This window comes from Hominiventricola aquisgranensis, assembly GCF_040096225.1.
GTDB classification, from domain to species: domain Bacteria; phylum Bacillota; class Clostridia; order Lachnospirales; family Lachnospiraceae; genus Hominiventricola; species Hominiventricola aquisgranensis.
Genome location: NZ_JBBMFC010000011.1, coordinates 1 through 103,760, shown reverse-complemented (window position 1 = coordinate 103,760; position 103,760 = coordinate 1). Strand labels below are relative to the sequence as shown.

Annotated in this window: 112 protein-coding genes and 2 pseudogenes; 101 read left to right on the top strand and 13 right to left on the bottom strand. The window is 45.0% G+C overall.

What is annotated here, in order from left to right:
- Positions 1 to 102 precede the first annotated feature (102 nt).
- The 4 genes from WMO62_RS07960 to WMO62_RS07945 all read right to left on the bottom strand — a co-directional run bounded on the left by WMO62_RS07960 (position 103) and on the right by WMO62_RS07945 (position 3,003).
- Positions 103 to 1,251 carry a hypothetical protein gene (locus WMO62_RS07960; protein WP_349144337.1) on the bottom strand — a complete coding sequence of 383 codons (1,149 nt, stop codon included), beginning with the start codon at positions 1,249 to 1,251 and terminating at the stop codon, positions 103 to 105.
- Entirely contained in the window at positions 1,241 to 1,780 is a 540-nt protein-coding gene (locus WMO62_RS07955) for an RNA polymerase sigma factor (protein WP_349144336.1), read from the bottom strand. Before WMO62_RS07955 ends, WMO62_RS07960 begins: the two co-directional genes overlap by 11 nt.
- Positions 1,781 to 1,946: 166 nt before the next feature.
- A complete protein-coding gene (locus tag WMO62_RS07950; RefSeq protein WP_349144335.1) occupies positions 1,947 to 2,567 on the bottom strand; it encodes a pseudouridine synthase in 621 nt (206 codons plus the stop codon).
- Positions 2,551 to 3,003 (bottom strand): hypothetical protein, encoded by a 453-nt coding sequence (locus WMO62_RS07945; protein WP_349144334.1) that lies wholly within the window; start codon positions 3,001 to 3,003, stop codon positions 2,551 to 2,553. Before WMO62_RS07945 ends, WMO62_RS07950 begins: the two co-directional genes overlap by 17 nt.
- A gap of 146 nt (positions 3,004 to 3,149) precedes the next feature.
- On the opposite strand from WMO62_RS07945, the gene rlmH reads away from it, so the two are divergent.
- Both rlmH and WMO62_RS07935 read left to right on the top strand, forming a co-directional pair.
- Positions 3,150 to 3,629, top strand: coding sequence for a 23S rRNA (pseudouridine(1915)-N(3))-methyltransferase RlmH (rlmH, locus tag WMO62_RS07940; protein ID WP_349144333.1), 480 nt, complete (start codon positions 3,150 to 3,152; stop codon positions 3,627 to 3,629).
- A 42-nt stretch (positions 3,630 to 3,671) separates the two neighbouring features.
- Positions 3,672 to 3,932: a hypothetical protein gene (locus WMO62_RS07935; protein WP_118438336.1), complete on the top strand. Its 261-nt coding sequence runs from the start codon at positions 3,672 to 3,674 to the stop codon at positions 3,930 to 3,932.
- Here WMO62_RS07935 and WMO62_RS07930 read toward each other — a convergent pair.
- A complete protein-coding gene (locus tag WMO62_RS07930) occupies positions 3,887 to 5,233 on the bottom strand; it encodes an MATE family efflux transporter (RefSeq protein ID WP_349144332.1) in 1,347 nt (448 codons plus the stop codon). The genes WMO62_RS07935 and WMO62_RS07930 overlap by 46 nt on opposite strands.
- Before the next feature lie 155 nt (positions 5,234 to 5,388).
- On the opposite strand from WMO62_RS07930, the gene WMO62_RS07925 reads away from it, so the two are divergent.
- The 15 genes and pseudogenes from WMO62_RS07925 (at position 5,389) to WMO62_RS07855 (ending at position 16,240) form a co-directional block, all read left to right on the top strand.
- Entirely contained in the window at positions 5,389 to 5,847 is a 459-nt protein-coding gene (locus WMO62_RS07925) for an Lrp/AsnC family transcriptional regulator (RefSeq protein WP_349144331.1), read from the top strand.
- 19 nt (positions 5,848 to 5,866) lie between these two features.
- Complete coding sequence (locus WMO62_RS07920) at positions 5,867 to 6,400, top strand: DUF2284 domain-containing protein (RefSeq protein WP_147600704.1); 534 nt, start codon at positions 5,867 to 5,869, stop codon at positions 6,398 to 6,400.
- Positions 6,401 to 6,457: 57 nt separating this feature from the next.
- Positions 6,458 to 6,718 carry a YabP/YqfC family sporulation protein gene (locus WMO62_RS07915; protein WP_117496154.1) on the top strand — a complete coding sequence of 87 codons (261 nt, stop codon included), beginning with the start codon at positions 6,458 to 6,460 and terminating at the stop codon, positions 6,716 to 6,718.
- Entirely contained in the window at positions 6,712 to 7,959 is a 1,248-nt protein-coding gene (gene yqfD / locus WMO62_RS07910; RefSeq protein ID WP_349144330.1) for a sporulation protein YqfD, read from the top strand. Before WMO62_RS07915 ends, yqfD begins: the two co-directional genes overlap by 7 nt.
- Complete coding sequence (locus WMO62_RS07905; protein WP_147600702.1) at positions 7,960 to 8,970, top strand: PhoH family protein; 1,011 nt, start codon at positions 7,960 to 7,962, stop codon at positions 8,968 to 8,970.
- Positions 8,936 to 9,436 carry an rRNA maturation RNase YbeY gene (gene ybeY / locus WMO62_RS07900; protein ID WP_349144329.1) on the top strand — a complete coding sequence of 167 codons (501 nt, stop codon included), beginning with the start codon at positions 8,936 to 8,938 and terminating at the stop codon, positions 9,434 to 9,436. Before WMO62_RS07905 ends, ybeY begins: the two co-directional genes overlap by 35 nt.
- A 21-nt stretch (positions 9,437 to 9,457) precedes the next feature.
- Positions 9,458 to 11,110, top strand: a complete 1,653-nt coding sequence (locus tag WMO62_RS07895) for a putative polysaccharide biosynthesis protein (protein ID WP_349144328.1) — start codon at positions 9,458 to 9,460, stop codon at positions 11,108 to 11,110.
- Between the two features lie 48 nt (positions 11,111 to 11,158).
- Positions 11,159 to 11,569: a hypothetical protein gene (locus WMO62_RS07890; protein WP_349144327.1), complete on the top strand. Its 411-nt coding sequence runs from the start codon at positions 11,159 to 11,161 to the stop codon at positions 11,567 to 11,569.
- An 83-nt stretch (positions 11,570 to 11,652) separates the two neighbouring features.
- The gene (gene proB, locus WMO62_RS07885; RefSeq protein WP_349144326.1) at positions 11,653 to 12,507 is read left to right on the top strand and encodes a glutamate 5-kinase; all 855 of its coding nucleotides are present in this window, start codon (positions 11,653 to 11,655) and stop codon (positions 12,505 to 12,507) included.
- Positions 12,508 to 12,536: 29 nt separating this feature from the next.
- The gene (locus tag WMO62_RS07880; protein ID WP_117496398.1) at positions 12,537 to 12,764 is read left to right on the top strand and encodes a DUF896 domain-containing protein; all 228 of its coding nucleotides are present in this window, start codon (positions 12,537 to 12,539) and stop codon (positions 12,762 to 12,764) included.
- Positions 12,736 to 13,218 (top strand): annotated as a pseudogene (locus WMO62_RS07875) (5-formyltetrahydrofolate cyclo-ligase); the annotation flags it as partial. The gene WMO62_RS07880 and the pseudogene WMO62_RS07875, both read left to right, overlap by 29 nt.
- 45 nt (positions 13,219 to 13,263) lie before the next feature.
- On the top strand, positions 13,264 to 14,553 hold the full coding sequence (locus WMO62_RS07870; protein WP_349144339.1) for a glutamate-5-semialdehyde dehydrogenase: 1,290 nt from the start codon (positions 13,264 to 13,266) through the stop codon (positions 14,551 to 14,553).
- On the top strand, positions 14,550 to 15,107 hold the full coding sequence (gene rsmD / locus WMO62_RS07865; protein ID WP_117496147.1) for a 16S rRNA (guanine(966)-N(2))-methyltransferase RsmD: 558 nt from the start codon (positions 14,550 to 14,552) through the stop codon (positions 15,105 to 15,107). The genes WMO62_RS07870 and rsmD overlap by 4 nt, the downstream gene beginning before the upstream one ends.
- Before the next feature lie 23 nt (positions 15,108 to 15,130).
- Positions 15,131 to 15,634, top strand: a complete 504-nt coding sequence (coaD, locus tag WMO62_RS07860) for a pantetheine-phosphate adenylyltransferase (protein ID WP_117496146.1) — start codon at positions 15,131 to 15,133, stop codon at positions 15,632 to 15,634.
- A gap of 6 nt (positions 15,635 to 15,640) precedes the next feature.
- On the top strand, positions 15,641 to 16,240 hold the full coding sequence (locus WMO62_RS07855) for an ATP synthase subunit B family protein (RefSeq protein WP_147600698.1): 600 nt from the start codon (positions 15,641 to 15,643) through the stop codon (positions 16,238 to 16,240).
- Here WMO62_RS07855 and WMO62_RS07850 read toward each other — a convergent pair.
- Complete coding sequence (locus WMO62_RS07850) at positions 16,152 to 17,099, bottom strand: nucleoside recognition domain-containing protein (protein ID WP_349144325.1); 948 nt, start codon at positions 17,097 to 17,099, stop codon at positions 16,152 to 16,154. The two genes, WMO62_RS07855 and WMO62_RS07850, sit on opposite strands and share 89 nt — an antisense overlap.
- A gap of 48 nt (positions 17,100 to 17,147) precedes the next feature.
- On the opposite strand from WMO62_RS07850, the gene WMO62_RS07845 reads away from it, so the two are divergent.
- From WMO62_RS07845 to WMO62_RS07720, 26 genes and pseudogenes are all read left to right on the top strand, one after another.
- Positions 17,148 to 17,825 (top strand): M23 family metallopeptidase, encoded by a 678-nt coding sequence (locus tag WMO62_RS07845; protein WP_349144324.1) that lies wholly within the window; start codon positions 17,148 to 17,150, stop codon positions 17,823 to 17,825.
- A gap of 106 nt (positions 17,826 to 17,931) precedes the next feature.
- The gene (locus WMO62_RS07840; protein WP_349144323.1) at positions 17,932 to 19,341 is read left to right on the top strand and encodes a LuxR C-terminal-related transcriptional regulator; all 1,410 of its coding nucleotides are present in this window, start codon (positions 17,932 to 17,934) and stop codon (positions 19,339 to 19,341) included.
- Complete coding sequence (locus WMO62_RS07835) at positions 19,338 to 20,060, top strand: hypothetical protein (RefSeq protein WP_349144322.1); 723 nt, start codon at positions 19,338 to 19,340, stop codon at positions 20,058 to 20,060. Before WMO62_RS07840 ends, WMO62_RS07835 begins: the two co-directional genes overlap by 4 nt.
- Entirely contained in the window at positions 20,057 to 21,475 is a 1,419-nt protein-coding gene (locus WMO62_RS07830; protein ID WP_349144321.1) for a hypothetical protein, read from the top strand. Before WMO62_RS07835 ends, WMO62_RS07830 begins: the two co-directional genes overlap by 4 nt.
- 153 nt (positions 21,476 to 21,628) lie before the next feature.
- The gene (locus WMO62_RS07825) at positions 21,629 to 23,071 is read left to right on the top strand and encodes a hypothetical protein (RefSeq protein WP_349144320.1); all 1,443 of its coding nucleotides are present in this window, start codon (positions 21,629 to 21,631) and stop codon (positions 23,069 to 23,071) included.
- A 74-nt stretch (positions 23,072 to 23,145) separates the two neighbouring features.
- Entirely contained in the window at positions 23,146 to 23,337 is a 192-nt protein-coding gene (locus tag WMO62_RS07820) for an aspartate/glutamate racemase family protein (protein WP_349144338.1), read from the top strand.
- Positions 23,338 to 23,428: 91 nt separating this feature from the next.
- A complete protein-coding gene (locus tag WMO62_RS07815) occupies positions 23,429 to 24,115 on the top strand; it encodes a TMEM165/GDT1 family protein (protein ID WP_349144319.1) in 687 nt (228 codons plus the stop codon).
- Positions 24,116 to 24,371: 256 nt separating this feature from the next.
- Positions 24,372 to 25,613: a CapA family protein gene (locus WMO62_RS07810; protein ID WP_349144318.1), complete on the top strand. Its 1,242-nt coding sequence runs from the start codon at positions 24,372 to 24,374 to the stop codon at positions 25,611 to 25,613.
- 82 nt (positions 25,614 to 25,695) lie between these two features.
- Entirely contained in the window at positions 25,696 to 26,088 is a 393-nt protein-coding gene (locus tag WMO62_RS07805) for a pyridoxamine 5'-phosphate oxidase family protein (RefSeq protein WP_117496133.1), read from the top strand.
- 13 nt (positions 26,089 to 26,101) lie between these two features.
- A complete protein-coding gene (locus WMO62_RS07800) occupies positions 26,102 to 26,506 on the top strand; it encodes a PAS domain-containing protein (RefSeq protein WP_117496132.1) in 405 nt (134 codons plus the stop codon).
- Between the two features lie 79 nt (positions 26,507 to 26,585).
- Entirely contained in the window at positions 26,586 to 26,831 is a 246-nt protein-coding gene (locus WMO62_RS07795) for a hypothetical protein (RefSeq protein WP_349144317.1), read from the top strand.
- Positions 26,828 to 27,742, top strand: coding sequence for a lysozyme inhibitor LprI family protein (locus WMO62_RS07790; RefSeq protein WP_349144316.1), 915 nt, complete (start codon positions 26,828 to 26,830; stop codon positions 27,740 to 27,742). Before WMO62_RS07795 ends, WMO62_RS07790 begins: the two co-directional genes overlap by 4 nt.
- A 281-nt stretch (positions 27,743 to 28,023) precedes the next feature.
- Complete coding sequence (locus WMO62_RS07785; protein ID WP_349144315.1) at positions 28,024 to 28,881, top strand: Rpn family recombination-promoting nuclease/putative transposase; 858 nt, start codon at positions 28,024 to 28,026, stop codon at positions 28,879 to 28,881.
- Between the two features lie 293 nt (positions 28,882 to 29,174).
- On the top strand, positions 29,175 to 29,936 hold the full coding sequence (locus WMO62_RS07780; RefSeq protein ID WP_147600685.1) for a nucleotide-binding protein: 762 nt from the start codon (positions 29,175 to 29,177) through the stop codon (positions 29,934 to 29,936).
- A complete protein-coding gene (locus WMO62_RS07775; RefSeq protein WP_349144314.1) occupies positions 29,933 to 31,231 on the top strand; it encodes a nitrogenase component 1 in 1,299 nt (432 codons plus the stop codon). The genes WMO62_RS07780 and WMO62_RS07775 overlap by 4 nt, the downstream gene beginning before the upstream one ends.
- Positions 31,218 to 32,279, top strand: a complete 1,062-nt coding sequence (locus WMO62_RS07770) for a nitrogenase component 1 (RefSeq protein WP_349144313.1) — start codon at positions 31,218 to 31,220, stop codon at positions 32,277 to 32,279. Before WMO62_RS07775 ends, WMO62_RS07770 begins: the two co-directional genes overlap by 14 nt.
- Positions 32,280 to 32,299: 20 nt before the next feature.
- A complete protein-coding gene (gene hypF / locus WMO62_RS07765; protein ID WP_349144312.1) occupies positions 32,300 to 34,642 on the top strand; it encodes a carbamoyltransferase HypF in 2,343 nt (780 codons plus the stop codon).
- Between the two features lie 28 nt (positions 34,643 to 34,670).
- Positions 34,671 to 34,883, top strand: a complete 213-nt coding sequence (locus WMO62_RS07760; RefSeq protein ID WP_117496125.1) for a HypC/HybG/HupF family hydrogenase formation chaperone — start codon at positions 34,671 to 34,673, stop codon at positions 34,881 to 34,883.
- Positions 34,880 to 35,908 (top strand): hydrogenase formation protein HypD, encoded by a 1,029-nt coding sequence (hypD, locus tag WMO62_RS07755; protein ID WP_349144311.1) that lies wholly within the window; start codon positions 34,880 to 34,882, stop codon positions 35,906 to 35,908. The genes WMO62_RS07760 and hypD overlap by 4 nt, the downstream gene beginning before the upstream one ends.
- 178 nt (positions 35,909 to 36,086) lie before the next feature.
- Entirely contained in the window at positions 36,087 to 37,094 is a 1,008-nt protein-coding gene (hypE, locus tag WMO62_RS07750) for a hydrogenase expression/formation protein HypE (RefSeq protein ID WP_349144310.1), read from the top strand.
- Positions 37,095 to 37,145: 51 nt separating this feature from the next.
- Positions 37,146 to 37,421 (top strand): TM1266 family iron-only hydrogenase system putative regulator, encoded by a 276-nt coding sequence (locus WMO62_RS07745; protein WP_118438300.1) that lies wholly within the window; start codon positions 37,146 to 37,148, stop codon positions 37,419 to 37,421.
- Positions 37,418 to 38,719, top strand: a complete 1,302-nt coding sequence (locus tag WMO62_RS07740) for a nitrogenase component 1 (RefSeq protein ID WP_349144309.1) — start codon at positions 37,418 to 37,420, stop codon at positions 38,717 to 38,719. Before WMO62_RS07745 ends, WMO62_RS07740 begins: the two co-directional genes overlap by 4 nt.
- Complete coding sequence (locus tag WMO62_RS07735; protein ID WP_349144308.1) at positions 38,716 to 39,828, top strand: nitrogenase component 1; 1,113 nt, start codon at positions 38,716 to 38,718, stop codon at positions 39,826 to 39,828. The genes WMO62_RS07740 and WMO62_RS07735 overlap by 4 nt, the downstream gene beginning before the upstream one ends.
- A gap of 262 nt (positions 39,829 to 40,090) precedes the next feature.
- Positions 40,091 to 40,267: pseudogene (locus WMO62_RS15905) on the top strand (fumarylacetoacetate hydrolase family protein); the annotation flags it as partial.
- Between the two features lie 21 nt (positions 40,268 to 40,288).
- Positions 40,289 to 41,407: a hypothetical protein gene (locus WMO62_RS07725; RefSeq protein ID WP_349144306.1), complete on the top strand. Its 1,119-nt coding sequence runs from the start codon at positions 40,289 to 40,291 to the stop codon at positions 41,405 to 41,407.
- A 73-nt stretch (positions 41,408 to 41,480) separates the two neighbouring features.
- The gene (locus tag WMO62_RS07720; RefSeq protein WP_349144305.1) at positions 41,481 to 42,227 is read left to right on the top strand and encodes a copper homeostasis protein CutC; all 747 of its coding nucleotides are present in this window, start codon (positions 41,481 to 41,483) and stop codon (positions 42,225 to 42,227) included.
- A 169-nt stretch (positions 42,228 to 42,396) separates the two neighbouring features.
- Here WMO62_RS07720 and WMO62_RS07715 read toward each other — a convergent pair whose 3' ends face one another.
- Positions 42,397 to 42,618: a hypothetical protein gene (locus tag WMO62_RS07715; RefSeq protein ID WP_117496120.1), complete on the bottom strand. Its 222-nt coding sequence runs from the start codon at positions 42,616 to 42,618 to the stop codon at positions 42,397 to 42,399.
- Between the two features lie 414 nt (positions 42,619 to 43,032).
- Here WMO62_RS07715 and WMO62_RS07710 point away from each other — a divergent pair, with 414 nt between their 5' ends.
- Both WMO62_RS07710 and WMO62_RS07705 read left to right on the top strand, forming a co-directional pair.
- Entirely contained in the window at positions 43,033 to 44,391 is a 1,359-nt protein-coding gene (locus WMO62_RS07710; RefSeq protein WP_349144304.1) for an MATE family efflux transporter, read from the top strand.
- Positions 44,392 to 44,455: 64 nt separating this feature from the next.
- Entirely contained in the window at positions 44,456 to 46,417 is a 1,962-nt protein-coding gene (locus tag WMO62_RS07705; protein ID WP_349144303.1) for an oleate hydratase, read from the top strand.
- Positions 46,418 to 46,559: 142 nt separating this feature from the next.
- On the opposite strand, the gene WMO62_RS07700 is transcribed toward WMO62_RS07705, so the two are convergent.
- Positions 46,560 to 46,862 (bottom strand): hypothetical protein, encoded by a 303-nt coding sequence (locus tag WMO62_RS07700; RefSeq protein WP_349144302.1) that lies wholly within the window; start codon positions 46,860 to 46,862, stop codon positions 46,560 to 46,562.
- A gap of 278 nt (positions 46,863 to 47,140) precedes the next feature.
- Between WMO62_RS07700 and WMO62_RS07695 the strand changes: the two genes are divergently transcribed.
- From WMO62_RS07695 to WMO62_RS07505, 40 genes are all read left to right on the top strand, one after another.
- A complete protein-coding gene (locus WMO62_RS07695) occupies positions 47,141 to 47,581 on the top strand; it encodes a helix-turn-helix domain-containing protein (protein ID WP_349144301.1) in 441 nt (146 codons plus the stop codon).
- A 305-nt stretch (positions 47,582 to 47,886) separates the two neighbouring features.
- Positions 47,887 to 48,558 carry a response regulator transcription factor gene (locus tag WMO62_RS07690; RefSeq protein ID WP_349144300.1) on the top strand — a complete coding sequence of 224 codons (672 nt, stop codon included), beginning with the start codon at positions 47,887 to 47,889 and terminating at the stop codon, positions 48,556 to 48,558.
- Entirely contained in the window at positions 48,542 to 49,954 is a 1,413-nt protein-coding gene (locus tag WMO62_RS07685) for a sensor histidine kinase (RefSeq protein ID WP_349144299.1), read from the top strand. Before WMO62_RS07690 ends, WMO62_RS07685 begins: the two co-directional genes overlap by 17 nt.
- Before the next feature lie 131 nt (positions 49,955 to 50,085).
- Positions 50,086 to 50,958, top strand: a complete 873-nt coding sequence (locus WMO62_RS07680; protein ID WP_349144298.1) for a hypothetical protein — start codon at positions 50,086 to 50,088, stop codon at positions 50,956 to 50,958.
- A gap of 431 nt (positions 50,959 to 51,389) precedes the next feature.
- Complete coding sequence (locus WMO62_RS07675; protein ID WP_349144297.1) at positions 51,390 to 51,800, top strand: RNA polymerase sigma factor; 411 nt, start codon at positions 51,390 to 51,392, stop codon at positions 51,798 to 51,800.
- Between the two features lie 434 nt (positions 51,801 to 52,234).
- Positions 52,235 to 52,429, top strand: a complete 195-nt coding sequence (locus WMO62_RS07670) for a hypothetical protein (protein ID WP_435390471.1) — start codon at positions 52,235 to 52,237, stop codon at positions 52,427 to 52,429.
- Positions 52,371 to 52,502 (top strand): DUF6870 family protein, encoded by a 132-nt coding sequence (locus tag WMO62_RS15900; protein WP_435390470.1) that lies wholly within the window; start codon positions 52,371 to 52,373, stop codon positions 52,500 to 52,502. Before WMO62_RS07670 ends, WMO62_RS15900 begins: the two co-directional genes overlap by 59 nt.
- 116 nt (positions 52,503 to 52,618) lie before the next feature.
- Positions 52,619 to 54,298, top strand: coding sequence for a recombinase family protein (locus tag WMO62_RS07665; RefSeq protein WP_349144296.1), 1,680 nt, complete (start codon positions 52,619 to 52,621; stop codon positions 54,296 to 54,298).
- A 268-nt stretch (positions 54,299 to 54,566) separates the two neighbouring features.
- Positions 54,567 to 55,835, top strand: a complete 1,269-nt coding sequence (locus WMO62_RS07660) for an L-cysteine desulfidase family protein (RefSeq protein ID WP_117496394.1) — start codon at positions 54,567 to 54,569, stop codon at positions 55,833 to 55,835.
- Positions 55,836 to 55,860: 25 nt separating this feature from the next.
- Positions 55,861 to 58,746, top strand: a complete 2,886-nt coding sequence (gene recD2, locus WMO62_RS07655) for an SF1B family DNA helicase RecD2 (RefSeq protein WP_349144295.1) — start codon at positions 55,861 to 55,863, stop codon at positions 58,744 to 58,746.
- A complete protein-coding gene (locus WMO62_RS07650; RefSeq protein ID WP_117496116.1) occupies positions 58,743 to 60,119 on the top strand; it encodes an RsmF rRNA methyltransferase first C-terminal domain-containing protein in 1,377 nt (458 codons plus the stop codon). Before recD2 ends, WMO62_RS07650 begins: the two co-directional genes overlap by 4 nt.
- Positions 60,116 to 60,850, top strand: a complete 735-nt coding sequence (locus WMO62_RS07645; protein WP_118438294.1) for a pseudouridine synthase — start codon at positions 60,116 to 60,118, stop codon at positions 60,848 to 60,850. Before WMO62_RS07650 ends, WMO62_RS07645 begins: the two co-directional genes overlap by 4 nt.
- Positions 60,843 to 62,849, top strand: coding sequence for a YgiQ family radical SAM protein (locus WMO62_RS07640; RefSeq protein WP_349144294.1), 2,007 nt, complete (start codon positions 60,843 to 60,845; stop codon positions 62,847 to 62,849). Before WMO62_RS07645 ends, WMO62_RS07640 begins: the two co-directional genes overlap by 8 nt.
- A gap of 6 nt (positions 62,850 to 62,855) precedes the next feature.
- Positions 62,856 to 63,455 carry a hypothetical protein gene (locus WMO62_RS07635; protein WP_117496113.1) on the top strand — a complete coding sequence of 200 codons (600 nt, stop codon included), beginning with the start codon at positions 62,856 to 62,858 and terminating at the stop codon, positions 63,453 to 63,455.
- Between the two features lie 35 nt (positions 63,456 to 63,490).
- Positions 63,491 to 64,459, top strand: a complete 969-nt coding sequence (locus tag WMO62_RS07630) for an RluA family pseudouridine synthase (protein WP_349144293.1) — start codon at positions 63,491 to 63,493, stop codon at positions 64,457 to 64,459.
- A 5-nt stretch (positions 64,460 to 64,464) separates the two neighbouring features.
- Complete coding sequence (locus WMO62_RS07625) at positions 64,465 to 65,004, top strand: Holliday junction resolvase RecU (protein ID WP_118510568.1); 540 nt, start codon at positions 64,465 to 64,467, stop codon at positions 65,002 to 65,004.
- A gap of 116 nt (positions 65,005 to 65,120) precedes the next feature.
- Positions 65,121 to 66,365 carry an ATP phosphoribosyltransferase regulatory subunit gene (gene hisZ, locus WMO62_RS07620; protein ID WP_349144292.1) on the top strand — a complete coding sequence of 415 codons (1,245 nt, stop codon included), beginning with the start codon at positions 65,121 to 65,123 and terminating at the stop codon, positions 66,363 to 66,365.
- A complete protein-coding gene (hisG, locus tag WMO62_RS07615; protein ID WP_117496110.1) occupies positions 66,362 to 66,997 on the top strand; it encodes an ATP phosphoribosyltransferase in 636 nt (211 codons plus the stop codon). The genes hisZ and hisG overlap by 4 nt, the downstream gene beginning before the upstream one ends.
- A gap of 12 nt (positions 66,998 to 67,009) precedes the next feature.
- Complete coding sequence (gene hisD, locus WMO62_RS07610; RefSeq protein ID WP_349144291.1) at positions 67,010 to 68,308, top strand: histidinol dehydrogenase; 1,299 nt, start codon at positions 67,010 to 67,012, stop codon at positions 68,306 to 68,308.
- 12 nt (positions 68,309 to 68,320) lie between these two features.
- Positions 68,321 to 68,908: an imidazoleglycerol-phosphate dehydratase HisB gene (gene hisB, locus WMO62_RS07605; RefSeq protein WP_117496108.1), complete on the top strand. Its 588-nt coding sequence runs from the start codon at positions 68,321 to 68,323 to the stop codon at positions 68,906 to 68,908.
- Position 68,909: 1 nt separating this feature from the next.
- Complete coding sequence (gene hisIE / locus WMO62_RS07600) at positions 68,910 to 70,151, top strand: bifunctional phosphoribosyl-AMP cyclohydrolase/phosphoribosyl-ATP diphosphatase HisIE (protein ID WP_349144290.1); 1,242 nt, start codon at positions 68,910 to 68,912, stop codon at positions 70,149 to 70,151.
- 89 nt (positions 70,152 to 70,240) lie between these two features.
- Entirely contained in the window at positions 70,241 to 70,522 is a 282-nt protein-coding gene (locus tag WMO62_RS07595) for a hypothetical protein (RefSeq protein WP_349144289.1), read from the top strand.
- 108 nt (positions 70,523 to 70,630) lie between these two features.
- Positions 70,631 to 71,209, top strand: coding sequence for a xanthine phosphoribosyltransferase (locus WMO62_RS07590; protein ID WP_118438478.1), 579 nt, complete (start codon positions 70,631 to 70,633; stop codon positions 71,207 to 71,209).
- A gap of 72 nt (positions 71,210 to 71,281) precedes the next feature.
- On the top strand, positions 71,282 to 73,141 hold the full coding sequence (locus WMO62_RS07585) for a TIGR03960 family B12-binding radical SAM protein (protein WP_118510434.1): 1,860 nt from the start codon (positions 71,282 to 71,284) through the stop codon (positions 73,139 to 73,141).
- Entirely contained in the window at positions 73,131 to 73,835 is a 705-nt protein-coding gene (locus WMO62_RS07580; RefSeq protein WP_349144288.1) for a TIGR03936 family radical SAM-associated protein, read from the top strand. Before WMO62_RS07585 ends, WMO62_RS07580 begins: the two co-directional genes overlap by 11 nt.
- Positions 73,828 to 75,030: an Rne/Rng family ribonuclease gene (locus WMO62_RS07575; RefSeq protein WP_349144287.1), complete on the top strand. Its 1,203-nt coding sequence runs from the start codon at positions 73,828 to 73,830 to the stop codon at positions 75,028 to 75,030. Before WMO62_RS07580 ends, WMO62_RS07575 begins: the two co-directional genes overlap by 8 nt.
- Entirely contained in the window at positions 75,027 to 75,350 is a 324-nt protein-coding gene (locus tag WMO62_RS07570; protein ID WP_118438284.1) for a ribosomal-processing cysteine protease Prp, read from the top strand. The genes WMO62_RS07575 and WMO62_RS07570 overlap by 4 nt, the downstream gene beginning before the upstream one ends.
- Positions 75,351 to 75,353: 3 nt before the next feature.
- Entirely contained in the window at positions 75,354 to 76,130 is a 777-nt protein-coding gene (locus tag WMO62_RS07565; RefSeq protein WP_349144286.1) for a TraX family protein, read from the top strand.
- 238 nt (positions 76,131 to 76,368) lie between these two features.
- Positions 76,369 to 76,806 carry a hypothetical protein gene (locus WMO62_RS07560; RefSeq protein WP_349144285.1) on the top strand — a complete coding sequence of 146 codons (438 nt, stop codon included), beginning with the start codon at positions 76,369 to 76,371 and terminating at the stop codon, positions 76,804 to 76,806.
- Positions 76,807 to 76,862: 56 nt separating this feature from the next.
- Positions 76,863 to 77,462 (top strand): hypothetical protein, encoded by a 600-nt coding sequence (locus tag WMO62_RS07555; RefSeq protein ID WP_349144284.1) that lies wholly within the window; start codon positions 76,863 to 76,865, stop codon positions 77,460 to 77,462.
- Positions 77,463 to 77,585: 123 nt separating this feature from the next.
- A complete protein-coding gene (locus tag WMO62_RS07550) occupies positions 77,586 to 78,602 on the top strand; it encodes an AAA family ATPase (protein WP_349144283.1) in 1,017 nt (338 codons plus the stop codon).
- Complete coding sequence (locus WMO62_RS07545; protein ID WP_349144282.1) at positions 78,599 to 79,117, top strand: hypothetical protein; 519 nt, start codon at positions 78,599 to 78,601, stop codon at positions 79,115 to 79,117. The genes WMO62_RS07550 and WMO62_RS07545 overlap by 4 nt, the downstream gene beginning before the upstream one ends.
- Before the next feature lie 145 nt (positions 79,118 to 79,262).
- Positions 79,263 to 79,571, top strand: a complete 309-nt coding sequence (rplU, locus tag WMO62_RS07540; protein ID WP_117496099.1) for a 50S ribosomal protein L21 — start codon at positions 79,263 to 79,265, stop codon at positions 79,569 to 79,571.
- A 50-nt stretch (positions 79,572 to 79,621) separates the two neighbouring features.
- Positions 79,622 to 79,909, top strand: coding sequence for a 50S ribosomal protein L27 (rpmA, locus tag WMO62_RS07535; protein ID WP_117496098.1), 288 nt, complete (start codon positions 79,622 to 79,624; stop codon positions 79,907 to 79,909).
- Between the two features lie 98 nt (positions 79,910 to 80,007).
- Positions 80,008 to 81,297 carry a GTPase ObgE gene (obgE, locus tag WMO62_RS07530; protein WP_117496097.1) on the top strand — a complete coding sequence of 430 codons (1,290 nt, stop codon included), beginning with the start codon at positions 80,008 to 80,010 and terminating at the stop codon, positions 81,295 to 81,297.
- 10 nt (positions 81,298 to 81,307) lie between these two features.
- Positions 81,308 to 81,601, top strand: coding sequence for a ribosome assembly RNA-binding protein YhbY (gene yhbY, locus WMO62_RS07525; protein WP_117496096.1), 294 nt, complete (start codon positions 81,308 to 81,310; stop codon positions 81,599 to 81,601).
- Between the two features lie 34 nt (positions 81,602 to 81,635).
- Positions 81,636 to 82,250 (top strand): nicotinate-nucleotide adenylyltransferase, encoded by a 615-nt coding sequence (gene nadD, locus WMO62_RS07520; RefSeq protein WP_349144281.1) that lies wholly within the window; start codon positions 81,636 to 81,638, stop codon positions 82,248 to 82,250.
- Positions 82,251 to 82,272: 22 nt separating this feature from the next.
- Entirely contained in the window at positions 82,273 to 82,854 is a 582-nt protein-coding gene (yqeK, locus tag WMO62_RS07515) for a bis(5'-nucleosyl)-tetraphosphatase (symmetrical) YqeK (RefSeq protein WP_117496094.1), read from the top strand.
- Between the two features lie 12 nt (positions 82,855 to 82,866).
- Positions 82,867 to 83,229 carry a ribosome silencing factor gene (rsfS, locus tag WMO62_RS07510; protein ID WP_118438279.1) on the top strand — a complete coding sequence of 121 codons (363 nt, stop codon included), beginning with the start codon at positions 82,867 to 82,869 and terminating at the stop codon, positions 83,227 to 83,229.
- A 3-nt stretch (positions 83,230 to 83,232) separates the two neighbouring features.
- On the top strand, positions 83,233 to 83,859 hold the full coding sequence (locus WMO62_RS07505) for an NUDIX hydrolase (RefSeq protein WP_117496092.1): 627 nt from the start codon (positions 83,233 to 83,235) through the stop codon (positions 83,857 to 83,859).
- Positions 83,860 to 83,938: 79 nt separating this feature from the next.
- Here the strand turns inward: WMO62_RS07505 and WMO62_RS07500 are convergent, their stop codons facing one another.
- Positions 83,939 to 84,826, bottom strand: a complete 888-nt coding sequence (locus tag WMO62_RS07500; RefSeq protein WP_349144280.1) for a LysR family transcriptional regulator — start codon at positions 84,824 to 84,826, stop codon at positions 83,939 to 83,941.
- A gap of 153 nt (positions 84,827 to 84,979) precedes the next feature.
- On the opposite strand from WMO62_RS07500, the gene WMO62_RS07495 reads away from it, so the two are divergent.
- The 12 genes from WMO62_RS07495 (at position 84,980) to WMO62_RS07440 (ending at position 97,869) form a co-directional block, all read left to right on the top strand.
- Positions 84,980 to 86,188: a dicarboxylate/amino acid:cation symporter gene (locus WMO62_RS07495; protein WP_117496090.1), complete on the top strand. Its 1,209-nt coding sequence runs from the start codon at positions 84,980 to 84,982 to the stop codon at positions 86,186 to 86,188.
- A gap of 1 nt (position 86,189) precedes the next feature.
- A complete protein-coding gene (gene sdaAB, locus WMO62_RS07490; RefSeq protein WP_349144279.1) occupies positions 86,190 to 86,858 on the top strand; it encodes an L-serine ammonia-lyase, iron-sulfur-dependent subunit beta in 669 nt (222 codons plus the stop codon).
- Positions 86,859 to 86,871: 13 nt separating this feature from the next.
- Positions 86,872 to 87,741: an L-serine ammonia-lyase, iron-sulfur-dependent, subunit alpha gene (sdaAA, locus tag WMO62_RS07485; RefSeq protein ID WP_349144278.1), complete on the top strand. Its 870-nt coding sequence runs from the start codon at positions 86,872 to 86,874 to the stop codon at positions 87,739 to 87,741.
- 153 nt (positions 87,742 to 87,894) lie between these two features.
- Entirely contained in the window at positions 87,895 to 89,064 is a 1,170-nt protein-coding gene (locus WMO62_RS07480) for an alanine dehydrogenase (protein ID WP_349144277.1), read from the top strand.
- Between the two features lie 54 nt (positions 89,065 to 89,118).
- The gene (locus WMO62_RS07475) at positions 89,119 to 90,531 is read left to right on the top strand and encodes a Na+/H+ antiporter NhaC family protein (RefSeq protein WP_349144276.1); all 1,413 of its coding nucleotides are present in this window, start codon (positions 89,119 to 89,121) and stop codon (positions 90,529 to 90,531) included.
- Positions 90,532 to 90,681: 150 nt separating this feature from the next.
- The gene (locus WMO62_RS07470; protein ID WP_349144275.1) at positions 90,682 to 92,127 is read left to right on the top strand and encodes a carbon starvation CstA family protein; all 1,446 of its coding nucleotides are present in this window, start codon (positions 90,682 to 90,684) and stop codon (positions 92,125 to 92,127) included.
- A gap of 87 nt (positions 92,128 to 92,214) precedes the next feature.
- Entirely contained in the window at positions 92,215 to 93,222 is a 1,008-nt protein-coding gene (locus WMO62_RS07465) for an ATPase P (protein WP_349144274.1), read from the top strand.
- 148 nt (positions 93,223 to 93,370) lie between these two features.
- On the top strand, positions 93,371 to 95,713 hold the full coding sequence (gene feoB / locus WMO62_RS07460; protein WP_349144273.1) for a ferrous iron transport protein B: 2,343 nt from the start codon (positions 93,371 to 93,373) through the stop codon (positions 95,711 to 95,713).
- 117 nt (positions 95,714 to 95,830) lie between these two features.
- Entirely contained in the window at positions 95,831 to 96,223 is a 393-nt protein-coding gene (locus tag WMO62_RS07455) for a hypothetical protein (RefSeq protein WP_147600645.1), read from the top strand.
- A 342-nt stretch (positions 96,224 to 96,565) separates the two neighbouring features.
- Positions 96,566 to 97,258: an AzlC family ABC transporter permease gene (locus WMO62_RS07450; protein ID WP_349144272.1), complete on the top strand. Its 693-nt coding sequence runs from the start codon at positions 96,566 to 96,568 to the stop codon at positions 97,256 to 97,258.
- Positions 97,258 to 97,581 carry a branched-chain amino acid transporter permease gene (locus WMO62_RS07445; RefSeq protein ID WP_117496081.1) on the top strand — a complete coding sequence of 108 codons (324 nt, stop codon included), beginning with the start codon at positions 97,258 to 97,260 and terminating at the stop codon, positions 97,579 to 97,581. The genes WMO62_RS07450 and WMO62_RS07445 overlap by 1 nt, the downstream gene beginning before the upstream one ends.
- 15 nt (positions 97,582 to 97,596) lie before the next feature.
- A complete protein-coding gene (locus tag WMO62_RS07440; protein ID WP_117496080.1) occupies positions 97,597 to 97,869 on the top strand; it encodes a DUF1292 domain-containing protein in 273 nt (90 codons plus the stop codon).
- Positions 97,870 to 97,874: 5 nt separating this feature from the next.
- Here WMO62_RS07440 and WMO62_RS07435 read toward each other — a convergent pair whose 3' ends face one another.
- The 4 genes from WMO62_RS07435 to WMO62_RS07420 all read right to left on the bottom strand — a co-directional run bounded on the left by WMO62_RS07435 (position 97,875) and on the right by WMO62_RS07420 (position 100,541).
- Positions 97,875 to 98,498 (bottom strand): PBECR4 domain-containing protein, encoded by a 624-nt coding sequence (locus WMO62_RS07435; RefSeq protein WP_349144271.1) that lies wholly within the window; start codon positions 98,496 to 98,498, stop codon positions 97,875 to 97,877.
- A 296-nt stretch (positions 98,499 to 98,794) separates the two neighbouring features.
- On the bottom strand, positions 98,795 to 99,085 hold the full coding sequence (locus WMO62_RS07430; RefSeq protein ID WP_349144270.1) for a putative quinol monooxygenase: 291 nt from the start codon (positions 99,083 to 99,085) through the stop codon (positions 98,795 to 98,797).
- A gap of 21 nt (positions 99,086 to 99,106) precedes the next feature.
- On the bottom strand, positions 99,107 to 100,039 hold the full coding sequence (locus WMO62_RS07425) for a DMT family transporter (protein WP_349144269.1): 933 nt from the start codon (positions 100,037 to 100,039) through the stop codon (positions 99,107 to 99,109).
- A gap of 16 nt (positions 100,040 to 100,055) precedes the next feature.
- Complete coding sequence (locus tag WMO62_RS07420) at positions 100,056 to 100,541, bottom strand: GNAT family N-acetyltransferase (RefSeq protein ID WP_349144268.1); 486 nt, start codon at positions 100,539 to 100,541, stop codon at positions 100,056 to 100,058.
- Between the two features lie 189 nt (positions 100,542 to 100,730).
- Between WMO62_RS07420 and WMO62_RS07415 the strand changes: the two genes are divergently transcribed.
- From WMO62_RS07415 to WMO62_RS07400, 4 genes are read left to right on the top strand one after another with little or no spacing between them, the layout of a single operon-like run.
- On the top strand, positions 100,731 to 101,171 hold the full coding sequence (locus tag WMO62_RS07415) for an SseB family protein (RefSeq protein ID WP_349144267.1): 441 nt from the start codon (positions 100,731 to 100,733) through the stop codon (positions 101,169 to 101,171).
- Positions 101,171 to 101,752: a cysteine hydrolase family protein gene (locus WMO62_RS07410; RefSeq protein ID WP_349144266.1), complete on the top strand. Its 582-nt coding sequence runs from the start codon at positions 101,171 to 101,173 to the stop codon at positions 101,750 to 101,752. The genes WMO62_RS07415 and WMO62_RS07410 overlap by 1 nt, the downstream gene beginning before the upstream one ends.
- Complete coding sequence (locus tag WMO62_RS07405; protein ID WP_349144265.1) at positions 101,745 to 102,263, top strand: flavodoxin; 519 nt, start codon at positions 101,745 to 101,747, stop codon at positions 102,261 to 102,263. The genes WMO62_RS07410 and WMO62_RS07405 overlap by 8 nt, the downstream gene beginning before the upstream one ends.
- Positions 102,264 to 102,272: 9 nt before the next feature.
- A complete protein-coding gene (locus tag WMO62_RS07400) occupies positions 102,273 to 103,628 on the top strand; it encodes an MATE family efflux transporter (protein WP_349144264.1) in 1,356 nt (451 codons plus the stop codon).
- Positions 103,629 to 103,760: the final 132 nt, after the last annotated feature.

The window sequence follows — 103,760 nt, the reverse complement described above, 5'->3', positions numbered from 1 at the left end:
AATTAATTATACCAAAAAATCGCTCAGACCTCACGGCCTGGGCGATTTTTCTGTCAGGGGAGTTTTTTTACAGCCCCATTTTTGTATCAAAATAAAATGGACTTATTTATTCAAATTGGGTACATATTTCAAGATGGTGATGGTTCCGTCTTTGTTCAGGGTGTAGGTCTCCACAAAAGCATCCTCCATAGAGGTGCCGGATCTGGTCATCCATTCACTCATGCCGGTTCCATCTGGAAAGTATTCCTTCAGAATGAGAGAACCGGTATCGGAATCATTGGATACATCGTTCCCTGTATATTGGAAAAATTCGTCTGTGCTGACGGTTTTTCGACTGCTTTCCAGCGGTACGGCATTTTCGCTAATGGTTTCAGGGGTAATGCTGTTCAGCCAGAGGTCTGCTTCTGATAAGATTATGGTGGATTCTCCGCCGGACTCATAGTGATCCATCGCGTCTATAAGATTGGTTGCCTTTTCAGAATCTCCCATAGTCGGATCAACCGGGAGCGTAAAGAGTGCATTTACACCGTTAAAGGATTCATTTCTGGTCAGAGTTCCGCTGGCAGAATCATACAGGTAAGCATTAGGATTGTAATTGCTGCCTTCGGACACTCCAAGGTAGATGCCCTGACCGGCAAAAGCTGCAATCGTATCCATTCCAAGTAATTGATACTGGATTCCATCTGAAAGGAAAACGGTGTTGTTGACGCCCAAAACGGATATATTATATTTGGCAGGATCCAGTCCCTTTATATAAGGTGATACATAAAACTGCACAGAATCAGACCCTATATTCAGAGGATCTGGCATGGGACTACAATCTGAATGGGAGATTGCCACTGCCACATAAGTTTTATCGCCATCGATATTTCCTGAATCATCTTTGGACAGATGGGAAGAAATTTCGTTTCCAGAGACGACTCCTAAGAGCGTAACATCATAATCTCCATAAGTCTGTGTTTCACATCCATCGATCCAGTTATTCTGTTCAAATTCCTGTGCAAGATGTGGATCAGCTGCTTTACCGGCTACATCTTTTGCTGAAAGATAGTGCCACGCAGCACAGACCATCATGGAAGATAGTGTGAGAACAGCAACAGAAGCGGCAGCAGCAGGGAAATGTTTCCAATATTTCCAAGAGGTTGTGTTTCTATCTGATTTTATTTTTGCAGCATCAATTTGAATATCATGGTCAGCAATCTCCAGATTGAGAGCCTGTCTTAAGAGCAGATCCAGTTTTTCATCTGTCATATCCTATTTCCTCCAGTTCTTTTTTTAATAACTGTCTTGCCTTGTTCAAGCGGCTTTTCACGGTTCCTTCCGGTATTTTTAAGATTTCTGCAATCTCTTGTATAGACAGATCAGCAGAATAGTATAAGTGGATCGGAATTCTGAATTTTTCAGGCAGATCAGCGACAATCTTTTGGATCATTTTCTTTTCGTCTGCCTGCAAAATACATGTTTCCGGAGATGGAGCGGATTCTTCTTTTAATTCAGAAATCTTGTCATGCTCCATGGCATCCATGCTTTCCATTGGTATAAGCCGGTTCCGGTTTGCATATTTTTTCTTTTTGTTTTTCCATAGTAAGATGGATATGGACAGCGCGTAGCTTTGTACATTTTGCTGGTTGTCCAATTGCTGTCGTTTGTCCAGCAGCTTGAGCATAGTGTCCTGGTATAACTCGTCTCCTGATTCGGTATCCTGACAGGTCAATCTGCAGAATCGAAGGATATTTTTTCCGTTTTCCAGGACAAACTGCTCGAATTCATGTTGGTCCATAACAAATTCTCCTTTGTCTGTTTCCTTTTTCGCCGGCCATAAGGTTTTGCCCTTACACTTATATATTGTAGTATGCTAGGAAAAGGTTCAAGGAATAATGAGATTAGGCAGCCAACGGACAAAAAAGGTTTGGCTGCCAAAATAGAAATTCGTTTGACATGAAGATTTATTTTTCAATCGTCGGCTCCGGCACAAATTCCCGATAATCACCGGGGTTTAATGTATCATCCAACACAATATCCCCCATAGACACCCGTTTCAATCGGATTACACAGCATCCAACAACTTTGAGCATGCGACGGATTTGACGCTTGCGTCCTTCAGAGATAGTGACAGTCCCCATGACAACAGGATGAGAAGGCAGGTTATGAGCCAGTTTCTTCTGCATATCCGGGTGAAGTGTTGGAAGAACATCTGCCAGAATGGATGTTCCGGTGACTGTGACATGAGCTCCTTTTGTGGGAAGCGAAGAGCCGGTCAGCAGAACACCTTCTGCCAGTTTCTGAAGCTTCCTGGCATCAAGCGTTCCAAGAGCAGCAAATTCATAGGTCTTTGGCACATGGAATTCCGGGTTAGTCATATACTGGTTCCATTTGCCATCATCAGTCACGATCAGAAGCCCTTCTGTCTCGCGGTCAAGACGCCCCACAGGGGAGAGCCTGTCGTTATGGAGTTTGGAAAAGTAGTCCATTACAACAGGAAACAGGTCATCCCTGTGGGCAGTGACACAGCCGAAGGGCTTGTGGAACATATAATAATGTTTGTCTGGATCAGGAAAACAGTTCATTATAGAAATTCTCCGTCAGTTCGTCAGCATAAGATTCTTGTATTTCAGGGAATGCATGCATGATGCGTTCGCGGATCAGCTCTGTGATCATAAAGTATTTCATCTCTTCCGTGGTGGATGTGTCCACATCAACAGTGAGACTGTCAACAGTCAGATTTTCTTTTGCCCAGTCTCTGATGCGGGTCTCCAGATCATTTTCCCTTGAGATATCATCCAGCATATTCATGGCATGCTTGAAGGAAAGTCCTGCAATGACAAGGAAGATGACAAACATCACTTCCATGATCAGTAGAGGGAAGGTGCCAAAGGGTAATCGAATTACACCTAATAGTGCCAGCAGAATGATCACAAATCCAATGCATCCCACCAGCAAAAAGGCCCATGCAGATGATCTGGTCTCAGATTGGCGGTTTTTTGCAGAATTGTAAGTGGACATATGAGGAGTCCTCCTTTTCGATGTAAGTATAAAGATATCATGAAGCGTGCGTTGTGTGATAGACATTTACGACGGATATCTTAAAAATTATATCACAAAAAAGCAGATAAGTGTGCTATAATCATCCGGTTGGAGGAATAAGTTTTATGAAAATTACCGTGATCGGAGTAGGAAAGATCAAAGAGAAGTATTTTACAGATGCGATAAAGGAGTATGCCAAGCGTCTGAGCAGGTATTGTAAGCTAGAGATCGTGGAAGTGGCAGATGAGAAGACACCAGATGGGGCCAGCGAGACGCTGAACGCACAGATCAAGGAAAAGGAAGGAGTGCGGATCCTTCAGAAAATTCCAGAAAGTGCTTATGTGGTAGCTCTTGCCATTGATGGGAAGATGCTGGATTCAGAAGAACTGGCAACCCAGATGGAGCGCTGGAATGTAGGCGGTATCAGTCAGATCGTATTTGTGATCGGTGGGTCTCTGGGACTGGCACCTGCAGTTCTTCAGAGAGCTGATTATAAGCTCAGTTTTTCAAAAATGACATTTCCTCATCAGTTGATGCGGGTGATTCTGCTGGAGCAGATCTACCGGAGTTTCCGTATCCGTAACAATGAGCCCTATCATAAATGATCCTGTAAAGGAAAGATATTACCAAAGGAGAATAATAGTAACATGTTCAAAGAAAATAAAGAAACCCCAATGGTCGTGTTAATTGTATTATTTATTGTATTTTCTGTACTTTCATGGTTTCGCATTCTGCCGGGAAATCTGGCAGAAAGTGGAATGTATGCCACAATGGCAACATTATCAATCATGTTCAGCTTCAGAGATCGAAAGGTTGGCAAAACTGTGATGAGCTATCTTGAAATTATTATTGCTGCAGCACTTTATGTGGTGGCAGTGAAGTCTTTGTTATTGACTTTTAATATGTAGTAGATCACACCAAGAGCATCTGCCAGGAACCAGCCAATGGGAACAGACCACCAGATGCCGACCACCCCTATGGATGGAATGGCAGACAGAGCATAGGCCAGAGCTACACGGGTTCCCAGGGATATGATAGTCAACACCACCGACATGCCTGGTTTTGCCAGTGCGCGGTAGAGTCCGTAGAGCAGGAACAGGCCACCAATGGCGAAATAGAAGGCACCTTCAATATGAAGATAGCGAACACCTTCTGCGATGACAGCTGTTTCAGATGCATCAATAAACAGACTCATCAGAGGGGCTGCAAATAAGCATACCAGAATGGACAGAAGGAGTCCGAAGGACAGGGAAGTAATGACCGCTGTTCGGATTCCTTTTTTGATGCGCTCCGGCTGTCTTGACCCATAGTTCTGGGCAATAAAGATGGAAAATGCATTTCCGAAATCCTGTACGGGAAGATAGGCAAATGCATCGATCTTCACCGCTGCGGCAAATGCTGCCATGATGGTAGTGCCAAAGCTGTTGACCAGACCCTGTACGGCCAGAATACCAAAATTCATAATGGACTGTTGCAGACAGGTAAGAGCAGAGAAGCTGGTGATCTCGCGGAAACGTTCTTTTTTCAGATGTACATCGGGTGTCTTTTTCAGCAGATCCGGGTATTTGATGAAGGTAAACAGAGCAATACCAATGCCGGATACATATTGGGCGATAACCGTCGCTTGTGCGGCTCCGGAGACACCCCATTTAAGGCCGATCACAAACCACAGGTCCAGGACAATGTTAAGTCCGGCGGAGATGGCGAGAAATACCAGTGGTACTATGGAATTTCCCAGAGACCGAAGCAGAGATGCGAAAAAATTGTAGAGAAAGATAGCGGTGAGTCCTGCAAAGATCACGATCAGATACTCATGCATCAGTCCTTTTAATTCTTCCGGAGTACGCAAAAACCAGATGATGCCATCGATTCCGATGAAGACCAGAAGGTTCAGGATCAGATTGATCATTGCCAGCAGCACAAAAGAAGCAAGGATACATTCTTTTAAGCCGGTCATATCTTTTCTTCCGTAGCGGATGGAGAAGACGGTGCCGCTTCCCATGGCAAGTCCCAGCAGGATTGATGTGAGAAATGTCATAAGTGCGAAGGCGGATCCGACGGCTGCCAGTGCATCTGCACCTAGAAAACGGCCTACGATCAGTGTGTCAGCGATATTGTAGCATTGCTGAAGCAGATCTCCCAGGATCATCGGTACTGCGAAAAGCAGCATGGTCTTCATCACAGGTCCTTTAGTCAGTTCGTGTTCCATAATTATTATCCCTTTACTATCGAAACGTAATATATAAATTAACAAATGTAATTATAGTATAGAATGAAATGAAAGAGACGTCAATCCTTTCATCTGGTTGACGGAAGAGAAATGACAGGGCTATAATGAATAGATAAAAGCAGGAGGTCTGAAGGATGTTTTTAGATGGACTGGATGATCTTGATCAGAAGATCATAAGGTGTTTAATTCAGAATGCAAGGATGCCGTATTCGGAGATCGGACAGCAGGTTGGAATCTCGAGAGTTGCGGTGAAGATGCGGGTACAGGCACTGGAAAAGAAAGGAATCATTGAGGAATACACAACGATCATTAATCCACAGAAAATCAGTGGTGCGATTTCCTGTTATTTTGAAATTGAGACCGTGCCGGATACACTGGAAGAAGTGATCTCCATATTGGAAAAAAATGACACCGTTACACAGATTTATCGTGTGACAGGGAAAAGCCGGCTTCACGTACATGCAGTCAGTCCCTCTCAGGAAGAACTGGAACAGCTTCTTCATGGAACGATGGATCATCTTCCCGGCGTGCTGGAGTGCAGCACAAATATCATTTTATCCAGAGTAAAGGACATCAAAAGTCTTCGCTTATAAGCGTGAAAGAGGAATTACCATGAATCAGGAGAAAATAGAAGAGGGACTGACACAGTTCCCTGTATGTGAATATGCATTTATCAATATAGCAGATATTACATTTCTGGATCAGGTTCGTTACATCTGTAAGACAGAATGTCCCCAGTATGGCAAATCCTGGTCCTGTCCGCCAGCGGTAGGAACGGTGGAAGAATGCAAGAAACGGTGCAGCCAGTATACGGGTGGTTTTATTTTTACGACCATTGCCGAGGTCAATGATATTGCAAATATGGAGGAGACACTGGCTACTCGTATGGAGCATGAGAAGATCACCCGTCAGGTACGGGATCTGTTTGCAGAACAGACAGAAGCGATGCAGGTGTTGTCTACGGAGTCCTGTGCCATCTGTAAAAAATGTGCCTATCCGGATGCACCCTGCCGTCACCCGGAGAAGATGTTTCCATGTATTGAAAGCTACGGAATCCTTGTGACAGATCTGGCAGAAAAATACGGCATTTCCTTTATGAATGGTGCAAATGTGGTGACCTGGTTCAGTCTCCTGTTATACCGATGACATGATTGCTGAAATGCCTGCATATAATATCTAAAAACCGCCGGACGGGAGTGCCTCATGAAATTTCGCGAACGGATGGCTGAAAAATTGAAGCTTCCTAAGGATCTGGTCATGGGAGCCGCAGTGCTGACGGTTACAGGACATAGTGAAGCTTACATAGAGAATTATAGAGGAATCATCGAATATACAGAGCAACGGATCCGGCTGCAGACCAAGACCTGCCAGATGACGTTGTGCGGAGAACAGTTACATATTGACTATTATACAGAAGATGAGATGAAAATATCGGGGCAGATAGGAGAGATCCGTTATTGCTGACATCTGTATTAAAATTTCTCAAAGGGTATGTAGTCGTTCACTTGTCTGGTTATTCACCGGAACGGTTTCTGAATCTGTGCTGTCATCATAAAATCGTGTTGTGGGGACTTAGAAGTACCGGAACAGAATATGAAATGTGTATGAGTATTGCTGCATTTCGGAAGGTGCGGCCGCTGGTCAGAAAGACACAGACCAAAGTTGTCATTCTGGAGAGGCATGGACTTCCGTTTTTACTGTGGAAGTACCGGAGGCGAAAATTGTTTGCAGCCGGTGCTTTTTTCTGTATGGTCCTTCTGTATGTAATGTCTTTGTTCATCTGGAATATCCATATAGAAGGAAATGAATCCCTGAGCACACAGGTAGTCTTAAGCTATCTGCAGGAGGAAGGCATCACCCATGGCATGCTCAAACGGCAGATTCATGGGGAAGAGCTGGAGAAGAAGCTGAGAGAACATTTTACAGAGGTTACATGGATATCGGCAGAGGTGAAAGGAACCAGGCTGATCGTACACATGAAGGAAAATGAGGATGCCAGCTTTTCACTGGTGGACGAGAAGGAACCTGCGGATCTGGTGGCTGCAAAGAGTGGACAGATCATATCCATGATCGTCCGTGCCGGAACACCGGTGGTTCATGAAGGAGACCAGGTGCAGGCAGGAGATCTGCTGGTGAAAAGTCAGGTGGAGGTCATGAACGATGAGGGAATGGTGGCGCAGACCCATCTGGTGCATGCGGATGCGGATGTTAAGATCCAGTACCGTCAGTCTTATGAGGCATCATTCCCGATGGATTATGTGAAAAAGGAGTATACAGGCAGGCGGAAGCGGGCATTGTATCTGATCCTGGGAAATCGACGGATCACCGTTGGTGTTACAAAAGTAGATTATGAATATCAGGATCTGCTGACCAGCGAGGTTCCGCTGAGAATCACGGAAAACTTCTATCTGCCGGTCACGGTTGGGATTCGTACTATAAAAGAGTATATTCCCAGGGAGGCCATCTACACAGAACAAGAAGCAAAACAGAGAGCAGAACAGGAGCTGCAGCTCTTTTTTGAAAAAATAAAGATAAAAGGACTTCAAATTATTGAAAATGGTGTTAAAATAGAAGTTAATGGGCAAGTGTGTACAGCAAGAGGAAGCCTTCTGGTGGAAGAAGAGGCAGTCCGTACACAGAAGCCTGTGATCGAAATCCAAGAGGAGAACGATCAGCATTTGGAAGAAGAAAGGGAACAGACATAAGTGACACTGGAAAATGAACTTTTTGACATTCCGTCTGAGCATGTACAGAACGTGTACGGACAGTTTGATGCGTATTTGAAAAAAATAGAGAGAACCATCGGCGTAACCGTTGTCTCCAGAGACGGCGGAGTGAAGCTGATCGGTAACGAAGCACAGGTAGAGAGTGCAAAGCAGGTGCTGTTGGAGCTTCTGGAGCTGTCCAGAAGAGGCAGTGAGATCACAGAGCAGAATGTGAATTATGCATTGTCTCTGGCTATGGAGAAGAAGGAAGGGGCACTGCTGGAGATCGACAGTGACCTGATCTGCCACACCATCAGCGGCAAAGCCATCAAGCCTAAGACCCTGGGACAGAAAGCTTATGTGGATGCAATCCGCAAAGATATGATCACCTTTGGTATCGGACCTGCAGGAACCGGTAAGACTTATCTTGCCATGGCTATGGCGATCACCGCATTTAAGGCGAATGAGGTAGAGAGGATCATTCTTACCCGTCCGGCAATTGAAGCAGGAGAGAAGCTTGGATTCCTTCCGGGAGATCTGCAGAGCAAGGTAGACCCGTATCTGCGTCCACTGTACGATGCCCTGTATCAGATCATGGGAGCAGACAGTTTTCAGAAAAATATGGAAAAGGGTCTGATCGAAGTAGCACCGCTGGCATATATGAGAGGACGTACTCTCGACAATGCATTTATTATTCTGGATGAGGCACAGAATACCACTCAGGCGCAGATGAAGATGTTTCTGACCCGTGTGGGATTCGGATCCAAAGTAGTCATCACTGGTGATGAGACCCAGAAGGATCTGGCACCGGATGTGAAATCAGGACTTGATGTGGCACAGAAGGTGCTTGGAAAAGTAGAAGGAATCAGCTTCTGTCGTCTGACCAGCAGAGACGTTGTCCGTCATCCTCTGGTACAGAAGATTGTAACCGCTTATGAAGAATATGAGAAGAAAACAGTGCGGAGAAAGGAGAACCATGACACTAGATCTGGAAGACGAGTACGGTCTTGACCTTGGTTTTGACTATGAAAAGACAGCAACCGAAGTGATCAATCAGGTACTGGAGGAGGAAGGCTGCCCTTATGAGGCACAGGTGAATCTTCTTCTGACCTCTGACCCGGAGATCCACCGGATGAATATGGAATACCGGGAAGTGGACAGGCCTACGGATGTCTTATCATTTCCACAGGTGGAATATGAGTCTCCGGCTGATTTTTCCTGGGCAGAAGAACATGAGATGGATTGCTTTGACCCGGATACGGGAGAACTGTTCCTTGGAGATATTGTGATCTCACTTGACAAAGTAAAGGAACAGGCAGAAAAATACAATCACAGTGTGCGTCGGGAGTTTGCATTTCTGGTGGCACACAGCATGCTTCATCTTCTTGGCTATGACCATATGACACCGGAGGAAGCAAAGGATATGGAATCCAGACAGTCGGCTGTTCTGGAGCACCTTGGAATTACAAGGGATTAATACGAAGATAAGAGGAAAAATATGGGTAACAGCAATAAAAAATCCAATTATATCGTGCAGGGAGGTATTCTGGCCGCTGCATCTATTCTGGTGCGTATTATCGGAATGGTCTATCGGATCCCTGTTACAAGAATCCTGGGTCCCATAGGAAACAGTTACTATTCAGCCGCATATGAAGTCTATTCTATGATGCTGCTGATCTCATCCTTCAGTCTTCCACTGGCAGTCTCCAAGCTGGTATCAGCAAGACTGGCAGCAGGACAGGCAAAGAGTGCATATAAGATTTTCAGATGTACGCTGGTGTTTGCGCTGGTATCCGGCGGTATTGCATCTCTTCTGGTATATTTCGGAGCCGGATTTTTCAGTGATGTACTGGTAAATACACCTGAGAGTAAGCTGGCCCTGCAGGTGCTGGCACCGACGATCCTTGTGGTTGCCCTGATGGGGTGCTTAAGAGGATATTTTCAGGGTCTGGGAAGTATGGTTCCTACTGCAGTCTCCCAGATCGTGGAGCAGGTGGTCAATGCAGCTGTCAGCATTGGAGCTGCATGGATGTTGTTCCACTATGGACTGAAGATCGATCATCTTCTGGGAACTGAGACAGCTGCTTACGCTTACGGTGCGGCAGGAAGTACGTTGGGAACCGGAGCAGGTGCATTTGTAGGTCTCATATTCCTGATCTTCATTCTGTTGGTCTATCAGCGGGTCATGAGCCGCAGAGTAGCTTTAGACAGGCATGGAGAGACGGAGTCCGTATGGGAGATTTACGGGCTTCTGATCGTAACGATCCTTCCGGTTATTTTAAGTACCGCTGTTTACAATATCAGCGGCATCATTGATCAAGGTATTTTCAAACACTTGATGGCCTATAAGAATTATGAGTCGATGGCTATCGATGAACTGTGGGGTATTTACAGCGGTGAGTATAAGCTGCTGACGAATGTGCCAATTGCAGTGGCATCAGCCATGGCATCTTCCACGATCCCTGCGCTGACCAGAGCCAGAGTGGCAAAGGACAGAAGAGAAATGCGTAAAAAGACAGAGAATGCCATCCGTTTTGTGATGGTGATCTGTATTCCCTGTGCAGTGGGTCTGTCTGTACTGGCATCTCCGATTCTTCAGCTTCTCTTTGGAACAAAAGATCATTTAAGTATCTCTGCATTGCTGCTGCAGACAGGAAGCATTTCCGTTGTCTTATACGGAATGTCCACACTGACCAATGGTATTTTACAGGGAATGGACAAGATGCGTCTGCCGGTGATCCATGCAGCCATCTCCCTGGCCATCCATGTGGTGCTGCTGGTAGTGCTGGTAATGACCGGTATGAACATTCATGCAGTGGTCTGGGCAAATATTTTCTTTGCATTCCTGATGTGCGTACTGAACTCCAGATCTATCGCAAAATATATGCGCTATCGGCAGGAAGTACGAAGAACCTTTTTCGTGCCTCTCCTGGCATCTGCCCTGATGGGAGCGGCCGCATTCGGAGTTTATCATGGCTTGTATGTACTGTGTAAGAGCAATGCAATCTCTGTTCTGGCAGCATGTATTGCAGCCGTGATCGTCTATGGAGTTGCTTTGCTGGTATTGAAAGGTCTGACGGAAGAGGAACTGCTTGGCTTTCCGAAAGGCCGTACACTGGTCAGAATTGTGAAAAAGCTTCATCTGATGTAGAATAAACCTCTTTTTTCCAGTTCATACTATATGGAAAAAGGAGGTTTTATGATGTCGAGAAAAATGATGTGGACGACGGTGATCACAGCAGTCGTTGTGGCTGCGTTGATCGCCATGGTATTTGTATCAGGCAGAAAGAGTGCCACACCGCCAGAGGAACAGAAAGGCACTGAACTGGTGGAGATGGTTCCGGCAAAGGGAGAGACAGGCGAATCTGTGGCCGAGAAAGTACCGACAGCGGAAGAGACAGGAGTGGATTCTTCAGATCAGTATGAATTTCTGCTGGTAGATCACAATGATTATGTGGCTGTCTACCAGCTCCCTGAACGGGAAATCTACGAATATACGGATGTGATCATGGAAGTTCTGCCAGAAGACGTGCAAAAGGAAGTCCAACATGGAAAATACATTAAAAATGAAGAAGAACTATACAATTTTCTTGAAAATTATACAAGTTAGCATTGTCAACAAGCCCGAGATGTTGTAAATTAAACCGTAGGAATGTGTATACACATTCTATATATGGGAAGAGAGACAACAATATGGACAATCAGACATTAAGAGAACGATTGAAAGATAAAAAAAGGATCGTAGTCAAAGTAGGATCTTCGTCCCTGACACATGCAGAGACAGGTTCCATTGACCTGATCAAAATGGAGAAGCTGGTACGGGAACTGACAGATCTTCACAATCGAGGCAAGGAAGTGATTCTGGTAAGCTCAGGAGCGATCGCAGTGGGACGCAAGACCATCGGTATGAAGGACCGCCCCTCACAGTTGTCAGTAAAGCAGGCATGTGCATCCATAGGACAAGCAAGACTGATGATGATGTATCAGAAATTTTTCATGGAGTACAACCAGATCGCATCACAGGTTCTGATGACCAAGAATACGCTGGTGAATGGGGAGAACAGGATCAATGCCCGGAATACCTTTGATACATTGCTCCATATGGGAGCCATTCCTATTGTAAATGAGAATGATACGATCTCTACGTACGAGATCCAGTTTGGTGACAATGATACCCTGTCTGCGGTAGTTGCAGCGCTGGTACAGGCGGATCTTTTAATTCTTCTGTCAGATATTGACGGACTGTTTACGGATGACCCGAATAAGAACCCGGATGCAAAGTTTATTGATTATGTGGATCATGTGGATCAGCATTTTGAGAAGATGGGTAAGGGTTCTGTCAGTGATGTGGGAACCGGAGGAATGTCAACCAAACTGAAGGCGGCGAAGCTGGCCACCTCTGCCGGAGCGGATATGGTCATCGCCAACGGAGCAGATATGGGTGTGATCCATCGGATCATGGATGGAGAACCGGTTGGAACGCTGTTCAAAGAGAATCGTACGGAAGATTTTTATCTGATCGACTATCTGGATGAGCCATCCGTATAGGGACAAATAAAGGAGAGACAATCAGGATGATGGATGATAAGAAGATAGCCAGAATCAATGAACTGGCACACAAATCTAAGGCAGAAGGCCTGACAGCAGAAGAAAAGAAGGAGCAGCAGCTTCTCAGACAGGAATTTCTCGCAGCTATCCGTGAGAATGTGAGAAGTCAGCTTGACAATATTGATATTCTGGAACATGACGGCAAGATCGTAAATCTGGGTGAAAAATATGACAAAAATGGGAAAAAAGGAAATTAGGGCAGAAGTCAAAAAGCGCAGAGCAGAGGCAGAACTCGGGACACTCCATGAGAATAGCAAAAAGATCGTGGAGACCTTTGTAAGTCTGCCACAGTATCAGAACACAGACCTGTTGCTGGCCTATGTGGATGCCAAGCGGGAGGTTGAGACCCGTCTTCTGATGGAGCGTGCATGGAAGGATCATAAAAAAGTGGCTGCTCCCCGTGTGGATGGAGACGGTATCATGGATTATTATTATATCAATAGTCTGGATGATCTGGATCCAGGAAGCTTTGGCATCATGGAGCCGAAGATGGACTGCCCCATCTGTGAGGATGAGAATGGACTGATGTTGATGCCAGGTGTGGCATTTGATGAACACTGTCACCGGGTAGGGTATGGCGGTGGCTACTATGACAGATATCTGGAAAAGCATCCGGACATCGTACATATTGCACTGGCATTCGAGTTTCAGGTATTTCCGGAGGTGCCATTTGAGGCACATGATATTTTGCCGCAGATGCTGGTGACTGAAAAGCGGATCATCCGGCCGGAAGAGACCAGTGAAAGAACTCTGGAAGAGATTGGAAGGCGGGCGAAAGCTGCAGAGCCGGTTCTTCGGATCATGGGAACGACGAAGAAGAATGAAGTGCTGCTTCATGTAGCAGATGCGCTTATCAAGGAACAGAATTACATTCTTGGAAAAAATGCAAAAGATGTGGAAATTGCTAAAGAGAATGGCATGGAGCCGGGCATGGTGGACCGTCTGATGCTGACCAAAGACCGGATCGCCGGCATGGCAGAAGGTATTCGTCAGGTGGCTGCATTGCCGGATCCGGTGGGAGAGGTAACTTCCATGAAACAGCGGCCCAATGGTCTGATGATCGGATGGAAGAAAGTGCCGCTTGGCGTGATCGGTATGATCTATGAGTCCCGGCCAAATGTGACTGCAGATGCATTTTCTCTGTGCTTTAAGGCTGGAAATGTGGTAATCTTAAGGGGAGGCAGTGATGCGTTCCTGTCCAACTGTGCAATCACGAAGGTCATCCGGACAGCACTGGCAGAGAAGGATATTCCGGAAGATGCAGTGCAGCTGATCGAAGATACCAGCCGCGAAACAGTCAAGGCATTTATGCAGCTGAACCAGTATGTGGATGTACTGATTCCCAGAGGCGGAGCCGGATTGATCCGCAGTGTGGTAGAGAACAGCCGGATACCGGTGATCGAGACTGGCACAGGCAACTGCCATATTTTTGTGGATGAGAGTGCCGATTTTGATATGGCAATTGACATTATTTTCAATGCAAAGACACAGCGGATCGGTGTGTGCAACGCATGTGAATCTCTTGTGATCCATGAAAAAATCGTGGATGCATTCCTGCCACGCCTGAAAGCGCGCCTGGATGAGAAACACGTGGAGATGCGTGGTGATGAGAAAGCATGTGCAGCTGCGGAAGGACTTGTGAAAGCAACAGAAGAGGACTGGGGCAGAGAGTATCTGGATTATATCCTGTCTGTGAAGACAGTGAAAAATATTGATGAGGCAATCGCACATATCAATCGCTACAATACTGGACATTCGGAGGCTATCGTGACAAAAGACTATGCCAATGCGCAGAAGTTTTTAAATGAGATCGATGCGGCAGCCGTCTATGTAAATGCGTCCACCCGTTTTACGGACGGATACGAATTCGGGTTTGGGGCAGAGATAGGAATCAGTACCCAGAAGCTTCATGCAAGAGGCCCTATGGGACTTGATGCCCTGACTTCTGGAAAATATATTATTTATGGAAATGGACAGATAAGATGAGAGTAATTGCAGGAACGGCACGGAGTATGCCGCTGAAAACTGTGAAAGGGATGGATGTACGTCCTACCACAGATAAGACAAAAGAGACCTTGTTTAATGTATTGCAGACAGATGTACCGGACAGCCGGTTTCTGGATCTGTTCAGCGGAAGCGGAGCCATCGGTATTGAGGCACTGAGCCGTGGAGCATCCCATGCAGTGCTGGTGGAGCAGGACAGCAAGGCTGCTGACTGTATTCTGGAAAATCTTCAGTTTACAAAGCTGATCGACCGGGCAGAGCTTCAGAAATGTGATGTGCTGACAGCCCTTCACCGGATGGAAGGACAGAAACCATTTGATGTGATCTTTATGGATCCGCCTTATGATCAGGGACTGGAACGGCAGGTCGTGGAGTATCTGACCAGAAGTTCTCTGGCAGATGAATATACAGTCATTGTTATTGAGGCTTCTCTGGAGACGGATTTCTCCTGGCTGGAGGCAGCTGGCTTCCATGCTTATAAATACAAAAAATACAAAACAAATCAGCATGTATTCATTCAGAGAAATGATGCATAGCGTGAGAGGATAAGGATTAACAAATGACTCGAGCAATTTATCCGGGAAGCTTTGACCCGGTAACACTGGGACATCTGGACATTATCAGACGTGCGTCTAAAACCGTAAGTGAGCTGATCGTAGGTGTTCTCAATAATGGAGGAAAGACTCCGCTTTTTACTATTGAAGAACGAGTGGAGATGCTAAAGGAAGTGACGAAGGATCTGCCAAATGTGAAAGTAATGTCTTTCTCTGGACTTCTGGTAGATTTTGCAAAACACACGGATTCCAATCTGGTAGTCCGCGGACTTCGTGCGATCTCTGATTTTGACTATGAGCTGCAGATGGCTCAGACCAACCGGAAGATGAATGCAGATGTGGATACCATGTTTCTGGCAACCAGTCTGGAGTATGCATATTTAAGCTCCACAACAGTAAAAGAGGTTGCTTTCTGTGATGGAAATATCAGTGAGTTTGTACCGGAACCTGTAGTGGAGAAGGTTCAGGAAAAAGTACGTCTGGCGCGACAGAAGGCAGGAAAGGAGTAGCTGGGGATGAGTAACAGCAGAATTGAACAGATCATTGAAGAAATTGAGGACTATATTGACAGTTGTAAAGGTCCTCTGTTCGGTGGAGGAGACAAGATCGTTGTTGACAGAGAGCGTATGGAGGAACTGTTAAGAGAGCTTCGCATGAAGACTCCGGAGGAGATCAAACGCTATCAGAAGATTCTGGCAAATAAGGATGCAATCCTGGCAGATGCACAGCAGAAAGCAGAGGCTATTATTGCACAGGCAAATATTCAGAATCAGGAGCTGGTCAATGAGCATGAGATCATGCAGCAGGCATATGAGCAGGCTAATCAGGTGATCGAGATGGCTACCAGTCAGGCCCAGGAGATCTTGAACAATGCTACCAGAGATGCCAATGAGATTCGTCTGGGAGCCATCCAGTATACAGATGATATGCTGGCAAATATGCAGACCATGCTGCAGGATGTGGTAGAGAAGTCCAACAGCCACTATTCTGCAATGATGGATAATTTCCAGCAGTTCTATAATACCATTACCAGCAACCGGGCAGAACTGGCCCCGGAGACAGAAGAACCAGCACCGCAGGAAACATCAGAAGCGGAAGAAGAAGCCGGCCAGTAATCCATGGTTTCAAGTCAAGATCCGTGTCTGACAGGACACTTATGATCTGAGCACAGGTACATAAGCCGCCGAAGGAAGCTCCGGCACAGACAAGGGCTGTGCGTATGGGAGTGGAAGTAAGAGGCAGGGCACTGAGGGCATGCGTACCGGAGCTGATCTCCAGAAGAGCAGCAATAGCTGCGGTCAGGGGAACAGGAAGATGAAAAAGTGTCAGCATCTGAGCAATAATTGAGAACAGAATGATGTATCCACCCAGGCGGGTGATCGTCGTAAAACTATCCATGATACAGGTATCCAGCATCGGAAAATCAATCCGGTGAATGGATACCTGTTTTTGTGTTACAAGAGAAGCACCGGTATGTACAGACCGGACAGCACCGGAAATATTGTGGCTGGAAACCGGTGCTTTGTAGAAAAAGCGGCCATAAATATATCCATACAAAAGCGGAACACCATAAAACACGCAGAACAGTATTGGCGGCACCTTTGTGAATCCAAGCTTGGCAATACAGATATAATTGACAAAAAAGGCAGGGCTTACATTATTGCAGAATACCATCAGATAGGAGCCTTCCTCTCTGGAAATGTGCTGATGTGCCACCAGTTCGGCAATCACTTTGGCACCCATGGGAAAGCCGCACAGATATCCCATAAGAATTGCATAGGAGCCATCTGAGGAGACCGGAAAGATTCGTGTCAGAACCGGTGCGAAGATCCGGTTCAGAAAACGAAATGCACCGGTTCTGATCAGAAGCCCGGATAAGATAAAAAAAGGAAGCAAAGAAGGCAGGACAGAAGTGTACCAGAGGGTCAGACCCAGCGTACAGCCCTGTGCCGGAATGGTAAGTATGTTTTGCAAGATACCTCCATATGATGTAGTAATTCATTATAATGTATGGGGCAGGCCGTGAAATATGAGTCTTTTTGCAGGCAGAAGCTTGCATTATGGATAGGGATGATGTTATTGCTCAACTGTCTGATCCAGGAAGAACTGTACTGGATCGAAGACCGGCTGAAGGCGCAGATGCCGTCTTCCTCGGATTCCGATGAGGAATATGAGGCCTATCAGCAGGCATTGGAGCAGGTGTGGGAAGAACTGGAATATTTTCCTGTACCGGATTCTACTTTGAAAGATACAGAGGCAGTTTCTTTTGAAAATACCTGGCAGGCAGAGCGGACATATGGGGGAAAACGAAAACATGAAGGCTGTGATCTGATACCGGAAAAAGAAGAGAGCGGATATTATCCGGTGATCAGTATGACGGATGGAGTAGTAGAGCGGGCAGGCTGGCTGGAAAAAGGAGGCTGGCGGATCGGAATCCGTTCGGACAATGGCAATTATTATTACTATGCACATCTGGAATCTTATGTGGGTGACTGGAAAGAAGGAGACCAGGTGCAGGCAGGAGACTTGCTTGGGTATATGGGAGACAGTGGTTATGGACCGGAAGGCACGACCGGGCAGTTTCCAGTTCATCTTCATGTGGGCATCTATATGCCCCTTGGTGTAGAAGATGAACTGGCGATAAATCCCTATTGGATGTTAAAGTATCTGGAAGAAAAGAAGGTTAAGTGGGATTATTGACAGTAATTGTTTGATTGAGACGAATGTCACCTTGTTCGATTGAGACTTTTGTTTATAATAGAATTATCAAAAGAAGGTAATTCAGGGATAAACGGAGTGGAGATAGATGAAGTGGTATAGATTAAATGGAAGAGTGTTGACATTGATGTTGGCTCTTGCTTTTTTCAATTTTATTTTTCTGGGAATTGAATATCAGTTTGACAATATGATGGCATTGGTTACTGGACCGGAACAGGTGGTGACAGCTCAGGGATATATATTGGGAGCCAGTGTGCTGGGATTTCTGCTTTATCCGGCGGCTGCTTCCTGCATAAAAGAAAAATTCTGGCAGATCGTCGTATTCGCAGGAGCACTGGCAGGGGTAATCTGTGTTTTTGTGATCTGGCAGCATACCTCTTATGGTACGATTCTGGCGGCGGGCTGCATCTGCTTTATTCTGATTGGCATGGCAGGAAGCGCAGTACATTATTATCTGTCCAGGGCGGCAGCTCCTGAACATCTGGCAAAGACCATCGGTATATCATATGCAGTTGGCATCTTTCTCCAGTTTCTTAATAATAATCTTATAAAAAATGATATGGCAGAGTCTGTTGTTCTGGCCGTGTCTGCAGCAGTGTTTTCCGTATTGCTGTTAAACGCAGAGAATGGAATAGTACAAGCAGAAAGTGACTCGGAAAGTGCATCAGAAAGCATATTGGAAAACTCCGAGCATGCGGGTCTCTGGCTGATTCTTCTGGTAATACTGATCACCTGTATCTTTTCTACATTGGATGCAGCAGTGACGCTGAGACATGCAGCGGGAAGTGCGGATGTAGGGCAGTGGCCGAGGCTGTTGCTTGCAGGAAGTGGTCTTCTGGCAGGTGTGTTCTATGACAGTCTGGAACATCGATATGAGAATATACTGATGTATTGCATGACAGTTTTGTCTGCTTTCTGCATCGTGGTACTGGAAAATGGCGGACCATTTTTTGCGGGGCTGGTTGCGTTTTATCTGTCAGCGGGATTTTTTGTAGTATTTTTTACTGTAAGTTTTATGCGTCTTTCAATCCGGATGAAGTGTCCGAGGTTCTGGTCGGGTCTTGGAAGAGCTGTGAACAATATCTGTGCTTTTGTCACAGGATCACTGTCCATCCGACTTATTCAGTCAGAAAATCAGATGCTGCGGGATGGTCTGCTGCTGGTATTATTTGTTTTGATCAGTATTGTATTTTTTATCTACAGTAATGCCTTGTACAGGAGAAAAAAGACAGAGCCACAGAGCAGGGAGATAAAGCTTGGAGAAAAAGAAAGTCTGGAAATGTTTGCCGCTTCCTTTTCTCTTACAGAGCGGGAGAAAGAAGTGTTGGAGGTGATTCTGGTATCCGATGAGAATGTTCAGGATATTGCGGAGACACTGATGATTTCCAGAGCGGCACTGTACCGGCATATTGCCAGCCTCAATGAAAAGACCGGGACAAAGTCCAGAATCGGACTGGTTCAGTTTTACTATCGATATCACAGGAGGAATGAAGGATGAAAAAGAGACGTCATTACAGAATACTTTTCATTCTGATGGTAGCAGGCCTGCTTTGCAGCTGCGGAACTGTCGGGGAAAAGGAAGAACCGCAGACAGCAGGTACGCAGACGGAAAAAGCAGAAAAAGAGGATGCCCGGATGGCACCCTATCAGAGCATGGAACTGGCTGCTATGGCCCGTGCTTATTATTTGAAGGAAAATAATTATCTGGTACCGGAGGTGGAATGCCTGAAGAATGATGACGGTACGACAACCCTTCATCTTTATGAGATTGTGAAGGACGATGATGAGAGTAGTCACACCGCCACTTCTGCCTGGTATACGGTGAATGAATATGGAAAGGGAGAGGACGACATCCTGGGAAATGCGGTGAAGTTTCCAGACATGTCCCTGGGGGAAATTGCAGAATATGTGAAAACTCCTATAGCACTTACCTACAATGAGGAAGGGGAAGCCCATAATGAGTGGAAGATTACTGATGCAGCGACGATTAATGCCTGTATACAGGCTATAAGTCAGATTAACGTCGGGGAGGAGACAGAGCTTCGCACCATGGATGCCGGGGAGACACTTGTCTTCCAGATGGCGGATGGAAATACATGGACGTTGGATTTTGAGGCCGGAAATCTGTTGAGAAATAACACTTGTTATGAGACGGACGGATGGAAAAAAGTCCAGAATATCATACGGGATTATCTTACGGAGGAGGGATTGCAATGAGACTACGAGACGGGAAGAAGGCAGGGACATTACTGCTTGCGGCACTTTTGCTGACCGGCTGTGGAGGAGCAGAGAATACATCGGATGCTGTAATGAGTGTCAGCGAAGATACTGCGGCAGGAACATGGGAGCTTGTGAGCATGACCTATAATGGAATGACGGTCGGAAAAGAGGATCTGGAAGAGATGGGCACATCTATGACGTTGAATCTTCTGGAGGATGGTACCGGAACTATGGATTATGACGGCACAGTCTATGATCTGACCTGGGATGACAGTGCCATTACTACGGATGGCGTGGCGGATGCTTACACGTTAGAAGATGGCGTATTGGTTCTGGCAAATGAAGAGACGGAGATGGTCTTTGAAAGACCAGGAAGCATGGCAGCAGTGACTGCGCCGGATGAAGAAGAGGATGAGCAAACAGCAGACTCGCGTACAGAGACGGGTTCCCACACAGAGACATCAATAGAAGACAACTGGACAGTCGTTCCGCTGGCGTCTGCTCAGGAGTTGGTGCCTTATAGCTGTACGGAGTTCAGTATGAATATTCCACAGGGATGGACAGTGAGATCTTCTGCCATGTACACCGGTATGTTTCATGCGATTCATGTTTTTGATCCGGAGAAGCCGGTGAATCAGATTTTCTTTATGCTGAAAATGGAGCCAATGTTTCCGGATGAGAATTCCCGGGCGATGATGGCACTTTCCAGTGATTTATTTGGAAAATATCCCATTCTTACGAATGTATCGACACAGGGAGTCTTTGAAATATTCCCACAGTTTGCAGAGGCAATGAATGCAACTGCTGATTATGCGGATATTCAGACACCGTACATTGCAGATTTTTCTGTAACAGAGAGTTTTGAATGCACCCAGGGAATGAGCAGCGTTGCTATTTCTCCATCCATCCTTCGGGCAGATTTTACTCAGGATGGAACGGCTGGAGAAGGAATGTTCACAGCGGATGTGGTTCCCTTTGCCATGGGTACGGGGATGGGATATTATTCCGTCTATAATCTGACGGTCCTCAGTGCAGAAAAGGGAACCTTTCAGGATTGGCAGCCTACTTTGAATAAGGTTTTAAGCAGTCTTAATTATACGCCGGAATTTCAGAGTTTTGCCATGTCCCAGAGTAATCAGGGGGCAGCTACATCCCAGTCCCTCAGCCAGTCGGCCAGTGAGATGTCCGACAGCATTATGTCTTCCTGGGAGAACCGGAACCGGAGTCAGGATATCATGAGCCAGAAACAGAGTGATGCGACCTTGGGCTATGAGCGTATTGTGGACACTGAGACAGGAAATATCTACAAAATTGACAACGGCTTCACCGACTGGTACGATGGATCCCGTTATAAATCCATCACCGATGATCAATATACGGATTCGGTGGAAGCCGTGATTCACTGGAAATAGACTTGTATCAATAAAAAATTGATTAAGGCTTGATTAAGTGAGAGATTTTTAAGCAAAATCTCTCACTTTTTGTTATAATGGGGCAGGAAGCACTGTCTGATGTTTTCTATTAACACAGAATATAACCTGGATGTAAGAGGAGAGTAGATATATATGGGAAAAAACCGGATAGCCATTGTAATCTGTTATCTGTTGATTGTAACAGGTTATTTTGCAGGAGACTGGTATCTTCAACAAAATGGAATGGAGTATCTTTTGAAAATAAAACTGGTGACAGGCATCTTTCTCTGGTGTTTACCAGTGTTTCTGATTGGATCGTTTCTCTGGAGAGCGTATCAGAAGAAACAGGCAGGGCTTTGGTTCGGACTGTTTCTTACTTATGTGATTGTCATGGCACTGGTGAGTGTCTGCGCTGCATTTATTCAGGTGGCACAGATGGAAGACGAATATCGGATGAAAGATGGTTATCTGCGGATCACAGAATCTGCCGCTTATGGTACTCCCAACGAGGTATATTATGCGGAGCCCGTATATGGGATTGCAAGACGGAGATTTACCTGGGATACAGAGCATTATGCACAGAGCCTTTCCATAATCTATGATACGGAGTTTGTGCCGATGATGGATGAGAGGAAAGGGCAGGTCTACATATCTGAAGATTATCCAGATGTGAAGGTGCAGGTGTGGGGAGTGGATCGCACAGCTGACCCGGAATTAAAAGAGAATCTGTCCTATCTGCTCACCTCATCGGAGATTGAGAAAAAAGGACAGGCCTATTTTGGTGATGCTGTACAGCTGACCAAAAAGCAGCAGACGACTGCGGAGCAGATGAATCTGGAGGACAATCTAAGTTATGAAGTGACAGCATTGACGATTCCTGCAGATCAGATGGATGCCGCAGGAGCGAAGATTGCTGCATTTATACAGGAAGAACTGAAAACCAGTCTGTTTGATCATGTACAGGGAAGCATTTTTATCGTATTGAAAAGTTCCTTGAGCGATCCAGAAGGCTGGTCATTTAATCTTCCATTCAGTGTACATCCATCTGACAGCTGGGTTTATGGTGCAGATGTTACAGCAGAAGTGATCCAGAGCCGTCTCCACACAGAACTGATTCAGTATCAGCAGTCAGGATCCTGGGTGGAAGAGCCAGACAGCAGCAACCATGCTTATGATGATACGGTCTATTCAGGTGGAGATGATGTAGAAGAAGCACCAGAAGGGCAGGATCAGACAGAGTTCTATAATCAGATCAATGATGGATATGTGGCGATCTATTCTGAATATATGGCGGATGCAGACGGAGCCCGTTTTCAGACTACCCAGGATGCCAAAGGAAATTCGCGGATGTTGGTCTATGAAGATGATGATAAGGTAAGGTTTCTGGTTTATGATAGAGTGTCTAAGAATGAAAAATGTCTGCTCTATGTTTATCATGAAGCGGATAAAGCATCCGATGGCAGCTATAGTCTGCAGGAAGCAAGAATTCTGGATATGTATGCCTATGTGATCGACACAGGAGAAGTGATCGATTCCGGCAGACAGGCATGGGGAGATGTGGGAACATCGGAGTATCGGGAGGCCACCGGTGAATAGGAAAGAAATAGACAACGTTCTTTTACGTGATGAGGATAGTATAAAATGAAAACTATCGGTCCAGCAATCATAAGATTAATGAGAAATCCAGAAAGATATTTCAGAAGATTATTGAAAAAATGCAGGAAAAGGGTGCAGAAGGTGTTATTCTGGGATGCACAGAGATCGGTTTACTGATTCATCAGTCAGCTGTCTCTGTCCCGGTATTTGATACAACAGTTATTCATGCAAAAAAGGCAGTTCAAATTGCATTGACTGACAGGTGATATATATGAGGTTTTTTAATGGTCAATGGTACTTGGGATAACGATAGTTTCGGTTGACGATACTGATGTGGAGGACAAAAGGAGTAGACAGATGTTATTATTTTTGAAAGTGTTTTTAACGGAATTCATCGCGGAGATGGGAGACAAAACGCAGCTCATGCTCATTGCTCTTACTTCCAAGTATAAGTTAAGAGATATTATATTGGGAACTGCTGCAGCAATCCTTGTGTTGAATGGACTGGCCGTTCTTGCTGGAGGATTTGTCAGTGAATTTATTCCTGACTGGCTCATCAAAGTTATTGCAGCATTTGCATTTCTCTATTTTGCTGCATCGACGATTGCCGGTGATGATGACGATGAAGAGGAAGAGGGCGGTAGATCAAAGATCAAGTTCGCCCCGCTTGCAGTGTTCTGCACGTTTTTCGTAGCAGAACTGGGAGATAAGACACAATTGACTGCGATTACATTTGGTGCAAATGAAGGAATGAATGTTGCAGTGATTGTATGGATCGCCTGTTCTCTGGGACTTTTTGCAGCAGACATCTTAGGAATGCTGGCCGGTTATCTGCTGAAGAGCAAGACACCGGAGGGACTGCTTAACACACTGGCATTTGGAATCTTCTCTGTGTTCGGTGTATATACACTGTTCCAGGGCTTGAAGCTCATCAGCACAGATGTCTGTCCGATTCCGATGTTGCCAGTACTTGTGGCAGCATCGGCGGTTTTTGTTGCGATCTGTGTCCGTCCTTTTATAAGAAGAGAGAAAAAGGCAAAATAGGGTCATGATTAGATCATAGGAAAATTGAAGGAAGAAATACTGAAATTAGATGTTTACATCCTGAAAAATGTATGTGGAACATAAATTTACGTCCTGAAAAGTGTGTATATACAGCTAAAACTCCGCCTGAAAAATGTTGACTCGAGCATTTTGAAATAATAAAATAAGAAACATGCATATGTAAATTTTGACAGAATAAAAGAATATCTGGATAAATGATGCGAAGAAAGGCATGAGAACAGAAAAAAGGTGACTTATGAAGAAAAGTACATTACTTTTTGCTTGTATACTGGCAATCATTTGTTTATCTGGCTGTGCGAGATCAGATAATGCCGTATCAGACCAGCCATCCGCAGTCAGCATTCCTGTGGTCGAAGAAGATATGGAAGCGGAAGTGCAGGATGCTGTTCCGGAGACAGAAGAACCAGTATTGGAAGTATCAGATGAATACAGGATCATCATGGTAGGAGATGTGCTGTTACATACTCCCATAGAGGAAAATTGCAGACAGGCAGATGGAAGTTATGATTATAGTTCGTTGTTTGCACATACGAAGGACGAGATTGCATCAGCAGATCTGGCACTGGTGAATCAGGAGGTGATCATCGGTGGCGAGGAGCTTGGCATTAGCGGTTATCCGTGTTTCAATGCGGACTTCAGCCTTAGTGATGCCCTGGTGGATGCTGGATTTGATGTGATCTGTCATGCAACCAATCATGCCATGGACAAAGGGCGTGCAGGACTTGTAAACTGTGCGGAACATTGGAAAGAGCAATATCCGCAGATCACGGTTCTTGGAATTCATGATACGGAAGAAACCTCCACATCCCGTGGCGCAGATCCATCAATTATAGAGCTGCCGGATATGAAGGTTGCTGTTCTGAACTATACATATGGAACCAATGGAATCGCACTTCCATCGGATATGCCTTATGCGGTGGATCTGTTGGATGAGGAACAGGTGGCTGCAGACATTCAAAGAGCAGAAGAACTGGCAGATTTTACAATCGTGTGTCCACACTGGGGAACAGAATATCGGTTGACACCAGATGATATGCAGGAAAAGTGGACACAAATTTTTCTGAAAAATGGCGCAAATCTGGTTCTGGGAACCCATCCTCATGTGATCGAGCCAGTTGAATGGGTAACAGATGAAGAGACGGGGCATGAAATGCTGGTCTACTATTCACTGGGTAATTTTGTGAACTGGACTTCTGGAATCGGAGAAGGAATTGCTAACCGTATGGTAGGCGGTATGGCAGAAGTAACCATTTCCAAGGATGATACCGGTGAAGTGAAGGTCATTGATTATGGAGTTCGTCCGCTGGTCAGTCATGTGACATCAGAGCCAGGCAGCGTGTCGGCTTATTTTCTGGATGATTACACCGAACAGTTGGAAGCAGAAAATGAGATTACTACGCAGGATCCGGAGTTTTCCATAGAATATTGTATAGATTTATGTAATTCTGTGTGGGGCGAACTCTGGATTTGTCAGTAGAAACTGGCAAGGGCTTTTTCCATATTCTTATTAAGAAATCTTTAATTCCAGGGTACAAAAAAAGGTGCAGGAGGATTACATCATGGAACGAGTAGTACAATTTTTAAAAGAAGCAGAGACATATTATTTGGCAACAGTAGAAGGTGACCAGCCAAGAGTAAGACCTTTTGGAACAGCACACATTTTTGAAGGGAAGCTGTATATTCAGACTGGAAAGGTAAAGGATGTTTCAAAGCAGATTCATGCAAACCCGAAGGTAGAAATCTGCGCATTTAAAAATGGCGAGTGGCTTCGTGTAGCCGGAGAACTTGTAGAAGATGACAGAAGAGAAGCAAGACAGTCTATGCTCGATGCTTATCCATCTTTACAGAATATGTATTCAGCAGATGATGGAAATACAGAGGTGTTCTATTTAAAAAATGCGACAGCTACATTCTCATCATTTACACACGAACCGGAAATAGTGAAGTTTTAAAGGATAGCTGAAGATGGAAAAAAGTAAGAACCCCAAAATACATAAAAAGATAGATGTCAGCTTTTATAAGAGTATTGTTGATCAGGACAGGGCATCCGTTGTTATATGCAATCTTAAACATGAGATTATTTACATGAATCCGGCAGCTGTTATCAGTTATGCGAAGCGAGGTGGCGATAAACTTATTGGAAGAAGTCTGTTAGATTGTCATAATCCAGAATCCAGGGATAAAATAAGGCAGGTAGTGGATTGGTTTGCAGTAGATGAAAGTCATAATATCGTCTATACTTTTCACAATGAGAAACAGAATAAAGATGTTTACATGGTGGCACTCAGAGATGAGGGTAAGCTGATAGGATATTATGAGAAACATGAATATCGAAATTCAGAAACCATGAAACCATACGATTTGTGGTGATGATATGACGAAGGATGAATGGTATAGGATGTAGTATAATGAGAACAGGAGAGTCAGAGGATAAAGGAGGAATTAAAACATGAACAATAAAGGAATTGGTGCAATTTTCTGTCTGATAGCTGCGATTTTAATTTCAGTATATTATCTGACAGCAGCAATCTTTATGAGCCATGTAACATCCTGGAATGCGGGACTGTTTGCAGCAGGTCTGGAGTATGAGGGGCCACTTCTGCTGATGGCTGCGACCGTAGCATTAGTAGTTGGAATTTTATTTCTGGGATATGGAGTATTTCAGGATATCAGGGAGAGAATGAATCACAAATGAAAAGAGTAGTATTATTTGGAATTATGATCATGCTTTTATGCAGTGGATGCAGTGCAAAAGAGGAACCAAAACAAGAGAAGGAACAGCAGGAGCAGATACAGCCCCAGTCTACAGAGAATACAGAGATTGAAGATGGAGAAGATGCAAAGACTGACACTGAAACAGAAGAGACTGATGAGGTTGGTGATATTCAGAAGGAGCTTGCAAAGATAGAGGAGCAGTCCATCGGATATGAAAATGCTGACTGGAGCAGCATGGGGCAAGCGGACATGAATCAGACCACAGCACAATGGTATCAACTCTGGGATGATGAACTGAATTCCTTATGGAGCAGATTGAGCGATGAACTGGATGCGGAAACGAAAGCAAAGGTGCTGGAAGAACAGCGGGCATGGATCAAGCAAAAAGAAGCACGTGTAAAAGGTGTCGGTATGGAGGTTAATGGTGGAAGCCTTCAGCCGCAGTTGGAAAATACCGTCGCAGAGGAAATAACTCGTGCGAGAGCATACATCCTTGCCGGATATCTGGCTGATGCAAGAAAGGAATCTTTCTCGATTCCGCTTGAGATTCAGAAGAGTATAGATGCAAGTAATCTTAATTTGGATGATGTTTTTGCAAAGTTTGAAGGGCAATGGATCTTTGACGAACGCCGTGGTGCATGTGTTGGTGTTGCTAAATCTGAAGACTGTGATTATGGAGTGAAAGGAAGCAGTTGGACGGTCTGGGTCACAGGTGGAGGTATCTTATCAGATCTTGATGTATATGGTTATACAGAAGATACGATTATTTTCAAGATCGAAAGAGATGGATATGACGATTGCTATGAACTCTCATTTGACCAGTCAGGAGCACTGAACCTTGCATATGGAACATCGTTAGATGTTATGGACGATGTGATTGTTTGCCATTAGAGTAAAAAATGTATGACGGCAGAATTTTTCTGCCGTCGTTTGAAATATATGTTGCTTTTTATATATCTGTATGTTATTCTTTGAACATACAATAAATCTAACTAATTCATATTTCATTCTCGGAGCTTTGATCAAGCAATATTCCCGATAATGATACAATTTTATACAGAACAGATACGGGAAGAAGATGCTTTCCGAGAAAGAGAACCTGTGGTAAGATAAAAGTAAGTGAAGTTTTCTCTTTGAATATTTGTTTTGTACAAATACGAAAGGAGAAAGATATGAAAAAGAATGCTAACTTTCTGATGTCCCCGACTGTAGACTATTGTTTTAAGGAATTATTGGCCTATCCGGAGATCAGAAAAGGATTTGTGGCAGCAGTTCTAAATAAAGCTCCAGAAGAAATCAAAGAAACTATATTAATGCCTACAATTCTTAGTAAAGACAGCGAAGATGGAAAATATGGTATCTTGGATGTTCGTGTAAAGCTTTGGAATGGCTCACAGATGGATCTGGAAATGCAGGTGGCACCATTTGCATTTTGGGATAAAAGAATCATTTTTTATCTGAGTAAAATGTATACTGAACAGATTAAAGAAGGAGAAAGTTACGAAAATTTAAAACAATGTGCACATGTCAGTATTTTGAATTTTAATCTATTTCCGAAAGATCAGGAGTGCTTTCGTGAGATAGCATTTTGCGACTTAAAAACAAAACAGAAGTATACGGATCTTCTGGATATTTATGTGCTGGAGTTGAAGAAACTTCCGCCAGAGAAGAAGGATGAGCCGTTGATTATCAAATGGATGCGGTTTCTTTCCGCGGAAAAGAAGGAGGACTTTGAAAAGATGGCAGGAGAGGATACTTATATTAACGAAGCCTATGAAGTTCTGCAGAAGCTTAGTGCCGATGAAAGAAAAAAACTGGAATATGAGGCGAGACAAAAAGCTATTCGGGATTATAATTCACAGATGAGTAGTTCTTTTAAGAATGGAGAAGCAAGAGGAGAAAAACGTGGGGAAAAACGAGTGAACAGTTTATATGAAAAATTGATGAATACCGGACGGATGGAGGAATTGAAAAAAGCGATATCAGATGACTCATACAGAGAAAAGTTATATGAGGAGTATGACTTATAAAATGTATATACACGTTTGATGCCACGACAACATTTATACAAGCAATATACTGCAATTTTCTTGATAATCCGTATCTAAGATGATAAAATAATCAATGAAATTACTATATCTGATTCACACATCTACAGAGTATTTGGTGAAAAAGACAAGATGGCAAAAATGAATAAGAGAACTCTGACGGCAAGGATGATCCGAGCAGGAATAGTTGCGAAATAAGATTTTACAGAACCATTTTTCTGACGAACTGCCGGGAAAGTGGTTCTTTTTGTGTAGAAAAATAACAGGAGGGGAACATGTTAAAGGTAGCAGTATATGGAAAGGGTGGAATCGGAAAATCTACGGTAACTTCGAATCTGGCGGCGGCATTTGCCACTATGGGGAAACGTGTTATTCAGATCGGGTGTGATCCGAAAGCAGATTCTACCATCAATTTACTTGGGGGTGAGCCGCTTCGCCCGGTGATGAATTACATGAGAGAAGAAGATGAGGAGCCAGATGATCTTTCGCAGATTTCTAAAGAGGGTTATGGGGGGATCCTCTGTATTGAGACCGGAGGTCCGACACCGGGACTTGGCTGTGCTGGGCGAGGCATTATTGCAACATTTCAGTTGTTGGAAGATATGGAATTATTTGAACATTATAAACCAGATGTGGTTTTGTACGATGTCTTGGGTGATGTGGTATGCGGCGGATTTGCAGCACCTATTCGAGAAGGATATGCGGATAAAGTCCTGATCGTTACATCCGGGGAGAAAATGGCATTGTATGCCGCCAATAATATTTCCAGTGCAGTTCGAAACTTTGAGGATCGCAGTTATGCCCGGGTATTTGGAATCGTGTTAAATCACAGAAATGTAGAAAATGAGACAGAGAAAGTACAGGCATTTTCAGAGAAGATCGGAGTACCCATCGTGGGAGAGGTGCCACGAAGTGATGAGATCATCCACTGGGAAGAGCAGGGAAAGACGGTGATCGAAGGAGATCCAACTTCCAGGATCAGTAAATGTTTCTTTGACCTTGCGGCACTGCTGTGGAAAGAAGAGGAAGGTGCATGAGACAGGAAGCTTATTTTTGTACGGTAAAAGAGCTGGATGAGCTGGGAAAAAATAACATTCCGCAGCAGTTGATATCTCATACGCATCTGATCTACAGTTCTCCAGCCACGCTGGCATTCAACTCGCCGGGAGCCGAAGGATTTGGTGTCAAACGAGCAGGACTGGCAGTGCCAGATTCCATTATGCTGATCGTATCTCCGGGATGCTGTGGACGCAATACGTCAGTTCTCAGTTCCATGCGGGCATATCATGACCGGTTTTATTATCTGCTGATGGACGAGACGGATATTGTGACAGGAAGACATTTGAAAAAGATTCCGAAGGCTGTGGCGGAGATCTGTGAAGGTCTTGAGAAAAAGCCATCGGTTGTAATGATCTGTATCACCTGCGTGGATGCACTGCTTGGCACGGATATGGAGCGCGTCTGTCATAAGGCAGAGGAGTCTGTGGGAATTCCAGTGAGACCCTGTTATATGTATGCATTGACCAGAGAGGGCAGGAAGCCACCCATGGTGCATGTACGGCAGTCCATCTATTCTCTGCTGGAACCGAAGAAGAAAAAAGGAAATGTGGTAAATCTGCTGGGATATTTTTCGCCGCTGATTGACGATTGTGAGCTGTATGGGTTACTTCGCGGAGCGGGTGTGAAAACCATTCATGAGATCTCCAGGTGCAGGGATTACGCAGAATATCAGACTATGGCAGAAGCAAATTTTAATCTGGTATTGCACCCGGAAGCGCGATTCGCAGCAGAAGATTTTCATGACCGGTTGAAAATTCCCTATATCGAGCTTAGAAGACTTTATCAGACTGACAAAATTGCCAGCCAGTATCAAGCTTTTGGGGCGGCACTGGGAGTACAGTTCGATGATGAAGCACCGCGTAAGGCAGCGGAGGATGCTATCATAAAATTCCGGGAACTGAATCCTGAAGCATCCTTTGCCGTTGGAGAGTGGATGAACGCAGATCCATTTGAACTGGCACTTGCGCTGGTTCGCTACGGATTCCGTGTGCCGGAGATTTATGGAACTTTATCAGGAGAAAATTTCGTCTATGTAAAACAGCTGGCGAAGATAAGTCAAGAGACAAAAGTATTTTCCAATCTGGAACCAACTATGCTGTATTATGACGGAATTCAGTCAGGGGTCAATCTGACCATTGGAAAAGATGCGGGATATTATCATAAAGAATGTCCGAATGTGCGATGGAATGAGGAACAGCAGCCTTTTGGTTACGCGGGGGTGCGCAGACTGTTTGAGGCATTGGCGGAGGTATCATACAATGAGAGGGCTTAGAAAATTCCTGACACCTTTTGCACCGGATCAGTCCGGTGCAGTATCTGTATTTTATGAATTTGGCGGGATTATCGTGATCTGTGATGCCGGTGGCTGTACCGGAAATATCTGTGGATTTGATGAGCCGCGGTGGTTTGAGAGCAAAAGTGCCCTGTTCAGTGCGGGACTTCGTGATATGGATGCGATTCTTGGCCGGGATGACAGACTGGTGGCAAAGCTTGCAGATGCAGCCACAAAGCTGGATGCAAAATTTGCGGCGATCATCGGAACACCGGTTCCTGCCGTGATCGGAACCGATTATCATGCATTAAAGCGTATGACAGAGAAAAAGGTGGATCTGCCGATCATGACTGTGGATACGGATGGCATGGAACTGTATGATAAAGGCGAAGAAAAAGCATGGCTGGAACTGTTTTATGTTTTTGCAGGTGAAAAGGAAGATGTGATTCCGGGCAGGGTCGGGATCCTTGGTATGACACCGCAGGATATCAGTGATCTGTATGCTGCAGATCGTATCAGAAAACGTTTTGCAGAGGAAGGAAAGACAGCTGTCTGTTATGGAATGGGAGACGGACTGGGGGCTGTGAAGAAGGTTTCCAATGTGGAGAGACATATTGTGGTATCTCCGGCAGCCCTGGAGGCGGCAAAATATCTGGAACGAACCTATGGAACACCTTATGAGGTTGGATATCCGCTGGTGGATGAACTGATTTTTGACATGGATTATCATAGGAAAAAGGTGCTGATTGTACACCAGCAGGTAATTGGTTCTGCCATTCGGGAAGAAATTTTAAAAAAGGCGCCGGATGCACAGATAACGGTGGCGAGCTGGTTCATGGTAAAGCCGGAACTTCGCAAGGATGGAGATCTTCACTTGAGAGATGAAGAGGATTATATCCAGTTGGTGGAAAGCGGAGATTTCGACGTGATCTATGCGGATCGCTGCATGGAGCGGATGACACCAGAATTTTCCGGAACTTTTGTGGACACGGTGCATTTTGCTGTATCGGGACGTCTTACGGAAGTGAGAAAACCGGGTTGCCAATGATCCTGTGATGAGGGAAGAGTATGAACAAGAAGGAACTGACCTGGCGTATCCGAGTATATGGCATCGTTCAGGGGGTTGGTTTTCGGCCAACGGTGAGTCGTCATGCGACATCCAACGGAATCTGCGGAACGGTCTGCAATAAGGGACCTTATGTGGAAATATATGCTCAGGGGCAAAAGAAACAGATGGAAGGATTCCTGAAGGCACTGGAAGTCCAACCACCCAAACGTGCAGCTATTTTAAAAATCAATACAGAGGATGTCACAGCAGAGACAGACATGCATTTTGAGACGTTTGATATTATTGAAAGTGAAAAGACCAAGGGAGAGATCTTTGTTTCGCCGGATATTGCGATCTGCGAAGAATGTAAGGAAGAAATGTATGATCCGAAGGACAGACGTTATCTGCATCCATTTATCAATTGTACCTGCTGCGGGCCAAGACTTACCATTCTGGATGCGCTGCCCTATGACCGGGAACGGACGAGCATGAAAGAATTTCCCATGTGCCCGGACTGTGCAGAGGAATATGAGGATGAAACGACAAGGCGCTATGATGCGCAGCCGGTGTGCTGTAACAAATGTGGACCGGAAGTTTATCTGATCGGCAGATCAGAGCGGGGACGGGATGCCATCACTTATACGCGCCAGATGATCAGCGAAGGCAAGATTGTGGCGATCAAAGGAATCGGCGGCTTCCATCTGTGCTGTGATGCTACCAATGAAGAAGCAGTCCAGCGTCTGCGGATGTTAAAGAGACGTCCGGCCAAGCCTTTTGCAGTTATGGCAAAGGATGAATCGGTGGTAAAGCGGGAATGTGTGATGACACCGGAGCAGGAGATGATCCTGACCGGCCATCAAAAACCAATCCTTCTGCTGGATAAAGAAAATGACGGAAGACTGGCGCCTTCTATTGCACCGGGCAATCCAAAAGTTGGAGTGATGCTTCCATATGCACCTGTGCAGTTATTAATTTTTCAGTATGATGACGGAATCAAGATGCCGGATATTCTGGTCATGACAAGTGGAAATACTTCCGGCGCACCGATCTGCCGCGAGGATACGGAGGCAGTTGCGGAGCTGTCACATCTGTGTGATGCCATGCTGTCCCATAATCGAAAGATCAGGATCCGGGCAGATGATACGGTCATGGACTTTTACAAAAATGAACCGTACATGATCCGACGTTCCAGAGGTTATGCACCGCTTCCATTTATGATGTCGACAGACTGGAAAGGGAAGGTGCTCGCAGTCGGTGGAGAGCTGAAGAATACCTTTTGTATTGGTGTGGACAGTCGGTTTTATCCGTCTCCATATGTGGGAGACCTGGAAGACTTAAGGACAGTAAAAGCACTGCAGGAGACGATCCAACGGTTTCAGACACTATTGGAAGTACATCCGCAGGTGGTAGTCTGTGATCTGCATCCGAAATATAATTCCACAGTGGTGGCAGAAGAGCTGGGTTATCCGATAGTAAAGGTGCAGCACCATTATGCACATATTTTATCCTGCATGGTAGAAAATGACTGTCAGGAGCCGGTCATTGGAGTTGCCTTTGACGGAACCGGATATGGAACAGATGGTACGATCTGGGGTGGAGAGATTCTGCTGGCAGATTATGAGGACTTTACCAGATTTGGAAATATAACTCCATTTTTACAAATTGGCGGAGATATTTCTGCAAAAGAAGGCTGGCGGATCGCAGTATCTATGATCTACGGCTATACCAAAGACCGTGAGCTTGCAGGGGAGATTATGAAAAAGCTTGATCTGTGTAGTGAGAAAGAGAGCAAGGTACAGTTTGCCATGGCAGACAGGAAGTTGAATACAGTGCTCTCTACCAGTGTGGGACGGTTATTTGATGCAGTCAGTGCAATTCTTGGTATCAGACATAAGTCCAGCTTTGAAGGAGAGGCATCCATGGCACTGGAATTTGCAGCAGAAGCATATGAGCAAAAAGATCATGAACAGAAACAAAATAAGAAAATAGATCCGTTGGTATATGAAGAAGACGGACATGTTATTCTGAATACCCAATTGTTGGTGCAGCGGATTGTGGAAGCAAAGCTGCAGGGGGCAGATAGTGGCAGACTGGCGTATTGGTTCCATGAGATACTGGCAGAGCAGATCACAGCTGTCTGTGTGGAAGCTCGAAATGTAAGCGGCAGGCAGAAAGCTGTCTTAAGCGGTGGCGTGTTTCAGAATCGCCTGTTGTTGCGTCTGACAGAAGAACGGTTGACAGAAGAAGGATTTGAAGTGCTGCGGCACCGTATGGTTCCGCCAAATGACGGAGGAATCGCTGTCGGACAGGCGGCATATGGTATGGCACAACTATTCAGAGCTATGCACATGGGCTCTGAATAGTTACAGTATAGAATGGGAGGCTATAAAAATGTGTGTAGGTTTATCTGCGAAAGTAGTAAAGATCAGCAATGGTACTGCAGTTATTGATGCAGGCGGTGCAAAAAGAGAGGTTTCTGCCCAGCTTCTGGAAGATCTGGAGCCGGGAGATTACGTGATGGTTCATGCAGGTGTGGCCATCGCAAAGATCACAGAAGAGGATGACAGCGAGACAGAGCATCTCATGGAGGAATTTTTACAATGAAGACAGCCAGAGAGATAATTGAAACCTATGATGGTCCTCATGTGCGGATCATGGAAGTGTGTGGGACACATACTCATGAGATCTTCCGGCTGGGAATCCGTAAATTACTGCCGGAACAGGTAGAGCTGATCTCAGGACCGGGATGTCCGGTATGTGTAACACCGGTCAGTTTTATTGACGAAGCAATTTACCTGGCACTGGAAAAGAGGGTTACTATCTGTACTTTTGGAGATCTGGTCCGTGTGCCAGGAACGAAGATGAGTCTTGCGGGTGCGCGGGAACAGGGGGCAAAGGTCCGCATTGTGTATTCTCCGGCGGATGCTGAAAAATATGCCAGAGAACACAGGGATGAGCAGGTGGTATTTTTGTCGGTTGGATTCGAGACAACAACACCGGCGGGATGTCTTTCCGTCAAAGCGGCAAAGGAAGACGGCCTTCACAATTACTCCATACTGACTGCCAACAAAACCATGCCTCAGGCTTATGAAGCGTTAAAGGGAAGCGCCGATGTATTTTTATATCCGGGACATGTCAATGCCATCACAGGAACACATCTGTGTGAGACATTAGCAGAAGAAGGCATCAGTGGTGTTGTGGCAGGATTTACGGCAAAAGAGCTGATGACAGCACTTGCAGTTGCACTGGCAAAATTTCAGGAAGGAAAGCCGTTTTTTGTAAACTGTTATCCACGTGTGGTGACACAGGATGGAAGCAGGGAGGCACAGCAGCTGGTAGATGAGATGATGGAAGCCTGTGACAGTGAATGGCGAGGGCTGGGGGTGATCCCTGCATCTGGAATGAGGCTAAGACAGGAGTGGCAGGAGTTTGATGCGCGGATTAAATATCAGATGCCAAAGATAGAAGGAAAACCGAATCCTGCCTGTCGTTGCGGCGATGTGCTGCAGGGAAAATGCAGACCCTCCGATTGTAAAGTGTTCGGAAAAGTCTGTACGCCGCAGCATCCGGTGGGGGCTTGTATGGTATCCGGTGAGGGAGCATGTTCTGCGTACTATCAATATGCATAACTATTCAGAGCCATGCACAGGCTCGTAAATATGTGACGTATGCTTGCATACAGGAACATATTTCGGTGCCTGTATATGGCGAGAAGCCATACATGAGCAAAAGGAAAGCTTCGAAGAAGCGGTTTTGCGAATGTGGCTCTGAATAGTTGCCAATACCTAAAGAAAGAAGGAAAATGTGATGGAAAATAAAACAGTAACAATGGCGCATGGTGCTGGTGGTAAGCAGACATCTGAATTGATCGATCAGATATTCAAGGCACATTTTGCAAATAAGGATCTGACGGCTGATGATGCAGCGGTACTACTTCCGCCTGTGGGGAAAATGGCAGTTTCTACGGATGGTTTCATTGTTTCTCCGGCATTTTTCCCGGGAGGAAATATTGGCAAACTGTCTATCTGTGGAACGGTCAATGACCTTGCCTGTATGGGAGCAAGACCACTGTATCTTACCTGTGCATTTGTCATTGAAGAAGGATTCTCTATGGAAAAACTGGAGGAGATCGCTTCTGCCATGGAGAAAACGGCAAAAGAAGCAGGTGTACATATTGTGTCAGGAGATACCAAGGTAGCCGGAAAAGGTCAGGTGGATGGTGTATTTATCACTACAACGGGAATAGGCGCGATTGAAGAAGGAGTCACTGTTGGTGGAGCACTGGCACAACCGGGCGATGCGATCATTGTGACTGGCGATATCGGGCGACATGGATGTACGATCCTGCTGGAACGGGAAGATTTCGGAATTGATGCGGATGTGACCAGTGACTGTGCACCTCTGTGGAATACGGTAAAGGCAGTTATGGATACCACACACGATCTGCATGTGATCCGTGATGCCACCAGAGGTGGAGTGGGAACAGTTCTGTATGAGATTGCAGGGCAGAGTAATGTGGGTATTCGTCTGGATGCAAAAGCTGTCCCGGTACAGCCAGAAGTAAAAGGTGTCTGTGGAATGCTGGGTCTGGAGCCTTTATATCTGGCATGTGAAGGAAGACTTGTGATCATAGCACCGAAAAAAGAGGCAGATGCCGTTGTAGAGACATTACGGAAATGTCCTTATTCCGCAGATGCAGCGATCATTGGCGAGGTGATCTCAGAAGAACCAGGAAGAGTGATCATGGAGACTGAGATCGGAACACAGGCACTGCTCCCCCAGCCAGGAGGAGAGCTTTTACCGCGGATCTGTTAAACAGCTGTGAATCGTTGCGAATTGTTGTAAATAAACAGGAGGAATCAAAGCATGGACACCAGAGTGGCAGTTATTTCCATTATTGTAGAACAGGATGATGCGATTGAAGAATTAAACACATTGCTTCATGAAGCGCGCCAGTACATTATTGGCAGAATGGGGATTCCATACCGTGCAAAAGGAATCAGCATCATCAGCATTGCCATTGATGCGCCGCAGGATAAGATCAGCGCACTTTCTGGAAAGATCGGACACTTAAAAGGCATATCAGCGAAGACGGCCTATTCTAATGTGATCACTCCGGCAGAAGGAGGAGCAGACGATTGAGCAGGATAGCAATAAAAGATGCTTCGTTTCCTGCACCGTTTGCATCGAAGCTGGAATATAATTCGCCAGTGCACGGCAACTGGAATATTGTGCACACAGGGATGCAGGTTCCCGAGTCTATACAGATCTATGTCTGTGCAGAGAACTGTATGCGTGGAGTTGTGCTGACTGCTGCGGAGATGAATGCGTCAGATCGTTTTTCCTATGTCATTGTGGAGCAGAAAGATGTCTTATACAGTAATCTGGATGATCTTACCATTGAGGGAGTGACTGATGTGCTGAACAAACGGGGAGACCATCCAAAAGCTGTTTTGCTGTTTACTGTCTGTCTGCATCATTTTCTGGGAAGTGATCTGAAATATATTTATCGGAAATTAGAGGAACGTTTCCCGGATATCTGTTTTATTCGATGTTATATGGATCCAATCATGCAAAAGCATAGCCTGACTCCGGATCAGAAGCTTCGGAAAGCTATGTATGACATGCTTCCAGTCTGTGAAGCAGAGGAAAAGAGCGTCTCTGTATTTGGCAGTGATTTTGCCCTGAATGAGAGCAGTGACATCAAGCGGCTATTGAAGCGATATGGGTATACAGTGCGGGAACTGCCTGCCTGTAATACCTGGCAGGAACTGCTGGAGATGAGCAAGGGGCGTCTGTTTATCAACTGTTATCCTGCAGGAAAATATGGAATGGAAGCGCAGGCAAGACGTCTGGGTCGCGAGCATCTTTATATGCCGGGTAGTTTTTCTTATGAAGAGATCGAACGGCAGTTAAAGCAGTTAACAGACATGCTTGGATTGCCGGAGCTGACGAAAGACGAGCTGGCGCACGAATGTGCGATCTGTGAGGAAAAGCTTACAGAAGCAAGAAACCTGATCCAGGAGACACCGATTGTCTTAGATTATCTATACCATCCAAGACCACTGGGACTGGCAAAACTGCTTCTGACACATGGTTTCCGTGTGAAAGCAGTCTATCTGGACAGTATCAGCCCGGAAGAGAAAGAGGAGTTCTTCTGGCTTAAAGAACACGCACCGGAACTGGAACTGATCGCGACGATCCTGCCAAAGATGCGGATCCTGCCAAGAGGCAGCGGCGAAGAAGTGCTTGCAATCGGGCAGAAAGCAGCTTATTTCAGTCGCAGCCGACATTTTGTCAATCTGGTACAGGGAGAAGGTCTGTATGGATTCGATGGTATCCGAAGAACTGCAGAGCTGATGATGGATGCATATCAAAATGAAAAAAATACAGAAAAACTGGTCGGTCAAAAGGGATGGGGGTGCGAATGCTGTCTATGAGACAATCATATCGAATCATACCGGTATATACGGCAGATGTGTCAGGTGTCTGTTCTGCCTTGTATGAACTGGGCGGAATGACAGTCATGCATGACCCTTCCGGATGCAATTCTACTTATAATACCCATGATGAGATCCGCTGGTACGATCAGGACAGTCTGATCTATATCTCCGGACTTACAGAAACAGATGCGATCATGGGAAATGACCGGAAATTTATTGATGATATTGCAGATGCAGCCAGTGAACTGCAGCCTGCATTCATTGCCCTGGCGGGTTCGCCGATTCCTTATATGAATGGTACGGACTTTCCGGCAATCGCGCGAGTGATTGAAAATAAAACAGGTATCCCTACATTTTCTGTGCCGACAAATGGCATGCATGATTATGTATATGGAGCTGGAATGGCATTGGAAGAGATTGCAAGGCGCTTCGTCAAAGCACCTGGCTGTCAGGCGAAAAGTGGTTCTTCTTGCAGTGTCAACCTTCTGGGCATAACACCACTGGATTTTGGCCCACAGGAACATGTAGATACATTAAAAGAAAATCTGAACAGATATGGATGGAATGTTTTGTCTACATGGGCTATGGGAGATGACTTCGAGACTTTACAGACATCAGGAAATGCAGATGTCAATCTGGTGGCATCTGCAGTGGGACTGCGGGCAGCAAAGGTTCTCTGGGAAACCTGCCACATTCCTTATGTGATCGGAACACCGAATCAGTGGCTGGCAGAAGATATTTCCCATGCACTGGAGATGGCGGTTACGCAGCAGACAGCCACTGCAAATGTATATTTGCAGAACCGTATGCAACAGGAGACAGAGATTACTCTGATCGGAGAGCCGGTCACTATGGGATCGTTGGCAGCAGGTATCGAGAAAAAATATGGACGCATGACCCGTGTACTGTGTCCGTTAAAGGAATGCGAATCTTTGCTTGGCAGGAACGACAAAGTAGTGCTCGGGGAAGAGGCGATGGAAGAGGAACTGAAGAATGCAAAGATCATTGTAGCAGATCCTCTGTATCGTCCGATCTGTCCCAAGGACAGTACCTTTTATGAAATCCCGCATGTGGCATTTTCGGGAAGAATGTTTATTGATAAATAAGGATTTGAGGAGGAAGTGTTGAATGAAATACGTAACATATTTGTATGATAACAAAGAATCGGTCGGTTTCTTAAATGAATCGGACAACGCGGTTTATCCATTGTCGTTTGCAGATATGAATGCACTGATTGAAGCACCTAAGGAGAAGCTTGAGGTTGCCATAAAGGAAGCAAAGAATAAGATTTTGCTATCAGATGTTACATTGCTTGCACCGATTCCAAGACCAAAGCAGGATGTGATCTGCCTTGGAATCAACTACAAGGCGCATGCTATTGAAGAACTTTCCTCGGGCATGACACTTATGCCGGGCACCATCATTGCAACAGGAACACCTTCAGGCGTAGGCATGGGATTTGATCCACCTAAGTTTCTGAAGTCAGGTGATATGGTCGAGTGTTCTATTGAAGGAATTGGAACACTTTGCAATGTGGTGCGATAGGCACGTATAATATTGAAAAGTATGAAAAAAAGAAACATAGTTTATTATCTGCTCCTTATTCTTATCATGGCTGTTCTGACGGGCTGCGGTTATACGCAGGAAGAAAAGGCAGAGATGAAGCGTTATGAGAAGCAAGGTCGTGAAAACGCGGAGAATTATATTAAAGCGAAATATGGAATTGATGCAAAAGTCAGGGAATTGAACTGTGAGAAATATAATTCAGGTCCGGTTCCTGATTTTTTCCCTTCTCCCACTGGAAATGTGTTCATAAGGATGAACTATCAGGGAAAAGATTTTTCTGTTTTTATTTCAGGAGAAAGGGAAAATACCGAAGGAATCGATAATTATCAATTTCAGGAGATTGTCACAGCGTTTTCACAGGAACTGGATGAAATCACAGGATTTCATGCAGAAAGCGTATTTGTGAGCTATGGTGAGTACGAAACGGTAAATGACGAGAAGAATGGAATGATACGCACTTTCTATGACGGAGGAAATCTGTCAGAAATATTGCAGGATGAATCTGCGAGAACTGTTGTGTCTTATGTGAATCAGGCAGTAGATCAGATTCCTGTATCAGTGATAAGCCGGGCAACTGGTGTTGATACGATTTTATTTGCAGACTATGAGAGTCGGGAAGCGTATCAGACGGTTCAGCAGCCCTATTATAATCTGGCTGGCTGGCCTATTGAAAACGGCATTGAAGACCAGTTATACCAGATAAATGGCTACCGTATTGTAAGTGCAGGTGAAGATACTTATATAAAATGTGAAAAGAAAATTCAGGATGATATTATCCTGATTACAGAGCAGCCACAGGAGCAAGTGGCACTTGAGAAGACGGTTCTGGACTCGCAGGAGAACTGGAATGGAAATGGTTTTATTGACGCAAAACAGGTGACAGACGCATATACACTTGAGACGGATGCAGAAAAAGTATATGTGTATTTTCCAGTAGAAAAACTGGATACAGACGATGTGGAACATGCACAGTTAGTCAAACAGTATCAGTATCAGGATGAGACATGCTATCGCAATATCCTAGGTGGTGTGACGGATGATGGCAGATATATTCGAGGTATCATCTACACAAGAGATGAGTCAGAGATAAAGATATCTGTGTTTGTAGATGAAAAGTGAAATATCTGAATTGGTGCATGAAATAAGTATTGTTATTGTGTGGACAGAGCTAAAGTTTAGGGAGGGTTAAAAGATGCAGAAGATTACATTTGAAGTGTGCGCCGGAAGTTATCAGGACTGTTTGGCTGCAGAAAAGGGAGGAGCAGACCGGGTAGAACTGAACAGTGCTTTAAGCGTGGGCGGACTGACGCCATCACTTATCAGTCTTATGCGGGCAAAGAAGGAGACATCCCTCAAGATTGTGTGTATGGTACGACCGCGGGCAGGCGGGTTCTGCTATGATGAAACAGAAGCACAGCTTATGCTGGAGGAGGCGGAACTGCTTCTGGAGCATGGAGCTGATGGAATTGCTTTCGGATTTCTGAAAGCAGACAGAACTGTGGACGCGGAGAAGACGAAAAAAATGGTGGAACTGATTCATGTGAAAGGCGGGGAGGCTGTATTCCACAGAGCCTTTGATGTGACACCGGAACCGGAAAAAGCTATCGAGACAATGATAGACTGCGGTGTGGATCGGTTGCTTACCAGTGGGCAGCAGGCAAAAGCGTCGGAGGGCGTAACATTGCTCGCAGAGCTTCAGAATAAGTACGGAGATAAGATCGAATTGTTGGCTGGAAGCGGTGTCAACGCTGGAAATGTACGGGAACTCATGGAAAAGACAGGCATTCGTCAGATACATTCTTCCTGCAAATCCTACCGCATGGATTCTACTACAGAAACTGGTAGTGTAAGTTATGCATATCTGTCAGATCCACATCGGATGGATTATGAATTCGTGGACGTTGAACTGGTGAAAGCACTGGCAGCGCAGATCCGTTAAAATAGGTGAAATCTCAATCGGGATTAACAAAGTAATCGATCTTCTTTGGCGCAGAATATAGTGAAGATTTTGACGGGTTTCATGTATTTGATACGGAGTTCTGTAATTTATAACAGATAATCACAGGGATAGCTTGAGCTATCCCTGCGTGTTTATTAGCTGAAAAGTGTTATTCGGTGAATGTATACCGTACAAATGTTCCTTGATTATCTCCGGTTACAATCACAACATCTCCTTTATCGGTGGTTGTAGTTTCGAGAATCGGATATCTTCCATTTTCTTTTACATAAGCTTCCGGGCTGGCAGCCTCCGCTTCTATCAGTGTCTTCTGGCTGTGTTTTTCTCCACCGCAGGGGTTGATTTCTTCAATAAAGATTTCGTAGTCATGCATAAAAATATCCTCCTGTAATTAGCTGTCATACATATAGTATAGGAAAAATTCTGTCTGCTTTCAAAAGCAGTTTTGCATAAAAATATGAATAGTTTTTTGTGCGTTATTACTATTCCCAATGGAAGAGCAATTTAAGAAAATCATTTGAAATTTTTTAATGAATCGGTTATAATCTGATTTACAGCGTGTGGCGTTTCTGCGTAAATCCAGTTGCAGAAATGCCACACGTTTTTTGAAAGTGAGGGGTGAGTGATAATAAAATGACGGTAAATTTAATAGAAAAATCGTGTAGCTGAAATGCGTAAGTCCGGGTTTTGATGGGCTTACGTATTTTTTCATTTCAGAAAAAGAAAGGTGACAAATTATATGAATACTGGAAATCAATTTTTGGAAACAGAACGTATAGGAAAGCTTATGAAACAATATGCGATTCCTTGCATTATCTCATTGCTGGTGGGCGCACTTTATAATATTGTCGATCAGATTTTTATTGCAAATGCAAGCTATCTGGGGTCTTATGGCAATGCGGCCAACACCGTTGTCTTTCCGTTGACTGTTGTTGCACTGGCCATTGCTGTCATGGTTGGTGATGGCTGCTGCGCATTTGTCAGCATGGCGCTTGGCAGAAGTGAGATGGACAAGGCAAAACGCAGTGTTGGAAATGCGGTTATAATGATCCTTGTGGGAAGTCTCGTGTTGACGGTTGTTTATCTGATCTTTGCTGATGGTATTATTGCTATGTTTGGTGGTACAGTAAATAAAGAAACCTTCCATTATTCACAGGAATATTTCTTTTATATCACACTCGGTATTCCATTCTATATGTTCGGACAGGCTATGAATCCAATCATTCGTGCGGATGGAAATCCGAAGTTTGCCATGTTCTCCACATTGGCAGGAGCTGCGATCAATATCGTTCTTGACCCGATTTTCATCTTTGTTTGCAAATGGGGCATGATGGGAGCAGCAGTGGCAACAGTGGTCGGACAGATCGCAACAGCAGGTTTGGCTGTGTGGTATTTACTTCATATGAAAATCATCAAACCGGCATCAGCGGACTATGTTCTGAAGAAAAATATATGTGAACGAACGCTGATACTTGGTATTACCAGCTTCCTGTCTCAGATCAGTCTTGTGGCAGCAATGGCAGCAATCAACAATATGCTTCGTAAATATGGAGCGCTTGATATGATATTTGGGCAGGAGCAATATGCGCAGATCCCGATGGCTGTGGTCGGTATTGTGATGAAATTTTTCCAGATTGTCATTTCGGTCGTAGTGGGTATGGCAGCAGGATGTATCCCAATCATTGGTTACAATATGGGAGCTGAGAAAAAAATGCGTGTTCGGGAGTTGTTTACAAAATTATTGCTTGCAGAAGCATTGGTCGGACTGGCAGCGCTTGTGCTGGCAGAGGGATTTCCAAGGCAACTTATCGCAATCTTTGGTGCAGCGAACGAGAGCAGTTACTACACGGATTTTGCAATCAAAGCATTCCGTATCTATTTATGCTTGATGGTCCTGGCCTGCGTCAATAAAGCGTGCTTCATTTTCCTGCAGGCAGTAGGCAAAGCTTTAACATCCACACTTTTGTCCATGTTCCGTGAAGTGGTATTTGGTGTGGGATTTGCGTTGCTGCTTCCAATCTTCTTCGGGCTCGACGGTGTGTTATATTCCATGCCGGTCTCGGATGCTCTGACCTTTATAATCTCGGCGATCATCATTGCAAGGACATACCGGGAATTAAATGTAGAAAGTGATACCTGTAAATAATCAAGTCCTGAATAAATCCTTTCTTTCTGCGGAAAATAACTGCAAAAAGAAAGGATTTGTTTGTATGGGAAAGAATGCATGGAAAGTGGGGATGGCATCTGCATTGGCGGTAGGAACAGGAACCGTTCTTCTTGCGAAGACAAGAAAGCGAAAGATGCAGTCTGTGGATCAGATGAGACAGACGAAGATTCCGGAATCCGACTATCGGAATACCGAGCGGGGCAGTCAGAAAAAGAACAGCAAGGGTATTTATTATGCGAAGGGAAACTATGAGGCATTTGCCAGACCAGAGAAACCAGTTGGAATAGAAGGAAAAACTGCGTATTTGATCGGAAGCGGCCTTGGTTCCCTGGCGGCGGCCTGTTTCCTGATAAGGGATGCACAGATGCCAGGCGAAAATATTCATATATTGGAAGCCATGGACATTACTGGAGGTTCCTGCGATGGAATCCATGATCCGACCAGAGGGTATGTGATGAGGGGTGGACGGGAGATGGAAGATCATTTTGAGTGTCTGTGGGATCTGTTCCACAGTATTCCATCACTGGAGATTCCGGGGGCATCAGTTCTGGATGAATTTTACTGGCTCAATAAGCATGACCCTAATTATTCGTTGTGTCGCGCCACGAAAAACCGTGGGGAAGATGCTCACACGAATGGAAAATTTCGTTTAAGCCAGAAGGGGAGCATGGAGATCATTAAATTGTTTTTCACAAAAAATGAAGATCTGTATGACAAAACCATAGAGGACGTGTTTGATGATGAAGTATTCAAGTCTGATTTCTGGTTGTACTGGAGAACCATGTTTGCCTTTGAAAACTGGCATAGTGCACTGGAAATGAAGCTGTATTTTCAACGTTTTATTCATCATATTGGAGGACTGCCGGATTTCTCAGCCTTGAAATTCACCAGATATAATCAGTATGAATCATTGATTCTGCCGATGCTAAAATATCTGGAACATGCAGGGGTGGAGATCCGACTGGGAACAGAAGTGACCAATGTGAGATTCGAGATCAAGGGCGAGAAAAAAACGGCAAGAGCCATTGAGTGTCTGGTAAAAGGTGAACGGCAGGAGATTCCTTTGACGGAGGATGATCTGGTATTTATCACAAATGGAAGCTGTACGGAAGGGACGATTTATGGTGATCAGGATCATGCACCTGTGGGAAATGCAGAAGTGAGGAAAAGTGGCTGCTGGAATCTCTGGAAGAATATTGCAGCACAGGATCCTGCCTTTGGCCATCCGGAGAAATTCTGTTCTGATATTGAAAAAACCAACTGGGAATCAGCAACAGTGACTACTTCTGATGAAACGATCCTGTCTTATATTCGGAAAATCTGCAGACGTGATCCACGAAGCGGGAAAGTGGTGACAGGAGGAATCGTAAGCTGTAAAGACTCAAGCTGGCTGCTGAGTTGGACCATCAACCGGCAGGGGCAGTTTAAGAACCAGAAGAAGGAAGAAATCTGCGTCTGGCTTTACGGACTGTTCACCGATGTGCCGGGAGATTATATAAAGAAGCCGATGAAAATATGTACGGGAAAAGAAATCACTGCGGAGTGGCTGTATCATCTGGGTGTGCCGGTGTCAGAGATCGAGGAACTGGCAGAGTATCATGCCGTTTGTGTGCCAACGATGATGCCTTATATTACTGCATTTTTTATGCCACGGGCGGCAGGTGACCGGCCGGATGTGATCCCGGATGGCTGTGTGAATGCCGCATTTTTAGGACAGTTTGCAGAGACACCGCGAGATACGATCTTTACTACAGAATATTCGGTCCGTACTGCCATGGAAGCGGTCTATGGATTGTGCGGCGTGGATCGGGGTATACCGGAAGTATGGGGAAGCGTCTATGACGTGCGGGAACTGCTGGCAAGCTCAGTCAAACTGATGGATGGAAAATCTCCGCTGGAACTGGAACTTCCGCTGCCTCTTGAAAAAGTAAAGAAGAAACTATTGAAGCGGGTGAATCGGACAGCAGTTGGAAAGCTACTTCAGGAATGCGGAATGGTAAACTGATATTCTGCCATAGATCGTTCCGGAAAAAGTGATTGTAATGTGTGGATGCAAATAGCGTAACAGATGTAAAAATATAAAAAGAAGTCAACATTGCCCAAAGGGCTTTGCTGGCTTCTTATTTGTTGATACGATTGTTTTCTTGTCAGGCAAATTCCTTAGAGGACTTACAATCAAGGGCTTTTTCAGCCTTTTCAAGCACTACGGATTCTCCGCAGTGTGAACAATATTCGGTGTCCCAGCCCTTCAGATTCAGCAGCTTTCCACAGTGAGGGCAACGGACAGTCAGAAATCCGAAAACGATTCCGATAACCGCTACAAATCCACCCATGATGAATCCGGGTGACATGGTACCTGTTCCGAATAAGACAGCGGAACCATTGGCAATGATCAGACCACTAAATATAAGAGCATACATAATTTTTCTACATACATTTGGATTTTTCATATTCTTTACACCTCTCTTTTATGCCTGTATTATAGGCAGGCGTATGTAAAAAACACTAGCGCAGCAACGTAAAATATATGTAAAAATCTGGTGAACCGGATCATCAGATCTGATATGTACCCTCTTTACTGGACAACCAGTAAGGAGGGTATTTTTATGCATTATAGTTATGAGTTTAAACTGATGTGTGTTGAATTGTATCTTTCAGGTTCCTATCCCGATATCCCAGAAGGGTGAATCCAGATACTTTCAAAAGTAATATACGACAATGGGCCAGATTGGTTGATTTACATGGCCCAGAAGTTTTAAAACATAAGGTGTTTAATAAGGTTTGGACACCAGAAGAAAAGTTTGAACTGGTTTCAAAGGTCATTGCAGGCATACCAAAGAAGAAAGTTGCCATAGAAGCAGGTATTAACCCAGGAATGCTTTATCAATGGCTACACAAATATAAATTACAAGGATATAATGGATTGGTAGAAAGTAAAAAAGGACGACCAACAAAGGAACCGAGAATGAAGAAATCAACCAATCCATTACCTTTAACGGAATCGGAACGAGAAGAACTGATACGCTTAAGAGCTGAAAACGAATATATCAAAGCCGAGAATGAAGTAATAAAAAAACGGATCGCCTTGAGACAAGAAAAATGGGCTGCGCAACTCAAGGCGAAAAAGCAGCAATCATCAAAGAACTCAGAGAAAAGGGATACCAATTAAAGTATCTCCTTAAAGCAATACATATGGCTAGATCTACTTACATGGCTATGAGAAAGATTATTCTTCCTTCGAAGAATTTTCACAAGCGGTTGAAGACTATATAGAGTATCACCCCTATATTATTTTACATTTCGGGTTTGACTATGAGAACGAAACACGATTTTATGTTTTAGTAGTATTTTATTGCCCGTCGGCAAGGTTGCCGATGTTACACGGACAAGGTATAATATAATAACAGAAAGAAAATTTGAAAACTACACTTTAATCACAAAAATCTATGATACGCTATCTTTGGAGATGTTATTATGCAGAGGATTTTAGTCGTTGAGGACGATTTTGATATTCAAGAACTTTTACAGAATTTTTTACAAGAAGCAGGATATGAAGTAGCTGTTGCAAATGATGGTGTCGAGGCACTATCTTTATTTGCGGGAGAACGATATGACTTGATTGTGTTGGACATTATGCTCCCCAAAATTGACGGTTACAGTGTCTGTGAATTGATACGCAAGCAATCTGATGTTCCTATCATCATGCTAACCGCATTAAGCGGAGAAGAAGATCAGATTAAAGGATTGGATTTGCAGGTGGATGACTACATCACAAAACCGTTTTCTATGCCTGTCCTGCTCCGCAAAATTGCGGCTGTACTTCGGCGCAGTAACCGGGAAACAGATGAAAAGTATCAAATCATTACTTATGGCAATTTGCTTTTGAACTGTGACAGTTACACCGCCACCGTGGACGGAGCTAATTTTGAACTGACACAAAAGGAATTTGAAATACTGCGGGAACTGCTGACCCATCAGGGCCGGATATTGACCCGGCAGAACTTGTTGGATAAGCTGTGGCGATATGATTTTTATGGGGACGAGCGTGTTGTTGATACCCATATCAAAAATCTACGAAAAAAATTGGGAATAGATTTCATTCAAACAATCAGAGGGGTGGGATATAAAGTTGATAAAGAGAATTAAAGGCAGTCTGTTTGCTAAAGTCTTTATTCTGACTGTGGCAGTTTTACTCTGTGTGAGCTTTCTTGTCTATGGCGTTTTGGCTTGGTATATGCCTCAAACCTATTCTAACAATCTCAATGCGGCATTAGATGAACAGACAAGCGACTTTGTTTATGAATTAGAACATATCCGTATGCAGGATAGCGGCGGACTTTTTGATCAGTTTCTTCAAAACACGACAATTAGCATGGTGGAGCTTTATACTGCTGATGGTGTTCTGGTGGAAACACCGTCTAACCAAAATAGCTTTAACGATGGGATCACCGGGGAGGCTCTTGGCGGAGCATCTTATGAAAGTGCGCCGATTATATCCAACAGCTATTACTTCTCATTTGCAGATGATAATAGCCAATATATTTTAACAGTTTATGGAGAAGCCTCTCAAATCGCAGAACTGCGGCAATCATTTGTAAGCGTATTACCGATTTTGTTTTGCGTTATTCTCCTTGTATCGTTGGCAACTGCTTGGGTGTATTCTCGTATCATTACAAACCCGGTATTAAAAATCAGTCGGATTTCTAAAGAAATGTCTGATATGCGGCTGGAATGGCAACTTGAGGAACGCCGTTCTGACGAGCTGGGTGTACTGGAGAATAGCTTGAATACGCTGTCCCGGAAACTATCTACTACCTTGGAGGAGTTGCAAAGTGCAAATCTCCAGCTCCAAAAGGATATTGAACATCAAAAGGCGCTGGAACGGGCACAACAAGATTTCTTTTCTTCCGCTTCCCATGAACTGAAAACCCCTATCACCATTATCAAGGGTCAATTAGAGGGGATGCTATTGGGTATAGGGGCATATAAAGACCACGAAAAGTATCTTGCCCGATCCTTGGAAGTTGTAGCTACGCTTGAAACGATGGTGCAGGAAATATTAACGATTTCAAGGCTGGAAACCAATGTCGATTTCAAAATGGAGCATTTTGATTGCGCTCCCATGATACATGGCTATTTGAGGGAGATTGATGATTTAGTGGCAACAAAAGAGCTACAAATACATCTTGCTATACAGTCTCCCGCTTTTATCAATGGGAACAAATTACTGATTGAAAAGGTGTTCTCCAATTTGATTTCAAATGCTGTAAAGTATTCGCCGCATGGAGCAAGCGTTGATATTATTTTACAAAATACCAACGGACGCTTTTTGTTCTCCGTAGAGAACACAGGTACACATATACCAGAAGATGATATTCCCAAATTGTTTGACGCTTTTTATCGTATGGAGCAATCCCGCAGTAGAAGAACAGGCGGTAGCGGCTTAGGGCTTTATATGGTTCAAAGAATTTTACAACAACATAACAGCTATTGTGAGGCTTGCAACACAGAAAACGGTGTTAAATTCTTCTTCACGATTTAGCGGACAATCAGCGGCAGGTGAACAACCTGCCGCTTTTTTTAACTACATATAAATCACAAACTAATCCCAAAGGTATCCCAAAATGCTTTGCTATACTTGGGGTACATTCAAAGAAAGGATTGGTAAACACTATGAGAAGAAAGGCATTATGCGCTGCGTCCATGCTCTTGTTAGGCTGTTTGGCTGGATGCAGTACGACACCACAGAACAGCCAGGAACAAGGTAATCCCGTTATCAAGGAAGAAATCAGTCAACCTCTTGGCGGTTCTGAGGCGCTGGGAAACAGCGAGGACAGCTCGGCACTCTCCGCCGCAGACAAAGAAAAAATGTTTGCACCTTATGAACAATACGGGATGACCTATGACGCGGTCAAAGATGAACTTACCTATAACGGGAATTTGGTTCGCTGGTTTGAGGACTATTATCCCATCAGTAACAACGAAACCGCCGGTATTGATTTTCTAAATGAGAACGGCACAGTAGATGTGTATGCTGTACGGGATTTAGAGAGCTTTTCAAAAGCGGCTGACGGCTCCGTTGATCCGGCGGGTAAACTGATTGGCTTAAAAGAGTTTATCCAGCAGGAATTTGAAGCACGGGATATTGAGGCGTTGAAAAACAGCACATCCGTTGCTATGGCAGGAACGCCGCTTGAAGATAGCGAAACTGCAAAGCTCGTTGCAGAGTATGAGGCATTTGGAGTAACCTATGATGCCGAAAAGGATCAGTGGTATTTCAATGGTGAGGAAGTCCGCTATTTCCGGGATGTTCTCACTTCTAATGGTGAAAGCCTCGCCAGCGGAAAATTCCGAGGCGAAATGAGAACGCTTGGAAGTGGTGTTGGCACAATAGACATTTATACCGTTCGTGATTACGGCCACTTGAACAGCGAACATCACGGAACATTAACTGGCATCGAGAAATACAGTCAAGAGGAATTTGACGAGCATACACAGGCCGGAATGTCTGGAAATCAGCCCATAGGTAATGCAAGCCATAACTAAACAAACCATCTATCTGCCGCACGACGGCAAAAGAAAAAAAGCTGTCGTACAGCAGCCTATCAATACGCCTATTTGAAACGGCGGCTTTGATTTTCAGAGCCGCCGTTTCTCTTTGGATATTCAGTAACCCCACGGCGGCCCATAGGAGGGTGTCGCCGTGTCCATCTTACTTTCTCACAATTCCCATGACCTTCACCAGCTAAAAAAAGCGTAGCTCCCCCTCCGGGGCAGTCTGGCTATAAAGGTACAATATATCAGTACAATTATGATAATGTAATTTCATGCGTCTGCATAGTGTCTTGCTGTACGGGCGCTTTTTTGTACTTCGAGACAAAGTGTCCCGAGGTGCAGGGCGGCTCCCTGAGGTGCCGCTCTCCGCCAAGCCCCGTTTCGGTCACTCATCCACCCAACACCGAAACGGAGGTTTATTTATGACTACAATCAATCTGAAGGATTTTTATTATTGGTACACACAGGATCAGTTTATCAAGGTTTCTGACGAGGTAGCCGAAGTGTTTATGTCCGATGCCCGGCACGAAATGGCCTACCAGCGGCGGCTCTCCCGGCATAAGGCGCAATATTCTCTGGACTGCGATGACGGGATCGAATATTCCGCCTGCCTGCATGAGCCAACGCCCCAGGAGCTACTGGAGCGTATGGAGCTGTTCATTCGTCTATGGAATGCACTCAACTCTTTGCCGGAGATCCAGGGCCGCAGGATTGATGCCCACATCATTCTCGGAAAGAGCATCAAGGAAATTGCCGAGGTCGAGGGCGTACATGAGGAGTCTGTCCACCAGTCGATCAAGCGTGGCCTTGAGCGTATGAAAAAAACTTTTTGATTTTTTCATTTTCCCCACTTGGAAATGATGAAAAAATGTCTCGGTTTATGAAAGGAGATATTCTTCTTTCCGCAGATAAACAGCGGCGGCCCCAGGCATAGTCCGGGGAGCCGGACGGCGGGTGCGCTGTGACTTTTTCTTCGGAATAACGAGCGAACAACACCAACGCCGCAACTGGGCCGGGCCACCCCACGGCCACGATCCGGCATAGGACAGGCTGGCCGCTTGTCCCTCAGGGCCGCCCCATTATCTGCGAGGGAACGCCGCTCTGAGCATGGTTGTCTTTGGACAGGGCAAGAAAATGGGAGCGGCGTTCTCTATATTTATACTTACATGGAGTGAGGCAAGAGGGCAGCATCGTTTAGGTGCTGCCCTCTTGCGTTTCCCCACGATATGCGGGAGGCGTATCCTATTTTTGATAAGGAGGTTTTACCGTGAGATTAACGGCAAAGGAACTGGAACAAATGAAAAGCGTTGACATCGGCGCAGTGGCTCCCGAGTCCCTGCCGGATGTGAGCGGTATGACCTTTGACACCTCTCTCCCCCCGGGAGGAGCGGATCGCTCTGTTTTTGCAGGCGGTAGAAAATCCATACTGCTTTTGCATCGGCGGGATCGGTGTAAAAATTGAATTTGCGGAAAGCGGGCCGTCCTTGCAGGACACGCTGACGGACTTCCTGCTCCGGCAAAAAAGCGGGCTGTAACTTCGGTTATGGCCCGTTACTACTTCGAGACAAAGTGTCCCGAGGCGGAGGCATCCTTGTTGTCTCGCCCGGGCAGAGGTATAATATAGATGTAATGTGATAGGGAAGAAGGAACAATGGCACGAACAAAAAACAGAGGATTGCAACAGAGTTTCTCTCCCTCTTATACCGTCCGCCGCTGGCGGCTGGGCGAATACATCCGGCTTTCCAAGGAGGACTTGAAAAAGGGAAAGGACGACAGCAACAGCGTCATCAACCAGCGTGATCTGCTCAATGACTTTTATCAGAAGCATATCGGAGAATTTGAAAGTGTTTCCGAATATGTAGACGATGGACACACAGGAACGGACGCCAACCGGGAAAATTTCCAGCGGCTCCTTTCCGATGTAATGAGCGGGAAAATCAACTGCGTGGTAGTAAAAGACCTTTCCCGTTTTGCAAGAAATTACAGTGATGCGGGAAGTCTGATTGATAACCTGTTTGTGCAAATGGGTGTCCGTTTTATCAGTCTTGCTGAAAATGTGGACAGCTATCTCAACCCGGACAGCGTTTCCAGTATTATCGTCCCGATTACGAATGTAATGAACGATCAATACTGCTACCAGACCTCAAAGAAAATTCGCCAGGTATTTGACTATAAGAGGCGCAACGGGCAGTACATCGGCGCATTTGCTCCTTATGGATATGTAAAGTACCCAAAGGACAAGCACCAGTTGATCATCGATCCCGATGCCGCTGAAATCGTCAAACTGATTTTCTCTTTGTTTCTAAAAGGAACATCGAAACGGGCCATCGCTTTGTATCTGAATGAACACGGCGTACCCAGCCCCTCGGCTTATAAACTGCAAAAGGGCATACCTGTTTCAACAAGAGGATATGACGATCCCATGTGGAGAGCCCGCATGATCCACTCCATTCTTACGAACCCCACCTATACCGGGGATTTGGCGCAGGGCCGCAATCGGGTAAAAAGCTATAAGGTACACGAGGTTGAAAGCGTCCCCCGTGAAGAATGGGTGGAAGTAGCTGGTACGCATGAGTCAATCATTGATTATGAAACCTTTGATAAGGTACAGGCTCTTTTACAGCGTGATACCCGTACTTCTCCAAAAGGCCGGGAAGTCCACCTGTTCAGCGGTTTTCTGAAATGTGCTGACTGTGGGCGGGCAATTACCCGGAGCGTAGGCAACAACAATAATGTGTACTATGCCTGCTCCACCTACAAGAACCGCTCCCGGACAGCCTGCACAATGCACTCAATCAAGCATAACCGTCTGGAGGCCGCTGTCCTCTTTGCAGTACAACAGCAAATCCATCTGGCTGTTTCATACTCGGAAATGATTGCCCGCATTAACACCGCCCCGGTCAAAAAGAGCCAGTCTATCCGTTTGGAAGAACTGATTGCTGCGAAAGAGCGGGAACTGGCAAAAATCAGCCGCTACAAGCAGTCCCTTTATCAAGACTGGAAAGACGGGGAAATAACCCAGCAGGACTACCGGGATATGAAAGCCGATTATGAACGACAGACCATCGCTCTTACGGATGTACTGGCCCGGCTGAACGCTGAACGGGCGGAACTGGCAAACGGTGTAAAGAGTGAGCATCCCGCATTGGTGGCCTTTACAAAACATCAAAATATCGACCAGCTTTTCCGGGAACTTCTCGTTGAGCTGATCGACCATATCAAGGTTTATGAGAATGGAAACATTAGTGTGAAATTTAAGTTTGCGGATGAATTTAGACGCATAGCAGAATACATTGAAATCAACACCACAAAACCCGCAGTAGCGGGCTAACCCCCGCTACATACCCCTTTGACAGTGTGTTTTCCTAATAGGAGCTAATCATATTATAATAACAAAAGAATTCAGGCAAAAACAAAATGGATGCCACCTGTGCAATACAGGCTAGCATCCATGTGTTCAGCTTAGTTCGTAAATATGTGTCCAGGATTCTGGGTACATATCAATCAGGGAGGGGTATTTTTTTATTGGAAAAGTTCATGAAATATTGTATAGTGTAAAGGGTATAAGAGAAATACATGTGGAAAGGGTTGAACAGAAGATGGATCAGCACGTTTACGAAGAATATATAGCTATTTTGAAGGAGGAACTGGTTCCGGCACTTGGGTGTACCGAACCGATCGCCATTGCTTATGCGGCAGCAAAAGCCCGTGAGATTCTTGGAAAGCTGCCAGAGGAGATCGTGGTGAGCTGCAGTGGAAATATTATCAAAAATGTGAAGGCTGTCATTGTTCCTACGACGGGAGACTTAAAAGGGATTGAAACCAGTGCCATTCTTGGAGCTGTAGGCGGTAATGCAGAGAAGAAACTGGAAGTGCTGGTGGATGTGACAGATGAGGATCTTAAGATTACAAGAGAGCTCCTGAAAAAGAAGATCTGTCATGTGGAACTGCTGGAAGGGGTATCCAATCTGCAGATTATCGTAGAACTGAAGGCTGGTGAGGATACCGCACTGGCGGAGATCGCATTTTCCCATACGAATATTGTACGACTGGAGAAAAACGGACAGGTGATCTTTTCCAAGGAGATGGAGGCAGACAGTGCAGCTTCCACAGACAGGACACTTCTGAATCTGAAAGATATTTATGAATTTGCCCAGACAGTGAAGATCGATGAGATCAAGGATCTGATTGACCGGCAGCTGGCTTATAACATGAGCATTGCCAAAGAAGGTCTGACAAAATCCTACGGAGCAAATGTAGGGGCAACGATTCTGAAATATTATGGTGATGATGTACGAAATCGTGCCAAAGCCCTTCCGGCAGCGGGAAGTGATGCAAGAATGAACGGCTGCGTACTTCCGGTTATGATCAATTCTGGAAGCGGCAATCAGGGAATGACGGTCAGCCTTCCGGTGGCGGTATTTGCGGATTATCTGTTTGCCGATAAGGAAAAGGAATATCGGGCACTGGTATTATCCAATCTGGTGGCGATTTACCAGAAAAATGAGCTTGGAAAGCTGAGTGCATATTGTGGAGCAGTGTCAGCTGCCACAGGAGCAGGTGCCGGTATTGCCTATTTGCACGGAGCAGATTTTGATACAATTGCTGAGACGATCACGAACACACTGGCCAATGTATCCGGTATTGTCTGTGACGGAGCGAAAGCTTCCTGTGCAGCCAAGATAGCATCATCTGTAGATGCAGCGATCATGGCGTATTATATGGCAGCAGAGCACAGAGGCTTCCAGAGCGGTGAAGGTCTGGTGAAAAAAGATGTAGAAGCAACTATCAAGAGCTTTGGACGGATGGGAAGAGAAGGCATGCGTTCTACAGATGTGGAGATTCTGAAGATCATGCTGGAGCCGTAATGATAAATGACAGGGGAACAGACGAATGCCACAGAAGCAGGGAATCCAACTGAATAAATATACTCCGGATTATGTGGTATTCGATCTGGAAACTACTGGAATCTCCCGCACCTTTGATGAGGTGGTGGAGATTTCTGCGGTGAAGGTGCGTTCCGGTCAGGTGGTGGATGAGTTCAGCACACTGGTCAATCCTGGACGGCACATTCCGGCAGGAGCCAGCCAGGTCAATGGCATTACAGATCAGATGGTGGCTGACTGTCCGCTGTTTTCACAGGTACTGCAAGAATTTTTGAATTTCACAGAAGGATTGACTCTGGTGGGACACAATATTGCCAGCTTCGATATGAAATTCATCTGGCGTGATGCAGAGAAATATTACGGAGAGTTGGTTCCTAATGATTATGTAGATACGTTGAAGGTGGCAAGACGGCATCTGTCAGAACTTCCCAGACATCGGCTGGTGGATCTGGCAGAGTATTATGGCATATCGCCGGAGGGAGCACACCGGGCACTCAATGACTGCCGCATGAACCAGCAGGTCTACGAGCGGATGGTAGCTGAGATGCGTAAGAAGCGGGCGATACAGCATGAATATACAGGGCGGAAGGCAGAGACGGACAATACTGGCGTCTCAAAGACCGAAGGAAATGCTGCAGACAGGAATGGGATCGCGAAGCAGTCAGCGAAGCCCGCACACCCCACGGTGACACTTCGTGGTGTGGTTGAGCGGATCACTTACCAGAATCCGGAGAATGGTTACACAGTTCTGAAATGTGCGGTCAAGAATCATAAGGATCTGGTGACGGTCATCGGAAGTCTTCTGGATGTAAATGTAGGATCTGTCTTGCTGATCTATGGCAACTGGAAGGTGGACAGTAAGTATGGCAGGCAGTTTGTGGCTGAGACTTGGGAGGAGACACTCCCTGCAACTATATATGGAATTGAAAAATATCTGGGATCTGGTCTGATCAAGGGTGTTGGACCGAAATTTGCCAAACGGATCGTAGGACTGTTTGGCACGGAGACACTGGATGTGATTGAATGCGAGATCTCCCGTCTGAAGGAAGTAGAAGGAATCGGCGAGAAGCGGATCCGGCAGATTAAAGAGAGCTGGCAGAAGCAAAAAGAGATTAAAAATGTCATGCTGTTTTTGCAGGATCATGGAGTCAGTACTGCATATGCAGCAAAGATCTATCGACAGTATGGCAATGAAAGTATTGAAAAGGTGAAAGAAAATCCATTCCGGCTGGCGGATGATATCTGGGGCATCGGATTTCGGACAGCAGATGGGATCGCACAGAAGCTGGGATTTGAAAAAGAAGCCTTTGTACGATTACGGAGTGGAATCTTATATACACTGAGCAGTCTGGCGGATGAAGGACATGTCTATGCCAGAAAGAAGCAGCTGATCGACCGGGCGACGGAACTTCTGGAGGCGGAAGAGTCTTCGGTGATCATGACGCTGGATCAGATGATGGCAGATCAGGATCTGTTCGGACAGAAGATCGCGGAAGAAGAACAGGCGATCTATCTGCCGGCATTTTATTATGCGGAGACGGGAACGGCTGGAAAGCTGAAGCGGTTATTGGAGGCTCCGGCGGAGGATCTTTTGTGGAAATCCTTAATGGCTGCCAGGGAGAAGACCGGTAATCAGGAGCTTTCCATAGATGTCAGAAAGATTGAACAGAAACTGCAGATGGAGTATGATGAGGTACAGGCGGAGGCCATCAGGCAGGCGGCGACCTGCAAAGTGATGGTGCTCACGGGTGGTCCAGGAACAGGTAAGACCACCACTGTCAGAGGCATCATTTCCGCATATCAGACATTTGGATTGAACATATTGCTGGCGGCACCGACAGGGCGGGCAGCCAAGCGGATGACGGAAGCGACAGGGCTGGAAGCAAAGACGCTCCACCGGCTGCTGGAAGCAAAACCGCCGGAAGGTTATCAGAAAAATGAAGAGAATCCGCTAGAAGGGGATGTGTTGATCGTAGATGAGTGTTCTATGATCGATATTGTGCTGATGAATGCTCTGCTACGCGCCATTCCTCCACATATGCGTCTGGTGCTGGTGGGTGATATTGATCAGCTTCCATCGGTGGGGGCAGGAAATGTACTGCGGGATCTGATGGATTCGGGTGTGTGTAAGGTAGTGCGTCTGACGAAGATTTTCCGACAGGCGCAGTCCAGCAGGATCATCATGAATGCTCATCGGATCAATGAAGGACTGCTGCCGGATCTGTCTAACGGGAAGACGACCGATTTCTTCTTTACAGAAAAGGAGGATCCGGAAGAAGCAGTGGCTGAGATCGTGAATCTGGTGCAGACGAAGCTATCCAGATATTACCAGACACCATCCTCTCAGATCCAGGTGCTCACACCGATGCAGAAAGGCGTGGTAGGTGCGACCAATCTGAATCTGGCATTACAGGCGGCTTTGAATCCGACGGGCGATGGCTTACGGCGCAGTGGTTATATATTCCGGGTCAATGACAAGGTCATGCAGATCCGTAATAATTATGATAAAGAGATATTTAACGGAGATATCGGAATCGTTGCCTCCGTGGATATTCAGGGGCGGACACTTCAGGTGGATTTTGACGGACATCTGATCGAATATGATGCATCGGAGCTGGATGAACTGGTTCATGCTTATGCAACTACGATCCATAAGGCACAGGGAAGTGAATATCCGATTGTCGTGATGCCGGTGCTCATGAATCATTATGTCATGCTTCAGCGGAATCTGATCTATACAGGCATTACGAGAGCAAAGAAAATACTGGTACTGGTAGGAACGAAGAAAGCCATTTCCTATGCAGTACATCATGTAACAGTCAACCGGCGGAATACGCTGCTGAAAGAAAGGTTGCAGGGAGAAATACAGAAAGGAACAGATAACGATAGATGAATCTTCCACAGATATTTGTAGAACAAATGAAAGAAATATTAGGTCCGGAGCTTCCAGAATATCTGGAAAGCTACGAGAAACCGAAGTTTACAGGCTTAAGAGTCAATACTTCCAAGATCTCTGTCGAGGAATTTGAGAGGATCAGCCCATTCAAGACTCTTCGGAGGGTACCATGGACTCCCAATGGATATTATTATACAGAAGAGGATGCGCCGACAAAGCATCCTTATTACTATGCAGGTCTTTATTATATTCAGGAGCCAAGTGCCATGACGCCGGCAAGTGTCCTTCCGGTGGAGCCGGGAGAACGGGTACTGGATCTGTGTGCGGCTCCGGGTGGAAAAGCAACGGAGCTTGGTGCAAAGCTTCGCCATGAGGGTCTGCTGGTTGCCAACGATGCCAGCGCATCTCGGACAAAAGCTCTGCTGAAGAATCTGGAAGTATTTGGTCTCCCAAATATTCTGGTGACCAGTGAGATGGGAGACAAGTTAGACCGGTATTTTCATGAATATTTTGATAAGATCCTGATCGATGCTCCATGCTCCGGTGAGGGAATGTTCCGGAAACAGGCTCATATGATCCCGGCGTGGGAACGTCAGGGACCGGAGGTGTTTTCCAAAATGCAGCGGGAGATCCTGGATCAGGCAGCAAACCTGCTGAAGCCGGGTGGAACCATGCTTTATTCTACCTGTACCTTCTCTAAACTGGAAAATGAAGGAAGCATGGATTATTTTCTGAGCAATCATCCGGAGTTCCATCTGCTGGATATTCCGCAGAGTGAAGGCTTTGCGCCAGGACAGCCAGAACTGGTGGACAGTACATTTCCACTGGAAAAATGTGTTCGTCTGTTTCCTCATAAGATCGATGGGGAGGGACATTTTCTGGCATTGCTTCAGAAAGATGGAGAGCGTACGCCAAATGCGCTGGAGTCAGCTGGAAAACCGTCGAAGCTTCCGCAGGAGCTGACAGATTTTCTGAAAGATGTGTCCATGCCTGTTGATACAACCAGAATTCAGATCAAAGATACCAAAGTATTTTTGATGCCGGAGGGCTTAAGCGGCTGCAAAGGGCTTCGATTCTTACGCTCCGGTCTTTATATGGGTGAACTCCTGAAAAAACGATTTGAGCCGAGCCAGGCATTTGCCATGGTTCTGAAAAAGGAGGAATATGCATCAGTCATCGATCTTCCAGCTACAGACGAGCGGATCATCCGCTATCTGAAGGGAGAGACTATCGAGATTGAGGATGGAGAGAGTACCAAAGATGCAGGCTGGCAGCTGGTATGTGTGGATGGGTATCCGCTGGGCTGGGGAAAGCTGATCCGTGGAACTCTTCGGAATAAATATTTCTCCGGCTGGAGGATGAACGCATGATGCGCCTGGATAAATATTTATGTGAGACCGGATTTGGCACCAGAAGCCAGGTGAAAGATCTGTTGAAAAAAGGACAGGTCATGGTTAATGGCGAAGTGGTAAAAAAGCCTGAATTAAAGATCAATGAGACAACAGATCAGATTCTCTGCCAGGGGAAAAAAGCATCTTATCAGAAGAACATCTATCTGATGCTCCATAAACCTGCAGGGGTGGTATCTGCAACCGAAGACAACCGGGAGAAGACGGTGCTGGATCTTGTGAGACCGGAAGATCGGAAAAATGGTCTGTTTCCGGTGGGAAGACTGGACAAAGATACGGAAGGCTTATTGCTTTTGACCGATGACGGTGAGCTGGCACACCGGCTGCTGTCCCCGAAAAAGCATGTGGATAAGACTTACTATGCAAAGATCGACGGACAGGTCACTGAGGAACATGTTAAGCAGTTCCGTGAGGGTCTGGATATTGGAGACGAGAAGAAGACACTGCCGGCAGTTCTGACGATCCTGTTATCCGGTCCGGTCAGTGAGATCGAGGTTACGATCCACGAAGGACGGTTTCATCAGATCAAGCGAATGTTTGAAGCGGTGGGATGCAAAGTGACCTACTTAAAGCGTCTGTCCATGGGAAGTCTGGTGCTGGACGAGACATTGCCGCCGGAAGAGTACCGGCCGTTGACAGAAGCAGAACTGGAAGGTCTGACGAAGCAGAGAGGAACTGATAAGAATGAGTGACAGAATGAGATTTCTGCCGGTGAGCAGAGCGGATATGGAGGAGCGTGGTATCGATCAGCTGGATTTTGTCTATGTGATCGGTGATGCCTATGTGGATCATCCGTCTTTTGGACCGGCGATCATCAGCAGACTGCTGGAGAGTCATGGCTATCAGGTGGGGATTATTGCCCAGCCGGATTTCCGTCATGCGGAAAGTATCATGGCACTGGGAGAGCCACGGCTTGGTTTTCTTGTCAGCGCCGGTAATATGGACTCTATGGTGAATCATTATTCGGTGGCAAAGAAGCATAGAAAAGTGGATTCCTACACACCGGGCGGAGAGATGGGAAAAAGACCGGATCGGGCAGTGATCGTCTACTGTAACCTGATCCGTCAGAAATATAAGCATGTGCCGATCATTGCGGGAGGAATCGAAGCATCTCTTAGGCGTATGGCACATTATGATTACTGGTCAGACAGCCTGCGCAGATCGATTTTGCTGGAAAGCGGTGCTGATCTGGTATCTTATGGTATGGGAGAAAGGTCGATCGTTGCTATTGCAGATGCTCTGGATGCCGGTATGCCGGTAAAAGACATTACTTATATTCCGGGAACTGTCTGCAAGGTGCGCTCTCTGGATGAGATCAGTGACTATACGGTGCTTCCTGACTATGAAAGCATCTGTAAAGATAAGAAAAAATATGCGGAGAGCTTCTATATTCAGTACAGCAATACAGATCCGTTTTCTGGAAAACGGCTGGTGGAGCCTTATTCTCAGAACTGTTTTATCGTGCAGAACCCGGCTTCAGAACCGCTGACCATGGAAGAGATGGATCAGGTCTATGATCTGCCGTTTCAGAGAACATGGCATCCTATGTATGACGCAGCAGGCGGCATTCCGGCACTTTCCGAAGTAAAATTCAGTCTGGTCAGCTGCCGCGGCTGCTTTGGAGGCTGTTCTTTCTGTGCGCTGACCTTCCATCAGGGACGGATCATTCAGGCGAGAAGCCATGAGTCTCTGATCAAAGAAGCGAAGCTGATGATTGAAGAACCAGATTTTAAGGGCTATATCCATGATGTGGGAGGACCTACCGCAGACTTCCGGGCACCGGCCTGTGAGAAGCAGATGACAAAGGGCGTATGTCCACATAAGCAATGCCTGTTCCCGGAACCATGCAAGAATCTGAGAGCAGATCACAGCGATTATATTGCACTGCTTCGAAAACTGCGTGCATTGCCAAAAGTAAAGAAAGTGTTTATCCGGTCAGGCATCCGATTTGATTATGTGCTGGCAGACAAAAAGAGCACATTTCTGGAAGAATTGTGCCGTTATCATGTGAGTGGGCAGTTAAAGGTGGCGCCGGAGCATGTGTCTGATCCGGTACTTGCCTGCCTTGGAAAGCCAAAGGCAGCAGTTTATCAGGAGTTCTGCAGACAATATAAGAAGATGAACGAGCGTCTGGGACTGAAGCAGTATCTGGTACCCTATCTTATGTCCTCCCATCCGGGAAGTACCATGAAGGAAGCTGTGGAACTGGCAGAATACTGCAGAGATCTGGGCTATATGCCGGAACAGGTACAGGATTTTTATCCTACACCGTCCACCATCTCTACCTGTATGTATTATACGGGACTGGATCCAAGAACCATGACAGCTGTATATGTTCCGAAGGATCCTCATGAAAAGGAGATGCAGCGTGCACTGATCCAGTATCGAAATCCGGCAAATCGTGTACTGGTGCGGGAAGCACTGCTGAAAGCAGGAAGAGAAGATCTGATCGGATATGGACCAAAATGTCTGCTAAGACCTGATCAGGCGCGAGGTGACGGACGTGCGGCACATAGAGACGATAATAGACGTGTGGAGAAAAGGTCTGCAGGTCGAGGACGTGGAGCATTGTCTGGAAGAACTGCTGACCGTAACAATACGCAGAGCCGCAGTCAGAACCAGGGACAGACTCAGGAACGCCGCCCGACACAGAAGAAAAAGATCATCCGAAATGTACACAGAAAGAAGTAGAGACAGATGAAGAACAAGTTAAACAAAGGAACCTACGGATATTTAGACAGACTGAAAGCTCATGAATGGAAAAAGGCAGCATTATTTCTGTCCATTCCGATCATTATATTTTTAGTGGCATGGGCGATCAACGGAACCCGCAATACAGTGGTTACTGTCATGGTCATCGTTGGCTGTCTGCCCGGCTGCAATCAGGTGGTACATGCCCTTCTGGCAAGTAAATATCATTCTATGGACAAGAGCCTGTGTGAGGAGACGGAAAAGCTGAAGGGAGACTGCATTTCCATCTATGAAAATGTATTTACCACATATGAGAAAAATTATTATGTGGACTGTATCGTGTTGTCTGGACGGGATGTGATCGGATATGCCAGTGATAAGAACACTGACAGCTCCAGGCTGGAGGCGCATATCAAGGACATTCTGAAAAAAAATTCTTATAAGCAGAATGTGAAGATATTTACGGAAAAACGAGCATTTATGGATCGGGTGGAATCCTTGGGAACCAGAGAACCGGAGGAGGTTCCGTTCCGTGAGGATGACCGTTATCCAGGCTTAAGCCGCGATGAGATTGTCAAATATCTGTTGATGGCAATTACATTATAATATTATGTATAGTATGATAAAGTGAGATTTTAGCAATGAAATTAATCACCGTACATGAGCAGGAGGAAGGACAGAAGCTCTTAAAGCTGTTGGGAAGTTATCTGAAAGAGGCTTCTGGCGGCTTCCTCCATAAAATGCTTCGGAAGAAAAATATTACATTAAATGGGAAAAAGGCAGATGGCAGTGAAAAATTGAAAGCCGGGGATGAGATCCGCCTCTTTTTATCGGATGAGACTTATGAAAAGTTTGCAGGAAAACAGCAGACCGCAAAAGAACAGTTTCCAACTGCAAAGCTGGACATCTTATATGAAGATTCCCATGTGTTGCTGGTGAACAAACCGGCGGGCATGCTGACCCAGAAGGCAGCCTATAAGGATGTATCTCTCAATGAGTATGTCTTAGGGTATCTTAGTAAAAGCGGTCAGTGGAGCCTGGAAGAAAAAGCATTTCGTCCGTCAGTATGCAACCGTCTGGACCGGAATACCAGTGGAATCGTCATCTGCGGAAAATCCATGATCGGGCTGCAGAGAATGGCAGAGCTTTTGCAGGATCGCTCCCTTCACAAGTATTATCTGTGTCTGATCCATGGTGCCATGAAGGAAGGACAGCGGCTGGAAGGATGGCTTCGGAAGGATGAAAAGTCTAACCAGGTGGAGATCCTGAAAGCTCCAGTGGAAGATGCTGCTCAGATCATCACAGAATATGAGCCAATGAAGGTTTCCTCTGAGGCTACTCTTTTAAAAGTGAAGCTGGTGACAGGAAAACCTCATCAGATCCGCGCACATCTGGCATCTGTGGGACATCCGATCATCGGAGATCCTAAATATGGGGATATGAAGATCAATGAGTACTATCGTAAAGAATTCAAACTGAACCGTCAGCTGCTCCATGCGTGGCGTCTGGAGTTTCCAGAACTGGCAGCACCGCTGACGGACTTGTCCCAAAAAGTGGTGGAAGCTCCTGTGCCGGAGCTGATGAATAAAATTATGCAGAAAGTGATGTGACCTTTATGGCAACCTGGAATTCCAGAGGATTGAGAGGTTCGACTCTGGAGGATATGATCAATCGGACCAATGAGCGATACCGGGAAAAAGGACTGGCATTGATCCAGAAGGTTCCTACCCCGATCACCCCCATCAAGATTGACAAGGAACACCGGCATATTACGCTTGCGTATTTTGATCAGAAAAGTACTGTGGACTATATTGGAGCAGTGCAGGGCATTCCGGTCTGCTTTGATGCCAAGGAGTGTGATGTGACCACATTTCCTATGCAGAATGTGCATGAGCATCAGGTGCGTTTTATGGATGACTTTGAACGGCAGGGTGGAAAAGCATTTTTGATCATTCATTTTACATCAGAACAGAAGTTTTACTATTTACATATCCGTCAGCTGCTGAGATTCTGGAATCGGGCGCAGGAGGGCGGACGCAAAAGCTTTCGGATGGATGAGCTGGATCCGGCATATTTCTTTGAGAGCAGCAAAGGATATCTGGTGCCGTTCCTGGAACCGCTGAGTCTGGATCTTGAGCAGGAACAGGAAAGATGAGCATGCGCTGAAGCTTGGATTTTGAATCCGTGGTTGACAATTCCTACGTGCATGGTATAATAACGATTGTTTAATGAATTAGCAATTTACCATAGTAAAGCAAAAGGAGAACCCCGATGTACAAACAGATATTACACACTCCGGAAGGGGTACGGGATATTTACAATGGCGAGTGCCGCCGCAAGCAGTTTATTCAGGATCAGCTTCATCAGGTCCTGGTGAGTTATGGATATGAGGATATTCAGACACCGACATTTGAATTTTTCGATGTATTCAGCCGTGAGATCGGTACGGTACCGTCCAGAGAATTATACAAATTCTTTGACCGGGAAGGAAATACACTGGTGCTTCGGCCTGATGTGACACCGTCTATTGCAAGAGCAGTCGCAAAATATTTCACAGAAGAGGACATGCCGGTCCGGCTGTGCTACATGGCAAATACCTTTATCAACAGTTCGGAACTGCAGGGAAGATTAAAGGAAACTACGCAGCTGGGCGCTGAACTGATCGGTGACGGCAGTGCGGAGACTGATGCAGAGCTGCTGGCACTGGTAGTGGAATCTCTGTTAAAAGCCGGTCTTAAAGAGTTTCAGGTGAGTGTGGGACATGTGGATTTCTTTCAGAGCCTTCTCAAAGAAGCAGGTCTTCCGGAAGAGATGGAACTGGAACTTCGGGAATTTATTTCCAATAAAAATATTTTTGGCGTGAAAGAGCTCCTGGATCCGCTGGAATTGCCGGATCCGCTGAAAGAGGCACTGGCAAGTATTCCGAACCTGTTTGGATCTGTGGATGTTCTGGATCGGGCAGAAAGCTGTGCGGTATCTGCGGATGCCAAGGCTGCGCTTGCCCGGCTCAGGAAGATCTACCGTCTGATGGAGTACTATGGATATGAGAAATATATTACATTCGATCTGGGTGTAGTAAGCAAATATAAATATTATACAGGAATCATCTTTCAGGCATATACCTACGGAACCGGTGAGGCGGTGGCAAAGGGCGGTCGTTATGATACATTGATGGATCATTTTGGAAAACCGGCACCAGCCATTGGATTTGTCTGTGTGACAGACAGGCTCTTAAGTGCATTGAACCGTCAGAATATCCGCGTGGGCATGAATCGTCCACTGACTCTTCTCTTATATTATCCGGAAGAAGCGCAGACCGCGATCGCATGTGCAGGAAAGCTCCGTCAGACGCAGGAAGACACGGAGCTGCTCTGCATGGATGCGGATAAGAATGTTGACGATTACCGGGCTTATGCAAAGAAACGGGATGTGTCCAAGCTTTGTTACTATAAGGATGGATATTTTGTGGCAGAGACCCTGAAAGAGATTGAGAGACCGGGAGTGGAGAGAAGATGAGATACCTGACTTTTGCCCTTGGAAAAGGGCGTCTGGCAAAGAAGACGATGGAGCTTTTTGAACAGATCGGCATCACCTGCGAGGAGATGAAAGACCCGGATACCAGAAAGCTGATCTTTGTAAATGAAGAACTGAAACTGAAATTTTTCCTGGCAAAAGGACCGGATGTGCCTACGTATGTAGAGTATGGTGCGGCAGATATTGGTATTGTCGGCAAGGATACCATTCTGGAGGAAGGCCGCCGCATGTATGAGGTGCTGGATCTGGGATATGGAAAATGCCGTATGTGCGTGTGCGGACCGGAATCTGCAAAGGAGCTTCTGGAACATCAGGAACTGATCCGTGTGGCAACCAAATACCCGCATATAGCAAAGGATTATTTTTACAATCGAAAGCATCAGACAGTGGAGATCATCAAACTGAACGGTTCCATTGAACTGGCACCGATCGTAGGGTTGTCAGAGGTCATTGTGGATATTGTGGAGACCGGATCAACTCTCAGGGAGAACGGACTGCAGGTTTTGGAAGAGGTTTGCCCGCTGTCTGCCCGTATGGTGGTTAATCAGGTCAGTATGAAGATGGAAAATGAGCGGATCGGCAAGCTGATCGCAGATCTGAAAGCAGTCTTATAGGAGGCAGAGAAGATGAGAATCGTAACGCTGAGCAAGGAATCCAGACAGAATCTGCTGGACAGCCTGTTAAAAAGAAGTCCGGGAAACTATGGACAGTACCAGGATACGGTACAGGAAATCGTGGACCGGGTAAAGACAAAAGGAGATCAGACACTGTTTGAACTGACCAGAAAGTTTGACTGGGAAGGTGTAGATGCTTCTAATGTGAAAGTGACAGAGGCAGAAGTGCAGGAAGCCTATGACACCATTGATCCGCAGCTGGTAGAGACAATCCGCAAGTCTCTGAAAAACATCCGTGAGTATCATGAGAAGCAGAAGCAGCACAGCTGGTTTGATACTACCCCGGAGGGAACAATGCTTGGCCAGAAGGTAACTCCGCTTGCCAGTGCAGGTGTCTATGTGCCAGGCGGAAAAGCAGTGTATCCGTCTTCAGTTCTGATGAATATTGTTCCGGCGAAGATCGCTGGTGTGGCACATGTGGTGATGTGTACGCCATGTAATAAAGAAGGAAAAGTGAATCCGGCTGTGCTGGTGGCAGCAAAAGAAGCAGGTGCAGATGAAGTCTATAAAGTAGGTGGGGCTCAGGCTATTGCAGCTATGGCATTTGGAACAGAGAGCATACCAAAAGTTGATAAGATCACGGGTCCTGGAAATATTTTTGTGGCACTGGCTAAGAAAGCTGTATCAGGATTTGTCAGTATCGATTCTATTGCAGGTCCCAGCGAGATCCTGGTACTGGCAGATGAGACCGCCAACCCAAGATATGTGGCGGCTGATCTTCTGTCTCAGGCAGAGCATGATGAGATGGCAAGTGCGATCCTTGTGACTACCAGCAAAGAACTGGCAGAAAAGGTGTCAGAGGAAGTGGATGCATTTGTAAAAATCCTTTCCAGAAAAGAGATCATCAGCAAATCACTGGATAATTATGGATACATTCTGGTGGCAGAGACACTGGAGGATGCCATTGAGACCGTTGATCTGATAGCATCCGAGCATCTGGAGATTGTGACAAAGAATCCTTTTGAAGTGATGATGAAAGTAAAGAATGCCGGAGCGATCTTCCTTGGAGAGTACAGCAGTGAGCCGTTGGGGGATTATTTTGCAGGACCGAACCATATCCTGCCTACGAACGGAACTGCCAGATTCTTTTCTCCGGTATCAGTGGATGATTTCATCAAAAAATCCAGTATCATTTACTATTCCAGAGAGGCACTGCAGCGTGTTCACAAGGATATCGAGTATTTTGCAAAGGCTGAACAGCTGACTGCACATGCTAATTCCATTGCAGTGCGTTTTGAAGATGAAAACTAAAGGAGAAGGTGTATGAGCAGATCAGCAAGTATCGAGAGAAATACAAAAGAAACAGATATCCGTGTAACGTTGGAACTGGATGGAACCGGTCAGGCAGAACTGGATACAGGGATCGGATTCTTTGACCATATGCTGGATGGATTTGCAAGACATGGTCTGTTTGACCTGAATGTTTATGTGGACGGTGATCTGGATGTGGACTGTCATCATACGGTGGAGGATACGGGTATCGTTCTTGGAAATGCGATCAAGGAAGCTGTGGGGGACAAAAAGGGTATCCGCAGATATGGAAGCTGTATCCTTCCCATGGATGAGGCGCTGGTGCTGTGTGCAGTGGATCTGTCCGGCAGACCTTATTATGTATCAGATGCGGTGTTTTCTGCACCGATGATCGGAGAACTGGATACAGAGACCATCAGTGAGTTTTTCTACGCAGTCTCCTACAGTGCAGCTATGAATCTGCATTTTAAGGTGTTGTCAGGAACGAACAGCCATCATATCTGTGAAGCTATGTTCAAGGCATTTGCCAAAGCACTGGATATGGCAGTGTCCGTAGATCCGAGAATCACCGATGTATTATCAACGAAAGGCAGTTTATAAGATGAAGATCAAACATTTAGTACCGGTTATGCCGGTGAGAAACGGGAAAGTAAACGGACAGGACGGCGTGAAGCTCGCTGGCTTCTATAGTGACAATGGTGCAGATGCAATCCTTGTCTTTGATCTGTCTGATTCGGATGAAGAGCATGAGAAAAATATTCTGCTGCTCAAGGAGATGGCACGCCGGGTGGAAATCCCCATCTATGCAGGTGGTCATATTCGTCGTGTGGAGGATGTAAAAAAGATTCTGTATGCAGGCTGCCAGAAGGCGGTGCTCAATTATGGAAGATCCAGTAATGTGGAGATGACCGAAGAGGTATCCAAGCGTTTCGGACAGGGAAAGATTGCATTCAGCATCTCGGATGCTGCTCAGTACACGGACAAGCTGCCGGAATATGGAAGCATGATCTTCTGGTCCGGCTCAGACAGTAGCTGTCCGTTCGGCGAGAAGATGCCGGTGATCAGCGTCAGCTCGGCTGCGACAGATGAGGATATTATCAATGTACTGTCCAATAAATGGGCAGATGGTATTGCAACTGCGTATTTTTCAACGGAAGTGGCTGATTTTATGTCCCTGAAGCAGAAATGTGCAGACCGGGGACTTCAGATGGATGTGCTGGTCAGCAGCCTTTCCTGGGAGCAGTTCCGTCCAAACAGCGATGGACTGGTGCCGGTTGTTGTACAGGATTACAGAACAGATGAAGTGCTGATGCTCGCCTATATGAATGAAGAGGCCTTTTATACAACTCTGAAGCTCGGAAGAATGACATACTGGAGCAGAAGTCGTCAGGAGCTGTGGACCAAGGGTATGACCAGTGGGCATTTCCAGTATGTAAAGCAGTTGTCCATCGACTGTGACAATGATACGATTCTTGCAAAGGTAAGCCAGGTGGGTGCTGCCTGCCACACAGGCAACCGTACCTGTTTTTACAGAGATCTGGTAAAGAAGGAATTTAACAATGTGAATCCGTTGGAAGTCTTTGAAAATGTATATCAGATCATCAAAGACAGAAAAGAGCATCCGAAGGAAGGTTCTTACACCAATTACCTGTTTGATAAAGGAATTGATAAAATTCTGAAAAAAGTAGGTGAAGAGTGTACGGAGCTGGTGATCGCAGCCAAGAATCCAGATCCAGAGGAGATCAAGTATGAGATGTCTGATTTCCTGTATCATGCCATGGTGCTGATGGTAGAGCGTGGCGTGACCTGGGAGGATATTACGGAAGAACTGGCAAACCGCTAGAGAAGAGTACGTATAAAAGCCGGCCACACGAGTGGCAGATCCGGAATGAGAGCCGGGACATATGCATACATTGTACGGAGGTGATGCATATGGGCGCATACAGAGAACAGCTATTAAGAGAAACCGGAGGGAGATCTACGAAGGAACTGCATATGCAGAACCGGGGTGAAGAGATACCCTCCGGTTTTCTGACTACATTTAAGATCCGGTTCACTATCAGCCTGTGTCTGTTTGGATTTTTTGCATGGATGAGTCTGACAGGAAAGGAAATCTATCATATATCAGCTGATCAGATTGAAGCAGCTGTTGAATCAGATATTCTGCAAGGTCAGATTTCTGACTGTCTGATAAAATTAGGACTTTACGAATAGGGTGACAGATGCTAGAATGTCTATAATGTTCGGAGTCTGAATCTGACTCCGGTAAGTGACATGAATAACATTTTTTGAAAAATAACAATGGACAAAGGATGCAAAGAAATGGAACTTCTGGAAGAGAGAATTAGAAAAGACGGTATTGTAAAAGAAGGAAATGTACTGAAAGTGGACAATTTTCTGAATCATCAGATGGATATTGAACTGTTTGATGAAATGGGAAAAGAATTTAAGCGTTTGTTTGCTGACAAACCGATCAACAAGATTCTTACGATTGAAGCATCGGGAATCGGAATTGCCTGTGTCGTGGCAAGACATTTTCATGTGCCGGTAGTATTTGCAAAAAAAACACAGAGTATCAACATTGATGGAGAGGTATACAGCTCTAAAGTAGAGTCCTTTACTCATAAGAGAGTCTATGACGTGATCGTATCAAAGAAATATTTAAGTCCGGATGATCATGTTCTGATTATTGATGATTTTCTTGCCAATGGCTGCGCAGTCAATGGACTGATCGAGATTATTGAAAAATCTGGTGCAACAGTAGAAGGAATCGGAATCGCTGTTGAAAAAGGCTGGCAGATCGGCGGAAAGACCCTTCGTGATCAGGGCTATCAGCTGGAGTCTCTGGCAATTGTGGAAAGCATGGATCCGGCAACCGGAGAGATTGTTTTCCGTCACTAATGAACAGAAGAAAAACCATACGGAAGACACCGGCCGTAAGTACCGGTGTCTTCTCTTGCTTAAAGGAGAGTTATGCGTAAATTAGCTTTATCAGACGAGATCCTGATGACTGTCGAGAAGCCGGCACGCTATATTGGTGGAGAAGTCAATGCAGTCATGAAGGACAAAGATCAGGTGGACATTCGTTTTGCTATGTGTTTCCCTGATGTGTATGAGATCGGAATGTCCCATCTGGGTATTCAGATTCTGTACGATATGTTTAACCGAAGAGAAGATACCTGGTGTGAACGTGTATATTCACCGTGGCCGGATCTTCATAAAGTATTGAAAGAGAAACAGATTCCATTGTTTGCACTGGAATCCCAGGATCCGGTGAAGAAATTTGATTTTCTTGGAATTACAATCCAGTATGAGATGTGTTATACCAATATTCTGCAGATCCTGGATCTGTCAGGCATTCCGCTGTCTGCAGAAGACCGTACCATGGATGATCCGTTTGTGATCGGCGGCGGTCCCTGTACCTATAACCCGGAGCCGCTGGCAGAGTTTTTTGACCTGTTCTATATCGGAGAGGGAGAGACTCAGTATTTTGCCCTGCTGGATCTTTACAAGGAATGGAAAAACAGCGGAAAGAGCCGTCAGGATTTTCTGAAGGCAGCAGCCCAGATTCCGGGGATCTATGTGCCTTCTTTATATGAAGTGACTTATGCGGAGGATGGAACGATCGCCAAGATGAAACCGATCTGCCCGGAGGCGCCGGAAAAGGTGAAGAAGCAGATCGTCATGGATGTGACCAATACCTTTTATCCGGAGAAACCGGTGGTTCCTTATATGAAAGCAACACAGGACCGTGTGGTACTGGAGATCCAGAGAGGCTGTATCCGCGGCTGTCGTTTCTGTCAGGCAGGTATGCTGTACCGTCCCACCAGAGAGCGTGATCTGGAGATGCTGAAAAAATCAGCTTATGCAATGTTGAAAAATACAGGATATGAGGAGATTTCCTTAAGCTCCTTAAGCTCCAGCGATTATTCCCAGCTTGGTGAACTGGTGAATTTCCTGATTGATGAATTCGGCTCCAAGGGAATCAATATTTCCCTTCCTTCTTTAAGAATCGATGCATTTTCTCTGGATGTTATGAGTAAAGTGCAGGACATTCGTAAGAGTAGTCTGACCTTTGCACCGGAGGCTGGAAGTCAGAGACTTCGTGATGTGATCAACAAGGGTCTGACAGAAGAAGTGATTCTGGATGGAGCCGGACAGGCCTTTGAGGGCGGCTGGAACCGTGTAAAACTTTATTTTATGCTGGGACAGCCTACAGAAACGGAAGAAGATATGAAAGGGATTGCATGGCTGGCTGAGAAGATCTCTGAGCGGTATTATGAGGTGCCCAAGGAGCAGAGAAATGGAAAATGCCAGATCGTGGTAAGTACATCGTTCTTTGTGCCAAAGCCGTTCACTCCGTTCCAGTGGGCACAGATGTGTACCAAGGAAGAGTTCCTCCATCGTGCCTATGTGGTGAACCATGAGATCAAGGAGCAGAAGAATAAGAAGAGTATCAAATATAACTGGCATGAAGCGGATGTGACGGTGCTGGAGGGAATTCTTGCCCGTGGTGACCGGAAGGTGGCAAAAGCTATCCGCAGTGCCTATGAGAAAGGATGTCTCTTTGATTCCTGGGGTGAATATTTTCATAATGATCTGTGGATGGAAGCATTTGCCCAGACTGGAGTGGATCCTGATTTCTATACAGTCAGAGAGCGTTCCGAAGAAGAAGTATTCCCCTGGGATTTCATTGATATCGGCGTGACGAAGAAATTCCTGCTCCGGGAATGGAAAAAAGCGCATGAAGAGAAGATTACGACCAACTGCAGACAGGGATGTTCCGGATGCGGTGCGGCTACATTTGGAGGAGGTGTCTGCTATGAACATTAGAGTCCGTTTCAGCAAACATGGATGTCTGAAATTCATCGGACATCTGGATGTAATGAGATATTTTCAGAAGGCTATGCGCCGTGCGGAAATAGATATGTGTTATTCAGAAGGCTTCAGCCCGCACATGATCATGTCTTTTGCTTCTCCTCTGGGGCTTGGACTTGAGAGTGATGGGGAATATATGGATATCAGCGTGAAACAGTCTCCGTCTTCAAAAGAAGCAGTGGAGAGACTGAATGCGGTGATGGCAGAAGGCATCGAAGTGTTAAGCTGGAGAGAACTTCCGGAGAATAGCAAAAATGCTATGGCAAGTGTGGCCGGGGCTGATTATGAAGTCCGTTTCCGGGAAGGCTATGAACTGGAAGAAGGCTGGGAAAAGAAGCTGGAAGAGTTTCTTGCTCTGCCAGAGATCCGTATCATGAAAGAGACTAAAAAAGGTGAGCAGGAAGTGGATATCCGTCCATGGGTCTATGATTATCATATCAAAGACCGGACGATTTTCCTGAAAGTATCCGCAGGAAGCGTTCATAACTTGAAACCGGAGCTTCTGCTGAAAGCCTTCGGAGATTGGGCCGGTGTGGAGATTCCCGCATTTGCTCTGCTGATCTGCAGAAAAGAAATGTATGCAGATGAAGGAAGCGAGACAGAACGCAAACTGGTTGCACTGGAAGAACTGGGGGAAGAGATTGGATAGTACAAGACTGTTCACCTGCATCCAGGAGGGTGTGCTCGCGGATGCATTGTATGAAGATGGAAAGTTGATGGAATTGTCGCTGCATCCACTGGAGCATGCGTCCATCCTTGGAAATATATATATCGGAAAAGTCAGAAATATTGTCAAAAATATTCAGGCAGCATTTGTGGAGATCGAGAATGGTATGCTTTGTTATCTTCCTTTGGAGGATGCACAAGCACCGGTCTATACAAAGCCGAAAAAAGAAGGACAGCCTCTGGTGCAGGGGGATGAACTGTTGGTTCAGGTCAGCCGGGAAGCGGTCAAGACCAAGCAGCCGTCGGTGACTACCAAGATCAGTATGAATGGAAAATATCTGGTCTTCACAATCGGAAATGGAAAGCTTGGCTGTTCCGGAAAGCTGTCAGGGGCGGAGAAGACAAGACTTCGTCAGTGGGGACAGGAACAGAAACTTCCAGAAGATCTGGGCATGATCATCCGAACCAATGCATCAGGTGTTGCAGAAGAAGATCTGAATACAGAATTTGTGCGCCTGATGGAACAGTATACCTATCTGAAAGGTCCGGCAACTCACAGGACAGCCTGCTCCTGTGTGCTGCGTGCCAGACCGGCGTATCTAAGTTCTGTGTTGGGAAGCAGAAGCAATTTTCTGAAAGAAATCCTGACAGATGATAAGAAAATCTATGAAGAGCTGTCCGCATTTTTGCAGGAAGAAATGCCGGAAGATTGTAATAAGCTTCGATTTTATGAAGACAGAAGTTACCCGCTGAAGGCAGCATGGAGACTGGAAAAAGGCATGGATGAGGCGTTGTCCACAAAAGTGTGGATGAAATCCGGTGCCTATCTCATTATTGAGCCAACAGAGGCATTGACGGTGATCGATGTGAATACCGGCAAATGTGTGACTGGGAAGAATAAGCAGGAAACGATCCGGAAGATCAATCTGGAAGCGGCAAAGGAAACAGCAAGGCAGCTCAGACTTCGTAATCTGTCCGGTATCATTATTGTGGATTTTGTTGATATGGAAGATCCGGAGGATGAACAGAGACTTCTGGAGACCATGCGGGAACAGTTAAAGTATGATCCAATGAAAGCAGCAGCGGTTGACATTACTTCTCTGGGTCTTATGGAAGTGACCCGGAAAAAACAGAGGAAAACATTAAAAGAACAGGCAAAGGAGTGCGGAATCTTATGATCAATGTACAGGCAAAAAAAGAAAACGGACATTATAAAAGCTTTCACATCAATGGACATGCCATGTATGCGGAGGCAGGTTCGGATATCGTGTGTGCAGCAGTGTCTGCACTGGTGATCAATACGATCAATTCGATTGAGGAGTTTACCGATGATCCATTTACCTGTGACTGTCGGGACGGCATGATTGAGAGCTGGGAGTTTACCAATGATCTGTCAGCAGCCACCGAGCTTCTGATGGATTCCCTGATGCTTGGCCTTACCAATATTGTGGAAGCCTATGGAGAAGAGTATCTCAAAGTTGAGATGGTGGAAAAATAAGATATGAATAAGATAGTTATCGGATCCACAGATCGATCTGCAAAAAGAATAGAGATCAGTGCTGCGGCACTCCACATCATTGCTATGACTTTTATGCTGATGGATCACCTTTGGGCAACCTTGCTTCCGGCACAGGACTGGCTGACCTGCATTGGAAGAATTGCATTTCCTGTCTTTGCATTTATGACAGTGGAAGGGTATTTTCATACTCATAACTTAAAAAAATATATGCTTCGATTGCTGCTGTTTGCATTGATATCTGAGATTCCATTTGATCTGATGTATGGGGGAACATGGTTTTATCCCATTCATCAGAATGTGATCTGGACTCTGCTGATGGGGCTTCTTGGGATTCATCTGATGGAGACAGTACATAAGAACCAGAAAAGATGGTTATACGTTCTGACAGCATTCGTTACAGTTGTATTTGGAATGATTTTCGGGACTCTGTGTATGGTAGATTACTATGGTGTTGGTGTATTGACAGTCTTTGTCTTTTACTTTTTCCGAGGCCGGAGATGGTGGTGTCTGTTAGGGCAGTTCCTTGCACTTTACTGGTTGAATGTGGAGCTTCTGGGTGGTTTGATGTATCCTGTTCAGATATTCGGAGCAGAAATTGAAGTTTGCCAGCAGGGACTCGCATTATTGGCACTGATCCCCATCTGGCTGTATCGTGGCCGTCAGGGATATCATAGCAAACCATTCCAGTATATCTGCTATGCGTTTTATCCCGTTCATATGCTGGTGCTTGTGCTAGTATTAAATTTTGTGAATCGATAAGATCCTCAAAATCGAAATATGAAGAAAATGTATCCTTGACAACCAATAGAAGACGAGCTGAATAGTAAAAAATGTAATACATAATAATGCACATCCTTATAGCGATTTGTATGGCCTGAAATATGGAGAGGGCATCTCGCTAAGAGGGTGTGCTTTTTTGTAATAGAATATATTGGACGCCATTGGGGAAAATAGTTATAATATGAATTAGGTATACATATCAGAAGGACACTTGTTTATGAAAAAATTAATTGATTTTGATTCTTATCCGGTTAGAACAACTTTACAGATTCTTTTGAAGGATAAAACAACTAAAAATAACATCATCTGGGCTACAGATGCTTATGCTGAAAGAGGACATGGTTTTCAGGATAAAAATCATATTGATGTCATGGCTATCAAAGGATTGGATTCGATAGATTTACAGTCACGTACGGAAAAGGCTATGGAAGAACAACAGGAACGAACCCGAAAAAAAGCAGAGGTTTTTACGCCAGTGTGGCTGTGCAATAAGATGAATAATTACGCTGATGAACAATGGTTTGGAAAATCAAATGTATTTAGTATTGAAAATGAGGAAGAGCATACTTGGACGGTGAATAGAAACACTATGTTTATAACAAAAAGCGTATTCCATCAGTGGTTTACGCTTTTTGGTGTTTATGTTTACTTTTGATGTGCTGTACGTTATAATTTTTAATAGAAATTCTGAAATGAAAGGACTCAATAGATATGTCTTTTTACAAATTTTTAGATGAAAATGCAATAGAATCATTTCTCTCAGGAAATATGCTTTTTAAATGTATAGAATATTATAGAGGACTGGAAGAGGATGAAATCGGACGCAGTGATAAACATGATGGAGAACTTGCATCAAAAGCTTGGGAAACACCATATGGAAATCCGATTGAAGTGATTTTGACGCCAAATAGAAAAGAAGACCATGTGATGTGCGTTTCAAGAAATCTTGCCAAACAAAATTTGGATAGAATGAGTAAGTTTGGAAATAAAGTGATTGTCATTGAAGATGAAGAGGCTTTTACTGAAAGAATAAGAAAAAGAGCAGATATAGATAAATATGAGTTTGCTTGTCAAAATGCATTTTATTATTCTGGAGAAGATGCAACAGATATAAACATAATGAAACGATTGTCAAAAGGTCTGGAACAATTTTCTTTTTTAAAAAGAAAATTGTTTGACTATCAACAAGAGTTTAGGTTTTTAGTTTTTAGAGAAAATGCATCACAAGATGATATTTGGTTGAAAATCGGAAATATAGAAGATATTGCTGAAGTTATGTCGCCTGAAGAATTAAAAAAACGATTAGTATAAATTAAATGGAGCAATATGATATAAGATCACTCTTTAAAGCAACATTGCTTCATACGAAAAGTTGTGTTAAAGTACAGATATGCCTAAGATAAGAAAAATGGATATTTAAGTGGGGTGATTGGAATGCCATTAACCAAAATAGAAGCAGAGAATTTTACTGTATTTAAAGATATAACCATTCCTTTTGGAAAAGGTTTGAATGTGTTGGTGGGAGAAAATGGTGTGGGTAAGACTCATATTATGAAATTAGCCTATGCTGCATGTAAGGCTTCTAAACATGATGTGTCATTTTCTCAGAAGACAACCATGCTTTTTCGACCGGATCAATCCAGTATTGGTCGATTAGTGAACAGAAATAAAAACGGAAACAACACAGCCAAGGTATCAGTGGAATCGGATGCAGCTGAAATTGGAATGACATTTTCAACTAAGACTCGAAAATGGGATGCAGAGATTCAGGCAGAAGAGAACTGGGAAAAGCAGATGTCAGATCTGACCAGTATATTTATTCCGGCAAAAGAGATTCTTTCCAATGCTTGGAATTTGGATGCAGCTGTGAAGATGGGAAATGTGGAGTTCGACGATACGTATCTTGATATTATTGCTGCGGCAAAGATTGATATTTCCAGAGACGTTGATTCAGCTTCCAGAAAGAAATATTTGGACATTCTGCAAAAGATCAGTAATGGAAAGGTAGCACTTCAAGATGACAGATTTTATCTGAAGCCAGGTACACAGGCAAAACTGGAATTCAACTTGGTTGCTGAAGGGTTACGTAAAATAGCTCTTTTATGGCAGTTGATTAAGAATGGGACATTAGAAAAAGGATCAGTACTATTCTGGGATGAACCGGAGGCTAACATCAATCCGAAATATATTCCGGTACTGGCTGAATTGCTGATCATGCTGGAGAGCGAAGGAGTACAGATTTTTGTGTCTACACATGATTATTTCCTGTCAAAGTATATTGAAGTAAAGAGAACCGAAGACAGTAACATTCAGTACATCTCTTTATATAAAGACGAAACAGGAAAAATACAGTGCGAGACAGCTTCGGAGTTTGAATTATTGGAACATAATACGATTATGGATACTTTCCGTAAACTTTACAGAGAAGAAATAGGGGTAGCACTAAAGTGAAAGTTATAACGGAATCAGAGATGGATTTCGGACCATTCGATGAAAAGAATCTGTTTCATATCGAGGAATCAAGAATATACAAAGATCTTGGTACCGGAATAAAAACAGTCGAATTCATTTTGAAATACAGCGAAAACAGTATTGTATTTTTGGAAGCAAAGACACGATGTCCCAATGCGGCCAATCGAGATGAGTCAGAAGAAAAGGAAGATAAATTTGAAGAATATTATTCTTCTGTAACTGAAAAATTTGTTGCTTCTTTGCAGATTTATCTGGCCTCTGTTTTGCATAGATATCAGGATACATCTGAAGTGGGTGAAGCTTTACTGATGGAAGATGGTATGAAAGAGATTCGACTGAAATTTGTATTGGTTGTGAAAAATGCAGAGATATCATGGCTGGCAGGTCCGTTGGCGGAGTTGAAAGCTCGGTTGCTTCCGCTTCGGAAGATCTGGAATATAGAGGTAGCAGTACTGAATGAGGAACTTGCCCAGGAATACAAATTGATTGGTTGAACCGAATTTCTGAAAAAATAATTTCAAAAACCAGTTGACACCTGTCGGTTTCTATGATAATATTCAATAGATGCCGCGCAGTGAGGTTATAAGTTTGCCGTAAGGCAGCACCGTAGCTGGCGAGTAAATATTCAGGAGGTGCCATATGTACGCGATTATTGCAACAGGTGGTAAACAGTATAAAGTATCTGAGGGCGATGTGATCAAAGTTGAGAAGCTGGGCGCTGAGGCTGGTTCCAACTACGTATTTGACCAGGTTCTTGCAGTATGTGATGACGCTCTTACCGTAGGTACTCCGGTAGTCGAGGGTGCTACCGTAGAAGCATCTGTGATCGGTGATGGAAAAGCTAGAAAAGTCATCGTTTACAAGTACAAGAGAAAAACTGGGTATCATAAGAAAAATGGTCACAGACAGCAGTATACCGCTGTGAAGATCGAAAAGATCAACAAATAATTTTACTTATCGTATCTATTGACTATGAGATTTACAGGAGGTGTAGACCTATGTTGAATATGAACCTTCAGATGTTCGCACATAAGAAGGGAGTCGGTTCTACTAAGAACGGCAGAGATTCCGAGTCCAAGAGACTGGGTGCCAAGAGAGCTGACGGCCAGTTTGTGAAAGCCGGAAATATCCTTTACAGACAGCGCGGAACCAAGATCCATCCGGGCGTGAATGTAGGACGCGGCGGCGATGATACTCTGTTCGCTTTGGTGGATGGTGTTGTTCGCTTCGAGAGAAAAGGAAGAGACAAAAAACAGGTTTCTATCGTTCCGGTAGTAGCTGAATAATCCGCATTCTCAACAGGGCTTCAAGTCGGCAAGATTTGGAGCCCTTTTTTATCACATGTGCAACCTGAATTGAATGAACGAATAAGAGGAGACAATACATGTTTGCAGACAGAGCAAAGATATATATCCGCTCAGGTAAGGGCGGCGATGGTCATGTAAGCTTCCGAAGAGAGCTGTTTGTGCCGGATGGTGGACCCGACGGCGGAGACGGTGGTAATGGCGGCGATGTGATCTTTGAAGTGGATGAAGGACTGAATACCCTGACCGATTACCGTCATAAGCGTAAATATGCGGCACAGGATGGACAGGAAGGCGGTAAGCGGAACTGTCATGGCAAAAGTGGTGCGGATATCGTGCTGAAAGTTCCGGAAGGAACCGTGATCAAAGATGCGGAGAGCGGAAAAGTGATCGCAGACATGTCCGGAGAGAACCGTCGTCAGATCATTCTGAAAGGCGGACGTGGCGGAATCGGCAATCAGCATTTTGCGACAGCTACCATGCAGGCACCGAAATATGCCAAGCCTGGACAACCATGTCAGGAACTGGAAGTCATGCTGGAGCTGAAAGTGATCGCAGATGTGGGACTGGTAGGATTCCCGAATGTTGGAAAATCCACTCTGTTATCCCGTGTGACCAACGCACAGCCGAAGATTGCCAACTACCATTTTACAACTTTAAGTCCGAACCTGGGTGTGGTAGATCTGGATGGAGATGGATTCGTGATCGCAGATATTCCGGGACTGATCGAGGGTGCTTCCGAGGGAGTCGGCCTGGGCCTTGATTTCCTGCGTCATATTGAACGTACAAAAGTCATTATCCATATGGTGGATGCGGCATCTGTAGAGGGACGTGATCCAATCGCAGATATTCATGCCATCAATAAGGAGTTAAATGCATACAATCCAGAGATTGCTGCAAGACCGCAGGTGATTGCGGCAAATAAGATCGATGCGATCTGGGATAAGGAAAATGATCCGGTGGAAAAGATCCGTCAGGAGTTTGAGCCGGAAGGCATCAAAGTATTTCCAATCTCTGCGGTTACCGGTCAGGGATTGAAGGAACTGATGTATCATGTGAAAAGTCTTCTGGATACGATGGATGATAAGCCGGTTGTATTTGAACAGGAATTTTTCCCGGAAGATATGTTTGTGCGCGAAGATCTTCCATATACTGTGGCAAGATCCGAAGAAGAAGCCAATACTTTTATTGTGGAAGGACCGCGGATCGAGAAGATGCTTGGATATACCAATCTGGAATCTGAGAAAGGATTTGCTTTCTTCCAGAGATTCCTGAAAGATACTGGCATCCTGGAGGAACTGGAACAGGCAGGCATTGAGGAAGGTGATACCGTAAGGATGTACGGACTTCACTTTACGTATTATAAATAGAGGAAATACAATGACAAGTAAGCAGAGAGCATATTTAAAAGGACTGGCGCAGACTATGGAGCCGATCTTCCAGATTGGTAAAAACAGTCTGACACCGGAAAATACAAAAGCAATTGCAGAGGCACTGGAAGCCAGAGAGCTGATCAAGATCAGTGTTCTGCAGAACTGTATGGACGATCCGAAGGAACTGGCAGCGCTGGTAGGTGAGCGTACCCGTTCTCAGGTTGTACAGGTAATCGGCAAAAAAATCGTACTGTATAAAGAGGGCAAGGACGAAAAGAAGAAGATCGAATTGCCTCGTTAATTGAAATATACAGGAATCATGGAGTAACAGATCTATGGCAAAACGGAAGATCGGACTGATGGGTGGAACTTTTGACCCGGTGCATAATGCACATCTTGCATTGGCACAGCAGGCATACCGGCAGTTTTCGCTGGATGAAGTGTGGATGCTCCCGAACGGGAATCCACCTCATAAGAGAGATCACTCAAAAGCAGATGTGAATATGCGGCTGGATATGCTCAGGCTGGCAGTGAAGGGATTGTCTTATGTGAAGGTATGTGATCTGGAACAATCGAAAGATGCGTACCATTACACCTTTCAGACACTGTTAACGCTTAACAGAATGTATCCGGAGGTACAGTTTTATTTTATCATGGGGGCAGATTCCCTGTTTGATTTTGAAGACTGGAGAGAACCTGGAATCATCAGTCAGGAATGTATCCTTCTGGCGGCTGCCAGAGATCATTGTCGGCTGGAAGAGATTCAGCAGCAGATCAGAATGTTGAAAGAAAAATATGATGCTGACATCCGAATTCTGAATACGCCGGATATGGAGATCGCCTCAGCCGATATTCGCGGAAGGATCGCCGGAGGAGAGGATATTTCTCAGATGCTTCCTGCAGAAGTGGAAGCGTATATCCGCAGCCATCATCTGTATGAAAAGGGATAAGGACGTAGGAAGGAGTGTTTTCATGGACGCAATTTGTATTAAGGACCTGAAAAAGGATCTGAAACGTGAGATGGACGACAGCCGATATGAGCATACCCTGGGCGTCATGTATACCAGTGCTGCACTGGCGATGCGTTATGAGTATGACATGGAGCGTGCCATGCTGGCAGGATTGATGCATGACTGTGCAAAATGTATACCAAATGCAAAGAAATTGAAGCTGGCGGAGAAGAATGGGCTGGAGATCACTGAACTGGAGCGGAACAATCCGTTCATGCTTCATGCGAAGGTTGGAGCCATGCTGGCAAAAGTAAAATATGATATTGATGATGAAGAAGTGCTGGGAGCCATTCGCTGGCATACCACTGGAAAGCCGAACATGAACCTGTTGGAGAAGATCGTCTATGTGGCAGATTATATTGAGCCTCGCAGAGACAAAGCTCCGAATCTGAAGGAGATCCGTAAACTTGCTTTTATGGATCTGGATCTGGCACTTCTGAAGATACTGGAAGATACGTTGGGTTATCTGGGAGATTCACCGGAAGAGGTGGACTCCATGACCAGAGAGACCTATGAGTACTATAAAGCACAGATCAAGGGCTGATAGGAGGATTATATGGTAGAAAAGAATTCTAAAGAGATGGCAAAGATCGCTGTCGCAGCATTAGAAGAGAAAAAAGCAAAAGATATCAAGATCCTGGATATTTCAGGTGTTTCTGTATTGGCAGATTATTTTATCATTGCCTCCGGAAGCAACCGCAACCAGGTACAGGCTATGGCTGATGAGGCACAGGAGAAGCTGTACAAGGCAGGATATGAAGCAAAACAGGTGGAAGGATATCAGACCGCTAATTGGATCCTGATGGATTACCAGGATATTATTGTTCATATTTTTGATGAAGAGAACCGACTGTTCTATGATCTTGAGAGAATCTGGAGAGATGGAAGCCTGGTAGAGAAAGCAGATCTGGAGGCATAAACCATGCAAGGACATGATCGGGTTCTGTCGGTAGAAAAAACCACAGAGAATAAGTTCCTGAATATGTATGATCTTCAGTATGAAAATAAAGTGGGTGGCCATGGTGTATATCACATCGCATCCCGTGCAATGTCCATGGAAGAACTGAAGATGAAGACCCGGGAAAACAAGCCGGACGGCGTGATCATCTATTCTCTCTATGGAGAAAAAAAGGATCATGTAGTTCTGGTTCGCCAGTACCGTTTTTCTATCGACGATTTTGTATACGAATTTCCGGCCGGCCTGGTAGATAAAGGCGAAGATCCTGCACAGGCCGGCATTCGCGAGATGAAGGAAGAGACCGGACTTGATTTTGTTCCGTTGAAAGCAGATGAGATGTTCTGCAAGCCCTTATTCAGTTCGATCGGAATGACCGATGAATCGGTGGCTACTGTGTACGGCTGCTCCACTGGACAGGTGTCCAGAGAAGGTCTTGAAGACAATGAAGAGATCGAAGTGGTCCTGGCAGACAGAACGGAGGTCCGCCGGATACTGAAGGAGGAAAAACTTTCCATCAACTGTGCTTATCTGCTGATGCATTTCCTGCATCACACAGAGGAAGATCCGTTTTATTTTCTTCATAATGAATAAACGATAAGGAAATAGATAAAGAAATGGCTGTTTTCACAGGAATGTCTGAGAAAGCAGCCATTTTTCGTGTTGCAAATAATCAGGTATAATCCAGTTCTGCAAGATAGATAAATTTCTTCATCTCCTCTGTCAGAAATTTGCTTTTGTGATACAGCAATTGCCGATACATGGTGATCTGGATATCATTTACATGAAGAATTGCCAGACGGTCATCTTCAACTTCTTTTTGCACAGCAAAATATGGAAGAAGAGAGATACCATCATTCTGCTCCAGCATATGAATGATGAATTCTGTATTACTGATTTCCAGATGTGGGTGCAAATCCAGGCACTTCTGGGCAAGTGCCTGATCAAATGCCTGTCGATAATTGGCATCTTTCTCAGTCAGAAAGAAAGGCTTATCCAACAGTTCTGCAATCAAAAATTCTTTGTCTGATACAAAAGCTGCGTGGGAAGAGCAGACAAATATCATGTCTTCCGGGATTTCCATAACCTTGATCCAGTCTTTGGTCCATCGGGGAGTATCTAGTATGTAGATGAGATCCAGTTCATTTTGTTCCATCTGTGAGATCAGTTCCTCCGGAGAGGCTGTGACGATCCGTAATTCCACTTTCGGATAATGCTCACGGAAATAATGAATAATGGAAGGAAGCTTGGAAAAACAAAGGGATTCGATAGTCCCGATCCGCAAAGGATTCTTCAGTTCTGCTGTCTCTGACTCCATAGAACATTTGGCTTTTTCAACATCATATAAAATCGTGTTGGCACATTCCAGAAATTCCTGTCCTTGGGAAGTTAGAAGAATTTTTTTCCCCATCCGGTCAAATAATCGGGTATTTAATTCTTTTTCCAGCATTCGGATCTGTACTGTGACAGCAGACTGTGAGTATCCAAGATGCTCTGCGGCTTTTGAAAAACTTTGAAATTTTGCCACCTGGATAAAGGTGTTAAGCTGACGAAATTCCATGGATGATTCCTCTCTTATTATGAAAATAATTCAATATATACATTAAAACTATGAATTTGATTCGTGTATAATCCAATGATATAATTTATCAGTCGATACGTCAATGTTAAGTTGAAACATGGGGCGTGAATAATTATCGGAGGGGATATACTAATGAAAGAAAAGAAGAAACTCGGCCTTGTGCCAAAATTGATCATTGCCATTATTCTTGGTATTCTGATCGGACAGTTCCTGCCGGAGGAAATCTGCAGGATTGTTGTAACTTTATCAGGATTATTCAGCAGCTTCCTGAAATTCGTCATTCCACTGATGATCCTGGCTTATGTAACTATGGGAATCGCAGATCTGTCTCAGGGGGCAGGAAAACTTCTGCTGATCACCGTAGCACTTGCATATGGTTCTACACTGATTGCAGGTACTGCATCGTTCCTGGTATCTATCAATCTGTTTCCAAGCTTCATGAGTGCAGATGCTCTGGATCAGATCGCTGCAACTGCAGATGCATCTTTAAGCCCGTACTTTTCTATTTCTCTGCAGGCAATCCTGGATACGCTGTCTGCGGTAGCACTGGCATTTATCCTGGGACTTTGTCTGTCTTCCATGAGAGGAAAACAGATTGGAAACAGTCTGTACAATGGTATGGCTGAGTTCTCCAAGATTATCGACAAAGTACTCCATACAGTCATTATTCCGCTGCTTCCGCTGTACATCTGCGGAACCTTCGTAGATATGACCAAATCTGGTAAGACCTTTGCAATCTTAAGTATTTTGTGGAAGGTATTCCTGGTAGTAATTGTTATGCATCTGATCTGTATTCTGATTCAGTTTGTGATCGCCGGAGCAGTGAGCAAAAAGAATCCGTTTGAGCTGATCAAAAATCAGGTTCCTGGATATACCACCGCTCTTGGAACGCAGTCTTCTGCTGCAACTATTCCGGTCAATCTGGAATGTGCAAAGAATGATGGAGTCTGTGAGCAGATCCGTAACTTTGTAGTACCGCTTTGCGCAAATATCCATATGGCAGGATCTATGATCACCATCACAGCCTGTGCGACTGCTGTATGTCTGATGAACCAGCTGCCGATCAGTCTGGGAACAGTTATCCCATTTATCATGACGCTTGGTGTGGCAATGGTAGCTTCTCCGGGAGCACCGGGTGGATCCATTATGACTGCATTGCCGTTCCTGTATATGATCTTCGGTGCAGAAGCAGGAGATCCGGACGGAGCCATCTGCGCAATCATGGTAGCTCTTTACATTACTCAGGATTCCTTTGGAACAGCCTGCAATGTATCAGGTGATAATGCCATTGGTGTGATCGTAAATACCATTTACGAGAGATTCATTAAAAAGGAGGCATAGGATGTCTTTTATCAGCGTGTTTGATGTATTAGGTCCGAATATGATCGGACCGTCAAGTTCACATACAGCCGGAGCTGCCAGAATTGCTTATCTGGCTCAGAAGATGATCAACGGACCACTGGTCCGTGTGGACTTTACTCTGTATGGTTCTTTTGCCAGGACTTATCGCGGTCATGGAACAGACCGCGCACTTCTGGGTGGCATCATGGGATTTGATACAGATGACATGCGGATCCGTGATTCTTTCCGAATTGCAGAAGAGAAGGGAATCGCCTTTTGTTTTGTTCCGAATGAAGAAGAGACAGATGTGCATCCAAATACCGTAGATATTCATATGGTAAATGCAGCAGGTCAGGAGATGACTGTCCGAGGAGAATCCCTAGGTGGAGGAAAAGCAAGAATCTCCAGAATCAATGGTGTAGATGTGGATTTTACCGGCGAATACAGTGCTGTGATCGTGATCCAAAAGGACCGGCCTGGTGTAGTTGCTCATGTTACAAAGGTTTTAAGTGATCGTGGAGTCAACATTGCATTTATGCGTCTGTTCCGAAAAGCAAAAGGTGAGATCGCCTATACGATCGTGGAATCTGATGGCAGACTGCCGGAGGATGTGGCACAGAAACTGGAAGATAATGAAAATGTACAGAATGTCATGATCATACAGCCATAGGAGGACAGCAAGAATGGATTTCAGAAATGCAAAAGAACTGCTTGAGCTTTGCAGGCAGACAGATCTGTCAATCTCAGAGATTATGCGTCAGCGTGAAATCGAGCAAGGAGAGACAACAGGCGAAGAAGCGGACTGTCGTATGGCAAAAGCATATGAGATCATGCAGCAGTCCGCCAGAACACCGGTAAATACACCGGGTCGGTCTATGGGAGGCCTGATTGGCGGTGAGGCAAAAAGATTGTCCGAACATCAGAAGTCTGGAAAGAGCATGTGTGGTTCTCTGCTTGGCAAGGCGATGATGTATGCTATGGCAGTTCTTGAGACCAATTCGTCTATGGGACTGATCGTGGCGGCTCCAACAGCTGGATCTGCAGGAATTGTTCCTGGCTTAATGATCGCTATGCAGGAGGAATATGGATTCACGGATGAGCAGATGATCCAGGCACTGTATAATGCAGGTGCTATTGGTTATCTTGCCATGCGAAATGCTACTGTAGCAGGCGCTGTAGGTGGTTGTCAGGCTGAGGTGGGAGTTGCATCAGCCATGGCAGCATCGGCAGCAGCAGAGCTGCTGGGAGCGTCTCCTAAGAGTTGTCTGGATGCGGCATCCACAGTTCTTATGAATATGCTGGGACTGGTCTGCGATCCGGTTGGAGGTCTGGTGGAATATCCTTGTCAGAACAGAAATGCTGCCGGAGTGGCCAATGCACTGATCGCAGCAGAGATGTCCCTGTCAGGAATCGTACAGCGGATTCCACTGGATGAGATGATCGATGTGATGTACAGTGTCGGGAAACGTCTTCCAGTGGAACTTCGGGAGACTGCTCTTGGTGGCTGTGCGACAGCACCATCAGTCTGTAATGCCTGTCTGGGATGCAAATAACAGACAAAATATGCCAAATTATGGAAATATATGAAATTTTACCTTGCAGAATCTCTTGTTATACTGTATAATCTGCTATGGTAAAGCAAAGAAGCACAGAAGACTATCTTTTCTGTGCTTTTTTCTTGAAAAAACATTTGGAGGTGCAAACACATGGTCATTGGTATTTTAAAGGATATCAAAAAAGGTGAAAACCGAGTAATTGCCACACCGGGAGAGGTAGCAACTCTGATTGGTGATGGAAATACAGTCAAAGTACAGAAAGGAGCCGGAGAAAAAGCAGGATTTGAAGATCAGGCTTATGCAGAGGCCGGAGCTGTACTGGTAGATACCGCTGAAGAGATTTACGGTACCTGTGAATTTGTAACTAAAGTAAAAGAATTTGAACCGTCTGAGTTTGATCTGCTCAGAGAAGGTCAGATTGTATTTACCTGCATCCATCCGGCAGCACATCCGGAAGAGGTACAGGCACTTCTTGATAAGAAAGTCATCGCATTTACCGCAGAGGACTCCCATCGTTATGGTTCTCCGAACTGCGAGGCAGCTGGTAAGCAGGGTGCTCTGTTTGGTCTTGAGTCCATGCTGACCATCAATGGAGGAAAAGGTAAATTCGTCAGCGGTCTTGGCGGAGCTCCGGGTATGAAAGTCCTGATCCTTGGCGGCGGTGTTGTCGGACAGGCTGCTTTGTCTGTTCTTCGTGCACTGGGAGCATGGTGTACCGTTATGGATATCAATATCGGAACACTTCGTTCCTTAAGCAGACAGTATCAGGAGCAGGTCAACACCATGATCTCTACAAAGGAGAACATTGCAAAGCTGCTCCCGGAGACCGATATGGTTCTGAACTGTGTAAAATGGCCAAAAGGATGCAAAGATTATCTGATCGATCGTTCCATGCTGAAACTGATGGAAAAAGGATCTGTTATTGTAGATATCAGTAATGACGAGCAGGGTGCGATTGAGTCCTTCCATGAGACAACTCATGAGAACCCGCGTTATATTGAAGAAGGCATTGTACATTTCTGTGTCAGCAATATTCCGGGAGCAATTGCAAACTCCGCATCGATTGCATACGCTGCATCTGTACTGCCGCATTTCCGCAGCATTGCTAAGAATGGCGTTGCTGAAGCATGTGCAAGAGACGGTTTCTTAAGAAGAAGTATGACTACTTATAAAGGATATCTGACTCATGAGGAGACCAGCGCATTGCAGAATCGCCCGTGGATCCGCCCGGAAGAAATCCTTGAGATTGCAGATCGTCAGCTTGATCAGGCACCACATGCAACCGTTACCCGCTCTGCAAATCTGATCCATTTAAAATAAGCCTGGATCCATATGAGGGAAAAGTTTAGAAATACATAGGAGGACTTACATTACATGGAAGCAGAAATCATCAACATGGGGGTCATCTCCATCATTCCTGCCTTAATTGCTATCGTACTTTCATTTGCAACCAGAAATACAATCGTTTCACTGGTAGTTGCATGCATCGTAGGTACGCTGCTGTCTGGTCAGGGACTTTTAGGGTTCCCTACCCTTTTAAAAACAAGCCTTGGAACCACCAGTTTTTCCTGGGTCATGCTGTTGAATACTTTTATCGCTATCATCGTTGCATATTTTCAGAAGACCGGAGCAATCCAGAGCTTCTCTCAGATGATCCACGATAAGAATTTAAGCCGCCGTGGAGCACAGCTCATGGCATGGGTTCTTGGAATCTTTGTATATTTCAGTGATTCCTTCAGCCCGCTGTTCGTTGGTTCTACCATGAGAAGCATCACTGATAAAGCAAGAATCTCCCGTGAGAAGCTGGCTTATATCGCAGACTCCACATCCGCACCGGTCAGCGTACTGGTACCGATCACCGGATGGGCTGCATATTTGAGCGGACTGGCAGTTGGCATCGGCTGCATCGTAACAGAAGAGGACGGTTCCGCCCTGTTCCTGAAAGCAATTCCATATAACTTCTATGCAATTCTTGCTGTTATTATGGTAGGTCTGATTGGTTCCGGAATCATCAAAGACTTTGGACCTATGAAGAAAGCAGAAGAGCGTGCCATGAATGAAGGAAAAGTACTCCGTGACGGAGCTGTTCCGCTGATCGGTAAAGAGCTGACGGAGATGAAACCATATGAAGGTATCAAACCACGGATATTCCTGAACTTCCTGCTGCCAGTGTTGATGATCATCAGCATCGCGCTGGGAACCTATATCACTCTTGGTTCTGCAAAGACTATGGAAGCATTCCTGTTTGTTATCATTTTCATGAGTATCAGCATGCTGCTCCAGGGTATTCCGTTCCAGGAGATCATGAATACTCTTACCCAGGGTATTAAAGGTGCAGTTCCTGCAGTTACTCTGCTGGCACTGGCATATTCCATCAATGCTTTAAGTAAAGATATGGGAACTGCAAACTATATCGTATCCTTAAGTGAGAGCTTCCTGACACCGGCTATGCTTCCGGCAATTATCTTCATCATCTCCGCAATCATGGCATTTGCAACTGGATCCTCCTGGGGAACTTTTGCGATCTGTATGCCGATCGCACTGCCGCTGGCATTTACCTTTACTGGCGGGGAGCTTGGAACACTGGTATACGCATGCTTCGGTGCAGTAGCAGGCGGCGGTGTATTCGGAGACCATTGTTCTCCATTGTCGGACACGACAGTTCTTTCCTCAACTGGATCGGCATCCGACCATATTGATCATGTACAGACACAGCTTCCATACGCACTTTGCTGTGGAACACTGGCAGTAATCCTGTATCTGGTCATCGGATTTGCATTTGTATAAAATAAATACAATTAGATAGTACATATTAAGAGCAAAGCAGAAAAGTTTGGCAACTTGACGAAAATAATCGAATTACCTGTTGTAAAATGTGCAGGTTGATATATAATGTAAACGTATTAATTATATATCAACCATTGGGAGGTGTTGGTTATGTTAAGCTTCATTATCTGTTTTGCTCTTTTGATTGGAGGGTATTTTGTCTATGGTAAGATCGTTGAGAATACGTTTGCACCGGACGACAGAGAGACACCTGCAGTCAGGATCAATGACGGAGTCGACTATGTGGTTATGCCACAGTGGAAGCTGTTTCTGGTACAGCTTCTGAACATCGCAGGTTTGGGACCGATTTTTGGTGCCATGCAGGGTGCCCTCTGGGGACCGGTCGTATTCCTGTGGATCACCTTTGGTACCATCTTTGCAGGTGGTGTACATGATTATTTCTCAGGTATGCTTTCTGAAAGAAATAATGGCGCATCTATTTCTGAGGTATGTGGTATCTATCTTGGAGGTGCGATGAAGAACATCATGCGAGTATTCAGTGTTGTCCTTCTGGTTATGGTAGGTACAGTGTTTGCAGTAGGACCGGCTGGACTGATTGTGACTTTGTTGAAAAACAAAGGAATCACAGGTACATTTGCAAGTGCAGAGGTATGGCTGTGGATTATTCTGGCTTATTACTTTATTGCAACTTTTATTTCTATTGATAAGATCATTGGACGGATCTATCCGCTGTTTGGTATTTGTCTGATCGTTATGGCGGTTGGTGTTATCTTTGGTATCTTTACCAACTCTGCATACACCATTCCGGAGATTTGGACTCATTTCACAAATATGCATCCGGATGGAAAACCGATCTGGAGCTTCATGTTTATTACTGTTGCCTGCGGTGCGATTTCCGGATTCCATTCCACACAGTCGCCGTTGATGGCACGTTGTATGAAGTCTGAGAAACAGGGACACTTTGTATTCTATGGTGCTATGGTAGCTGAAGGTGTGATTGCTCTGATCTGGGCAGCAGCTGGATGTGCTGTATACGAAGCAACTGGCGGTCTGAGCACCGGATTAAGTGAGATCCTTGCAAATGGACAGTCCGCAGCAATCTATGATGTGTGCATTAAGACCATGGGTTCTGTTGGTGTGGCTCTGGCCATGATCGGTGTTATTGTCTGCCCGATTACTTCTGGTGATACTGCATTCAGAAGTGCCCGTCTGGTACTGGCAGACTGGTTCAAGATCGATCAGAACCAGATCCAGAAGAGACTGATGCTCTGCGTACCGCTGCTGGCAGTTGGTGCATTTGTAGGCCATCTGGATTATGCAATCGTATGGAGATACTTCAGCTGGACCAACCAGACGCTGGCTATGATCGTTCTGTGGACCGCAAGTATGTATCTGTTCCGTGAGAAGAAGAATTACTGGATCACTGCAGTACCGGCAACATTCATGAGTGCCGTATCTATGACCTATTTCTTCTGCGCATCTGAGTGCCTGAATCAGTCTACAACGATCGCATACCCGGCAGGTATTATCCTGGCAGCAGTTTTCCTTGGAATCTTTATCCATGCGACAAAGAAACCTATGAAAGCAGCAGCTTAAGGGAAAGAATGAGAATTACATATAAGAAATGACGATTGGGGGCAAAGAAATTTGCCCCCAAAATAGTAAAAAGAGTGTGAGGATACAATGATGAGACCACAAAGACTGGGACAGATAGTTATTCCAGATGATGAACTGGCACAGGATAAAAAAACATGTAGAAGATTTGGTCCATGCGGAGTGGGACGGAAGGCAATCTACCTGAACAGCTTTTATATTGATCGAAGATTCTATGTGTCCATGGATTCTGTGACAAGAATTTTTAAAAGGATCGCCATGAGTAAAGGTGGTTTTACCGGAAAAGGAGTCTTTGGTTCTCTTCCGTATCTGGTAGTTGAATACGATGATGGAAAGCAGAAGCAGTGCAACTTCAAACATGAAGAAGATGTAGATCGTCTGCTTGCTTATGTGGAGACGCATTTTCCTAGGATTCCATTGCACAGTGTGGAGGCAGAGCGAAAACTGGCGGAAAAAGAAAAGCGTCTGGCGGAGAAATACAAAGGTCTGATTCTGTCTGAAGATGCAGAAGCGACTGTAAAGTCATTGGAGAAAGCGAAGAAATATCTGGAAAAAGAACCAGAGCTGTGCCTCGAACTGAGTCAGTCTGCGAAACAGAAACGAATCTATGAACAGAGCAACCCTGCGTATAAGTGGGTGGCCCTTGCAATCACGTTGCTGGGAGCCGGAGCATTGATCTATGGAATCTTCGCATTGATTACCCATGCCGGTTTTGGAATGTATTTCCTTCTGTTTGGTCTGGCAGCTATTTTCCTGTTTGCTGGCGCAAATGTATTGCCTACAGCCAAGAATAACAGGACAGCCATTGAAAAGCGCAGAGAAAATGCTGTACATACGATGGAAGATTACATACAGAAATCTTCAGACTTCCCGCTTCCTGCTTGTTATGCACATCCGGTCGTGATAAAGTGGATGCAGGATATTGTGAGAACTGGCCGTGCACAGACAGCAGAGGAAGCACTTCAGCTATTAAAGGAAGATCTTCAGAAGCTGAATGCCAGTGTAACAGTTGAACAGGAAGAATATGATGAGATCATCGTGATCAAACCACTGTTTTTGGTAATGAATTATGAATAAGCTATTGCTAAGCCCATCGGATTTTGTTCGATGGGTTTTCATATATGATGAAATATTATTGAAAAAAAGTCTCATCAGTGTTAAAGTTAATCCGAACAAACTGAAAATAAATCTCAATTATTAATACCAAATGAGGAGACGGTGAAGAATGACACTGAGAGAATTACAACCAGGAAAGACAGCAACGATACTCTCTGTAGGAGGAGAAGGTGCATTAAGGCAGCATCTTCTTGATATGGGACTGATTCAGGGAACAGAAGTGACCGTTGTAAAATATGCACCTATGGGAGACCCGGTAGAGTTACGGATCCATGGATATGAACTGACGATTCGGTTGGATGATGCAGATAAAATTATGATCAGCAAACCACATGAAGCAAAATGGCATCCGGAATGTAAGCCTTTCAAAGATCCAGAAGCTCATCCAGGCTACGGTGAAGGTGGAAAATATCATAATAAGGAAGAAGAACATGAACTTCCGGCAGGAACTACACTGACCTTTGCGCTGGCAGGAAATCAGAACTGTGGAAAGACGACATTATTCAATCAGCTCACAGGATCTAATCAGCATGTGGGCAATTTCCCAGGTGTGACAGTAGACCGAAAAGATGGTGTGATCAAAGGTCATCCGGAGACACTGATCACAGATCTTCCCGGAATCTATTCCATGTCTCCGTACAGCAGTGAGGAGATTGTAACCAGAGAGTTTGTACTGAGAGATAAACCAAAGGGAATCATCAACATTGTGGATGCAACCAATATGGAGCGAAATCTCTATCTGACCATGCAGCTGATGGAATTAAATATTCCCATGGTTGTGGCATTAAACATGATGGATGAGGTACGGGCAAATGGTGGCTCAGTTCGAATCAATGAAATGGAATCTTTCTTAGGGCTGCCGGTCATTCCTATCTCTGCTGCAAAAGGAGAAGGAATCGAGGAACTGGTGGAGCATGCAGTCCATGTGGCAAAATATCAGGAATGTCCTGAAGTTACAGATTTTTGTGATGAAGAGGATCAGAATGGAGGTGTGCATCGATGTCTCCATGCAATCATGCATCTGATTGAAGATCATGCAGAAAAAGCTGGTATTTCTGTTCGTTTTGCATCAAGCAAACTGGCAGAAAATGACCAAGGCATGATGGAACTTCTGAATCTAAGTCAGAATGAGAAGGAGATGCTTGAGCATATTATCTGTCAGATGGAGGAAGAGACGGGACTGGATCGCAATTCTGCCATTGCAGATATGCGGTTTCGGTATATTGAAAAAGTATGCGAAGCGGCAGTCATCCGTCCTCATGAAAGCAAAGAACGGCTCCGCAGTAAGCAGATCGACAGAGTCCTTACCGGCAAATATACCGGAATTCCGGCATTTATTGCTATTATGGGTATAGTCTTTTTTCTGACCTTCAATGTTGTTGGTGCGGGACTGCAAAGCCTGTTAGAGCTCGGAATTGGAAAGCTGACAGAAGTTACTGCTCAGGCAATGGAGACGTTCCATGTAAATGAAGTGTTACAGTCTCTTGTTATCGATGGTATTTTCCATGGGGTTGGAAGTGTGTTAAGTTTCCTGCCAATCATCGTTACATTGTTTTTCTTCCTGTCCATGTTGGAAGACAGTGGATATATGGCAAGAGTCGCATTTATTATGGATAAGTTACTCCGAAAGATGGGACTGTCAGGCAGAAGTATTGTGCCGCTTCTGATCGGTTTTGGATGTACGGTACCAGGTGTTATGGCAAGTCGTACACTTCCGTCAGAGCGTGACCGTAAGATGACGATCCTGCTCACACCATTTATGAGCTGCTCTGCAAAGCTTCCGATCTACGCATTTTTTGCAGCTGCATTTTTCCCAAGATATGGAGCGCTGGTTATGATCGGTCTGTACCTGTTCGGCATTCTTATGGGAATTGGAACGGCTTTTGTATTCCGTAAGACGCTGTTCAAAGGAGAACCGGTTCCATTTGTCATGGAGCTGCCAAACTATCGGATGCCGGGGGCAAAAAATGTCGGACACTTGCTGTGGGATAAAGCCAAAGATTTTCTACATCGTGCCTTTACAGTGATTTTTATTGCAACCATTATGATTTGGTTTTTGCAGAGCTTTGATCTGCATCTGAATATGGTTACAGACTCTCAGAACAGCATACTGGCTGCAGTGGCAGGTGTGATCGCACCGTTATTTGTTCCGGTAGGATTTGGTGACTGGAGGATCTCTACTGCACTGATCACTGGATTTATGGCAAAGGAGAGCGTAGTATCTACATTGACTGTTCTCTTTGGAACGACGACTGCCCTGTCCGGACTGTTGAGTCCGCTGGATGCCATGGCTTTGCTTGTGTTCTGCCTTCTCTATACACCGTGTGTGGCAGCCATTGCTTCTGTAAAGAGGGAGCTTGGAGGCAGATGGGCATGTGGAGTGGTGATCGGTCAGTGCTTGATCGCATGGCTGGCAGCATTTGTGGTACACCTGATCGGAACATTTTTCTAAAAATTTTTCTGAATATGAAACTTTTTGGATACATGAATTGTCTAATATATAGAAACATTGAAAATACTGTATTGCAGACATATAGACCGAAGAGCGACATACGAGGAGGAATGAAAGGTGATTCAGACTTTATTGGATGCCATCCACAGACAGCAGATTGAGCAATACGAAGACGAGAAGGTATACGAGCTCGACTGCAGGAATCCAAAAGCGGAAGATTCTGATGTGCTGCTGGTGACACTTGCAGCAGAGTTTTTAGGTTTACAGAAAACGATTGAGCTTGCACTTGCGTGTCATGCAAAAGTGGTATCTCTGATCCTGTGGGATCCAAAGAACGAACGGACAATTCCCAGCGGCGGCCATTGGCCAAGAGCCTATCGGACGATCCTGCCGGAACAGGCCGTTATGGAATTTCAGGCCAGTGACATGGATCTGATTTATATGAGAAATCCGCAGGACGAGGATGGTAACCGCCTGATTCGTCTTGATTTTCAGACAATGTATGCATAAGTGACACCGTATTTGTTTACATAGGTTTTACAAAATTTTACATAGATTTGGTAGTTCAAAAAGTGAAAAGTATTGTATATTGAGGATGTCCAAAATCCCTTATCAAATCTTAACGAGGCCGGTGCGAGAGCATCGGCTTTGTTAGTTCTCGGATTTTTACGGAGAAAGTGTCGCTCTTATAAAATGTTTTCAGGGTGGTAGATCTGACGGAAGCAGTCAGAGCAATCGTACTTGAAAAAGACGAATAAAAAATAGTATTGAAGTTCCTCACTATCTGGTGGTATGATTAAAAAGTTGTTGTGCAGTGCACAACCTTACCAAAGATAGTGAGGTTCATTTTTTATGAAAACAAAAGCTTTCAAAGCGGCCTTGCCCTATACATTGCCCATCTGTGTGGGATTTTTGTTCCTGGGTATGTCGTATGGATTTTTAATGAGGAGCAAAGGATTCTCTGTAGGGTATCCGCTGTTTATGAGTATGTTCATCTTTGCAGGCTCCATGGAATTTGTGACAGTCAATCTGCTGTTGTCAGCCTTTCATCCCCTATCAGCCTTTCTGCTGGCATTGATGGTCAATGCCAGGCACTTGTTCTATGGAATCTCCATGCTGGATAAATATGAGCATACAGGCTGGAAGAAGTTTTATCTGATCTATGGAATGTGTGACGAGTCCTTCAGTATCAACTGTACAGTCACCCCACCGGAAGATGTGGACAAAGGATGGTTCATGTTTTTTGTTACATTTTTGAATCATCTATACTGGGTCTGTGGAGCTACTGCAGGCGCACTGTTGGGTTATGTGATCCATTTTGATACGACGGGGATTGAATTCGTCATGACCGCATTGTTCGTTGTTATGTTCATGGGACAGTGGGAAGAGCATCCAGACCACAGACCTGCCCTGATCGGACTGGTGATTCCAATCGTCTGTCTGTTTGTCTTTGGCAGCCAGAATTTTATTATTCCGTCTATGGCACTGATTATTGTATGCTTTATGGCACTGAAAAAATACCTGCAGCCGGAGGTGAAAGAGTGATGACGACTACACAGAGTATTATTACGATTGTTGCCGTTGTACTGGGAACCATGGTGACCAGATTCCTGCCATTTCTGATTTTTCCGGAAGGAAAGACACCGCCTGCCTATATTCAGTATCTGGGAAAGGTGCTTCCCTATGCAGTGATCGGTCTTCTCGTTATTTATTGCCTGAAGGATGTGCCAGCCAGCTCCACCTATGGATTGCCGGAAGCCATTGCGATCCTGTTTATCATGGTACTGCATAAATGGAAGAAAAATACCTTGTTATCCATCGGCGGAGGGACTATACTGTATATGATTCTTGTGCAGATGGTATTTTAAAAGGAGGATGATACAATGGAAGAGATTTTTGAAGAGTATGTAACATTTCATGTAACAGCCAGTGACGGATCAGACGTGGAGATGGCTGTGGTTGATGAGTTTGATTTTGAGGACAAGCACTATGTGGTAGGTGCAGTTGTCACAGATGATACCATTGATGATGAAGGAAGATATATTTATGAGAGTATCATGGATGGGGACGATTTCACGGTAAAGAAGATTGCGAAAGAGTTTGATTATAGACGGATCGCACAGGCTTATGTAGATATGGATGAGGACGAAGAGTAAGATTTTTAAGTGTCTTCCAATAACAATGGTTCGATTTGCGTGACCAAAGTTTGCGGAAGACACTTTTTCGTAATCTTCAAATTTTTTGTATGGTATGTAAGCTGCGTATACAAAGGACTATTCATAGGTTTTTTGAAGATAGCATATATTTTTCCAGGTGGTTTTGGAATAATAACTCGAATATCTTCGCTCAAAACACTATTGGGTAAATAAAAGTTTTCTTTTTCAATTAAACCAAGGCATGCAGTAGTAGTGCCGGTTACTTTTTCTGTATAAAGGTCTAAATGAGGACCAATATAATTTCCTATCATCCTTGCTTTGGTATCAATATTCATAATTGCATCAAGTATTTTTAATTTTAATATCGTTGTATGATTATTTTTAAAAATAAAATCTCGTTCACTTAATCGATTATTTAACGCAAAACGATAGAAATCGTTGGCACTTAATCCATTTCGAGGGATTACTCCAGTGAAATGTAAAAAATTATAAGAACGGAATTTTACTTCCATATAATTGGAATGATTGTTTTCATCGCGATATACAAAAACGATCTGATAACCATCTAAACGTTTTTTGTAAATATTAGCACACTTACTGATAATGCGGACTGCTTCTGATTTGCTCATGAGAGGGGGATCCTTAATGTGAAATAATTATAGAAATTTAAAAGGAAGGTTCATTCACCGTAGCAGATGATACCTTCCTTTAGTGACTGATTTTACCGTTGTCCGTCAACTGATCGGCACCCGAAGTCCGATAAGAAACACTGGTTTTACCGTTGCCAGTCAACTGTCCGGCACCCGAAGTCCGGAAAGAAAGTCGGATTTTATGTGTCAGCCCACATGATAAGCATATAGCCCATCTACTATTTACAGTATATACAGCCTTCAGAAAATATGCAATAAGTTTAGAAAAATTTAATTTAAATCTCCGCTTTCTCAACGATGGTTTCAAGAATGTATTCCGCTTTGATAGGCTGGAATCTTGTCATATGCGGTGTTTCCAGGTGCTTTTTCTGATGTTCAGCAGTGAGCCATTCCTCAACCAGAAGGATGATGTCAGGATTAGATTCATCCAGATAGTAGTGGTAGCGGACGATACCGTCTTCCTTCAGTACTTCTTCCAGAATCCCGGATTCTGACATGGTCTTAAGAAAAGCATCACGCATGCCAGATTTTAATTTGTAGGTTACAAGGATCAGTAGATGTTTCATATTAAAATCTCCTCCAGATCATTATTTTGCTTTTTTACAATTTACAACATAGATTCCCACACAGACGAGAACCAGTGCAATCAGACTTCCCAGATTGAAGGCCTGTCGGACCTCGCCAAGAACCAGTGCAGACAACATCACACTGCACAGAGGGTTTACGAAACCGAAGATTGCTACCTTTGATACCGGGTTATAGGTGAGCAGGACGGACCATAAGGTGTAGGCGACAGCAGATACCAGAGCAAGATACAGAATCAGAAGGCTGCTTGCAAAGGTTATATGCTCTAAGTGTCCGTCCATTAGTATGCCGGTCACAAATAGAAGAATTCCTCCCATAGTAAACTGGGTACCGCTTAAGACAACGGAGGAGATTTTTTTAGAATAAATGCTGATCAGAACGGTTGACATTCCATAGGACAGCTGAGAGATCAGTACAAAGCCTTCACCGGTCAGAGTAAATCCCATATCCATGGAATTTCCCATCAGATTGATGATCACAACTCCTGCAAATCCAAGAATACAACCGATCAGCTTAGGGACGGTCATTTTTTCTTTCCGGAAAAGCAGGCAGGAAAATAAGATTGCTATAAAATTTCCAAGACCTGTGATAATGCCGCCTTTGACTCCGGATGTATGTGCCACACCGATATAAAAGAAGAAATACTGGACAAATGTCTGAGCCAGGCAGACCGGAACTGCACAGGTCAGAGTCTGCCGGTCCGGAAGCATGGCCTTTTTCTCTTTGAGTGATGTAAACAGAAGGACCAGAAGTCCTGCCAGAGTAAAGCGGACACCTGCGAAGACGATCTGACTGGCAGTGTCAGCAGAGTCCACCTGCAAAAGGCGATAACCGGTTTTGATGGTTGGAATAGCACTGCCCCACAAAATACAGCAGACACAGGCGAGGGAAGCAACGACCCATGTCCGGGTTAAGATAGATTGCTTAGGTTCCATAGTAGTTCTCACTTTCTTATAGTGCTTTTTCATAGCACAAGTATGGCTGATTATAAAGATTACATTCGCCAACGATCTGAAAATCAAGGGCATCATAGGAACGGATCGCTTTGATGTTATATTTATTTACCAGGAAATGAACGCTCAAATAACCACGGTTACGTAAGACATCCATGCCATGCTTGAGCATTTCTCTGGCAATTCCCTGATTCTGGCAGTCTATTGCCACGGCGAGACGGGACAGTTCACCGCCTGGCTGCAGAGAAGTGCTCCAACAGGGAAGTGCTTCTACATTAGCATCCAGATCAATGGAAATAGCTGCGATGATACGGCCCGCTTTATTTTTCATTACAAAAAGGGAGTCCCTTGACAGATCAAAATCAATTTCTTTTTCCGTAGGATAGAATTCTGTCCAGGGACAGAACTCACGGCCAAGCTGAGATTTATACAAAGCCAGGATTTCCTCTTTTTCACTGGCAGTTCCATGCATGATGTAATTCATGTTTTTTCCTCACTTTTACTACATATTTTCAGTTGAAAATGGTCTTTGGCTATTGCCTCAGATTATTGATAGTTACAATATAACACAGATGGTTCACAAGGACAAAGCTTTTATGATGAAACAGGCATATTGCAAGTCGGAATCTTGTTGGGTATAATAGAAAAAAATAATAAGAATCGGAGAATGACGATGGAACATACAGATCATATCAGCCAGGACGAAGGGTTGCGTGGAAATGAAAAAATAGAAGAAGCAATTGCTGCACTTCAACAGGAGTTATCTGCAGATATGTTAGCTCATACACTGACCGTTGTCCGTCGACGGATGCGGGAGCAGGGACAGTTTATACTGGCACTGGAGACACCTGGAGCTGATGAACAGTTGAAGGTACGTGCAGTGAAGACGGAAGATGGGAAACTATGGTGGGCTGCCTTTACCAGCTTTGAGGAGGAACTGAAAGGCGGAGGAAGCGTTATGTCCACCTTCCTCACCGGGATTCATCCACTATTTGAGTCCGCACTGAAAACAGAGGGAATTGAGGGTGTGATCATCAATCCATGGAACCGTACCCTGATGCTTGACAAGAATCTGATTCAGATCGTGCTGGGACAGCCAAAAGGAGATTCATGATGAAGAAAAGATTAGAAAACCCGATGCTTCTGGTCATTGATATGCAGAATGTGTATGGAAAAGGCCAGGCATGGGAGTGTAAGCGATTCGAGGAAGCGGATCGGAACATTCGCATATTGTTGGATCATGTGACCAGGGAAGAGGTACTATTTACAAAGTATACGGCAGCTGTGCAGCCGGTTGGAGTCTGGAAGGATTATAACCGGGAAAATGCAGCAGTGAACGCAGATCCATGGCTCAATGATCTGGTGTCAGATCTGAAGCCATATACGGATCGATATCCAGTTTATGAAAAATCTACGTATTCTTCACTGGAAAATGCTTTGATCCGGGAAAAGGTAAAGGAAAAATCCTGTGTGATCGTGACTGGTGTGGTAGCGGAATGTTGTGTACTGTCAACTGTTATGAGTCTGATTGACATGGGTATCTATGTGATCTATCTGAAAGATGCAGTTGCTGGTATCGATGAGACTACAGAAGAGGCAGCCATCAAAGTACTGGAGGGATTGAGCCCGCTGCATCTTAAGATCATGACAACCGAAGATTATAGAAAAATGAAAGAAGGAAATGAAAATGAGTAATATTTTGATCGCATATTTTTCAAGAGCAGGAGAAAATTATTTTGGTGGTGAAATCAGACCGGTTTCCATTGGAAATACAAAAATCTGTGCAGAGCTGTTAAAAGAGAGTCTGGATGCTGATGCTTTTGAGATAGAGATGAAGGCACCCTATTCTGATAACTATCGGGAATGTGTGGCACAGGCAAGAGAAGATCTACAGAAAAACCATTTACCAGAATTAAAGACCATGCCGGAAAGCATTGCAGATTATGATGTGGTGATTCTTGGGTATCCTAATTATTGTTCCACCATTCCGATGCCTGTGGCAACATTTTTAGATGCGTATGATTTTTCTGGAAAGAAGATCCTGCCGTTCTGTACAAATGAGGGTAGTGGAATGGGTGTCAGCGAAGCAGATATTAAAAAATATGCACCAGGAGCGGATGTGGAAGAGGGGCTTTCTGTCAATGGAAGCAAAGCCCGCGAGTCGAAAAAGCTTCTGGAAGACTGGGTAAAGAAATTACTTGGTTAGAGGTCAGTTATGAGTGAAGCAACAAAAGCAAAAGAGATGGATATGCTGAATGGAAAGCTGGCAGGCAAGCTGATTCTGTTTGCGATTCCACTGGCATTCAGTAGTATTCTTCAGCAGTTATTTAATTCCGCAGATGTGGCAGTGGTTGGCAGATTTGCAGGAAGCAATGCGTTAGCGGCCGTTGGAAGCTGTGTGGCACTGGTTGGTATCTTTGTAAATCTGATCGTAGGTCTGGCAGTGGGACCTAATGCGGCGCTTGCAAATCTGATCGGACAGAATAAAAGGGAAAAGATCAGCGGTATGTTACATACGATCCTGGCTTTTGGTGCAGTTCTTGGAATTGTATTGATGGGAGTCGGTATGCTCACCGCCAGAACGGTGCTCGAGGCATCGGGAACACCGGAGAGCGTTATGACAGATGCACTGTTATACATCCGGATCTATTTCCTGGGACTTCCCTTTATGGTGATCTACAACTTTGGAGCAGCGATTCTCAGAAGCTATGGGGATACAAGGAGACCATTGTATTATCTGATCATCTCTGGAACTTTGAATGTAATCCTGAACCTGCTGCTGGTGATCGAATTTCATCTGGGTGTAGCCGGTGTTGCCATTGCAACAACTATTTCCAATATGGTCAGTACGGTTATGGTTATCTCTTGTCTGCATCGGAAGCGGGATGAATTCCGGTTTGAGTTTCATAAGATGCGGATCGAGTGGAAAGATCTGAAGCGTGTGCTGATGATCGGTATTCCGGCTGGTATCCAGGGAGCAATTTTCTCTGTTTCCAATGTATTTATCCAGAGTGGAATCAACTCTTTTGGCGAGGATGCCATTGCAGGTTCTTCCCTGGCGCTGAACTTTGAATATTTTACATATGATATTGCAAATGCATTTGCTCAGGCGGCCGTTACATTTACCAGCCAGAACTTTGGTGCAGGCAATCTGAAGCGTTGTAAGAAGATCTTCTGGCTGTGTCTGGCATTTGGCTTTGGCTTTACGGAGATCTTAAGCATTATCTTCATGATCTGGGATGATTTCTTTGTAAGCATCTACACCGTCAGCGAGGCAGTTGCAGTATACGGCCTGATCCGTATGCATCATGTATGCTCACTGGAAGGACTGACGGCAACCTATGAGGTAGAAAGCGCAGCTCTGCGAGGCATGGACAAGTCGCTGGAACCATCCATTATCACGATCCTTGGAACCGTTGTATTCCGACTGATCTGGCTGGTGACAGTATTTAGGATGTTCCCGACATATGGCATGCTGATGAATGTATACGTGGTATCGTGGATCCTGACCGGTGGTGCGATCTTTGTTGTATATGTGCTTTATATGAGGAAACTGGAACGGCAGATATAATGGAAACCATCAAATTAATGGCAAACTTAGTGGAAAAACCATCATTTTGATGGTATCAGACTGTAGACAAAGCCCCGCTTTTGCGGGGTTTTGCTATTGTTAGAACCGCTTTTCTGATATAATGATGTCAGA

Bases quoted from the DNA above. Each gene is read 5' to 3' on its own strand.
- WMO62_RS07960 (WP_349144337.1), bottom strand. From the start codon at position 1,251: ATGACAGATGAAAAACTGGATCTGCTCTTAAGACAGGCTCTCAATCTG.
- WMO62_RS07955 (WP_349144336.1), bottom strand. From the start codon at position 1,780: ATGGACCAACATGAATTCGAGCAGTTTGTCCTGGAAAACGGAAAAAAT.
- WMO62_RS07950 (WP_349144335.1), bottom strand. From the start codon at position 2,567: ATGAACTGTTTTCCTGATCCAGACAAACATTATTATATGTTCCACAAG.
- WMO62_RS07945 (WP_349144334.1), bottom strand. From the start codon at position 3,003: ATGTCCACTTACAATTCTGCAAAAAACCGCCAATCTGAGACCAGATCA.
- rlmH (WP_349144333.1), top strand. From the start codon at position 3,150: ATGAAAATTACCGTGATCGGAGTAGGAAAGATCAAAGAGAAGTATTTT.
- WMO62_RS07935 (WP_118438336.1), top strand. From the start codon at position 3,672: ATGTTCAAAGAAAATAAAGAAACCCCAATGGTCGTGTTAATTGTATTA.
- WMO62_RS07930 (WP_349144332.1), bottom strand. From the start codon at position 5,233: ATGGAACACGAACTGACTAAAGGACCTGTGATGAAGACCATGCTGCTT.
- WMO62_RS07925 (WP_349144331.1), top strand. From the start codon at position 5,389: ATGTTTTTAGATGGACTGGATGATCTTGATCAGAAGATCATAAGGTGT.
- WMO62_RS07920 (WP_147600704.1), top strand. From the start codon at position 5,867: ATGAATCAGGAGAAAATAGAAGAGGGACTGACACAGTTCCCTGTATGT.
- WMO62_RS07915 (WP_117496154.1), top strand. From the start codon at position 6,458: ATGAAATTTCGCGAACGGATGGCTGAAAAATTGAAGCTTCCTAAGGAT.
- ybeY (WP_349144329.1), top strand. From the start codon at position 8,936: ATGACACTAGATCTGGAAGACGAGTACGGTCTTGACCTTGGTTTTGAC.
- WMO62_RS07895 (WP_349144328.1), top strand. From the start codon at position 9,458: ATGGGTAACAGCAATAAAAAATCCAATTATATCGTGCAGGGAGGTATT.
- WMO62_RS07890 (WP_349144327.1), top strand. From the start codon at position 11,159: ATGATGTCGAGAAAAATGATGTGGACGACGGTGATCACAGCAGTCGTT.
- proB (WP_349144326.1), top strand. From the start codon at position 11,653: ATGGACAATCAGACATTAAGAGAACGATTGAAAGATAAAAAAAGGATC.
- WMO62_RS07880 (WP_117496398.1), top strand. From the start codon at position 12,537: ATGGATGATAAGAAGATAGCCAGAATCAATGAACTGGCACACAAATCT.
- WMO62_RS07870 (WP_349144339.1), top strand. From the start codon at position 13,264: ATGCTGGTGACTGAAAAGCGGATCATCCGGCCGGAAGAGACCAGTGAA.
- rsmD (WP_117496147.1), top strand. From the start codon at position 14,550: ATGAGAGTAATTGCAGGAACGGCACGGAGTATGCCGCTGAAAACTGTG.
- coaD (WP_117496146.1), top strand. From the start codon at position 15,131: ATGACTCGAGCAATTTATCCGGGAAGCTTTGACCCGGTAACACTGGGA.
- WMO62_RS07855 (WP_147600698.1), top strand. From the start codon at position 15,641: ATGAGTAACAGCAGAATTGAACAGATCATTGAAGAAATTGAGGACTAT.
- WMO62_RS07840 (WP_349144323.1), top strand. From the start codon at position 17,932: ATGAAGTGGTATAGATTAAATGGAAGAGTGTTGACATTGATGTTGGCT.
- WMO62_RS07835 (WP_349144322.1), top strand. From the start codon at position 19,338: ATGAAAAAGAGACGTCATTACAGAATACTTTTCATTCTGATGGTAGCA.
- WMO62_RS07830 (WP_349144321.1), top strand. From the start codon at position 20,057: ATGAGACTACGAGACGGGAAGAAGGCAGGGACATTACTGCTTGCGGCA.
- WMO62_RS07825 (WP_349144320.1), top strand. From the start codon at position 21,629: ATGGGAAAAAACCGGATAGCCATTGTAATCTGTTATCTGTTGATTGTA.
- WMO62_RS07815 (WP_349144319.1), top strand. From the start codon at position 23,429: ATGTTATTATTTTTGAAAGTGTTTTTAACGGAATTCATCGCGGAGATG.
- WMO62_RS07810 (WP_349144318.1), top strand. From the start codon at position 24,372: ATGAAGAAAAGTACATTACTTTTTGCTTGTATACTGGCAATCATTTGT.
- WMO62_RS07805 (WP_117496133.1), top strand. From the start codon at position 25,696: ATGGAACGAGTAGTACAATTTTTAAAAGAAGCAGAGACATATTATTTG.
- WMO62_RS07800 (WP_117496132.1), top strand. From the start codon at position 26,102: ATGGAAAAAAGTAAGAACCCCAAAATACATAAAAAGATAGATGTCAGC.
- WMO62_RS07795 (WP_349144317.1), top strand. From the start codon at position 26,586: ATGAACAATAAAGGAATTGGTGCAATTTTCTGTCTGATAGCTGCGATT.
- WMO62_RS07790 (WP_349144316.1), top strand. From the start codon at position 26,828: ATGAAAAGAGTAGTATTATTTGGAATTATGATCATGCTTTTATGCAGT.
- WMO62_RS07785 (WP_349144315.1), top strand. From the start codon at position 28,024: ATGAAAAAGAATGCTAACTTTCTGATGTCCCCGACTGTAGACTATTGT.
- WMO62_RS07780 (WP_147600685.1), top strand. From the start codon at position 29,175: ATGTTAAAGGTAGCAGTATATGGAAAGGGTGGAATCGGAAAATCTACG.
- WMO62_RS07775 (WP_349144314.1), top strand. From the start codon at position 29,933: ATGAGACAGGAAGCTTATTTTTGTACGGTAAAAGAGCTGGATGAGCTG.
- WMO62_RS07770 (WP_349144313.1), top strand. From the start codon at position 31,218: ATGAGAGGGCTTAGAAAATTCCTGACACCTTTTGCACCGGATCAGTCC.
- hypF (WP_349144312.1), top strand. From the start codon at position 32,300: ATGAACAAGAAGGAACTGACCTGGCGTATCCGAGTATATGGCATCGTT.
- WMO62_RS07760 (WP_117496125.1), top strand. From the start codon at position 34,671: ATGTGTGTAGGTTTATCTGCGAAAGTAGTAAAGATCAGCAATGGTACT.
- hypD (WP_349144311.1), top strand. From the start codon at position 34,880: ATGAAGACAGCCAGAGAGATAATTGAAACCTATGATGGTCCTCATGTG.
- hypE (WP_349144310.1), top strand. From the start codon at position 36,087: ATGGAAAATAAAACAGTAACAATGGCGCATGGTGCTGGTGGTAAGCAG.
- WMO62_RS07745 (WP_118438300.1), top strand. From the start codon at position 37,146: ATGGACACCAGAGTGGCAGTTATTTCCATTATTGTAGAACAGGATGAT.
- WMO62_RS07735 (WP_349144308.1), top strand. From the start codon at position 38,716: ATGAGACAATCATATCGAATCATACCGGTATATACGGCAGATGTGTCA.
- WMO62_RS07725 (WP_349144306.1), top strand. From the start codon at position 40,289: ATGAAAAAAAGAAACATAGTTTATTATCTGCTCCTTATTCTTATCATG.
- WMO62_RS07720 (WP_349144305.1), top strand. From the start codon at position 41,481: ATGCAGAAGATTACATTTGAAGTGTGCGCCGGAAGTTATCAGGACTGT.
- WMO62_RS07715 (WP_117496120.1), bottom strand. From the start codon at position 42,618: ATGCATGACTACGAAATCTTTATTGAAGAAATCAACCCCTGCGGTGGA.
- WMO62_RS07710 (WP_349144304.1), top strand. From the start codon at position 43,033: ATGAAACAATATGCGATTCCTTGCATTATCTCATTGCTGGTGGGCGCA.
- WMO62_RS07705 (WP_349144303.1), top strand. From the start codon at position 44,456: ATGGGAAAGAATGCATGGAAAGTGGGGATGGCATCTGCATTGGCGGTA.
- WMO62_RS07700 (WP_349144302.1), bottom strand. From the start codon at position 46,862: ATGAAAAATCCAAATGTATGTAGAAAAATTATGTATGCTCTTATATTT.
- WMO62_RS07690 (WP_349144300.1), top strand. From the start codon at position 47,887: ATGCAGAGGATTTTAGTCGTTGAGGACGATTTTGATATTCAAGAACTT.
- WMO62_RS07680 (WP_349144298.1), top strand. From the start codon at position 50,086: ATGAGAAGAAAGGCATTATGCGCTGCGTCCATGCTCTTGTTAGGCTGT.
- WMO62_RS07675 (WP_349144297.1), top strand. From the start codon at position 51,390: ATGACTACAATCAATCTGAAGGATTTTTATTATTGGTACACACAGGAT.
- WMO62_RS07665 (WP_349144296.1), top strand. From the start codon at position 52,619: ATGGCACGAACAAAAAACAGAGGATTGCAACAGAGTTTCTCTCCCTCT.
- WMO62_RS07660 (WP_117496394.1), top strand. From the start codon at position 54,567: ATGGATCAGCACGTTTACGAAGAATATATAGCTATTTTGAAGGAGGAA.
- recD2 (WP_349144295.1), top strand. From the start codon at position 55,861: ATGCCACAGAAGCAGGGAATCCAACTGAATAAATATACTCCGGATTAT.
- WMO62_RS07650 (WP_117496116.1), top strand. From the start codon at position 58,743: ATGAATCTTCCACAGATATTTGTAGAACAAATGAAAGAAATATTAGGT.
- WMO62_RS07645 (WP_118438294.1), top strand. From the start codon at position 60,116: ATGATGCGCCTGGATAAATATTTATGTGAGACCGGATTTGGCACCAGA.
- WMO62_RS07640 (WP_349144294.1), top strand. From the start codon at position 60,843: ATGAGTGACAGAATGAGATTTCTGCCGGTGAGCAGAGCGGATATGGAG.
- WMO62_RS07635 (WP_117496113.1), top strand. From the start codon at position 62,856: ATGAAGAACAAGTTAAACAAAGGAACCTACGGATATTTAGACAGACTG.
- WMO62_RS07630 (WP_349144293.1), top strand. From the start codon at position 63,491: ATGAAATTAATCACCGTACATGAGCAGGAGGAAGGACAGAAGCTCTTA.
- WMO62_RS07625 (WP_118510568.1), top strand. From the start codon at position 64,465: ATGGCAACCTGGAATTCCAGAGGATTGAGAGGTTCGACTCTGGAGGAT.
- hisZ (WP_349144292.1), top strand. From the start codon at position 65,121: ATGTACAAACAGATATTACACACTCCGGAAGGGGTACGGGATATTTAC.
- hisG (WP_117496110.1), top strand. From the start codon at position 66,362: ATGAGATACCTGACTTTTGCCCTTGGAAAAGGGCGTCTGGCAAAGAAG.
- hisD (WP_349144291.1), top strand. From the start codon at position 67,010: ATGAGAATCGTAACGCTGAGCAAGGAATCCAGACAGAATCTGCTGGAC.
- hisB (WP_117496108.1), top strand. From the start codon at position 68,321: ATGAGCAGATCAGCAAGTATCGAGAGAAATACAAAAGAAACAGATATC.
- hisIE (WP_349144290.1), top strand. From the start codon at position 68,910: ATGAAGATCAAACATTTAGTACCGGTTATGCCGGTGAGAAACGGGAAA.
- WMO62_RS07595 (WP_349144289.1), top strand. From the start codon at position 70,241: ATGGGCGCATACAGAGAACAGCTATTAAGAGAAACCGGAGGGAGATCT.
- WMO62_RS07590 (WP_118438478.1), top strand. From the start codon at position 70,631: ATGGAACTTCTGGAAGAGAGAATTAGAAAAGACGGTATTGTAAAAGAA.
- WMO62_RS07585 (WP_118510434.1), top strand. From the start codon at position 71,282: ATGCGTAAATTAGCTTTATCAGACGAGATCCTGATGACTGTCGAGAAG.
- WMO62_RS07580 (WP_349144288.1), top strand. From the start codon at position 73,131: ATGAACATTAGAGTCCGTTTCAGCAAACATGGATGTCTGAAATTCATC.
- WMO62_RS07570 (WP_118438284.1), top strand. From the start codon at position 75,027: ATGATCAATGTACAGGCAAAAAAAGAAAACGGACATTATAAAAGCTTT.
- WMO62_RS07565 (WP_349144286.1), top strand. From the start codon at position 75,354: ATGAATAAGATAGTTATCGGATCCACAGATCGATCTGCAAAAAGAATA.
- WMO62_RS07560 (WP_349144285.1), top strand. From the start codon at position 76,369: ATGAAAAAATTAATTGATTTTGATTCTTATCCGGTTAGAACAACTTTA.
- WMO62_RS07555 (WP_349144284.1), top strand. From the start codon at position 76,863: ATGTCTTTTTACAAATTTTTAGATGAAAATGCAATAGAATCATTTCTC.
- WMO62_RS07550 (WP_349144283.1), top strand. From the start codon at position 77,586: ATGCCATTAACCAAAATAGAAGCAGAGAATTTTACTGTATTTAAAGAT.
- rplU (WP_117496099.1), top strand. From the start codon at position 79,263: ATGTACGCGATTATTGCAACAGGTGGTAAACAGTATAAAGTATCTGAG.
- rpmA (WP_117496098.1), top strand. From the start codon at position 79,622: ATGTTGAATATGAACCTTCAGATGTTCGCACATAAGAAGGGAGTCGGT.
- obgE (WP_117496097.1), top strand. From the start codon at position 80,008: ATGTTTGCAGACAGAGCAAAGATATATATCCGCTCAGGTAAGGGCGGC.
- yhbY (WP_117496096.1), top strand. From the start codon at position 81,308: ATGACAAGTAAGCAGAGAGCATATTTAAAAGGACTGGCGCAGACTATG.
- nadD (WP_349144281.1), top strand. From the start codon at position 81,636: ATGGCAAAACGGAAGATCGGACTGATGGGTGGAACTTTTGACCCGGTG.
- yqeK (WP_117496094.1), top strand. From the start codon at position 82,273: ATGGACGCAATTTGTATTAAGGACCTGAAAAAGGATCTGAAACGTGAG.
- rsfS (WP_118438279.1), top strand. From the start codon at position 82,867: ATGGTAGAAAAGAATTCTAAAGAGATGGCAAAGATCGCTGTCGCAGCA.
- WMO62_RS07505 (WP_117496092.1), top strand. From the start codon at position 83,233: ATGCAAGGACATGATCGGGTTCTGTCGGTAGAAAAAACCACAGAGAAT.
- WMO62_RS07500 (WP_349144280.1), bottom strand. From the start codon at position 84,826: ATGGAATTTCGTCAGCTTAACACCTTTATCCAGGTGGCAAAATTTCAA.
- WMO62_RS07495 (WP_117496090.1), top strand. From the start codon at position 84,980: ATGAAAGAAAAGAAGAAACTCGGCCTTGTGCCAAAATTGATCATTGCC.
- sdaAB (WP_349144279.1), top strand. From the start codon at position 86,190: ATGTCTTTTATCAGCGTGTTTGATGTATTAGGTCCGAATATGATCGGA.
- sdaAA (WP_349144278.1), top strand. From the start codon at position 86,872: ATGGATTTCAGAAATGCAAAAGAACTGCTTGAGCTTTGCAGGCAGACA.
- WMO62_RS07480 (WP_349144277.1), top strand. From the start codon at position 87,895: ATGGTCATTGGTATTTTAAAGGATATCAAAAAAGGTGAAAACCGAGTA.
- WMO62_RS07475 (WP_349144276.1), top strand. From the start codon at position 89,119: ATGGAAGCAGAAATCATCAACATGGGGGTCATCTCCATCATTCCTGCC.
- WMO62_RS07470 (WP_349144275.1), top strand. From the start codon at position 90,682: ATGTTAAGCTTCATTATCTGTTTTGCTCTTTTGATTGGAGGGTATTTT.
- WMO62_RS07465 (WP_349144274.1), top strand. From the start codon at position 92,215: ATGATGAGACCACAAAGACTGGGACAGATAGTTATTCCAGATGATGAA.
- feoB (WP_349144273.1), top strand. From the start codon at position 93,371: ATGACACTGAGAGAATTACAACCAGGAAAGACAGCAACGATACTCTCT.
- WMO62_RS07450 (WP_349144272.1), top strand. From the start codon at position 96,566: ATGAAAACAAAAGCTTTCAAAGCGGCCTTGCCCTATACATTGCCCATC.
- WMO62_RS07445 (WP_117496081.1), top strand. From the start codon at position 97,258: ATGACGACTACACAGAGTATTATTACGATTGTTGCCGTTGTACTGGGA.
- WMO62_RS07440 (WP_117496080.1), top strand. From the start codon at position 97,597: ATGGAAGAGATTTTTGAAGAGTATGTAACATTTCATGTAACAGCCAGT.
- WMO62_RS07435 (WP_349144271.1), bottom strand. From the start codon at position 98,498: ATGAGCAAATCAGAAGCAGTCCGCATTATCAGTAAGTGTGCTAATATT.
- WMO62_RS07430 (WP_349144270.1), bottom strand. From the start codon at position 99,085: ATGAAACATCTACTGATCCTTGTAACCTACAAATTAAAATCTGGCATG.
- WMO62_RS07425 (WP_349144269.1), bottom strand. From the start codon at position 100,039: ATGGAACCTAAGCAATCTATCTTAACCCGGACATGGGTCGTTGCTTCC.
- WMO62_RS07420 (WP_349144268.1), bottom strand. From the start codon at position 100,541: ATGAATTACATCATGCATGGAACTGCCAGTGAAAAAGAGGAAATCCTG.
- WMO62_RS07415 (WP_349144267.1), top strand. From the start codon at position 100,731: ATGGAACATACAGATCATATCAGCCAGGACGAAGGGTTGCGTGGAAAT.
- WMO62_RS07410 (WP_349144266.1), top strand. From the start codon at position 101,171: ATGAAGAAAAGATTAGAAAACCCGATGCTTCTGGTCATTGATATGCAG.
- WMO62_RS07405 (WP_349144265.1), top strand. From the start codon at position 101,745: ATGAGTAATATTTTGATCGCATATTTTTCAAGAGCAGGAGAAAATTAT.
- WMO62_RS07400 (WP_349144264.1), top strand. From the start codon at position 102,273: ATGAGTGAAGCAACAAAAGCAAAAGAGATGGATATGCTGAATGGAAAG.